At 34.2% G+C, this 115343-nt stretch carries 121 protein-coding genes and 1 tRNA gene (1 of these 122 running past the window's edge); 37 read left to right on the top strand and 85 right to left on the bottom strand.

What is annotated here, in order from left to right:
• The 54 genes from BUB89_RS13740 to rpsL all read right to left on the bottom strand — a co-directional run.
• Positions 1 to 649, bottom strand: partial view of an acylneuraminate cytidylyltransferase family protein gene (locus tag BUB89_RS13740; RefSeq protein WP_073245991.1) — the 5' portion only. The gene continues 74 nt to the left of window position 1, outside the view; only the first 649 of its 723 coding nucleotides appear in the window; its start codon is at positions 647 to 649; the stop codon falls past the left edge of the window.
• Between the two features lies 1 nt (position 650).
• Positions 651 to 1697: a nucleotidyltransferase family protein gene (locus BUB89_RS13735; protein ID WP_073245989.1), complete on the bottom strand. Its 1047-nt coding sequence runs from the start codon at positions 1695 to 1697 to the stop codon at positions 651 to 653.
• Entirely contained in the window at positions 1694 to 2797 is a 1104-nt protein-coding gene (gene neuC, locus BUB89_RS13730) for a UDP-N-acetylglucosamine 2-epimerase (RefSeq protein ID WP_073245987.1), read from the bottom strand. Before neuC ends, BUB89_RS13735 begins: the two co-directional genes overlap by 4 nt.
• Positions 2797 to 3816 (bottom strand): N-acetylneuraminate synthase, encoded by a 1020-nt coding sequence (neuB, locus tag BUB89_RS13725; RefSeq protein WP_073245985.1) that lies wholly within the window; start codon positions 3814 to 3816, stop codon positions 2797 to 2799. The genes neuC and neuB overlap by 1 nt, the downstream gene beginning before the upstream one ends.
• Before the next feature lie 2 nt (positions 3817 to 3818).
• Positions 3819 to 4442, bottom strand: a complete 624-nt coding sequence (locus BUB89_RS13720) for an acetyltransferase (RefSeq protein WP_073245984.1) — start codon at positions 4440 to 4442, stop codon at positions 3819 to 3821.
• A complete protein-coding gene (locus BUB89_RS13715; RefSeq protein WP_073245982.1) occupies positions 4432 to 5574 on the bottom strand; it encodes a LegC family aminotransferase in 1143 nt (380 codons plus the stop codon). Before BUB89_RS13715 ends, BUB89_RS13720 begins: the two co-directional genes overlap by 11 nt.
• 2 nt (positions 5575 to 5576) lie before the next feature.
• A complete protein-coding gene (locus BUB89_RS13710) occupies positions 5577 to 6764 on the bottom strand; it encodes a UDP-N-acetylglucosamine 4,6-dehydratase (RefSeq protein ID WP_073245980.1) in 1188 nt (395 codons plus the stop codon).
• Positions 6765 to 6816: 52 nt separating this feature from the next.
• Entirely contained in the window at positions 6817 to 7884 is a 1068-nt protein-coding gene (locus BUB89_RS13705; protein WP_073245978.1) for a Wzz/FepE/Etk N-terminal domain-containing protein, read from the bottom strand.
• 129 nt (positions 7885 to 8013) lie between these two features.
• Positions 8014 to 10425 (bottom strand): polysaccharide biosynthesis/export family protein, encoded by a 2412-nt coding sequence (locus BUB89_RS13700; RefSeq protein WP_073245976.1) that lies wholly within the window; start codon positions 10423 to 10425, stop codon positions 8014 to 8016.
• Between the two features lie 27 nt (positions 10426 to 10452).
• A complete protein-coding gene (locus tag BUB89_RS13695; RefSeq protein WP_073245974.1) occupies positions 10453 to 11460 on the bottom strand; it encodes a mannose-1-phosphate guanylyltransferase in 1008 nt (335 codons plus the stop codon).
• Positions 11461 to 11511: 51 nt separating this feature from the next.
• The gene (locus tag BUB89_RS13690; RefSeq protein WP_073245972.1) at positions 11512 to 12810 is read right to left on the bottom strand and encodes a nucleotide sugar dehydrogenase; all 1299 of its coding nucleotides are present in this window, start codon (positions 12808 to 12810) and stop codon (positions 11512 to 11514) included.
• A 282-nt stretch (positions 12811 to 13092) separates the two neighbouring features.
• Positions 13093 to 13557 carry a UpxY family transcription antiterminator gene (locus tag BUB89_RS13685; RefSeq protein WP_073245970.1) on the bottom strand — a complete coding sequence of 155 codons (465 nt, stop codon included), beginning with the start codon at positions 13555 to 13557 and terminating at the stop codon, positions 13093 to 13095.
• Between the two features lie 345 nt (positions 13558 to 13902).
• The gene (locus BUB89_RS13680; protein WP_073245968.1) at positions 13903 to 15294 is read right to left on the bottom strand and encodes a UDP-glucose 6-dehydrogenase; all 1392 of its coding nucleotides are present in this window, start codon (positions 15292 to 15294) and stop codon (positions 13903 to 13905) included.
• 75 nt (positions 15295 to 15369) lie between these two features.
• A complete protein-coding gene (locus BUB89_RS13675) occupies positions 15370 to 16353 on the bottom strand; it encodes an SDR family oxidoreductase (RefSeq protein WP_073245966.1) in 984 nt (327 codons plus the stop codon).
• A gap of 498 nt (positions 16354 to 16851) precedes the next feature.
• Positions 16852 to 19299, bottom strand: coding sequence for a polysaccharide biosynthesis tyrosine autokinase (locus BUB89_RS13670; protein WP_073245964.1), 2448 nt, complete (start codon positions 19297 to 19299; stop codon positions 16852 to 16854).
• A 16-nt stretch (positions 19300 to 19315) separates the two neighbouring features.
• On the bottom strand, positions 19316 to 20104 hold the full coding sequence (locus BUB89_RS13665; RefSeq protein ID WP_073245962.1) for a polysaccharide biosynthesis/export family protein: 789 nt from the start codon (positions 20102 to 20104) through the stop codon (positions 19316 to 19318).
• 68 nt (positions 20105 to 20172) lie between these two features.
• Complete coding sequence (recR, locus tag BUB89_RS13660) at positions 20173 to 20793, bottom strand: recombination mediator RecR (RefSeq protein WP_073245960.1); 621 nt, start codon at positions 20791 to 20793, stop codon at positions 20173 to 20175.
• Between the two features lie 144 nt (positions 20794 to 20937).
• Positions 20938 to 21303, bottom strand: coding sequence for a CoA-binding protein (locus BUB89_RS13655; protein WP_073246147.1), 366 nt, complete (start codon positions 21301 to 21303; stop codon positions 20938 to 20940).
• Between the two features lie 68 nt (positions 21304 to 21371).
• The gene (gene ctlX / locus BUB89_RS13650) at positions 21372 to 22313 is read right to left on the bottom strand and encodes a citrulline utilization hydrolase CtlX (RefSeq protein WP_073245959.1); all 942 of its coding nucleotides are present in this window, start codon (positions 22311 to 22313) and stop codon (positions 21372 to 21374) included.
• An 86-nt stretch (positions 22314 to 22399) separates the two neighbouring features.
• Positions 22400 to 23677, bottom strand: coding sequence for a citrate synthase (locus tag BUB89_RS13645; RefSeq protein ID WP_073245957.1), 1278 nt, complete (start codon positions 23675 to 23677; stop codon positions 22400 to 22402).
• Positions 23678 to 23833: 156 nt separating this feature from the next.
• A complete protein-coding gene (gene eno, locus BUB89_RS13640) occupies positions 23834 to 25126 on the bottom strand; it encodes a phosphopyruvate hydratase (protein ID WP_073245956.1) in 1293 nt (430 codons plus the stop codon).
• Between the two features lie 216 nt (positions 25127 to 25342).
• A complete protein-coding gene (gene carA / locus BUB89_RS13635; RefSeq protein ID WP_073245954.1) occupies positions 25343 to 26443 on the bottom strand; it encodes a glutamine-hydrolyzing carbamoyl-phosphate synthase small subunit in 1101 nt (366 codons plus the stop codon).
• Positions 26444 to 26632: 189 nt separating this feature from the next.
• Complete coding sequence (rplQ, locus tag BUB89_RS13630; protein WP_073245952.1) at positions 26633 to 27130, bottom strand: 50S ribosomal protein L17; 498 nt, start codon at positions 27128 to 27130, stop codon at positions 26633 to 26635.
• Positions 27131 to 27192: 62 nt separating this feature from the next.
• A complete protein-coding gene (locus tag BUB89_RS13625; RefSeq protein WP_073245950.1) occupies positions 27193 to 28185 on the bottom strand; it encodes a DNA-directed RNA polymerase subunit alpha in 993 nt (330 codons plus the stop codon).
• A gap of 21 nt (positions 28186 to 28206) precedes the next feature.
• A complete protein-coding gene (gene rpsD, locus BUB89_RS13620; protein ID WP_073245948.1) occupies positions 28207 to 28812 on the bottom strand; it encodes a 30S ribosomal protein S4 in 606 nt (201 codons plus the stop codon).
• An 88-nt stretch (positions 28813 to 28900) separates the two neighbouring features.
• A complete protein-coding gene (gene rpsK / locus BUB89_RS13615) occupies positions 28901 to 29284 on the bottom strand; it encodes a 30S ribosomal protein S11 (protein ID WP_026714629.1) in 384 nt (127 codons plus the stop codon).
• A gap of 8 nt (positions 29285 to 29292) precedes the next feature.
• Positions 29293 to 29667, bottom strand: coding sequence for a 30S ribosomal protein S13 (rpsM, locus tag BUB89_RS13610; RefSeq protein ID WP_035659214.1), 375 nt, complete (start codon positions 29665 to 29667; stop codon positions 29293 to 29295).
• 2 nt (positions 29668 to 29669) lie between these two features.
• Positions 29670 to 29786, bottom strand: a complete 117-nt coding sequence (ykgO, locus tag BUB89_RS13605) for a type B 50S ribosomal protein L36 (RefSeq protein WP_002987490.1) — start codon at positions 29784 to 29786, stop codon at positions 29670 to 29672.
• Positions 29787 to 29797: 11 nt separating this feature from the next.
• Positions 29798 to 30013, bottom strand: a complete 216-nt coding sequence (infA, locus tag BUB89_RS13600; RefSeq protein WP_026714631.1) for a translation initiation factor IF-1 — start codon at positions 30011 to 30013, stop codon at positions 29798 to 29800.
• Positions 30014 to 30017: 4 nt separating this feature from the next.
• Positions 30018 to 31364, bottom strand: a complete 1347-nt coding sequence (gene secY, locus BUB89_RS13595) for a preprotein translocase subunit SecY (RefSeq protein ID WP_073245946.1) — start codon at positions 31362 to 31364, stop codon at positions 30018 to 30020.
• A gap of 14 nt (positions 31365 to 31378) precedes the next feature.
• On the bottom strand, positions 31379 to 31831 hold the full coding sequence (gene rplO, locus BUB89_RS13590; RefSeq protein ID WP_073245945.1) for a 50S ribosomal protein L15: 453 nt from the start codon (positions 31829 to 31831) through the stop codon (positions 31379 to 31381).
• A 12-nt stretch (positions 31832 to 31843) separates the two neighbouring features.
• Positions 31844 to 32026 carry a 50S ribosomal protein L30 gene (gene rpmD / locus BUB89_RS13585; RefSeq protein ID WP_026707002.1) on the bottom strand — a complete coding sequence of 61 codons (183 nt, stop codon included), beginning with the start codon at positions 32024 to 32026 and terminating at the stop codon, positions 31844 to 31846.
• 12 nt (positions 32027 to 32038) lie between these two features.
• A complete protein-coding gene (rpsE, locus tag BUB89_RS13580; RefSeq protein WP_085950926.1) occupies positions 32039 to 32563 on the bottom strand; it encodes a 30S ribosomal protein S5 in 525 nt (174 codons plus the stop codon).
• A 3-nt stretch (positions 32564 to 32566) separates the two neighbouring features.
• The gene (gene rplR, locus BUB89_RS13575; RefSeq protein ID WP_073245943.1) at positions 32567 to 32917 is read right to left on the bottom strand and encodes a 50S ribosomal protein L18; all 351 of its coding nucleotides are present in this window, start codon (positions 32915 to 32917) and stop codon (positions 32567 to 32569) included.
• A gap of 11 nt (positions 32918 to 32928) precedes the next feature.
• A complete protein-coding gene (gene rplF, locus BUB89_RS13570) occupies positions 32929 to 33471 on the bottom strand; it encodes a 50S ribosomal protein L6 (protein WP_073245941.1) in 543 nt (180 codons plus the stop codon).
• Positions 33472 to 33491: 20 nt separating this feature from the next.
• Positions 33492 to 33890 (bottom strand): 30S ribosomal protein S8, encoded by a 399-nt coding sequence (gene rpsH / locus BUB89_RS13565; RefSeq protein ID WP_073245939.1) that lies wholly within the window; start codon positions 33888 to 33890, stop codon positions 33492 to 33494.
• A 72-nt stretch (positions 33891 to 33962) separates the two neighbouring features.
• On the bottom strand, positions 33963 to 34232 hold the full coding sequence (gene rpsN, locus BUB89_RS13560; RefSeq protein ID WP_026707007.1) for a 30S ribosomal protein S14: 270 nt from the start codon (positions 34230 to 34232) through the stop codon (positions 33963 to 33965).
• A gap of 3 nt (positions 34233 to 34235) precedes the next feature.
• The gene (gene rplE / locus BUB89_RS13555) at positions 34236 to 34787 is read right to left on the bottom strand and encodes a 50S ribosomal protein L5 (RefSeq protein WP_073245937.1); all 552 of its coding nucleotides are present in this window, start codon (positions 34785 to 34787) and stop codon (positions 34236 to 34238) included.
• A 2-nt stretch (positions 34788 to 34789) separates the two neighbouring features.
• Positions 34790 to 35104 (bottom strand): 50S ribosomal protein L24, encoded by a 315-nt coding sequence (gene rplX, locus BUB89_RS13550; protein ID WP_073245935.1) that lies wholly within the window; start codon positions 35102 to 35104, stop codon positions 34790 to 34792.
• Between the two features lie 11 nt (positions 35105 to 35115).
• Positions 35116 to 35484: a 50S ribosomal protein L14 gene (gene rplN, locus BUB89_RS13545; protein WP_026714640.1), complete on the bottom strand. Its 369-nt coding sequence runs from the start codon at positions 35482 to 35484 to the stop codon at positions 35116 to 35118.
• 2 nt (positions 35485 to 35486) lie between these two features.
• Positions 35487 to 35744, bottom strand: coding sequence for a 30S ribosomal protein S17 (rpsQ, locus tag BUB89_RS13540; RefSeq protein ID WP_024981515.1), 258 nt, complete (start codon positions 35742 to 35744; stop codon positions 35487 to 35489).
• A gap of 16 nt (positions 35745 to 35760) precedes the next feature.
• Positions 35761 to 35952 (bottom strand): 50S ribosomal protein L29, encoded by a 192-nt coding sequence (gene rpmC, locus BUB89_RS13535; protein WP_073245933.1) that lies wholly within the window; start codon positions 35950 to 35952, stop codon positions 35761 to 35763.
• Positions 35953 to 35963: 11 nt separating this feature from the next.
• Positions 35964 to 36389 carry a 50S ribosomal protein L16 gene (gene rplP / locus BUB89_RS13530; RefSeq protein ID WP_008464295.1) on the bottom strand — a complete coding sequence of 142 codons (426 nt, stop codon included), beginning with the start codon at positions 36387 to 36389 and terminating at the stop codon, positions 35964 to 35966.
• An 18-nt stretch (positions 36390 to 36407) separates the two neighbouring features.
• Positions 36408 to 37157 carry a 30S ribosomal protein S3 gene (gene rpsC, locus BUB89_RS13525; protein ID WP_073245931.1) on the bottom strand — a complete coding sequence of 250 codons (750 nt, stop codon included), beginning with the start codon at positions 37155 to 37157 and terminating at the stop codon, positions 36408 to 36410.
• Between the two features lie 4 nt (positions 37158 to 37161).
• The gene (gene rplV / locus BUB89_RS13520) at positions 37162 to 37572 is read right to left on the bottom strand and encodes a 50S ribosomal protein L22 (RefSeq protein WP_071183843.1); all 411 of its coding nucleotides are present in this window, start codon (positions 37570 to 37572) and stop codon (positions 37162 to 37164) included.
• 6 nt (positions 37573 to 37578) lie between these two features.
• Entirely contained in the window at positions 37579 to 37857 is a 279-nt protein-coding gene (gene rpsS, locus BUB89_RS13515) for a 30S ribosomal protein S19 (RefSeq protein WP_024981511.1), read from the bottom strand.
• Positions 37858 to 37864: 7 nt separating this feature from the next.
• On the bottom strand, positions 37865 to 38689 hold the full coding sequence (rplB, locus tag BUB89_RS13510) for a 50S ribosomal protein L2 (protein WP_073245930.1): 825 nt from the start codon (positions 38687 to 38689) through the stop codon (positions 37865 to 37867).
• A gap of 9 nt (positions 38690 to 38698) precedes the next feature.
• Positions 38699 to 38989 (bottom strand): 50S ribosomal protein L23, encoded by a 291-nt coding sequence (gene rplW, locus BUB89_RS13505; protein WP_035659234.1) that lies wholly within the window; start codon positions 38987 to 38989, stop codon positions 38699 to 38701.
• A 7-nt stretch (positions 38990 to 38996) separates the two neighbouring features.
• Entirely contained in the window at positions 38997 to 39626 is a 630-nt protein-coding gene (gene rplD, locus BUB89_RS13500; protein WP_073245928.1) for a 50S ribosomal protein L4, read from the bottom strand.
• Positions 39626 to 40243 (bottom strand): 50S ribosomal protein L3, encoded by a 618-nt coding sequence (rplC, locus tag BUB89_RS13495; RefSeq protein ID WP_073245926.1) that lies wholly within the window; start codon positions 40241 to 40243, stop codon positions 39626 to 39628. The genes rplD and rplC overlap by 1 nt, the downstream gene beginning before the upstream one ends.
• A 154-nt stretch (positions 40244 to 40397) precedes the next feature.
• A complete protein-coding gene (rpsJ, locus tag BUB89_RS13490) occupies positions 40398 to 40703 on the bottom strand; it encodes a 30S ribosomal protein S10 (protein WP_007803605.1) in 306 nt (101 codons plus the stop codon).
• 11 nt (positions 40704 to 40714) lie between these two features.
• Complete coding sequence (gene fusA / locus BUB89_RS13485; RefSeq protein ID WP_073245924.1) at positions 40715 to 42871, bottom strand: elongation factor G; 2157 nt, start codon at positions 42869 to 42871, stop codon at positions 40715 to 40717.
• 10 nt (positions 42872 to 42881) lie between these two features.
• On the bottom strand, positions 42882 to 43358 hold the full coding sequence (gene rpsG / locus BUB89_RS13480) for a 30S ribosomal protein S7 (RefSeq protein ID WP_026727879.1): 477 nt from the start codon (positions 43356 to 43358) through the stop codon (positions 42882 to 42884).
• Between the two features lie 115 nt (positions 43359 to 43473).
• Complete coding sequence (gene rpsL, locus BUB89_RS13475) at positions 43474 to 43857, bottom strand: 30S ribosomal protein S12 (protein WP_007136570.1); 384 nt, start codon at positions 43855 to 43857, stop codon at positions 43474 to 43476.
• Positions 43858 to 44146: 289 nt separating this feature from the next.
• Between rpsL and BUB89_RS13470 the strand changes: the two genes are divergently transcribed.
• From BUB89_RS13470 to rlmB, 4 genes are all read left to right on the top strand, one after another.
• A complete protein-coding gene (locus BUB89_RS13470; RefSeq protein WP_073245922.1) occupies positions 44147 to 47302 on the top strand; it encodes a SusC/RagA family TonB-linked outer membrane protein in 3156 nt (1051 codons plus the stop codon).
• 4 nt (positions 47303 to 47306) lie between these two features.
• Positions 47307 to 49016, top strand: coding sequence for a SusD/RagB family nutrient-binding outer membrane lipoprotein (locus BUB89_RS13465; protein ID WP_073245921.1), 1710 nt, complete (start codon positions 47307 to 47309; stop codon positions 49014 to 49016).
• Between the two features lie 11 nt (positions 49017 to 49027).
• A complete protein-coding gene (locus BUB89_RS13460; protein WP_073245919.1) occupies positions 49028 to 49915 on the top strand; it encodes a hypothetical protein in 888 nt (295 codons plus the stop codon).
• Between the two features lie 71 nt (positions 49916 to 49986).
• Entirely contained in the window at positions 49987 to 50721 is a 735-nt protein-coding gene (gene rlmB, locus BUB89_RS13455; RefSeq protein WP_073245917.1) for a 23S rRNA (guanosine(2251)-2'-O)-methyltransferase RlmB, read from the top strand.
• A 62-nt stretch (positions 50722 to 50783) separates the two neighbouring features.
• On the opposite strand, the gene BUB89_RS13450 is transcribed toward rlmB, so the two are convergent.
• Complete coding sequence (locus BUB89_RS13450; protein WP_073245916.1) at positions 50784 to 51560, bottom strand: rhomboid family intramembrane serine protease; 777 nt, start codon at positions 51558 to 51560, stop codon at positions 50784 to 50786.
• A gap of 204 nt (positions 51561 to 51764) precedes the next feature.
• On the opposite strand from BUB89_RS13450, the gene BUB89_RS13445 reads away from it, so the two are divergent.
• Complete coding sequence (locus tag BUB89_RS13445) at positions 51765 to 53042, top strand: replication-associated recombination protein A (protein ID WP_073245913.1); 1278 nt, start codon at positions 51765 to 51767, stop codon at positions 53040 to 53042.
• Between the two features lie 78 nt (positions 53043 to 53120).
• Here BUB89_RS13445 and BUB89_RS13440 read toward each other — a convergent pair whose 3' ends face one another.
• The 5 genes from BUB89_RS13440 to BUB89_RS13420 form a co-directional block, all read right to left on the bottom strand.
• A complete protein-coding gene (locus BUB89_RS13440; RefSeq protein ID WP_073245912.1) occupies positions 53121 to 53897 on the bottom strand; it encodes a hypothetical protein in 777 nt (258 codons plus the stop codon).
• Between the two features lie 2 nt (positions 53898 to 53899).
• On the bottom strand, positions 53900 to 54589 hold the full coding sequence (locus BUB89_RS13435; protein ID WP_073245910.1) for a YjjG family noncanonical pyrimidine nucleotidase: 690 nt from the start codon (positions 54587 to 54589) through the stop codon (positions 53900 to 53902).
• Between the two features lie 8 nt (positions 54590 to 54597).
• Positions 54598 to 55290, bottom strand: coding sequence for a RadC family protein (gene radC, locus BUB89_RS13430; RefSeq protein ID WP_073245908.1), 693 nt, complete (start codon positions 55288 to 55290; stop codon positions 54598 to 54600).
• Between the two features lie 81 nt (positions 55291 to 55371).
• The gene (locus BUB89_RS13425; RefSeq protein WP_073245906.1) at positions 55372 to 56733 is read right to left on the bottom strand and encodes a UDP-N-acetylmuramate--L-alanine ligase; all 1362 of its coding nucleotides are present in this window, start codon (positions 56731 to 56733) and stop codon (positions 55372 to 55374) included.
• A complete protein-coding gene (locus BUB89_RS13420; protein ID WP_073245904.1) occupies positions 56730 to 57443 on the bottom strand; it encodes a tetratricopeptide repeat protein in 714 nt (237 codons plus the stop codon). The genes BUB89_RS13425 and BUB89_RS13420 overlap by 4 nt, the downstream gene beginning before the upstream one ends.
• 189 nt (positions 57444 to 57632) lie before the next feature.
• Here BUB89_RS13420 and BUB89_RS13415 point away from each other — a divergent pair, with 189 nt between their 5' ends.
• The gene (locus tag BUB89_RS13415) at positions 57633 to 58622 is read left to right on the top strand and encodes a glycosyltransferase family protein (protein ID WP_073245902.1); all 990 of its coding nucleotides are present in this window, start codon (positions 57633 to 57635) and stop codon (positions 58620 to 58622) included.
• 80 nt (positions 58623 to 58702) lie between these two features.
• On the opposite strand, the gene obgE is transcribed toward BUB89_RS13415, so the two are convergent.
• The 4 genes from obgE to BUB89_RS13395 all read right to left on the bottom strand — a co-directional run bounded on the left by obgE (position 58703) and on the right by BUB89_RS13395 (position 62245).
• Positions 58703 to 59704, bottom strand: coding sequence for a GTPase ObgE (gene obgE, locus BUB89_RS13410; protein ID WP_073245901.1), 1002 nt, complete (start codon positions 59702 to 59704; stop codon positions 58703 to 58705).
• A 54-nt stretch (positions 59705 to 59758) separates the two neighbouring features.
• Positions 59759 to 61030, bottom strand: coding sequence for a hemolysin family protein (locus BUB89_RS13405; RefSeq protein ID WP_073245899.1), 1272 nt, complete (start codon positions 61028 to 61030; stop codon positions 59759 to 59761).
• A gap of 85 nt (positions 61031 to 61115) precedes the next feature.
• Positions 61116 to 61688 (bottom strand): adenylate kinase, encoded by a 573-nt coding sequence (locus BUB89_RS13400; RefSeq protein WP_073245898.1) that lies wholly within the window; start codon positions 61686 to 61688, stop codon positions 61116 to 61118.
• A 26-nt stretch (positions 61689 to 61714) separates the two neighbouring features.
• On the bottom strand, positions 61715 to 62245 hold the full coding sequence (locus BUB89_RS13395; RefSeq protein ID WP_073245896.1) for a phosphoribosyltransferase: 531 nt from the start codon (positions 62243 to 62245) through the stop codon (positions 61715 to 61717).
• A gap of 100 nt (positions 62246 to 62345) precedes the next feature.
• Here BUB89_RS13395 and BUB89_RS13390 point away from each other — a divergent pair, with 100 nt between their 5' ends.
• From BUB89_RS13390 to BUB89_RS13365, 6 genes are all read left to right on the top strand, one after another.
• A complete protein-coding gene (locus tag BUB89_RS13390) occupies positions 62346 to 62903 on the top strand; it encodes a hypothetical protein (RefSeq protein ID WP_073245894.1) in 558 nt (185 codons plus the stop codon).
• A 33-nt stretch (positions 62904 to 62936) separates the two neighbouring features.
• A complete protein-coding gene (locus BUB89_RS13385; protein ID WP_073245893.1) occupies positions 62937 to 63185 on the top strand; it encodes a DUF6364 family protein in 249 nt (82 codons plus the stop codon).
• On the top strand, positions 63182 to 63604 hold the full coding sequence (locus tag BUB89_RS13380; protein WP_073245891.1) for a type II toxin-antitoxin system VapC family toxin: 423 nt from the start codon (positions 63182 to 63184) through the stop codon (positions 63602 to 63604). The genes BUB89_RS13385 and BUB89_RS13380 overlap by 4 nt, the downstream gene beginning before the upstream one ends.
• Positions 63605 to 63615: 11 nt before the next feature.
• Positions 63616 to 64767 carry a 5-(carboxyamino)imidazole ribonucleotide synthase gene (locus BUB89_RS13375; protein ID WP_073245889.1) on the top strand — a complete coding sequence of 384 codons (1152 nt, stop codon included), beginning with the start codon at positions 63616 to 63618 and terminating at the stop codon, positions 64765 to 64767.
• 56 nt (positions 64768 to 64823) lie between these two features.
• Positions 64824 to 65303 (top strand): 5-(carboxyamino)imidazole ribonucleotide mutase, encoded by a 480-nt coding sequence (gene purE / locus BUB89_RS13370; RefSeq protein WP_073245886.1) that lies wholly within the window; start codon positions 64824 to 64826, stop codon positions 65301 to 65303.
• Between the two features lie 109 nt (positions 65304 to 65412).
• Positions 65413 to 67440, top strand: coding sequence for a M3 family metallopeptidase (locus BUB89_RS13365; RefSeq protein WP_073245884.1), 2028 nt, complete (start codon positions 65413 to 65415; stop codon positions 67438 to 67440).
• Positions 67441 to 67516: 76 nt separating this feature from the next.
• Here the strand turns inward: BUB89_RS13365 and BUB89_RS13360 are convergent, their stop codons facing one another.
• Positions 67517 to 67867 carry a type II toxin-antitoxin system HicB family antitoxin gene (locus BUB89_RS13360; RefSeq protein WP_073245882.1) on the bottom strand — a complete coding sequence of 117 codons (351 nt, stop codon included), beginning with the start codon at positions 67865 to 67867 and terminating at the stop codon, positions 67517 to 67519.
• Positions 67868 to 67870: 3 nt separating this feature from the next.
• Positions 67871 to 68113, bottom strand: coding sequence for a type II toxin-antitoxin system HicA family toxin (locus BUB89_RS13355; protein ID WP_073245880.1), 243 nt, complete (start codon positions 68111 to 68113; stop codon positions 67871 to 67873).
• A 183-nt stretch (positions 68114 to 68296) separates the two neighbouring features.
• On the opposite strand from BUB89_RS13355, the gene BUB89_RS13350 reads away from it, so the two are divergent.
• The 5 genes from BUB89_RS13350 (at position 68297) to BUB89_RS13325 (ending at position 72244) form a co-directional block, all read left to right on the top strand.
• The gene (locus BUB89_RS13350; protein WP_073245878.1) at positions 68297 to 68800 is read left to right on the top strand and encodes a GbsR/MarR family transcriptional regulator; all 504 of its coding nucleotides are present in this window, start codon (positions 68297 to 68299) and stop codon (positions 68798 to 68800) included.
• A gap of 407 nt (positions 68801 to 69207) precedes the next feature.
• Positions 69208 to 69921 (top strand): YqjF family protein, encoded by a 714-nt coding sequence (locus BUB89_RS13340; RefSeq protein WP_073245875.1) that lies wholly within the window; start codon positions 69208 to 69210, stop codon positions 69919 to 69921.
• Positions 69918 to 70859: a hypothetical protein gene (locus BUB89_RS13335; RefSeq protein ID WP_073245873.1), complete on the top strand. Its 942-nt coding sequence runs from the start codon at positions 69918 to 69920 to the stop codon at positions 70857 to 70859. Before BUB89_RS13340 ends, BUB89_RS13335 begins: the two co-directional genes overlap by 4 nt.
• 11 nt (positions 70860 to 70870) lie before the next feature.
• Entirely contained in the window at positions 70871 to 71776 is a 906-nt protein-coding gene (locus BUB89_RS13330; protein WP_073245871.1) for a TIGR01777 family oxidoreductase, read from the top strand.
• Positions 71777 to 72244 carry an SRPBCC family protein gene (locus BUB89_RS13325; RefSeq protein ID WP_073245869.1) on the top strand — a complete coding sequence of 156 codons (468 nt, stop codon included), beginning with the start codon at positions 71777 to 71779 and terminating at the stop codon, positions 72242 to 72244.
• Here the strand turns inward: BUB89_RS13325 and BUB89_RS13320 are convergent.
• Together BUB89_RS13320 and BUB89_RS13315 are read right to left on the bottom strand one after the other, a co-directional pair.
• Positions 72222 to 73337, bottom strand: a complete 1116-nt coding sequence (locus BUB89_RS13320) for an ATP-binding protein (protein ID WP_073245868.1) — start codon at positions 73335 to 73337, stop codon at positions 72222 to 72224. The genes BUB89_RS13325 and BUB89_RS13320 overlap by 23 nt on opposite strands.
• Positions 73338 to 73459: 122 nt before the next feature.
• Complete coding sequence (locus BUB89_RS13315; RefSeq protein ID WP_073245866.1) at positions 73460 to 74272, bottom strand: UbiA prenyltransferase family protein; 813 nt, start codon at positions 74270 to 74272, stop codon at positions 73460 to 73462.
• A gap of 225 nt (positions 74273 to 74497) precedes the next feature.
• On the opposite strand from BUB89_RS13315, the gene gcvP reads away from it, so the two are divergent.
• From gcvP to BUB89_RS13285, 6 genes are all read left to right on the top strand, one after another.
• Entirely contained in the window at positions 74498 to 77347 is a 2850-nt protein-coding gene (gene gcvP / locus BUB89_RS13310; RefSeq protein ID WP_073245864.1) for an aminomethyl-transferring glycine dehydrogenase, read from the top strand.
• A gap of 242 nt (positions 77348 to 77589) precedes the next feature.
• On the top strand, positions 77590 to 78648 hold the full coding sequence (locus tag BUB89_RS13305; protein WP_073245862.1) for a 3-oxoacyl-ACP synthase III family protein: 1059 nt from the start codon (positions 77590 to 77592) through the stop codon (positions 78646 to 78648).
• 293 nt (positions 78649 to 78941) lie between these two features.
• The gene (locus BUB89_RS13300) at positions 78942 to 79466 is read left to right on the top strand and encodes a methyltransferase (protein ID WP_073245860.1); all 525 of its coding nucleotides are present in this window, start codon (positions 78942 to 78944) and stop codon (positions 79464 to 79466) included.
• A gap of 70 nt (positions 79467 to 79536) precedes the next feature.
• Positions 79537 to 80385: a glycosyltransferase family 2 protein gene (locus BUB89_RS13295; protein WP_073245858.1), complete on the top strand. Its 849-nt coding sequence runs from the start codon at positions 79537 to 79539 to the stop codon at positions 80383 to 80385.
• A 69-nt stretch (positions 80386 to 80454) separates the two neighbouring features.
• Positions 80455 to 81204 carry an MlaE family ABC transporter permease gene (locus BUB89_RS13290; protein ID WP_073245856.1) on the top strand — a complete coding sequence of 250 codons (750 nt, stop codon included), beginning with the start codon at positions 80455 to 80457 and terminating at the stop codon, positions 81202 to 81204.
• The gene (locus BUB89_RS13285; RefSeq protein ID WP_073245855.1) at positions 81201 to 81962 is read left to right on the top strand and encodes an ABC transporter ATP-binding protein; all 762 of its coding nucleotides are present in this window, start codon (positions 81201 to 81203) and stop codon (positions 81960 to 81962) included. The genes BUB89_RS13290 and BUB89_RS13285 overlap by 4 nt, the downstream gene beginning before the upstream one ends.
• Before the next feature lie 87 nt (positions 81963 to 82049).
• On the opposite strand, the gene BUB89_RS13280 is transcribed toward BUB89_RS13285, so the two are convergent.
• From BUB89_RS13280 to BUB89_RS13235, 10 genes are all read right to left on the bottom strand, one after another.
• On the bottom strand, positions 82050 to 82658 hold the full coding sequence (locus BUB89_RS13280) for a SprT-like domain-containing protein (RefSeq protein ID WP_073245853.1): 609 nt from the start codon (positions 82656 to 82658) through the stop codon (positions 82050 to 82052).
• Positions 82659 to 82761: 103 nt separating this feature from the next.
• Positions 82762 to 83439, bottom strand: coding sequence for an SDR family NAD(P)-dependent oxidoreductase (locus BUB89_RS13275; protein ID WP_073245851.1), 678 nt, complete (start codon positions 83437 to 83439; stop codon positions 82762 to 82764).
• Positions 83440 to 83466: 27 nt separating this feature from the next.
• Entirely contained in the window at positions 83467 to 84138 is a 672-nt protein-coding gene (locus BUB89_RS13270; protein WP_073245849.1) for a hypothetical protein, read from the bottom strand.
• Positions 84139 to 84140: 2 nt separating this feature from the next.
• Positions 84141 to 85175 (bottom strand): ATP-grasp domain-containing protein, encoded by a 1035-nt coding sequence (locus BUB89_RS13265; RefSeq protein ID WP_073246146.1) that lies wholly within the window; start codon positions 85173 to 85175, stop codon positions 84141 to 84143.
• A gap of 31 nt (positions 85176 to 85206) precedes the next feature.
• Positions 85207 to 85917, bottom strand: coding sequence for an NRDE family protein (locus tag BUB89_RS13260; protein ID WP_073245847.1), 711 nt, complete (start codon positions 85915 to 85917; stop codon positions 85207 to 85209).
• Positions 85905 to 86393 carry a hypothetical protein gene (locus BUB89_RS13255; RefSeq protein WP_073245845.1) on the bottom strand — a complete coding sequence of 163 codons (489 nt, stop codon included), beginning with the start codon at positions 86391 to 86393 and terminating at the stop codon, positions 85905 to 85907. Before BUB89_RS13255 ends, BUB89_RS13260 begins: the two co-directional genes overlap by 13 nt.
• Position 86394: 1 nt before the next feature.
• Positions 86395 to 86781, bottom strand: coding sequence for a DoxX family protein (locus tag BUB89_RS13250; protein WP_141384479.1), 387 nt, complete (start codon positions 86779 to 86781; stop codon positions 86395 to 86397).
• Positions 86782 to 86783: 2 nt separating this feature from the next.
• Complete coding sequence (locus tag BUB89_RS13245; protein WP_073245842.1) at positions 86784 to 87383, bottom strand: peroxiredoxin-like family protein; 600 nt, start codon at positions 87381 to 87383, stop codon at positions 86784 to 86786.
• A gap of 79 nt (positions 87384 to 87462) precedes the next feature.
• On the bottom strand, positions 87463 to 88140 hold the full coding sequence (locus BUB89_RS13240; RefSeq protein WP_073245840.1) for a Crp/Fnr family transcriptional regulator: 678 nt from the start codon (positions 88138 to 88140) through the stop codon (positions 87463 to 87465).
• 35 nt (positions 88141 to 88175) lie between these two features.
• Complete coding sequence (locus BUB89_RS13235) at positions 88176 to 89315, bottom strand: acyl-CoA dehydrogenase (protein WP_073246145.1); 1140 nt, start codon at positions 89313 to 89315, stop codon at positions 88176 to 88178.
• Between the two features lie 155 nt (positions 89316 to 89470).
• On the opposite strand from BUB89_RS13235, the gene BUB89_RS13230 reads away from it, so the two are divergent.
• From BUB89_RS13230 to BUB89_RS13190, 9 genes are all read left to right on the top strand, one after another.
• Positions 89471 to 90535 carry an anhydro-N-acetylmuramic acid kinase gene (locus BUB89_RS13230; protein ID WP_073245838.1) on the top strand — a complete coding sequence of 355 codons (1065 nt, stop codon included), beginning with the start codon at positions 89471 to 89473 and terminating at the stop codon, positions 90533 to 90535.
• A 105-nt stretch (positions 90536 to 90640) separates the two neighbouring features.
• Positions 90641 to 91345: a MotA/TolQ/ExbB proton channel family protein gene (locus BUB89_RS13225; protein ID WP_073245836.1), complete on the top strand. Its 705-nt coding sequence runs from the start codon at positions 90641 to 90643 to the stop codon at positions 91343 to 91345.
• A gap of 2 nt (positions 91346 to 91347) precedes the next feature.
• On the top strand, positions 91348 to 91740 hold the full coding sequence (locus tag BUB89_RS13220) for an ExbD/TolR family protein (RefSeq protein ID WP_073245834.1): 393 nt from the start codon (positions 91348 to 91350) through the stop codon (positions 91738 to 91740).
• A 36-nt stretch (positions 91741 to 91776) separates the two neighbouring features.
• On the top strand, positions 91777 to 92574 hold the full coding sequence (locus BUB89_RS13215; RefSeq protein WP_073245832.1) for an energy transducer TonB family protein: 798 nt from the start codon (positions 91777 to 91779) through the stop codon (positions 92572 to 92574).
• 23 nt (positions 92575 to 92597) lie between these two features.
• The gene (locus BUB89_RS13210; protein ID WP_073245830.1) at positions 92598 to 93830 is read left to right on the top strand and encodes a bifunctional folylpolyglutamate synthase/dihydrofolate synthase; all 1233 of its coding nucleotides are present in this window, start codon (positions 92598 to 92600) and stop codon (positions 93828 to 93830) included.
• 85 nt (positions 93831 to 93915) lie between these two features.
• Positions 93916 to 93993: transfer RNA gene (locus BUB89_RS13205), tRNA-Val, on the top strand.
• A 300-nt stretch (positions 93994 to 94293) separates the two neighbouring features.
• The gene (locus BUB89_RS13200) at positions 94294 to 94518 is read left to right on the top strand and encodes a hypothetical protein (RefSeq protein ID WP_073245828.1); all 225 of its coding nucleotides are present in this window, start codon (positions 94294 to 94296) and stop codon (positions 94516 to 94518) included.
• A gap of 528 nt (positions 94519 to 95046) precedes the next feature.
• Positions 95047 to 95493: a GNAT family N-acetyltransferase gene (locus tag BUB89_RS13195; protein WP_073246144.1), complete on the top strand. Its 447-nt coding sequence runs from the start codon at positions 95047 to 95049 to the stop codon at positions 95491 to 95493.
• Between the two features lie 169 nt (positions 95494 to 95662).
• Positions 95663 to 96319 (top strand): hypothetical protein, encoded by a 657-nt coding sequence (locus BUB89_RS13190; RefSeq protein ID WP_073245826.1) that lies wholly within the window; start codon positions 95663 to 95665, stop codon positions 96317 to 96319.
• A 59-nt stretch (positions 96320 to 96378) separates the two neighbouring features.
• Here the strand turns inward: BUB89_RS13190 and BUB89_RS13185 are convergent, their stop codons facing one another.
• Together BUB89_RS13185 and miaE are read right to left on the bottom strand one after the other, a co-directional pair.
• Positions 96379 to 99123 (bottom strand): AsmA-like C-terminal region-containing protein, encoded by a 2745-nt coding sequence (locus BUB89_RS13185; RefSeq protein WP_073245824.1) that lies wholly within the window; start codon positions 99121 to 99123, stop codon positions 96379 to 96381.
• Between the two features lie 47 nt (positions 99124 to 99170).
• Positions 99171 to 99752 carry a MiaE family protein gene (miaE, locus tag BUB89_RS13180; RefSeq protein ID WP_073245823.1) on the bottom strand — a complete coding sequence of 194 codons (582 nt, stop codon included), beginning with the start codon at positions 99750 to 99752 and terminating at the stop codon, positions 99171 to 99173.
• Positions 99753 to 99861: 109 nt separating this feature from the next.
• Here miaE and BUB89_RS13175 point away from each other — a divergent pair, with 109 nt between their 5' ends.
• Together BUB89_RS13175 and BUB89_RS13170 are read left to right on the top strand one after the other, a co-directional pair.
• On the top strand, positions 99862 to 101103 hold the full coding sequence (locus tag BUB89_RS13175) for a glycosyltransferase (RefSeq protein WP_073245821.1): 1242 nt from the start codon (positions 99862 to 99864) through the stop codon (positions 101101 to 101103).
• 108 nt (positions 101104 to 101211) lie between these two features.
• Positions 101212 to 101400: a hypothetical protein gene (locus tag BUB89_RS13170; protein ID WP_073245819.1), complete on the top strand. Its 189-nt coding sequence runs from the start codon at positions 101212 to 101214 to the stop codon at positions 101398 to 101400.
• Between the two features lie 234 nt (positions 101401 to 101634).
• On the opposite strand, the gene BUB89_RS13165 is transcribed toward BUB89_RS13170, so the two are convergent.
• From BUB89_RS13165 to porV, 4 genes are all read right to left on the bottom strand, one after another.
• Positions 101635 to 103257 carry a pyruvate dehydrogenase complex dihydrolipoamide acetyltransferase gene (locus BUB89_RS13165; protein ID WP_073245818.1) on the bottom strand — a complete coding sequence of 541 codons (1623 nt, stop codon included), beginning with the start codon at positions 103255 to 103257 and terminating at the stop codon, positions 101635 to 101637.
• A 7-nt stretch (positions 103258 to 103264) separates the two neighbouring features.
• Positions 103265 to 104263, bottom strand: a complete 999-nt coding sequence (gene pdhA, locus BUB89_RS13160) for a pyruvate dehydrogenase (acetyl-transferring) E1 component subunit alpha (RefSeq protein WP_073245817.1) — start codon at positions 104261 to 104263, stop codon at positions 103265 to 103267.
• Between the two features lie 144 nt (positions 104264 to 104407).
• A complete protein-coding gene (locus tag BUB89_RS13155; protein WP_073245815.1) occupies positions 104408 to 104890 on the bottom strand; it encodes a cytidine deaminase in 483 nt (160 codons plus the stop codon).
• A 74-nt stretch (positions 104891 to 104964) separates the two neighbouring features.
• Positions 104965 to 106158, bottom strand: coding sequence for a type IX secretion system outer membrane channel protein PorV (gene porV / locus BUB89_RS13150; RefSeq protein WP_073245814.1), 1194 nt, complete (start codon positions 106156 to 106158; stop codon positions 104965 to 104967).
• A gap of 441 nt (positions 106159 to 106599) precedes the next feature.
• Between porV and gldJ the strand changes: the two genes are divergently transcribed.
• The 3 genes from gldJ to BUB89_RS13135 all read left to right on the top strand — a co-directional run bounded on the left by gldJ (position 106600) and on the right by BUB89_RS13135 (position 111267).
• The gene (gldJ, locus tag BUB89_RS13145) at positions 106600 to 108270 is read left to right on the top strand and encodes a gliding motility lipoprotein GldJ (protein ID WP_073245812.1); all 1671 of its coding nucleotides are present in this window, start codon (positions 106600 to 106602) and stop codon (positions 108268 to 108270) included.
• Between the two features lie 62 nt (positions 108271 to 108332).
• The gene (locus tag BUB89_RS13140) at positions 108333 to 109619 is read left to right on the top strand and encodes a UDP-N-acetylmuramoyl-tripeptide--D-alanyl-D-alanine ligase (protein ID WP_073245810.1); all 1287 of its coding nucleotides are present in this window, start codon (positions 108333 to 108335) and stop codon (positions 109617 to 109619) included.
• A 94-nt stretch (positions 109620 to 109713) separates the two neighbouring features.
• The gene (locus BUB89_RS13135) at positions 109714 to 111267 is read left to right on the top strand and encodes a glycerol-3-phosphate dehydrogenase/oxidase (protein ID WP_073245809.1); all 1554 of its coding nucleotides are present in this window, start codon (positions 109714 to 109716) and stop codon (positions 111265 to 111267) included.
• 57 nt (positions 111268 to 111324) lie between these two features.
• On the opposite strand, the gene BUB89_RS13130 is transcribed toward BUB89_RS13135, so the two are convergent.
• Positions 111325 to 114903, bottom strand: a complete 3579-nt coding sequence (locus tag BUB89_RS13130; protein WP_083552794.1) for a LamG-like jellyroll fold domain-containing protein — start codon at positions 114901 to 114903, stop codon at positions 111325 to 111327.
• Positions 114904 to 115343: the final 440 nt, after the last annotated feature.

Here is a 115343-nt window from a genome sequence, read left to right as displayed (position 1 = left end):
CAAAACATATATGATTCATTTCATAAATTAAAGATCTGTCTGTAATTGCACTTTTTATATTTCTATCAAAAAAAGATCTCCTGTACCAATAAAATGATGCGTTTAAATCGTAGACTTTTGGTGCAGATTGACGAGTCATAACACTTCCGTCAGGATTGGTTTTTACTAATGAATAAAAACCTTCACCGTTTCTCTCAACCATGTTAAAATACGGACTTCTAGCAGCTGGGTTTACAGAAAATAAATTTAAGGCTTCAGGATTTTCAAGAATAAGACTTAAAGAGTTTTCAATGTCTTCGAGAGTTCGTAAAGGTGAAGTAACATCAAGATCTAAAATAAAATCATACTTATCACCAGCTATCGATTCTTCATAAAGCAACAAATCTTTTATAGTATCTATTTTCCCTGCAGTATCTGTCGCTAAATAATCTGGCCGAATATAATTAGTATTTAAACCAAAAAACTCAGCTTTTTGTTTTATAGCTTGATCATCTGTTGATAAAGCTACTTTTATATCAAATTTCTCTTTTATTTTTTTTGTTAGATCAATCGAATATCCTATCAATGACTTACCATTTATATCTTTTATATTTTTACCTGGTATCCCTTTAGACCCTCCTCTGGCACAAATAGTTATTAATATTTTCATTTTAAAATTTTATGTTATGAATATCTATGTGAGCTTTTTCAAAATCCTCATGTTTACCAACATCTAACCAATAACCAGAAAAAGGAAATGAAATAACTTTTAGATTTTTGCTAATTAATTCTTCCATCAAATCAGTTGCATTAAAAAATGCTTCTTTTGGAATGAAATTTAACATTGGCTTTTTAATCAGATATATCCCGCCATTTGAGTAATAAGTATATGTTGGCTTTTCTTTAAAACTTTTTACTTCACCTTTATTTGTTTCTAAAACTGCGTATGGAATATTAACCTGATATGGAATTGTTAAAACAGCTAAATCAGCATCTTGTCTTATAAATTCAAGAAAAAATTGTTCATAATCTATATTAGTCAACAAATCAGAATTAGTAACAAGAATATAATCATGTTCAAAATTCTTAATTTGTGAAACAGCTCCAATAGTCCCTAAAGGTTCATTTTCCCAAACATATTCAATTTTTACATTTTTGTTTTCACCTTTTCCAAAATGTTGTTCAATTTGTTCGCCAAGATATTTTACAGACACCCAAAAATCATCAATTCCAAATAAAGCTAATCGATCAAGATTATGTTCCATTATTGGTTTATCTCCAACTTTTAAAAGGGGTTTTGGAACTGTATCCGTTAATGGTTGCAGTCTTTGTCCTCTTCCTCCAGCCATAATAACAGCATCAATTGGTAAATATGACCGGATTTTCCTAAAATTTATAACATTTAAAACTTTGCGATTTTCATCAACAACTGGTACAATTCTAAAATCACCTTCGCGATATTCTATAACTTTTTCAAGATTATTTTCACCTTTGACAATATATCTTGGATTATCTTGAATAATCTCATCAACATTACATTCTATTGTAAATCCTTTTAGCAAACCTCTTCTAACATCTCCATCTGTTAATGCTCCTATTAATTTATCTTCATTATCAACAACAAAAAGTATCGCATCTTGTGACAGTTCATTGAACTGAAGTAAAGCCTGCTTTATTTTACTTCCTGAAAGAATTAAGTGGTCTTTATAAATTCTCATGTGAATTGTTTAATAATTTTAATTATATTATCTGCTGCATCCAATTTAAAATAAATGTTCTCTCCAGTATACGCTTTAAATTCAATTGCTTTTTTAACAGAAGAAACAATTGCTTTTTCTTCAAATTCACAATTTATAACATTTTTACTTTGCACCCTACCTTTTTGCCTGTCCCCCACATTAACAACATATTTACAAAAAGATGCAGCTTCCAAAATTCCGCTGGAAGTATTCCCAATCAAAATTTTAGCATAATGCATCGCGGAGAAATAATTAAGCTTTCCAAAATTTTCAATTAACAAAAAATGGTTTGATTTTTCATTTTTCAATTTTTCTATGGCTTCTCTATAAACAGATCCCTGTGTATCGGCATTGGGCATAGTAATAATTACAAATATCTTTTCTGAAATTGTCATCAATGCATTTTTCATCTCTAGTGCATATTGACCATTCTCATGCACCGACATCGTCTCTGGATGAAAAGTCACTAGAGCGAATTCTTCATTAGGTATATTAAATTTTTCAAAGAAGACCTCTCTTTTTATTGGAGTAAAAGATTTAATATCATTTAAACTCAAAGAACCAACGTCAAAAACACCCTCTGATGAACCGATTAAATCAACTACTTTGTTCTTAAAAATATCCGTAGCTGTAAAATGCAACTTTGAAGCTAATGTAATCTGATGACGGTACACATTGTCTATTGCCCCCAATGTAGTTTCTCCTCCGTGTATGTGCGCAAATTTTATCCCAAAAGGAATTCCTGACTGTACAGCAGCACTCATTTCAAAACGATCACCCAAACAAAAAACTAAATCATAAGTGTTTTTTGACCAAAAATCAGCAAATTTCAAAACTGTTAAACCATAGGAAGAACTGATGGATTCTTCGTCGTCATTTGAAATTAAAGAAGAAATTTTATGAATACAATTATATCCTTCTTTTTCAATATCACTAAAGGTATAACCATGACTTCGGGACATATGTGTACCAAATGCAATAATCTCCAATTTAAAAAAACTATCTTTTTTAATTTTTTGAAGCAAAGGAAGATATATTCCGTAGTCTGCTCTTGAACTTGTTAAAACGCCTAATTTCATTAAATATCGGATGCTAAAAGTGTATCAAATTCATTTTTATCAACCAGAAGAGCTTTACCAATAATATTTTCCCACTCCATCGGAGAAACTCCATTTCCGGGTCTCAATGAAATAATATCGTTCTCAGTTAAAACTGATCCTTTAGGCAAGTTTTTATTAAGATGAATACTTTTCCTTGCAATTAAAATATTTTTAGTTTCACTTTCACTTGGAATTTTAACTCCACTCCCACTAATTGCAGATTCTATATTCCTAATGGCTTTAACCATCGCTTTTAACTCTTCAGGTTCTAGTGATGCCAAATGATCAGGACCAGGCAAAGACCTGTCTAAAGTAAAATGTTTTTCTATTATTTTAGCTCCCAAAGCTACCGCAGCAATAGGAACCTCTATTCCCAATGTATGATCTGAGTATCCAATTTCTACATCGAAAATATCTTTTATATTTAACATCGCTTTCAGATTAACATCTTTCATTGGAGTTGGATATTCCGTATTGCAATGCAAAATTGAAATTTGCTCTTTTTTTAATCCAAATTTAATTAAAACCTCTAAAGCATTTTTTACTTCAATTTCAGAACACATGCCAGTAGACATGATAACTGGCTTTCCAAATAAAGCAATTTCTCTTAAATAGGGATAGTTTGTTATTTCTCCACTTGGAATTTTAAAAAACGACAATCCTAAATCATTTAAATATTTTACACCCTCTACGTCAAATGCTGTTGAAAAAAAATTAATTTTTTTTTTCTCACAGTATGACATTAATTCTAAATGATTCTCATGGCTTAATTCTAAATTTTTAAGCATATTATATTGAGAATCATCATTATCACCTATGTTAGCCGTTTGATAATCTGCTTTTTTAGCAGACTTACTAACTAAACTATCTGCCTTAAACGTTTGAAATTTCACATAGTCAACACCTGCATCAACTGCCGCATCAATTAATTGCTTAGCTATATTAATATCACCATTATGGTTTACTCCAGCTTCCGCTATTATTATTACTCTATTCATAGTTATATTATTCTCCCTGGATTACCAACAACTTTCTTTCCATCAGGGACATTCGCTATAATAACAGATCCTGCACCTATAACAACATCTTTGCCTATAGTGACTCCTTGTTTTATTACAGCATTTGCTCCAACAAAACTTCTTTCCCCAATCGTAACATTTCCAGCTAAAACTGCTCCCGGTGCAATATGAACAGCATCTTGTAAAATACATTCATGTTCAATGATACAACCGCTATTCAAAATTACATTTTTACCAACTTTGACAAGAGCATTAATAATTACATTTTTATTAATAAAAGTACCCGATCCAATTAAAACATTTTTAGAAATAACAGCTGTCTTATCTATAATAGTTTCAACTATTTTTCCATTCTCTTCAATTAAATTTGCAACACTTTGTCTTATTTTATTGTCTCCAATCCCAAGTGCAAAAGGGATTTCACTGAACCATCCGATAAAATCTGTTTCTTTTTCGAATCCTAAATATATTAAGTTATAAGGATCTAAATTTGCTTTTTGCCTATCTGAATATCCCGCAATACTATACCCACTATCCAAAATAGTATCGGCAACCACATATGCATGCCCAGAATAGCCTACAAGAATTATTTCTTTATCTGACACTGCTTGGTATATTAACTATTCTTTCCTCTAAAAACATTGCATTCTTTTGTCCATCTTTTTGACAATGAGAATACATTGGTAAGCGAAACATTAATTGCCATATTGGTCGTGTCATTACTCCATTTTCATTTGTAGATTTTAAAAATAAATCCCGCTCAGCTTTATTTTCTAATTCTACACACATCAACCAATAATTAGCTTTAGTATCCGGGGTTTCAGTTCTAAATTTTATACCGTTAGTATCAAAAAAAGATTCATATTCTTTTGCCAATTTTCTTTTATTTTCAAGAAAAACATTTAGTTGTTCTAATTGTGCACAAGCTAGAGCAGCATTCAAATTTGGCATTCTAAAATTATACCCCATCTCATCATGTACATATTCATAGGGATGTGGAATTTTTGCAGTAGTAGTTAAATACTTTCCTTTCTCTCCTAGCTTAAAGTCATTCGTAACAATAGCTCCTCCTCCTCCGCATGTAACAATCTTGTTTCCATTGAATGAAAAAGCTCCTAACTTACCAAAACTTCCTGTTGGTTTTCCTTTGTACTCGCTTCCTAAAGACTCAGCGGCATCTTCTAGAACTGGAATTTTCCATGCGTTACAAACAGCAATTAATTCGTCCAGATGAACAGGAAATCCAAAAGTATGCATAGGTAAGCAAGCACTTATCTTTTTTTGTGTTTTTTTATTGTAACAACCATCTTCACGTAATTCTCCAAATTCTTCCAAAAAAACCGAAACGGCTTTTGGCGATAATCCCATTGTATCGAGATCAACATCTAAAAATACAGGAGTTGCATTTTGATAAGCAATAGCATTTGCTGTAGCTACAAAAGTTAGCGCTTGGGTTAATACCTCATCACCAGCCTTAACTCCAATTAAGCGCAAAGCAACCTGAATTGAAGCAGTGCCATTTACTACCGCGACAGCTTTTTGTGTCTGGGTGATATTTTGCATTGTTACCTCAAATTGGTCTACAAAAGCACCAACAGAGGAGACAAAAGTGGAATCTATGGTTTCTAATAAATATTTTTTCTCATTACCTCCAAAATGCGGAACATGCAATGGTATAAAATTTTCAGTTTTATATTGCTGCTTTATAAAAGATATAGCTGAATTAATAGCACTCATAATTACATTTTTGAATCTAAATATTTGCCTGTTTCCTTATGTCCAAAATTAGGAATCATAGTATGAAACATATCTACAATTTCTTCTTTTACCCACTTTTTATCAGCTTTCATTTTATTAATTTTAACAGTAAATTCTTCTAATTTAATTTCATCAAAGTTAGCCTCATTTTTAATAACACCAAAATTCTCAAAACGTTGCATATCTAAAATTTCGCTATCGGTAAAAAATTCTTCAAAATCTTTTTCTCCTGTAGTATCGCTTTCTGTAAATAAACAAGGCCATTTTTTTTGCTTTATTAACTCTTCAACATTATCTCTTGCTTCAGCTTCAGTTTTGCACAAATAGGGCTCGTAACCAATTTCATTTAAATATTTAACCGCTATATCAGCAAAAGAAATCAAATGTAAATTTTCGCTTAACTTCGGAAAGAAAACATCTCTGTTCTCTCCAAAAATACAGGACATTAAACAAAGCTCACCTGATTCTTTAGGTGTAACAAAATATCTTTTAATATCATTTGGTGCTACTATAGGTTGTTTTTTCAAAATCCTTTGATTAAAACCATGCAACAAAGAACCATCAGAAAAAGCTACATTAGCAAAACGAGCCGTGGAAATTTTGATATCTAAACTTTTTCGCATCAAATACATTTCCATGATTCGCTTAGAAGCTCCCATCATATTTACAGGATTAGCTGCTTTATCAGTTGAAACACAAAAATATTTCTTTGTTCTCTTGTCTATAGATTGTTGCAGTGTCTTTTCGGTATTAAAAACATTCACATCAATCATTCGCATCAAAGTGAACGGATCTTTCTCACTTCTAACATGTTTTAATGCGGATAAATTTAAAACATAATCAAATTGACCATCAGCATTAATAAATGCATCATATTCCACAGAACCAATATCTAATGCGAAAGTTTGAAAATCACCATCAATATAGCCATATGAACTTCTTAAATCTCTTACTAATTCTACCATATTGTTTTCACTAATATCAACAACATGTAACTTTTTAGGATTTCTTTTGAATAATTCTTTAGTAACAGCCTGACCTATAGATCCGGCGCCACCTATTACAAGAAAACTTGACGATTGGATAATAGTAATTAATTCCATTTCATAAACAGCAATATCATTTTCAAATATTTCTGCATCTCGTCCAATTAGTTTAAGAATATTCATTTTATAATTCTAAAAATATTAATAATTTCACAAAATATAGTTGATAGCTATATCACAACGATAACTCTTTCAAAAACCGTTTTACTATTAATCCCAGTACTGTTAAAAACCCAGCCAAAAACCCACCTAAAACTATTCCTTTAGCCTTACCAAATCTTTCTTTAGCCAAGGGTAAAATAGGCCGATCAATCACCTGAATTAAAGGCGTTTCTTTACGAAGACTTACTTTAGCCAGTTCTGTTTGCTTAACCAATTCAGATAAAATAGCTGTATTAGCCTGTACGTCAACCTGTCTTCTTGCCGATGGAGCACGACGTACATTCAAAGCCGGATTCAAATTAAAAGTATTATCATTAGCCACCGCTACGCCTGTAATGGCTCCATTTAATTCCCTACGGACAGAATCGGTTTGTCTTTCTAAAATCAGCATGTTTTCTCTGGCCTTTTTGCTTTTGGTCTCCACATAAAAATCAGATACTTCATCTACCAGAGCTTCACAAAAATATTTTGAAAACAATTCATTTTGAGAGGAAACATCAATACTGATAATAGAGATTTTTTTATCTTTTTGAGCTACGGACAAAGAGGACTTAGATAAAATAGAATACATTGTCCCCATTATACTATCCTGAACCCGAGTGAATTTTTGTCGATTGGCATTAGGCAAAAAATCTAATTTTGCAAGATTTGTATTTTTCTTCCACGATTTACGCCATTCATTATTTTGAATATACATCTCTGCTAATGAAATAGTCTTTCCATCTACTACTACAGGACTTAGTAAGGTTTTCTCCACCATTGATCGGGATTTGAACAACTCAATCAAATTAGATGCTGAAAAAGCACCACCGCCACTGCCTCCTAAATCCAGCCCAAAGGAACTGGCCAAACTACCAATACCTCCACCGGATTTTTCATCTTCTAATGCAAAAGATAAAGTAGCGGTATAAATAGGTTTTTTAATAAATGAATAAGTAAGACCCAAAGCAGCACCTATAATGCCAGCCAATACAATCACTTTCCATTTCGAAAGCAGGTATTGATACCATTCTTTTCCCTTTTCTATTAATTCTTTAAGAGATATTTCGTCGTTTGGATATTTTTCATTCATATTTTCCATCCTCTATATTCTATTCTCTATATTCTATTCTCTATATTCTATTCTCTATTCTCTATTCTCTATTCTCTGTTTTACGTTCATAAGTATCCCTTTTTATAACAGATAACTCACAACCCACAACTGACAACATTATTTAAAAGCCGTAATAATCAATAATGCTAAACTGGTAATCACACTTCCAAAACCAACTACCTCCCCAGCACTTAATTTTTTACGTTCCGGTTTTTCAGGTACTATAATTTGAGAATCAGGTAATACTTTAGGATAGGATCTGAAAAACAGGAAAGAACCGGTAACATCTGCTTTTCCGTTAGGATAGATAATGTAGGCTTTCTTTTTCCAGCCTTTAGCATCTACACCACCTACTGAACTTAAATAGTATTTAAATGATTTGCCTTTTCGATACGGAATTTCAGAGTTCAGCAACACATTTCCGGAAACTCTTACACCTTCATTAAATTCAGCCACTTCAATCTGATCTCCGGGAAATAAGGTCACATTAGAATAATGTTTTGGGTCTTTTTCAATTTTGTTCCAATCTACCGGTATCGTAGCATACTTCAATTGATTCTTTAATTTTTCATTGGAATTCACAGCACTTGAATCTGAAAGAGGTAAATTTAAATCAATACTTTTTAATTGTTCTACCTGCTCTGCTTTAAGGGGTCTTTTGATTTTGACACCATGAGTATTCGCAATATCCTTCAATCCTCCGGCACGGGAAACAATATTATAAATCGTTTCTTTTTTATTTTCTAAAACATAACTACCCGGATAAACCACTGCTCCGCTAATGCTTACCATTTGCGGTTTTTCATAAACAGCTACTCTCCTGATGCTAATCACATCAAAAGGCATTAAAGCATAGTTTTTAAGCTGTTCATTATTCTCAGGAGTCAACTCTAAATTAATCAGTTCGATGCGGTTGGGATTGCTATCATCAATAGTATCTGACTTCACCATTCTTGCTATTTCGACACGTTTAGAGGCTGAACCTGTTAAGCCACCTGCCTGTACCAGCAAATCGTTTAGAGTTAAATTATCTAAATACGTATACTCACCGGGATTTTTCACTTCACCGGCTATCGTAATATTGTATTCTTCTCTGAAATCCAAAACAGAATATACAGTCACAATATCTTCTCTTTGTAATAAAATATCAGCATTTGAATCTCCTGAAAGTGCCGCTGCTAAATTGGCATTTATAATTTCGGTACTCAAATCACTTTTTAAACGAACAATACGTGCTCTTTGTGTATAAGCATCTTCTTTTAAACCTTCCGCTTTAGCTACCAAATCAGAAATTCGCATTCCTTCGTAAAAAGAATAAGTATTGGGTCTAAAAACTGCTCCTTCAATAGTGATACGGTTTTCAAAACGATTTAATATTTTAGAAACATGAAACACATCACCTGACTGCGGAAGATAGCTGTTGAATTCACTTTTAAGAATATCACGAACTTTAAATTCCTTATTGGTTTTTTGGGTTACACTGACTGATGCTGTATAAGCTATTTCATTGAAACCGGAAGCAAAGCTAACTAAGTCAGAAAAAGTTTCCCCTTTTTTCATTTCAAAAATACCGGGACGCTTAACCTCTCCCGTTATAGTAACACGTTGACTATAGGCAGGAATACGTATCACATCATTGTCTTTTAAACTAACATTATCAGACTGATCCCCTTTGACCAAAAACCTGTAAATATCAATATTTTTATATACTTTATTGTTTCTAATTAATTCAATATTTCTATAACTTCCATTTCTCCCCGGTCCTCCTGCTAAATGCAGTGCATTATACACAGTACCTAAAGAAGAAATAGAATAATTCCCCGGTTGTTTTCCTCCTACTACGGTGATTTTAATGGTACGAATACGACCTAAACTCACACTAACCTGTGATTGTCCGGAACCTACCGTACTATAAACTCTTGCAATAGCAGCTTTTATTTTTTGAGTAGCTGCTTCGATGGTCATTCCTGACACCGCAATTTGTCCTACATATTGAATAGTAATTTTTCCTTCAACACTTACAGGAATACTTTCATTGTATTCTTGCACGCCATACACACTAACTTGTAACTCATCTCCGGGACCTAAGATGTAATTCATGGGAGTAGCTAATTTTAAATCGGGTTCAAAATTCAATGTTGGATTATCAAACAATTCCGATCCAAAAATCAATGCATTTACAGAATCTTTCACTTTTGTATTAGTGATTTTATCTTGTGTTCTTCCAATTTTTTGAAGCTGCGGCTTAGTATCGGAACTTCCTCCACTTATTGTTGGGTTTGCCAAGCGGGCACGTAATTTTGAAAATTCGGCAGCAGACATACCTTTGGCCAAAGCCATTGGCTCAGCCTGATCTAAAGTCATATTATTCGATTGCAGCTGTGCTTTGATTTTGGACAAATCAGCTTCAGTTAAATTATCCACTTTCAAAGTACTTAAATCTGCACTTTTCAATAAATCCTGAGCAAATCCGGTTGAAAATTGTAAAAAAGTGACTAATAATAAAATGAATGTATATCTTTTTTTCATGTCTCGTTTATTGTTAAACTGTATTTTTTATTCTAACAGCTCCGGTTTTTTTATTTCCAATTCATTATACAAATCCTTCACATCCTGAGAATATTCTTTTTGCAACACCAGATTCGCATTATCCGTAGCAATTAAGATGGTGTTTTTCATACCAATAAAAGCCGTATAATTCTGTGTTCCAATGGTCATATTACCGTTTTCATCCACCGCATGTCCTTTAGAAACCAAATAATCATAAACCGATTCAAACGATCCTAAATCAGACCATAAAAACTGGGAAGGAACTACCTTAATTTTTTTACTTCTTTCCATTACCGCATAATCAATACTAATAGAAGGAATAGCAAGAGATAATTCTAAATCCAGTTTTCCATCGGTATTATTTTCCCATGCAATTTTAGATTTCTTATACACTTTGGGTTTGAAGTTTTTTAATTCATCCAGAAAAACACTGGCTTTAAAACAAAACATCCCGCTGTTCCATAAGAAGTTTTTCTTCGCTATAAAAGATTTTGCCGTTTCTAGGTTTGGTTTTTCTCTGAATGAAAGTACATTTTCTCCTTTATACTCTATATAACCGTATCCTGTTTCCGGCTTAGTAGGAACAATTCCAAAAGTTACTATGTAACCATTAGCTGCTTTTGCAATTGCATCAGCTACAGCCTGATCATATAAATCTTTCTTTTCAATAATATGATCCATTGGAGTAACAATCAAAATGGCTTCCGGGTCAGCTGCAAAAGCTGCAAAAGCAATAGCCGCAGCAGTATTTCGGGGCGTTGACTCCACAATATCCAGATAAGGAATATTATTTTTTTCTAAAATATGCCTGCTCAAATGACAGTTATCCACATTTCCTACCACGATAACCTGATCTGCAATTTCACGGTTACGGTCTACTGTTAATTCAAATAATGATTTTCCTTCAAAAATCTCTAAATATTGTTTGGGTCTGCTTTTTCTGGATAAAGGCCACAAACGACTTCCAACCCCTCCGGTAAGAATTACGTGTATGATTGTATGTTTCTTTTCCATAATTTAATTCCTTGTTCGATTCTCAATTTTCGATGGACAATAACCGATTAATCACAGTCTGCCATCTACGCAATCACCCAAAACACCTTTTACATCATAAATGACACTTGTTGCTTTCTGGAATTTTGACAAATCCATAGTCAGGAAATCAGCATGTGCAACTCCTAAAACCACGGCATCAAATTTTTGTCCTTCAACATCCCGAAACGTCGGGACAGGATGACAAATCAATTCGTATTCTTTTTTTACTTCAGTAGGGTTAGCCAAAGGATCAAACAGGGTAACGGTTATTCCGTACTCTTTTAATGCCTTAATAACATCTACTATTTTAGTATTGCGTACATCAGGACAATTTTCTTTAAAAGTGATCCCAAGCATCAACAGCTCAGCTCCACTAACAGAAATTCCTTTTTTAATCATCAGTTTCACCACCTGTGAAGCCACATATTCGCCCATACTGTCATTTAAACGTCGTCCTGCCAAAATTATTTCAGGATGATATCCTAATTCCTGCGCTTTTTGAGCTAAATAATAAGGATCTACCCCAATACAATGTCCTCCCACCAAACCTGGTTTGAAGGGTAAAAAATTCCATTTGGTTCCCGCAGCTTCCAGAACAGACTGAGTATCAATATCCATCAGATTGAATATTTTAGCCAGTTCATTTACAAAAGCGATATTAATGTCACGCTGGGAATTCTCAATTACTTTAGCGGCTTCGGCTATTTTTATTGAGGGAGCCAAATAGGTTCCGGCTGTAATTACGGATTGGTATAACTGATTTACTTTTTGTGCTGTTTCAGGAGTAGAACCGGCAGTAACTTTCAAAATTTTATCAACGGTATGTTCTTTATCACCCGGATTAATTCGCTCAGGCGAATAACCTGCAAAAAAATCACTATTGAATTTCAATCCTGATATTCGTTCTAAAACAGGAACACATTCCTCCTCAGTAACTCCAGGATAAACAGTAGATTCATAGATGACGATATCGCCTTTTTTCAAAACTTTAGCCACCGTTTCACTTGCCTTATACAAAGGTGTTAAATCAGGACGGCTGTTTTTATCTACCGGTGTAGGAACGGTTACAATATAATAATTGCAAGATGCTATATCATTTATATCAGAAGTGCAATACAAACCAGTTTCCTCCGATTTTTTATTCACTAATACTGAATTCAGGGTAGTGGAATCAATCTCTAAAGTTACATCAACTCCTGATTGTAACTGCCCCACTCTGGATTCGTTAATATCAAAGCCTACAACAGCAAATTTTGTAGCAAATAAGCGAGCCAAAGGCAAGCCTACATAACCAAGACCGATAATTGCTATTTTAGAATCAGAATTCATTAATTTACTCTTGTATTAACTACTTTCATTGTTTTTCTTCCACCGCTTCGCGACTCCAACCCACATAAATAGGTTGAAAATCCGTTTTTTTTCAGTGCGCAAATATAACAGACTATAAGCGGAATTCCTATAAAAAACTTCAAAATCGAAACTAGAATAAGAACCTAAAGCTTATTTTTCGAAAAGGAATAACTCAAAAAAGTTAAAAACCAGTTATTTAGCGATATCAAAACTTTCTTACGTCGAAATACTACTACTCAAAAGACTTAAAAGTTCTATATGTTATTTTAATTTCATTTTTAAAACACATCCCATAGATTCTAAAACCAACATATAATGTGATTTACCCACCTCCTGAACTATGGCAGATTGTGATTTAAACGGTCCTGATTCCAATATGATTCTGTCTCCCACCTGCAAAGGAGTTAAGGAAACCTCATATTTATCCGAAGAGCCCAACCATTCTTTAATCGTGTTAATTTCCTGATCCAGTACAACAGCGGGTTTTCCTAACCAAAAAAGATAACGTACCACTCCTGTAGACTGAAAAACCAAGTTTCTGTCTGCTTCTTCCAAATGGACAAAAACATAAGAATTAAAAAGCGGAACCTGTACTTTCTTTTTCCGGTCAGTCCACTGCCTCACTTGTGTCACTAAAGGACAATAACATTCTATTCCCTTTTGAGTTAATTGTTCCGCAACTTTCTTCTCCCATTTTGGTTTTGTATATACTACATACCAATTCATACTTCTAAATTTTTATAACCGTTCGGTGTTAAAAACGTCAGTTCGAGTGTTTTTTTGTGCAGTCCCGATCCCGAACATCGGGACGGGACGAGACAAAAAATGTATCGAGAACCGTTTTTAATGAAATTTTTCTTGTTCTCGATACAATCCCGTCCGAAAACGGGATCACTCGAACTGACGAAAAATTAGCATCAAAAACTAATTACACCCAACGGGTCAATTTTTATACTAAATGTTATCTCTTGTTCTGCCTGTGTAAGTTAATCATCATTTTCGTTTCCTGCTAAAAACAACAAACTCATCCCCTGATTAAAGAAATGAGTCTATAACAATATCATTTTTACATTATGATCCGATAGCCTGATAAATAAATCCTATTTTTTCTAACGCAGGACCATCTAAAATATTTCTTCCGTCAAATACAAACGCAGGTTTTTGCATAGAATTGTAAATTTTTTGCCAGTCATAAGAAATAAATTCATCCCATTCAGTAAGAATAGCAATAGCATGAGCACCTTCGCAGGTCTCGTAAGCAGTTTGAAAAGACAAAATATGAGCTGCATTAGCTTCAGCAGATCTGCTTTCTAAATAATCTAAATCAGCCAAAATCTTTTTTCGGGTTACCTTTGGATCATAAACCGCTATTTTAGCATTTTCACTAATTAAATCATCTGCTACATATATCGCTGCAGACTCTCTGGTATCATTCGTATCTTTTTTAAATGCCCAACCTAAAAATGCAATCTTTTTATCAGAAACGGTATTGTACAATTTTCTTACAATAGTATCTGAAAAACGTCTCTTTTGATGGTCATTCATGATAATAACCTGCTCCCAATAATCGGCTACCTCATTCAGTCCGTATGATTTGGCAATATAAACCAGATTCAGAATATCTTTTTGAAAACAAGAACCGCCAAAACCTACAGAAGCTTTTAGAAATTTCGAACCAATCCTGCTGTCCATTCCAATAGCCTTAGCTACCTCATTGACATTTGCACCTGTTTTTTCACAAAGTTCAGACATGGCATTTATAGACGAAATTCTTTGTGCTAAAAAAGCGTTGGCCGTTAACTTTGACAGTTCAGATGACCATACATTAGTGGTCAGGATTTTGTCTTCCGGCACCCAGTTAGCATATACCTCTACCAATGCCTGAATGGCTTTTTGTCCTTCTTCGGCAGTATCACCACCTATCAAAATCCGATCCGGTTGCAGCAAATCCTGAACAGCAGTTCCTTCGGCTAAAAACTCCGGATTAGACAGAATTTGGAACTTCACTCCGTTTCCGGTGTTATCCAGAATACTTTTAATAGCTTCGGCAGTTCGTACCGGCAAAGTAGATTTTTCTACTACTATTTTATCTGACTTAGATACTTTTGCAATTTGTCTGGCACAAAGTTCTATAAATTTTAAGTCAGCAGCCATTCCTTTCCCTTTCCCATAGGTTTTAGTTGGCGTATTTACTGAAATAAAAACCATTTGTGCTTCGTCAATGGCCTGATCTACTTCCGTAGAAAAAAACAGGTTTCTTCCTCTCGCTTCTTTTACAATCTCCGAAAGTCCCGGCTCATAAATTGGGATATTATTCACATCAGCATCATTCCACGCTGCTATTCTTTCGTGATTAAGGTCCACCACTGTAACTTGTATCTGTGGGCATTTTTGTGCTATAATTGCCATTGTAGGCCCTCCAACATAGCCTGCTCCAATGCAACAAATTTTTGTAATTTTCATTTATTATATTATTTATTTCTGTTATGTGTTATCGGTTGTCAATTGTCAGAAAACCGACAACTGACAACTGAATCGCTATTTTAAATTTTCCCAATACCAACCAACTGCAATCTTAAGTCCTTGCTGCAAAGAATATTCAGGATCATACCCTAACAATTCTTTTGCCTTATCAATACTAGCTAAAGAATGCGGAATATCTCCCGCCCGGTTAGGACCGTGAATCACTTTAACGTTTGCAATTTCAGGATCATAGTGACTCAAATATTCTTTTAAATAATTCACTAAATCATTCAGTGTATTTCTATCTCCGAAAGCCGTGTTATAAACAGTATTCACTGCATTTAACTGATCGGTTGCCATAGCCAGTTCATTCATTTGAATCACATTATCAATATAGGTAAAATCCCGGGAATGATTCCCATCACCATTTATAGTGATACTTTCGTGATTCATAAGCTGCGTTACAAATTTAGGAATCACTGCTGCATAAGCGCCGTTTGGATCCTGTTTTCTTCCAAAAACATTGAAATAACGCAAACCAATAGTTTCTATTTTATAGGTTTTGCTAAAAATTTCAGCATACAGCTCATTTACATATTTTGTAATAGCATAAGGCGAAAGTGGCTTTCCAATAACGTCTTCTACTTTAGGCAATCCTACAGAATCTCCATAAGTAGAGGAGCTCGCTGCATATATAAAACGCTTTACCTTAGCCTGAGTCGCCGCTTGTAATACATTCAAAAAACCGGATACATTAACATCATTAGTGGTAACAGGATCATTTATAGAACGTGGCACTGAACCCAACGCCGCCTGATGCAAAACATAATCAACAGCTGTCATTGCTTTTTTACAATCTTCAAAATTTCGAATATCACCTTCAATCAAAGAAAAATCAGGATTATCCAGACATGCTTTTAAATTATGACGATGACCAGTAGCAAAATTATCCAGACAAATTACTTTATTACCTTTTGCTAAAAAGTACTCACACAAATTAGAACCAATAAAGCCGGCTCCTCCGGTAATTAAAATGGTATATTTTGTTATTTCTCTCATGTTTATATTTAAAATTCACAACTAAGACCTTGTTTAAAAGGCATGAAAAACATCCGTTTGTATCGAGAACCAGTCAGACAACTAAACTTACATTTTGGCTTATTCAAAAACCTTTTTCAATTCAATTCTTTCAAGCCAAAACACTCGAAGTGACGACACAACGATTATGCGAATGCCTCTGACCGTCACTTCGAGTGAATTTTCTGAAAATGCGAGTAGCTTTTTCTGAAAATTTGTATCGAGAACCAGTCAGACAACAAAACTTCTCGATACATTTTGGCTTATTCAAAAACCTTTTTTAATTCAACTCTTTCATGCCAAAACACTCGAAGTGACAATACAACGATTATGCGAATGCCTCCAACCGTCAGTTCGAGTGAATTTTCTGAAAATGCGAGTAGCTTTTTCTGAAAATTTGTATCGAGAACCCAGTCAGACAACTAAACTTTCCAAGAGGCTTTGCTACTCAAGCGACCTACATAGAGAAACTAAAAAAACTTAAGCTTTTCTTACTTTCTTTAACATTTTTTGAATAAACCCCTTTGGTTTCTCTTCTTCATGATAACCGCTTGAATAATCTCCATAACCATAACCGTAAGCATACGAGGAACCATATTTAGCTTTGTTTTCAAAACCATTTAAAATAATGCTAACATTACTCATTTCACCTCTTTTTACACGATTATTCAACAGTGGAATCATCTCCTTTTTGGTGACATTTTGCCTTATAATATACAAAGTCACATCGGCATGTTGTCCTAATTCTAAAGAATCCGCTACTAAACCTACAGGCGGAGTATCCAGAATAATATAATCGTATTTTGTTTTTAGCTCCTGAATAAATTCGGCCATCGTTTCCCCAATAATTAATTCAGAAGGATTGGGTGGAACAGGACCTGAAAGAATAACATCTAAATAAGGAACTTCTGTTGTATTTACTATTTCTTGTAACTTTTTTTGTCTGATCAGATAATTTACTACACCTGAGTCATTAGACAAACCAAATTCTTCGGCTAATTTGGGTTTTCTTAAATCCAATCCCACTATTACCGTTTTCTTTTCGCTTAAAGCAAAAACAGTAGCGATATTTATCGAACAAAATGTTTTTCCTTCACCACTTATAGAAGAGGTAATCATCAGTGTTTTTCCGCCTTCCAGTTTTTGCTTTTTATATAAAAACTGTAACGAAGAGCGAATTGCCCGAAAGGATTCTGACAATGCTGATTTAGGCTTGTCAAAAACAGCCAGCTCTCCCTTATCTTTATAAACACCCACCACTCCTATCAATGGAATTTGTGTTTGCTTACTCACATCTTCTGCATTTTGAACAGAATTATTAATAAAAAAGATAATAAATATGAAAAGTAACGGAATCAGGATTCCTAAAAACGAGGCTAAAACATAATTAACAGATGTCTTAGGACCTATCAATCCTCCTCCCACATCCTTAGCCGGATCTATAAAATGAATATCGGATAAATTGGCTGCTTTTACAATATCAGCTTCACTTCTTTTTTGAAGAAAGGTACTGTATATTTTATCACTTAAATCATATTTTCTTTTAATTTTTATTAATTCCTGCTGATCATCCGGTAATTGTTTAATATTTCCTTCAGCCTGATTTATCTTACTGTTTATCAAACCTAAATCAAACTGTAAAGAGGATTTAGCTGAGGCTATATTTTCGAGTAAAACACTTTTAATAGCCTCCATCTGATTGTCAAAATCACGAAATATTTTATCGCTTTTTACCGCATAAGCCATTTCCGAACGCTCTGTAGAAAGTGCTATAAGTTTGGAAATACTAGCTACAATATTAGGATCTTCGATACCTGCTACTGACGGAGCAGGAAGTTTAGAATAATCAACACTGTTTTTTAAATAGTTTTTTAACGAATTGTAATAGGCTATTTTTCGGGCAATCGCATCTTTTTCAACATCATATTGAAGAATTTTATCTGAAAACCGCGTTCCTTCCTCTTCAGCAGCATACAATCCTTTATCTTTCTTAAAAGATTTTAACTCTTCTCCCGATGTTTTTAATTGAGATTCCATCGAAACAAGGGTGCTGTCTATAAAAGCAATCGTATTGGTTGCAAATTTATTCTTACTATCCAATTGTCTCTTGATGAGCATGTTTACTGTAGCATTCAGGTATTCAACCATTCTGGCTTTATTGGTTCCCTGCATTCTCAAGGTAAGGATAGAAGCTCCTTTAGAATCAGGAATTACATTCACCCCTCTATAACGGGACACCACGCTATTAAAATTATTGAATCTTACAAAATATTCTTTTCCTTTATAAAATCCGGGATTGTCTTTGATTTCTAATTTCCAATGTAAAAAAGGCAAAGAAACTTCCTGACCCACTTTATATTTTTTGAGAAAATCGCCTGGCTGTACTGCCGTTGAGCTATAGGAATTATCGGAATAAGTAACTAAAGAAGCAGCATTATTTTGGAACGGGATTTTAATCTGATACTCTGTTTCGCTTAAAAAAAGAATACTAATCAATCCTCCTGATAATTGAGGTTTGTTTTTATCTATCGCCACATAAAAAGGAACTGCTCCGTAAGCATCCACCATATTATACTTTTGCTGCTCTAAATAATCAATATAAAATTGTAATTTATCAACTACTAATTCATTATGAGAGCGTGATTGCAGCGTGGTAGAAATGGTTTGCATTTGATCCGAAACACCGCCCCAGTTGAATGTTAAACTCGTATTAGAAGTAAATAAAGGATTGCTTTCTTCTTTAATAGAAATCAAATTCTCCATTTCATAAATCTTCTCTTTACGAATATTTACCTGATAAGCAATGGTAAAAGCAATTATCAAACTCACCAAAAACCATTTCCAGTAACTCACTATTTTTAAAAGTAAACCTTTAAAATCAAAGCTCACCTGATTTTCAAAAATGGAAAAGTCTTTTATATCTAACATTTTGTCGAAATGTATTTTATCTTTTTAATAATAAAAAAACAGTTGTTCCTAAAGAAATCAGCGTTAATATAGTACCTAAAGATTCTATACCTGTTTTTCCGGTACCCCAGCTTTTTTGTTTTAGAGGTTTTACATAAATATAATCATTGGGTTGCAGGTAAAAATAAGGAGAATTTACAATATTGCGATCAGTAAGATTAATATCGTGCATTTCAGTCCCTGTTGGCGTTTTCCTGATAATAGTAACTTCTTTTCTATTCCCTGTAAGTGTAATATCACCCGAATTAGCAATCGCTTCCATGATATTTACCTGTTCCTGAAACAAGGTCTTGGTTCCGGTACTTCCTACTTCACCATTAATGGTGTAACGAAAACCGGCCAACTTTACTATAACAAAAATATTGGCCTCTTTTTTAAAATATTCCGCTAATAATTGTTTTTCGATTCGTTGCCTTACTTCATCTAAAGTATATCCTATTACATTTAATTCTCCTAAAACAGGCATCCTGATATTTCCATGATCATCTACTGTAAAGCCATTAAAATATAAAGCCGACTCTGATTTTCCGGATTCACCCTCATTTGTAGTACTGAAAATTTCGACTAATTTTGGATCATTAGCTTTAATAGTAATACTCAAAACATCATTTGATTGCAATCGATAGGGTTTAGAAGCAACAGCCGAAATAGTTGTTTCAATATTTGTTTCGTCCTTATTTTGCAAGTAAACCAAATCCCGATTTGATATACAAGACGAAAACAACACACTGATACATAACAATAAACCAGATAAATACTTAGTCATTTTACAATTTTAGATAACAAATATAGCTTTTCATTTAGGATATTAAAAGCTCCGTTCCTATTAACTTATTAATTATTTTTTATTGCCTTTTCAAATGGCAAACGCTGTAAAATACTCCTTCCCAGGGTAACTTCATCAGCATATTCTAATTCGTCACCCACAGCAATTCCTCTGGCAATAGTAGAAATAACAATATCCGAATCAAAAATTTGCTTGTAAATATAAAAATTAGTCGTATCTCCTTCCATTGTTGAGCTCAAAGCAAAAATAACTTCTGTTAATTTTCCTGATTTTACTTTTTCTACTAAACTGGCAATCTTTAACTGACTGGGTCCTACTCCGTCTATTGGCGAAATCTTACCCCCTAAAACATGATAAATCCCTTTGAACTGTCCCGTATTTTCAATAGCCATTACATCACGAATATCTTCAACAACACATACTATTTCGTGGTTTCTGTTCTTATTGCTGCATATTTCACAAATTAAGGTATCCGAAATATTATGACAACTTTCGCAAAACTTAATTTCCTCCCGCATAGCAACCAATGCCTGCGTTAAGAAAGCAGTTTGTTCCTTGGGCTGTTTTAATAAATGCAAAACCAGTCGCAAGGCAGTTCTTTTTCCTATTCCCGGCAATTGTGATATTTCACTAACAGCTTTTTCTAATAATTTTGAAGAAAATTCCATAGTTGCAAATGTAACAATTTGTTCATTGAAATAATTGATTATTCCGTAATGCCTTTTAAAATATATTTTTACGAAATCTCTTATTTTAGACAAAAAAAGCCGTCTTCAATTATGAAAACAGCTTCGTATTTTTTTTTTAAAAATTTAATATTGATTTGTAGCCAATAAAACTAACGTACAAGCTACATCAACCTTGATATTATTTAATTCTAAAAGCTGATACAACTCAGGATTTTCAGTTCCCGGATTAAACACCACTCGCTTAGGCTGAGCCTCGACAATATAATTATAATAAAATCGTTGATTTTTGGGATTCAAATATAAAGTGATTGTATCTATGTTTTTAACCGGAATAGCTTTGGTGTGTATTTTTACACCTGCAACTTCACCTTGATTTTGACCTATAGCCAATACGGTATGCCCTTTTTGTGCTAACATATTTATGGCTTTATAAGCATAACGGTCGGGTTTTGTAGTTGCTCCCAAAACTAAAGTTTTTTTATTTTTCATTTCGTTCATTATTTCTGCAAAGGTACTCAAATAGAATTGAAGTAGAACGATGCTGTATTTCAATACTTTTATAAACTATTTTTAGGCAGGAAAATTTCAGCCATCATGCATCTTGCACTTCCTCCGCCACAAGATTCGATAGTTTGCAAGTTAGTTTTTAAAATACTTCCGTATTTTTCTAATTGCGCAATTTGGTTTTGATGGAGCGACTCAAAAGCTGTAGTACTCATTACAATATACCTTTTATCATCAGTTCCTGAAACTTCAAGTAGGTTTGCAGCAAAATGATTAACCTGTTTCTCACTAATCAAAATAACCTCTTTGCCACTTGCTCTTAAATTATCCAGTACCATTTTACGTTCTTTTTTATCTGCAATCATATCAGCACAGATAACAGCAAAATGCTCACCAATACTCATCATTACATTCGTATGATAAACCAGTTCCAGTTTGCCATCTACCGTATGAAAAGCTTCAAAAATAACCGGAGCATAATCAAAATCTTCACAAAACTCAATAAAAAGCTCTTCATCAGCCCTTGGTGATAAGGCACAATATGCAATTGCATTAACCCTGTCTAAAACCAAGCTTCCTGTACCTTCCAGAAAAAGCCCATCCTCTTCTGCCGATGTAAAATCGATACTATTTTCAATTACAAAACCTTTTTCCTCCAATAAATCTAAAATATCATCACGTCGTTCCGCTCTACGATTCTCAGCAAACATGGGATACAAAACCACATCCCCATTTGCATGAAAAGAAATCCAATTATTTGGAAAAACACTGTCAGGAGTATCTGTTTCTAAAGTATCATCCACCACCACAACCTGAACTCCCACACTTTCAAGCTGACTAACTAAACCATCAAATTCCTGTTGGGCTTTAGCATTTATAGCTGCCGGTAATACTCCGCTTATTTCTTTTTGGAAATAATTATTGGCTGTCGTTTGCTCATTCATCCGAAAAGCTACCGGACGTATCATTAAAACCGATTGGGTCACTTGTTTCATTTTATAAACCTATTATTTATTGCTTACATCAAAGATAAAAAAAAGCCTCACTTTTCAGTGAAGCTTTAGCTTGATATCATTTAAAATTATACTGGTTTTTTAAACTCTCTTAAAGGAGATCCTGTATAAACTTGTCTTGGTCTTCCAATTGGTTCTTTGTTTTCACGCATTTCTTTCCATTGCGCAATCCAACCCGGTAATCTACCTATAGCAAACATTACTGTAAACATATCAGTAGGAATTCCTAATGCTCTGTAAATAATTCCTGAATAGAAATCAACATTCGGATATAAGTTTCTGGATTTGAAATATTCGTCTTCTAAAGCTGCTGCTTCCAGTTTTTTAGCAATTTCTAAAATTGGATCTTCAACTCCTAAAGTTTCTAATACCTCTTTAGCTGCTTTTTTGATAATTTTAGCACGCGGATCGAAGTTTTTATAAACTCTGTGTCCAAATCCCATTAATCTAAAAGGATCGTTTTTATCTTTTGCTTTAGCCAAATACTTTTCAGTATCTCCACCATTTTGATGAATTTCTTCCAGCATTTCCAGTACCGCCTGGTTAGCACCTCCGTGTAAAGGTCCCCATAAAGCAGAAACTCCGGCAGAGATAGAAGCAAATAAACCTGCGTGAGAAGAACCTACCATTCTTACTGTAGAAGTAGAACAGTTTTGCTCGTGATCAGCGTGAAGAATAAATAATTTATCTAAGGCTTCAGTTACAATAGGGCTTAATTTATAAGGCTCTGTAGGTAAAGCAAACATTAAATTCATAAAGTTCTCTACATATCCTTTAGTATTATCATAATAATTTAAAGGATACCCCATAGACTTTCTATAAGTCCAGGTTGCAATTACTAAGAATTTACCCATAGTTTTACAAACTGCCTGGTACAATTCTTTTTCATTTTCAACATTTACAGACTTTGGATTGAAAGCAGTCAATGCACTCGTTAAAGCAGCTAAAACACCCATTGGATGTGCTGTCTTTGGAAATCCATCGATAATACCTTTCATTTCCTCATTTACTAAGGTATGTTTTCGGATATCTGTTTCAAATTGTTCTAATTGAGCAGCTGTTGGTAATTCACCAAAAATCAAAAGATAAGAAACTTCTAAGAAGTTGGCCTGATCTGCTAAATCTTCAATAGCATATCCTCTGTAGCGTAAAATTCCTAATTCTCCATCCAGGAAAGTGATTGCACTAGTACAAGAACCTGAATTTTTAAAACCGGGATCAATTGTAATTGTTCCTGTTAAATCTCTTAATTTGTTAATATTGATAGCTTCTTCGTTCTCACTCCCTTTAATAACAGGAAACTCATACTTCTGACCATCAATTTCTAATATAGCTGTTTTTGACATAATAATTTGAAATAAATCTTTACACTTAATAATTTACCAAATCTAAGGATAATAACGTTAATTAAAAAGAGAAAAAAACAGTGATATTGTTAAATTTGACAAAAAAAGCCATTCATTTAAAATGAATGGCTTTAAAAAAATAACAATTTGTTATTCTTATTTTATTTTAAATGCTTTTTTACCAGGAAAATAAGCAGTATTTGCTAATTCTTCTTCAATTCTAATCAATTGATTGTATTTAGCCATACGATCAGAACGGGAAGCAGAACCTGTTTTAATTTGCCCACAATTTAAAGCCACAGCTAAGTCAGCAATTGTATTATCTTCTGTTTCTCCTGAACGGTGAGACATTACTGAAGTATATCCTGCATTTTTAGCCATGTTAACAGCTGCAATAGTTTCAGTTAGAGTACCAATTTGGTTTACTTTGATAAGGATTGAGTTAGCAATTCCTTTTTCGATACCAGTTGACAAACGTTCAACATTAGTTACAAACAAATCATCACCTACTAATTGAACTTTATCTCCAATTTTTTCAGTTAATAATTTCCAACCTTCCCAGTCATTTTCATCCATACCATCTTCGATAGAGATAATTGGGTATTTAGTTGTTAAATCAGCTAAATAATCAGCTTGTTCAGCAGAAGTTCTTACTTTTCCTGTTTCTCCTTCAAATTTAGTGTAATCGTATTTTCCGTTTACATAAAATTCTGCAGAAGCACAGTCTAAAGCAATCATAATTTCGTCACCAAAAGTATAACCCGCTTTCTCAACTGCTAATTTGATAGTATCTAAAGCATCTTCAGTACCACCAGCTAAGTTAGGAGCAAATCCTCCTTCGTCACCTACAGCAGTAGAAAGACCTCTATCGTGTAACACTTTTTTCAAGCTGTGAAAAATTTCAGTTCCCATTTGCATAGAATGAGAAAAAGAAGTTGCTTTTACAGGGAAAATCATAAATTCCTGAAAAGCTATCGGAGCATCAGAGTGAGAACCACCATTGATGATATTCATCATTGGAACAGGTAATGTATTAGCAGAAACTCCACCTACATATCTGTATAAAGGTAATCCTAATTCAGCAGCAGCAGCTTTAGCAACAGCTAAAGAAACTCCTAAAATTGCATTAGCTCCCAGTTTAGATTTATTAGCAGTACCATCTAAATCAATCATCATTTGATCAATTAGATTTTGTTCAAAAACAGAAGTACCTACAAGCTCTTCAGCAATTACAGTATTAACATTGTTCACTGCATTCAAAACTCCTTTTCCTAAGAAAGCTTTTCCACCATCACGTAATTCTACGGCTTCATGTTCTCCTGTTGATGCACCAGATGGAACTGCTGCTCTTCCTAAAACACCGTTTTCTGTAATTACATCTACCTCTACTGTAGGATTACCTCTTGAATCGAAAATTTGTCTTGCATGAATTTTGATAATAATACTCATATTACTTAGTTTTTAAATTTTAAAATACAAATATATTCTAAGTTTTTCAAACACGGTATTTATTTTTTTAATCTTATCAACGAAAACGTTATAAATCTTTTTTTTAAACATAATTTAAAATAAAATTTACAATAAAATGGCATTAAAAAAACTCAAAACAAAAAAAACAGGCTAAACAAAAAATGTTTAGCCTGTCATTATCTTTTAAAAAAGGAATTATTTTTTCAAAGTTTCTATAAACTGATCAAATAAGTACGAAGAATCATGTGGTCCAGGACTTGCTTCGGGATGGTATTGAACTGAAAAACAGTTTGTACCTTTCACTCGCATACCGGCTACTGTTCCGTCATTAAGGTGAAGATGCGTGATTTCCAATTCCGGATGCGCTTCTACTTCTTCTCTGTTCACAGCAAAACCATGATTTTGAGAAGTAATTTCTCCTTTTCCTGAAACTAAGTTCATCACTGGATGATTAATTCCTCGGTGCCCATTAAACATTTTATAGGTAGAAATTCCATTTGCCAATCCCATTACCTGATGCCCTAAGCAAATTCCAAACAAAGGCTTTTTACTTACTAAGATTTCTTTAGCCACCTCAATTGCATTCTCTAAAGGCTCCGGATCACCAGGTCCGTTTGACAAGAAAAAACCATCGGGATTAAAAGACTCTAACTCAGCATAAGATGAATTATACGGGTACACCTTAATATAACAGTCTCTTTTAGCAAGATTACGTAAAATATTTGTTTTGATTCCTAAATCTAAAGCCGAAACTCTGTAAGTAGCATTTTTGTCTCCATAAAAATAAGGCTCCTTAGTAGAAACTTTTGATGCTAACTCTAAACCTTTCATATCCGGAACATCAGCTAAAGCAGCTTTAAGTTCTTCAACCGGAGTATCATCTGTACAAATTACAGCGTTCATAGCACCGTTATCACGAATATAGCTAACAAGTGCACGTGTATCTACATCAGAAATACAAATCAAATTATGTTTTGTAAAATATTCTTCTAAACTTCCTGAAGCATCTTCTCTGGAGTAATTAAAACTAAAATTCTTACAAACCAAACCGGAAATTTTAATCCCTTTTGATTCTACCTCGTTATCATTAACGCCATAATTCCCGATGTGCGGATTAGTAGCTACCATGATTTGCCCAAAATAAGATGGGTCAGTAAAAATTTCCTGGTAACCGGTCATACCAGTATTAAAACATACTTCACCAAAAGTGGTTCCGCTGATTCCGATAGATTTTCCGTGGAATATAGTTCCGTCACTTAATAAAAGGATGGCGCTTTTTCGTGTTGTGTATTTCATTTGTTGTTAAATATGGTGCAAATTTAATTCATTAAAGCAGTGAAAGCAACAATTTTAAAAATTATTTTAGAATTGAAAATAATTATAGCATTTTAAGCTAACACAAACTTCATTACTAAAAAATCAAAAAAAAAGGATAAACTAAAAAAATAGTTTATCCTTGATTCTATAGAATGATTATCTTCATAATTATTCAGCAGCAGTTTCGTCAGTAGTTTCAGTTTCTGCAGCAGGAGCTTCGGCAACCGGAGCTTCTTCTGTTTTCTTAGCTTTACCACCACGACGGCTTTTTGCTTTTTTAACTTCTTTTTTACCACCGTTGTAAAGTTCGTTAAAATCTACTAATTCGATCATTGCCATATCAGCATTATCTCCTAAACGATTTCCAACTTTAATGATACGAGTGTATCCTCCCGGACGATCACCAACTTTAGCAGCTACATCTCTGAACAAGTCAGTTACAGCATATTTACTACGTAAGTTAGCAAAAACGATACGACGATTGTGAGTCGTATCATTTTTAGATTTTGTTATAAGCGGCTCAACAAATTGTTTAAGCGCTTTTGCTTTAGCAACAGTAGTGTTAATACGTTTGTGCTCGATTAGAGAACAAGCCATATTAGCTAACATAGATTTTCTATGTGCAGTCTGTCTGCTTAAGTGATTGAATTTTTTTCCGTGTCTCATGACGTGTTTTTTTAAACCCTCATCTTGCTACTATCCTCTATGGAGAGCAAAATATGAGTAATTTATTCTTTATCTAGTTTGTATTTAGCTAAATCCATTCCGAAAGTCAAATTTTTAACTGCTACAAGTTCATCCAGCTCTGTTAAAGATTTTTTACCGAAATTACGGAATTTCATTAGGTCATTTTTATTGAACGATACTAAATCACCAAGTGTATCAACTTCAGCCGCTTTCAAACAATTTAAGGCTCTCACAGACAGATCCATATCAACAAGCTTAGTTTTAAGCAATTGTCTCATGTGTAATGATTCCTCATCGTAGGATTCTGTTTGTGCAATTTCATCAGCCTCAAGTGTAATTCTTTCGTCAGAGAACAACATGAAATGGTGAATCAGAACTTTAGCAGCTTCAGTTAGTGCATCTTTTGGATTAATAGAACCATCAGTTTTAATTTCGAAAACTAATTTTTCATAATCTGTTTTTTGCTCCACACGGAAGTTTTCTATTGCATATTTTACATTTTTTACCGGAGTAAAAATAGAATCTGTAAATATGGTTCCAATTGCAGCATTTTGTTTTTTGTTCTCCTCAGCAGGAACATATCCTCTACCTTTCTCGATTGTTAAATCAAGACTCAATTTGATTTTTGGATCTAAATTACAGATAACCAGTTCTGGGTTCAAAACTTGGAAACCTGAAATAAATTTTTGAAAATCACCAGCTGTTAATTGATCTTTACCGGAAACAGAAATAGAAACTGATTCATTATCGATATCTTCAATTTGACGTTTGAAACGTACTTGTTTTAAATTAAGGATAATTTCGGTAACATCTTCAACAACTCCTGAAATAGTAGAAAACTCATGATCTACACCTTCTATGCGAACAGATGTAATTGCATACCCTTCCAATGCTGAAAGCAAAACTCTTCTAAGTGCATTACCAACAGTCAATCCATAACCAGGTTCTAAAGGTCTAAATTCGAATTTACCTTCAAAATCGGTTGAATCGATCATGATAACTTTATCGGGCTTTTGAAAATTAAATATTGCCATAAATTTCGACTAAGTCAATTATTATTTGTTGTACAACTCTACGATTAATTGTTCTTTAATGTTTTCTGGAATTTGAAGTCTCGCAGGTACACTTACAAAAGTACCTTCTTTAACGTCATTGTTCCATGTAATCCATTCATAAACTTGACTTGAATTAGATAAAGAACGTTCGATTGCTTCTAAAGATTTAGATTTTTCACGAACTGCAACTTTATCACCAGGTTTAAGGTGGTAAGAAGGAATGTTTACAACTTCACCGTTTACAGTGATGTGTCTGTGAGAAACTAATTGTCTAGCACCTCTTCTAGAAGGAGCAACGCCCATTCTAAAAACTACATTATCCAATCTTGCCTCACATAATTGTAAAAGAACTTCACCAGTAACACCTTTAGTAGCTGATGCTTTTTTAAATAAACCTCTGAATTGTTTTTCTAAAATTCCGTAAGAATATTTAGCTTTTTGCTTTTCCATTAACTGGATTGCATATTCAGATTTTTTACCTCTTTTTTTAGCCATCCCGTGTTGTCCAGGAGGATAATTTCTTTTTTCGAAAGATTTGTCATCTCCGAAGATTGCTTCGCCAAATTTACGAGCAATTCTAGTTTTAGGACCAGTATATCTTGCCATTTCAATGAATTATTAAGGTAGAGATTATGAATTCAGGTCATATCCTTCGATAATCGTGTTTCTACCTAGTTATACTTAAATTAAATTATTAAACTCTACGTCTCTTTGGAGGACGACATCCGTTGTGAGGCATTGGAGTAACATCAATGATTTCAGTTACTTCGATTCCTCCGTTATGAATAGAACGGATAGCAGACTCACGTCCGTTTCCTGGTCCTTTTACATAAACCTTAACTTTTTTCAATCCAGCTTCAAGAGCTACTTTACTACAATCTTCTGCGGCCATTTGAGCTGCGTATGGAGTGTTCTTTTTAGAACCTCTAAAACCCATTTTACCAGCTGAAGACCAAGAAATAACTTCACCTTTTTTGTTTGTCAAAGAAATGATGATGTTATTGAAGGTAGCAGAAATATGAGCTTCTCCCGTTGATTCAACGATAACTTTACGTTTTTTTGTAGTTGCTTTAGCCATATTACTTATTATTTAGTTGCTTTTTTCTTGTTAGCAACAGTTTTTCTTTTACCTTTTCTAGTTCTAGAGTTGTTTTTAGTTCTTTGTCCTCTTAATGGAAGACCAGTTCTGTGACGAATACCTCTGTAACATCCAATATCCATTAAACGTTTGATATTCAAAGAAACTTCTGAACGCAATTCTCCTTCAATTTTGAATGCTCCAACAGCTTCACGAATTGCTCCGATCTCGTCATCATTCCAATCTTGAACTTTTTTGTCCTGGCTAACCTGAGCTTTCTCTAAAATCTCTATAGCTCTACTTTTTCCTAATCCGAAGATGTAGGTAAGTGCAATAACACCTCTCTTGTTTTTTGGGATATCTACCCCTGCTATTCTTGCCATAATTATCCTTGTCTTTGTTTAAATCTAGGATTCTTTTTGTTTATTACGTATAATCTTCCTTTTCTACGTACGATAATGCACTCGGCACTTCTCTTTTTTACTGATGCTCTTACTTTCATTGTGAATATCTTTAATATCTATAAGTAATTCTTGCTTTAGACAAATCATAAGGGCTCATTTCCAATTTCACTTTATCACCTGGTAATAATTTGATATAATGCATACGCATTTTTCCTGAAATATGAGCAATTACAACATGTCCATTCTCTAATTCTACACGGAACATTGCATTTGACAATGCTTCAATGATTGATCCGTCTTGTTCTATTGCTGATTGTTTTGCCATAAAATTAAGCTACTGCTTTTCTATTTTTTCCGCTTTTCATTAAACCATCATAATGCTTATTCAACAAATATGAATTGATTTGCTGAATTGTGTCAATTGCAACACCTACCATAATTATCAATGAAGTACCTCCAAAAAACATTGCCCAAGATTGTTGAACATCCATAAGACTTACAACTATGGCTGGGAACACAGCTATTAGAGCAAGAAATAAAGAACCTGGAAAAGTTATCAAAGACATTACCTTGTCAAGAAAATCAGAAGTTTCAGCTCCAGGTCTTACACCCGGAATAAAACCACCACTTCTTTTAAGATCATCTGACATCTTATTAGTAGGAACTGTAATTGCTGTGTAAAAGAAAGTAAATACTACAATTAATGTAGCGAATACAAAATTGTACCAAAACCCAAACATATTACTAAATGCACCTGCAATAGACTGTGAAGTATCGGAATTTGACAATCCTGCTAAAGCAGCAGGAATAAACATAATTGCTTGCGCAAAAATAATTGGCATAACCCCGGAAGCATTAAGCTTCAAAGGAATCCATTGTCTATTTCCTCCTAACATATCTTGTTCAAAATCACCAGAAGCAGTACGACGTGCATACTGAACTGGTATTTTTCGAATAGCCATAGTTAACAAAACACAAGCAATGATAACTAAAAGCCAAATAATTATTTCAATCACTAACAACATTGGTCCACCGTTGTTATTAGTAACTCTAGTTGTAAACTCCTGAATAAATGCTTGAGGAAATCTTGCTAGAATACCCACCATAATTAATAGTGAAATTCCGTTTCCAATTCCTTTATCAGTTATTTTTTCTCCTAACCACATGGCAAAAATTGTACCTGTAACTAAGATAATTACTGAAGAAAATAAGAATTCAAAAGAACTAAAACCTAATAAAAATGCACTTCCTGGTAAAGTTTTGTAAAGATTATAAATATACGTAGGCCCTTGAACTAAAGTAATAACGATAGTTAACCAACGAGTAATTTGATTAATCTTCTTTCTACCACTTTCTCCATCACTTTGTAATTTTTGCAAATAAGGAATAGCAATTCCCATAAGCTGTACAACGATAGATGCAGAAATATAAGGCATAATTCCTAAAGCAAAAACTGATGCTTGTGAAAATGCACCTCCAGTAAACATGTCAAGAATTGAACCAATCCCTTCCTTAGTTTGACCAGCTAAATTAGCCAGCTGAGTCGCATCTATACCTGGAAGTGTTACTTGAGCTCCAAAACGATAAACTAAAAGCAGACCTAAAGTAATCAGGATTCTGTTTTTTAGCTCCTCGATTTTCCAAACATTACTAATTGATTCAATAAATTTCTTCATAGTTAATTGAAAAATTATATTGTTACAGCCTCTCCTCCAGCAGCTTCAATAGCAGCTTTTGCAGTAGCAGTAAATTTGTGAGCAGTTACTTTTAATTTAGCTTTCAATTCTCCTCTTCCTAAAATCTTAACAATTTCATTCTTAGTTGCTAAACGGTTTGAAACAAAAACTGACATATCAACAGTATCTGTAATCACACCATTATCAACTAATAATTGAAGTGTATCAAGATTTACACCTTCGTATTCTTTACGATTGATGTTTGTAAAACCAAACTTAGGAACACGTCTTTGAAGTGGCATTTGACCTCCTTCAAAACCAATTTTTTTAGAATATCCAGAACGAGATTTTGCTCCTTTGTGTCCACGTGCAGCGGTACCACCTTTTCCAGAACCTTCTCCTCTACCTAATCTTTTATTTTGATTATGTGTTGACCCTTCAGCTGGTTGTAAGTTACTTAAATTCATAACAGTTATTTGTTATTTAGCTTCTTCTACAGAAACTAAGTGTTTAACTTTGTTTATCATCCCAAGGATTGCAGGGTTTGAATCATGTTCTACAACCTGACCCATTTTACGTAGACCTAAAGCCTCTAATCCTCTTTTTTGATCAAGTGGACAGTTGATTTTACTTCTAACTTGTTTTACTAATAATTTAGCCATAATTTCCTTGAATTAACCTTTAAAAACTTTCTCTAAAGATACTCCTCTTTGTTTTGCAACAGTATGAGCACTTCTCATTTGTAATAAAGCATCAAAAGTTGCTTTAACTACGTTGTGAGGATTTGATGATCCTTGAGATTTAGATAATACATCATGAATTCCTACTGATTCAAGAACTGAACGAACAGCTCCACCAGCAATAACTCCTGTACCATGAGAGGCAGGAATTAAAAATACACGTGCACCACCAAATTTACCTTTTTGTTCGTGAGGAACTGATTGTCCGTTCAAAGGAATTTTTACTAAATTTTTCTTAGCATCTTCTACTGCTTTCGCAATTGCTTCAGAAACGTCTTTAGATTTTCCTAATCCGTGACCAACTACTCCATTTTCATCACCTACAACTACAATCGCAGAAAAACCAAAAGCTCTACCTCCTTTTGTAACCTTAGTAACACGATTAACACTTACCAGACGATCTTTAAGTTCAAGACCACTTGGTTTTACCAATTCTACATTTTTGTATTTAGACATAATATATTAGAATTTAAGTCCAGCCGCTCTTGCGCCTTCTGCTAATGATTTAATACGACCGTGGTATAAGTATCCTCCTCTATCGAATTTTACTGTTTCAACCCCGGCTTTTAACGCTTTTTCTGCAACAAGTTTTCCAACTGCAGTCGCAACTTCAACGTTAGTACCTTTTCCTATTTCTTTTTCTCTTGAAGAAGCAGACAATAATGTAACACCGTTTACGTCATCAATAAGTTGAGCATAAATTTCTTTGTTACTTCTAAATACAGATAATCTAGGAGTAGCAGCAGTACCGCTGATCGTCTTTCTGATTCTGAATCTGATTCTCTGTCTTCTTTCAGGTTTTGTTAATGACATAATCTTATTTTTTAAGCTGATTTACCTGCTTTTCTTCTTAATACTTCACCTACAAATTTAACACCTTTTCCTTTGTACGGCTCTGGCTTACGGAAACCTCTGATTTTCGCAGCAACAGCTCCTAAAAGTTGTTTGTCAAATGATGTTAATTTTACAATTGGGTTCTTACCTTTTTCAGATATAGTTTCAACTGTTACTTCTGGAGCAACTTCTAAAACAATATTGTGAGAAAATCCAAGTGCTAAATCTAATTTTTGTCCTTGGTTAGAAGCTCTGTAACCTACTCCTACCAATTCTAAAGATTTAGTAAAACCTTCAGTTACTCCAACAATCATATTGCTGATTAAAGATCTGTATAAACCATGTTTTGCTCTTTGATCTTTGTGATCAGATGATCTTTCAACTTGAACCTGATCACCTTCAACTGTTACAGTTACATCCGAAAACTCCTGTGTTAGTTGACCGTTTTTTCCTTTTACTGTAATGATACCATCTTTAACTTCAACAGTTACTCCAGCAGGGATTACAATTGGACTCTTTCCTATTCTTGACATCTCTTATAAGTCTTTTTAAATTAGTATACGTAGCAAATTACTTCACCACCTACATTTAATTGCTTAGCTTTCTTTCCAGTCATCAAACCTTTTGAAGTAGAAACAATAGCAATACCTAATCCGTTAAGGATTCTAGGAATATTTGAAGAACTTGAATATTTACGTAAACCTGGTTTACTAATTCTTTGGATATCTTTAATAACTGGCTCTTTAGTATCTTTATCATACTTTAAAGCAATTTTGATAGAACCCTGAACAGTGTTTTCTTCAAATTTGTAACTTAAGATATAACCTTGATCAAATAAGATCTTGGTAATTTCTTTTTTTAGATTAGATGCCGGAATTTCAACAACTTTGTGGTTTGCAGCCACAGCGTTTCTAACTCGCGTTAAATAATCTGCAATAGGATCTGTATTCATATTTATTAATTTGCGGTTATGGTTTTCTTTGAGACTTTCTCATTGAACCTTTAACCAATTAAAATTCGTTTTTTACCAGCTGGCTTTTTTAACTCCTGGTATCAATCCATTATTAGCCATTTCACGGAAAGTTACACGTGAAATACCGAATTGACGCATGTACCCTCTTGGTCTACCTGTTAATTTACAACGATTGTGTAAACGAACTGGTGAAGCATTTTTCGGTAATTTTTGCAAACCTACGAAATCTCCAGCTTCTAACAAAGCTTTTCTTTTCTCAGCATATTTAGCTACCGTTTTTTCTCTCTTAACCTCACGGGCTTTCATTGATTCTTTAGCCATATCTTAATTCTTTTTAAAAGGTAAACCTAATTCAGCCAATAATGACTTTGCTTCTTTGTCTGTTTGAGCAGTTGTAACAAAAGTGATATCCATTCCTGAAATTTTGTTCACTTTATCAATATCAATTTCTGGGAAAATGATTTGCTCTAAAACTCCAAGGTTATAGTTACCTCTACCATCGAATCCAGTAGCTTTGATACCACTAAAATCTCTTACACGTGGTAAAGCTGAAGTAATAAGTCTATCTAAAAACTCATACATTCTTTCTCCACGCAAAGTAACTTTTGCTCCAATTGGCATTCCTTTTCTCAATTTAAAAGACGCAACGTCTTTCTTAGAGATTGTAGAAACTGCTTTTTGTCCAGTGATCTTAGTCAATTCATCAACTGCATAGTCAATTAATTTTTTATCAGATACTGCTGCACCTACTCCACGGCTTAAAACGATTTTTTCAAGTTTAGGAACTTGCATTACGTTTGTGTATCCGAATTCTTCTTTAAGAGCAGAGATTACTCTACTCTTATATTCTTCTTTTAATCTAGGTATATACGCCATTACTATAGTACTTGATTAGATTTTTTTGAAAATCTTACTTTCTTATCTCCTTCAACTCTTACACCTACTCTAGTTGTTTCCTTAGTTTTAGGATCAATTAAAGAGATATTAGAAATTTGAATAGGAGCTTCTTTCTTTACGATACCACCTTGAGGGTTTTTCGCACTTGGTTTCGTGTGTTTTGAAACCATGTTTACACCTTCAACAATCGCTTTGTTTTTCTCACGGTCAACACGTAATACTTTACCTTCAGCACCTTTGTGATCTCCAGCAATTACTCTTACAATGTCACCTGATTTTATTTTTAGCTTTATCATCTTAAAACGAATTAAAGCACTTCTGGTGCTAATGATACAATTTTCATGAATTGTTTTTCACGAAGTTCTCTTGCTACCGGACCAAAAACACGAGTTCCTCTCATTTCTCCTGCAGCGTTCAAAAGAACACATGCATTATCATCGAAACGGATATAAGAACCATCGGCTCTTCTCACTTCTTTTTTGGTACGTACAACAACTGCAGTTGAAACAGCTCCTTTTTTCACGTTTCCGTTCGGAGTTGAATCTTTTATAGACACTACAATCTTATCACCTACAGAAGCATACCTTCTTTTGGTACCTCCTAAAACACGGATAGTTAAAACTTCTTTAGCTCCTGTGTTATCTGCTACTTTTAGTCTTGATTCTTGTTGTACCATAATTATTTAGCTCTTTCTAGGATTTCAACTAATCTCCAACATTTAGATTTACTTAAAGGACGCGTTTCGCTAATTCTTACAGTATCTCCAATGTTACAGTCGTTTGTTTCGTCATGTGCAACAAATTTCTTTGTTTTCAATACGAATTTACCGTATAATGGGTGTTTTACTTTAGTAACCTGAGCAACAACAATAGATTTATCCATTTTGTTTGAAGTTACAACACCAATTCTTTCTTTTCTTAAATTTCTTTTTTCCATCTTTCGCAGATTACAATTATTGCAACTCTCTTTTTGTAAGCTCTGTAGCTAATCTAGCAACTGTTCTTCTCATACTTCTAATTTGAAGCGGATTCTCAATTGGAGATATTGCATGAGCCAATTTTAGGTCAGCATATGTTTTCTTAGCCTGGCTAAGATTTTCTTGCAACTGTGCTGCAGAAAGATCTTTTATTTCTGATTGTTTCATAATAATATAGATTATGCTTCGAAATCTCTAGCAACGACGAATTTAGTTTTTACTGGTAGTTTTTGAGCTGCAAGACGCAAAGCCTCTTTTGCAACTGACAATGGAACTCCACCAACTTCAAACATAATTCTTCCGGGTTTAACAACAGCTGCCCAATATTCAACGGCACCTTTACCTTTACCCATACGTACCTCTAATGGTTTCTTAGTAATAGGTTTGTCTGGAAATATTTTAATCCATAATTGTCCCTCTCTTTTCATGTAACGAGTTGCAGCAATACGTGCAGCCTCGATTTGACGTGAAGTAAGAAACATACCATCTTCATGAACAGATTTAATACCAAACATTCCATTTGAAAGTTCATGCCCTCTTTGAGAGTTCCCTTTCATTCTACCTTTTTGTACCTTACGGTATTTTGTTCTTTTAGGCTGTAACATTTTTCTTTAATTTAAAAATTACTTTCTTTTACGAGCGTCTGGTTTTCCACCTTTGTTAAAGTTAGATTTACCACGAGGAGCATCTCCACCTTTTCCACCAGATTGTTTTTTATCCATTCCAGCAAGCGGAGAAAGATCTCTCTTTCCGTAAACTTCACCTTTCATGATCCACACTTTAATTCCCATTCTACCATAAGTAGTATGAGCTTCAGCAAGTGCATAATCAATATCAGCTCTGAAAGTTGACAAAGGAATTCTTCCTTCTTTGAAACCTTCTGAACGCGCCATCTCAGCACCATTTAAACGACCAGAAATCAAGACTTTGATACCTTCAGCGTTCATACGCATAGAAGCAGCAATAGCCATTTTGATTGCACGTCTGTAAGAAATACGGCTTTCGATTTGACGAGCGATGCTTGTCGCCACAAGATAAGCATCTAACTCAGGTCTTTTAATTTCAAAGATATTAATCTGAACCTCTTTGTCAGTAATTTTCTTAAGTTCTTCTTTTAACTTGTCTACCTCTTGACCACCTTTTCCGATAATGATACCAGGTCTGGCAGTAGTGATAGTAACGGTTACAAGTTTCAAAGTTCTCTCGATAATTACTTTTGATACACTAGCTTTTGATAAACGAGCATGTACATACTTTCTGATTTTGTGATCTTCAGCTAATTTATCGCCGTAATCATTTCCACCATACCAGTTTGAGTCCCATCCTCTGATGATACCAAGTCTATTTCCAATTGGATTTGTCTTTTGTCCCATCTTATTAATTTGCTTGTGTGTTATTAATAGCTCCTAACACGATTGTTACGTGATTTGAACGTTTTCTAATTCTGTGTGCGCGACCTTGTGGAGCTGGACGAAGTCTTTTCAACATCATTCCACCATCTACTCTGATCTCTTTAACAAATAATCCAGCTTCTTCTAAATTACCTTCACTATTTTTTTGCTCCCAGTTGTTGATTGCAGATAATAATAGTTTTTCTAATTTTCTAGATGCTTCTTTAGAACTGAATCTTAATATGTTAAGTGCTCTTTCTACCTTCTGACCTCTTACCAAGTCCGCTACTAAGCGCATTTTTCTAGGTGAAGTAGGGCAGTTATTCAATTTCGCGAAAGCAATAGACTTATTAGCCTCTTTTCTCGCATCTGCTGTTTCTCTTTTACGAACTCCCATTGCTTCTTATTTTTTACCTTTATTTTTTGCTCCAGCATGACCTCTAAAAGATCTAGTTGGTGAAAATTCTCCTAATTTGTGTCCTACCATGTTTTCTGTTACGTAAACCGGTACAAATTGACGACCGTTATGAACTGCGATAGTTTGTCCAACAAAGTCAGGAGTAATCATAGAAGCTCTAGACCAAGTCTTAACCACTCCTTTATTTCCACCTGCGATGTTTTCTTCAACTTTCTTTTCTAACTTATAATGAACGAAAGGTCCTTTTTTTAATGAACGTGCCATATCTTAATTATTTCTTTCTACGTTCTACGATATACTTACTACTCGGGTTTTTCGGAGAACGAGTTCTATAACCTTTAGCCGGTACTCCGTTTCTAGAACGTGGATGACCTCCAGAAGAACGACCTTCACCACCTCCCATAGGGTGATCAACAGGGTTCATCGCAACCGGTCTTGTTCTTGGTCTTCTACCTAACCATCTTGTTCTACCTGCTTTACCAGATACTACTAATTGATGATCAGAATTAGATACTGCTCCAATAGTTGCTGAACAAGTTAACAAGATCAATCTTGTTTCTCCTGACGGCATTTTAATTGTAGCATATTTTCCATCTCTTGCCATTAATTGAGCAAATGTTCCTGCTGAACGAGCAATTACAGCTCCCTGACCAGGTCTCAATTCGATACAAGAAATCACAGTTCCTAGTGGAACTCTGCTTAAAGGTAATGTATTACCAATTTCTGGTTGAGCTTCAGCACCAGAAACTAATTTCTGACCTACTTTCAAACCATTTTGAGCAATTACATATGTTTTCTCTCCATCAGCATAAGCTAATAAAGCGATAAATGCAGTTCTGTTTGGATCGTACTCAATTGATTTCACTGTAGCTGGAATTCCATCTTTAGTTCTTTTGAAATCAATAATACGATATCTTTGCTTGTGACCACCACCCGTATAACGCATGGTCATCTTTCCTTGACTATTTCTACCTCCAGAGTTTTTTATCGGCGCTATCAAAGAGCGTTCCGGCTTATCAGTTGTAATGACGTCATAACCATTCACAACTCTAAATCGCTGACCTGCGGTAATAGGTTTTAATTTTCTTACTGACATTGTTATATCTTAGATATTGTTGTAAAAATCAATTGTTTCTCCTTCTTGTACTTGTACAATTGCTTTTTTAATTGCATTTGTCTTTCCACTGATTAAACCACTTTTAGTGTATTTTGTAGTTCTGTCCGGTCTTACATTAATGGTGTTAACACTCAAAACAGTTACTCCATAAGCAGCTTCAACAGCTTTCTTAATCTCAACTTTATTTGCTTTTTTGTTAACAACAAATCCAAAACGGTTTAAAACTTCACTTTCTTTGGTTACTTTTTCCGTTACTATAGGTTTAATTATGATACTCATATTCCTATTATTTACTTAAATTTTCTTCAATTACCTCCAAAGAACTCTCCAAAAGCACTAAATTATTAGCATTCAAAATCTCATAAGTACTTAATTCTGAACTACTTACAACGCTAGATGCTTTTAAATTGCGTGACGACAAATATACATTTTTATTGGTATTACCCAACACAAACAATGATTTTTTATTTTCTAACTCTAAAGCTTTCAAAACGTTAATGAAATTCTTAGTGTTTGGAGTTTCAAAATTAAAGTCCTCAAGAACGATAATATTTGATTCTTTTGCCTTAATAGAGAACGCTGATTTTCTAGCTAAACGTTTCAAGTTTTTATTCAATTTAAATGAATAACTTCTTGGTCTAGGTCCAAAAACAGTTCCTCCTCCTTTAAACAAAGGGTTTTTTGCACTACCCGCACGAGCAGTACCTGTTCCTTTTTGTTTTTTAATCTTACGAGTACTTCCCGCTACTTCAGCTCTTTCTTTAGCTTTGTGCGTTCCTTGTCTTTGATTAGCAAGATATTGCTTTACATCAAGGTATACTGCGTGATTGTTTGGTTCAATTGCGAATACTGAATCAGAAAGTTGAACTTTTCTCCCAGTATCTTTTCCGTTGAAATCTAATACTTTTACTTCCATTACTTCTGAATGATTACATAAGAGTTGTTATGCCCAGGAACACATCCTTTAATAACAAGTAGGTTCTTTTCAGCAACTACTTTTAAAACTCTAAGGTTTTGTACTTTTACATTATCTCCTCCCATTCTTCCAGCCATACGCATTCCTTTGAATACTCTAGATGGATAAGAAGAAGCTCCCACAGAACCTGGCGCTCTTAAACGGTTGTGCTGACCATGAGTTGCTTGTCCAACACCACCAAAACCGTGACGTTTCACAACACCTTGAAAACCTTTACCTTTAGATACACCTTGTACATCCACAAATTCTCCTTCTTCAAAAATAGAAACATCAATAAGATCTCCTAATTTTTGTTCAGTTGCAAACTCTTTGAATTCAACGACTTTTTTCTTAGCTACAGTTCCCGCTTTTTTAAAGTGACCTAAAGCCGCTTTTGTGGAATGTTTCTCGTTTTTGTCATCGAAACCAAGTTGCAACGCTTCGTACCCGTCAACACCTTTGGTTCTGACTTGGGTAACAACACATGGACCTGCCTCAATAACAGTACAAGGAATATTCTTCCCGTTCTCATCAAAAAGACTAGTCATGCCGATTTTTCTACCAATTAACCCAGACATAAATATTAATTATTAATTATTAAATATAAAAACAGAACACAATCGTTTAAGTGAAGCTGTTTTTAAAGTGGTGCAAAAGTATAACTTATTTACACACAAACCAAAAAAACTTTTCACTTAAACGAAGTGCTCTAATTTACTCTTGAAAAAAAACTTAAACTTTGATTTCTACTTCAACTCCACTAGGCAATTCTAATTTCATTAAAGCATCGATAGTTTTAGATGAAGATGAATAAATATCAATTAATCTCTTATATGACATTACTTCAAATTGCTCTCTTGCTTTTTTATTTACGTGCGGAGAACGCAATACTGTAAATAATTTTTTATGAGTTGGCAAAGGAATTGGTCCTGTTACCACTGCTCCGGTAGTCTTAACCGTTTTTACAATCTTTTCAGCAGACTTATCTACCAACATATGATCGTAAGATTTTAATTTTATTCTGATTTTTTGACTCATTTTCTTAAAGATTAAGCGTTTCCTTTTGCTTTTTTGATTACTGCTTCTGAAATATTAGAAGGTGTTTCTGAATAGTGAGAGAATTCCATTGTAGAAGTTGCTCTACCAGAAGACAATGTTCTTAATGTAGTTACATAACCAAACATTTCTGATAAAGGCACATCTGCCTTAATAGTTTTCGCACCATTTCTATCACCCATGTCATTCACCTGACCTCTACGACGGTTGATATCACCTACGATATCTCCCATGTTTTCTTCCGGTGTAATAACTTCCATTTTCATGATTGGCTCAAGAATTACAGCTCCGGCAGCCTTAGCTACTTCTCTATAACCCATTCTGGCTGCTAATTCAAAAGAAAGTGCATCCGAATCCACCGGGTGGAAAGATCCATCTAACAAAGTTACTTTTAAACTATCAACTTGGTAACCAGCCAAAGGACCTGTTTTCATAGCTTCACGGAAACCTTTTTCAACAGCAGGGATATATTCTTTAGGAACGTTACCACCTTTAACTTCATTAACAAACTGTAATCCTACAGGAACTTTACCATCAACTTCATCAGCAGGCTCAAGTCTAAATACGATATCACCGAATTTACCACGACCTCCAGATTGTTTTTTGTAAGTTTCTCTGTGAGTAGCTGTTTTTGTAAACGCTTCTTTGTACTCAACCTGAGGCTCACCTTGATTTACCTCAACTTTGAATTCACGTTTCATTCTATCAACTAAGATATCTAAGTGAAGCTCACCCATACCTGAGATAATAGTTTGTCCTGAAGCCTCATCTGTTCTAACAGTAAATGTTGGATCTTCCTCAGCTAATTTAGCCAAAGCCATACCCATTTTATCTACATCAGCCTTAGTTTTAGGCTCAATAGCAATACCAATTACCGGTGCAGGGAATTTCATAGACTCAAGAATAATTGGGTGTTTTTCATCACACAATGTATCTCCGGTTTTAATATCTTTAAATCCAACAGCAGCTCCAATATCTCCAGCCTCAATATATTCGATTGGATTTTGTTTGTTAGCGTGCATTTGGTAGATACGAGAAATTCTTTCTTTGTTTCCTGAACGAGTGTTCAAAACATAAGAACCAGCATCTAATCTTCCTGAATAAGCACGGAAGAAAGCCAAACGACCTACGAAAGGATCAGTAGCAATCTTAAACGCTAAAGCAGCAAATGGCTCTTTAACATCTGGCTTACGCAAAATTTGAGTTTGATCTTCTTCTAATAATTCAGCATCATCAGGATGAATTCCTGTAATACCTTCTTTATCCATTGGAGACGGCAAGTATTTACATACTGCATCTAACATGAATTGAACTCCTTTGTTTTTGAAAGATGAACCAGCAATCATAGGAATGATAGCCATATCCATAGTAGCAGCTCTTAAAGCTTTATTGATTTCTTCTTCCGTGATAGAATCTGGATCTTCCATATACTTATCAAGCAAGTTCTCATCATAATCAGCAACCGCTTCAATAAGAATATCTCTGTATTCTTTCACTTCATCAACCATATCCGCAGGGATATCGATAATATCAAAAGTAGCTCCCTGAGTAGCATCATGCCAAACAATAGCTTGGTTTTTAACTAAATCAACCACACCTCTGAAATCATTTTCTTCACCAATTGGCAAAGTGATTGCAACAGCGTTTGATTTCAACATATCTCTTACTTGTTGACAAACTGCCAAAAAGTTAGATCCCTGACGGTCCATTTTGTTTACGAATCCCATACGAGGAACTCTGTATTGATCAGCAAGTCTCCAGTTAGTTTCTGATTGAGGCTCAACACCATCAACAGCAGAAAACAAGAAAACTAACCCATCAAGTACACGTAAAGAACGATTTACCTCTACAGTAAAATCAACGTGTCCGGGAGTATCAATAATATTAAAGTGGTAAGGCAATGATTCCGGCAATAACTTACCTTGCTCAGTTGGAAAATTCCACTCACAAGTTGTAGCAGCAGAAGTAATAGTAATACCTCTTTCTTGCTCTTGCGCCATCCAGTCCATTGTTGCAGCACCATCGTGCACCTCACCAATCTTATGTGATTTACCTGTGTAAAAAAGAATACGCTCAGTTGTTGTTGTTTTACCAGCATCAATGTGAGCCGCAATTCCTATATTTCTTGTATATTTTAAGTCTCTAGCCATTTCTTACGAATTAAAATCTAAAGTGAGAGAAAGCTTTATTAGCCTCTGCCATTTTGTGAGTATCCATTCTTTTCTTAACAGCCGCTCCTTCTTCTTTAGCCGCAGCTAAACATTCTGAAGCTAACCTTTGCGCCATTGACTTTTCGTTTCTTCTTCTTGAATAAAGTATCAACCACTTCATTGCCATAGAAATTTTTCTGTCTGGACGAATTTGCATTGGAATTTGAAATGTAGCTCCACCTACTCTACGACTACGTACTTCTACGTGAGGCATAACATTAGTTAAAGCATCTTTCCAAATTTCTAACGAAGTTTTCTCGTCATTTTGCTTTTTTGTTTCAATGATATCAATTGCATCATAAAAAACTTTAAAAGCTGTAGATTTTTTACCATCCCACATTAAGTTATTCACAAAACGTGTTACCAGTTGATCATTAAATCTTGGATCTGGTAAAAGTGGTCTCTTTTTTGCCGCTCTTTTTCTCATGTCTTTTTTTTAATAAAAAGTTATGGGTTATCCGTTAAATGCTATGTGTTACGATTTTTTCTTTCGATCCAATCCTAACTCTTAACTCCTAACCTCCAACTCTTAACGTTTTAAATTACTTTTTTGCTTCTTTTGGGCGTTTAGCACCATACTTAGATCTTCTTTGCGTTCTTCCTGCTACTCCTGACGTATCAAGCGCACCACGAACGATGTGATATCTAACTCCTGGTAAATCTTTTACCCTTCCACCCCTAACTAATACTATCGAGTGCTCTTGTAAATTGTGTCCTTCTCCAGGGATGTAAGCATTCACTTCATTACCATTTGTCAAACGTACACGCGCAACTTTACGCATTGCAGAGTTTGGTTTTTTTGGTGTAGTAGTGTAAACACGCGTACAAACCCCTCTTCTTTGAGGACAAGAATCTAAAGCAACCGATTTACTCTTCTTAGTTATCTGAGTTCTTCCTGTTCTTACTAATTGTTGAATTGTTGGCATAATTAATACTAAAAATTATTATGTAAATTTAAATCCCGCTTTTTACGGGCTGCAAATGTATAAATTATTTTTTACTCTACAAATGTTAATTCATTAATTTTCAATAACATCATCTTGCACTATTAATTATTAAAAAAAAGACAACAATTTTATAACATTTGCATTAAAAAAAGTGATATTTTAGAGACATTCTTAAAAAAGCTACAAAAACAAAAAAACAAGCTGCAACAATTAGGTAGTTTAACAAAAAATTAAGAGATTTGTTTCTGGAACCCAAAAGCTACACTCAATGAAACGAAAACTTAATGTATTTTTGTCATTATTATTATTAATGATAATCAACCAACTTTCTTATTCACAAGAAAGAACCGTAACCGGTACTGTATTAGACAATACAGGTCTTCCTCTACCAGGCGCCAGTGTTTTAGTCAAAGGCACTCAGTCGGGTACACAAACAGATTTTGATGGAAAATTCAGCATCAAAGCCACAGCATCACAAATATTAGTATTTAGCTACATTGGTATGAAATCACAGGAAATACCAGCCAGCTCAACAAATATTAGTGTAAAACTTCAAGGAGATGCACTTGAACTTGAAGGAGTAGTAGTTACCGCTTTTGGAATCAAAAGAAATCCTAAACAATTAGGTTATTCCACCAGTTCGGTTAAATCGGAAAATATAACTGAGACATCTGAACCAGATTTAACAAGAGCGCTTTCCGGAAAAGTAGCAGGTGTAAATGTTAATTTTTCAACTGGTGTTGCTGGAGCAGCAAACCAAATTACTATTCGAGGAACTAACTCATTAACAGGAAACACTAATCCTTTAATCATTGTAGACGGAGTAGCTTATAGTAACAATCAAGTAACCAGTTCTGACCAAGTTACCGGAGGTGGTGGTTACGAAAGTGCCCTTTCAACGTTAGATCCAAATGATATTGCTGAGATAAACGTACTTAAGAGTACTGCTGCTGCAGCTTTATACGGATCAAGAGCCATGAATGGTGTAATTGTGATTACAACAAAATCCGGATCTTCTAAATTCAAAAAAGCTGAAAAATTAAATATAAATATCGGAATAGGTTCATACTTTGAAACTATTGCAAACCTACCTGATTACCAAAATACCTATGGAGCAGGAACGTTATTTGACTACGGAAATGTAAACGGTTCATGGGGAGCACGTTTTGACTCGCGAGAAACAATACCTACATGGGCGTCACTATTAGAAGCATATCCGGATAAATTTGGACCTACGGTTCCTTATGTAGCCAAACCTAACAACGTAAAAGATCTATTCAGAACAGGTCTAGTATTAGACAAAACAATAGGTTTTAATTACTCTGGTGAGGACGGAAATTTCAATGCTACATTATCTAACATGGCTCAAGATGGATACATCCCCTATAACACATATGACAGAACTTCGATGTCAGCGGGAGGTAATTTTAAATTAAGTAATAAATTAACGGTTGGATCAAATTTTAGTTATTCCAAAACCAAACAAATAGGAGGTTTCTTTGGAGAAAATCAATATGACGGTGCCTCTTCATCATTTGCAAGAACATTGTTTTTAGCACGTAACTGGGATTTCAACCTACCTTATGTCGACCCAACAACAGGAGGTTCTGTTATTCCAAACGGTACTGGGTATGATCACCCAATGTGGTCTTGGAAACACGATCAAATTATCACACATACTGACAGAATTGTAGCGGGATTAAATTTGAATTATAAATTTAATGACAATATATCTGCCTCTTACCGAGTGGGTATAAACAATTACAAACTTGATCGTGATGAGATACGAGACCTAGCCTCCAGAGCTGATAACGGCTTGGGGTCACTTAAAAAAGACTACTACATGAATCAGGATATTGAATCAACCTTTTTGGTTAATTTTAATTATGACCTGACTAATAAGATTAAATTTGCCGCGATTTTAGGTAACAATTTATTGCAAAACGAATTTCAGAGAGAAACGAATACTGGTAACGAATTTATTCTTCCAGACATTTTCAATTTTAAAAATGTTAAAACAATAAAGAATATTACTGACGAATCTGCTCAAAAAAGAAATGCAGGTGTTTTTGCAGATATCACTTTATCATATAACGATTATCTGTTCCTTAATGCTACGGCAAGAAAAGACTGGAGTTCTTCATTACCAAAAAACAACAACTCTTATTTCTACCCATCAGTAAGTGCTTCTGCTATACTTACAGATGCCTTAAATATTAAAAGTGATGTTTTAACTTTTGCTAAAATTCGAGGAAGTTTTGCCAGAGTGGGTCGAGATGTTGATGCAGAATTTTTAAGAATTTCTTTTGAGCAAGGTGACTCATTTAATGGTCTTCCTACAATTGGAAACAACACTAGCTTAGGAGACCAAAACATTACACCTGAATTTTCAAACGAATTTGAAATAGGTACAGACTTAGAATTTTTTAACAGACGTATTACATTAGATTTAAGTTTGTATCACAAAAAAACTACAGATTTATTAACTCCTGTAACAGTAGCAACAACATCTGGTTATGACAAAATCAACACAAATGCAGGAGACATCCTAAACAAAGGTATCGAGGTTAGTTTAACTCTAATCCCTATCAAAACTGAAAATTTCCAATGGACATTTGGTACTTTATTCACTAAAAACAAGAATGAGGTTACAAAATTACGCGAAGGATTAGATAGAATTCAATTAGATCCTAATGAAGTTGCATATGCTATTCCAGGACAACCATTTGGAGTATTTTACGGAACTAAATTTGCACGTGATGAACAAGGCAACTTTTTAATCAATGAAAGTGGCGGGGCAATCTATGAAGATACAAAACTGGGGATTATAGGCGATCCTAATGCCGATTTTAAAATTACGTTCAATAACACCTTTAAATATAAAGGATTCACATTAGGTTCTCAATTTGACTGGAAACAAGGTGGAGATTTTAGCTCAGTTACTATTCAAAGCTTACTTGGTAGAGGAGTAACAAAAGATACCGAAAACAGAGAAAGCACATTTATTATCCCAGGTTATTATGCCGACAGTGACCTTAACCCAATATTAGATGATCAAGGAAACAAAATACCAAACAGTATCCAGTTAAGCATGAACGAATTGTACTTCTCCCCTGCTGGAGGAAACACATTTGCCATAAATAGTGTAGATGAAGCATCTGTATATGATGGAACAGTATTTAGATTAAGAGAATTGAGCTTAACGTATGATTTACCAAACAACCTTTTAAAGAAAACTCCATTTGGCAAAATGAGTTTTAGTATCATTGGAAATAACTTATGGTATTTTGCTCCAAATGTTCCTAAATACACCAATTTTGATCCTGAAGTAACCAGCTATGGTTCTAGCAAATTACAAGGAATAGAAACTTCTGCTGCCCCAACAGCTAAAAGACTAGGATTTAAAGTAAACTTAACATTTTAATCAGATGAGACTCATACACAAAATAAAATCAAATAAAGCACTAGTAGTTTTATCAATAATATCCACCATGTTTATTAGTTGCGAAAACTATTTAGATGTTGACACAGACAAAGACTACCCAAAAGTTGCACCTCTAAATTTCTTATTAACCAGCACTCAGGTAAGCATTTCCTCAATTGGAGCTTATGACGTTAATATGGGAAGAATTTTATCTACCTATACTCACCAGTTTACTTCAAGAGAAGACGAAGACCAATACGGCGTTAAAGTTGATGACATTCAATTACAAAATGACTGGGATGCTACCTATTTATCATTAACAGATATTGAAACAATGATAACTCAAGGTACAGAAACTGAAGACTTGATTTATGTAGGAATTGCACAATTAGAGAAAGCGTATGTAATCGCAAATGCAGTAGACTTATGGGGAGATGTACCATTTAGTGAGGCTACAAAATTGACAAATGGAATTATTTCGGCTAAATTTGATAATCAAAAAGAAATATATACATCAATTTTTGAACTTATTGAAACTGCTAAAGCTAATATCAACACAGGAAAGGGATTAAAACCCAGCACTGATGATTTGATTTATGGAGGCAACACAGACAAATGGATACGATTCGCCAATACTTTTAAATTAAAACTATACAACCAAACGCGATTAACTCCAGATTTCGACACCGCTGGTTTCAACGCATTGATTGCTGAAAATAATTTCTTTAAATCAATTGAAGATGATTTCCAATTCAATCATTTTAATTCAATTTCTCCTTCATACGAAAGAAACACCCTATTCAAAGAAGCATATGAAAGTACACAATTTGGCAGCTATCAAAGTCCATGGTTCTACGAGATTTTAAAAGGCGTTAATCCAAATATTCACTCGGGGAATCCAGATCCTAGAATGAATTATTACTTCTACAATCAATTAGAACCAGGCGAATTCCCTTCGGATCAAGGAGATGCCGCAACAGGAGACCCTAATGCTGATTATTGGGATGAATCAACTGGTTTTTTCAGCAACCGCTTTGGTAGCACAGGTCCAGACAGAGATAAAAGTGCTGAAAACTCATATACCTACCCTGGAATTTTTCCTTCAGGAGGTCGATATAATGACGGCAATGGCGGCTCTGTAAGTACATTCAATGAATCATTCTCCGGGAAAGGTATCGCTCCGCACAGAATTTTAACTTATGATGAGTACTTATATATTAAAGCTAAATTAGTACAACAACAAAAACTTTCAGGAAATGCAGCTGATATTTTAGAAGAAGCTATTACTGCTAGTTTTGCTAAAGTTGACCAAGTAGTTGCTAAGAGCGGCACAACCCAAACAGTCCCTGTATTATCGGGTTCTACTGCTGTTCTTGACTTTATCAGCAATATAATTACGGAATTCAACAATGCTTCTGCTGCAAAAAAACTCGAAATAATTATGACTCAAAAATGGGTCGGAACTTTCGGAGATCCAGCTGATCAATACACTGATTACAGAAGAACAGGTTACCCAATTTTAGCAAATCCAAAGAGTACGACTCCAGAATATCAATTAAACAACAATGATGGTTTCCCTCTAGATGATTCGCAAACTGTATTGAACAATAATTTCCAATTATCATTTTACTGGCCTCAAAATGAACTAAGCAACAATGCGAATGCTCCAGAACAAAAAAACCCAACAACATACAAAATCTTTTGGGCTAACTAAAACAAAAAAATATGAAAAATATAAAATCACTTATTATACCTCTATTATTGATTGTTTCGATAATAGTATCCTGTGAAGATGATGGTGGAAAATCAAAAAAAACTTTCATAAGTGGTGCTACACCAAACATTACTAAACTAAGCACCTCTGATCAATCAATAAATCTCGTTGCACTTAAAAATGGCGATGATATTGATTTAGGATTTACTGTAGATCGTTATTATGGCAATATTACATCAGTTGATGTTGTTGGTTTTTATTTCACTGAAGACGGAGTTGAAAAACATGTATTCCAGTCAAATGTTACAGAATTTCCATATACTATGCATTTGGATCAAAATGACTTATTTAGCGCTTTTTCAATTGACAATGGTGACGATGTTACAATTACCGATAGATTAATCATTACTGCTGAAATGACATTGAAAGATGGCCGAGTTATAAAAATGTATTCAGATGAAGGAATTAAAAATTATGGTGCCGATATATCAAATCAGTCTCAATATGCTGCTGCACAAACTTACATTATTTCCTGCCCATTAGACGATGCCTCCTTATTTAATGGTGACTATGAAGTGGTCGTAGATGATTGGGCAGATTACGGAGCAGGTGATATTATTCCTTTAGAATATGATAGTAATTTAGGAACTTTAAAATTTAAAATTTTAAACACAAATAATCCATACATATCAAACACTGATTCCTATTTTCTAGTGACCATAAATCCAACAGATTCCTCTGTAAGTGTAGCATCTAATGAAGCATTAAACTATACAGGATTTGATATAATAAATGTAACAGGTTCTGGAGCAGTTGGTTCTTGTACTGGAGACGTAGTGATAACATTGACTTTTGGCCCTTATGGCTCTTATAATTTAGAATTAAAAAAAGTTAATTAACATCTATCTATTAATTACTCTAAAATCCATCCTGCCAAAAACAGGATGGATTTTTTTTATATATTTGCGCCATGGAAAAAGAACATCAAATATTCGGGATTAGAGCCATTATAGAAGCTATTCAGGCTGGCACAACAATTGACAAAGTGTACATTCAAAAAGAAGCTTCAGGTGAGTTAATGAAAGACCTGATGAAGGTAATGAAACGCGCTAATGTAAATTTCTCGTATGTTCCTGTTGAAAAGCTAAACAAACTTACTCCTAACAACCATCAGGGTGCAGTAGCTACCATCTCTCCTATTTCATTTTTTGACTTAGAATCATTAATTGAAACTGTTGTTGAAAACGGAAAAAAACCATTGTTTCTAATCTTAGATCAAATCTCTGATGCCCGTAATTTTGGAGCTATTATCAGAACTGCCGAATGTACCGGAGTAAACGGAATAATCATTCAAAAATCAGGCTCAGCTCCTGTAAATGGTGATACCGTAAAAACATCGGCTGGTGCAGTTTTTAACATTCCTATTTGTAAAGTAGAACACATTAAAGATGCTATTTTTCTTTTGCAGGGAAGCGGAATCAAAACCGTTGCCGCAACTGAAAAAACAGATGAAACTATCTATAACGTAAACTTAACTGAAGGTGTAGCAATTATCATGGGATCGGAAGATCGAGGAGTAAATCCATCTGTTTTAAAAATTGTAGATGAAAAAGCTAAGCTTCCTATGTTTGGAACAATTGGTTCTCTGAATGTATCAGTTGCTTGTGGTGCTTTTTTATATGAAGCAGTAAGACAAAGAAGTTAAGAATTTTAGAACGCAGATTTTAGATTGCAGAAGACTAGATTTTAAAAAATATATAAAACGAATTAAGACTGTGGTTTTGATTCGTTTTTTTCTTTTGGGACAATATCATAATTTACTTCCTGACTCGAAATATAATAATTTTGAAAATCATCTAATTCATCATCATCTTCATTTTTTGGAGGATTCACAAAATTGCCATTTTCATCAAAACGTTGCATAAACTTATCTTCTTCAGGATTATAACCAGGCATTTCCCATTCGTATTTAGGTACTTTTTTAAACTCAGGTGTTTGATATAAAAGAGCCAGAACAAAACCAGTAATCAAACCTGCTAAATGTCCTTCCCACGAAACTTTATCATCAACTTCTGGAAAAACATACCATATCATTCCGCCATAAATTGTAATTACAGCTAAAGACAAAGCCACTAATCTATAATATCTTGTCATTATTCCTTTAAAAAAAATAAAAGCAAACAACACATAAATCAATCCGCTTGCGCCAATGTGATAACTTTCTCTTCCAATTAACCAAGTTAAAATTCCCGAAAATAAAATACCATAACCCACAACCGGTACAGATTGTCTTGAATAGAAAAATTGCAAAGCGGCTAATAATACCAAAAGCGGAAGAGAATTATTATACAGATGTTCCAGATCAGAATGAACAAACGGACTAAAAATCACACCTTGTAATCCCGAAAAAGTGCGGGGATAAATGCCATTCTCCACAAAATCAAAATCAAATCGAATTTCCAGCCAATACACAAACCAAAGCAACAGCACAAAAAAAAGTGGGAGCCCTACAACTGCATTTGTAAATTTGAAATTTTGATCCATTTTATTATTTTAAAACATACAATCAATTATGTAACCAAATACAATATAATGCTATTTTGTCATACTTAGAAAAGAAAAAACAGAAAATAGAGAATAGAAAACAGAGCTATTGCATCAAATAAAAACAGTAATTTTACAAAAGTTATTGTTTGATTTCAGATTAACGAATAACGATTTTTGATTTCAGATTTCAGATTTAAAAAAATGGAAGCACCACTAGCAGAACGCATACGCCCGCAAAAATTAGAGGAATATATTAGTCAGGCTCATTTGGTTGGACCAAATGGCTCCCTGACGCAGCAAATTGCCAAAGGAATAATTCCGTCATTAATATTTTGGGGACCACCAGGAACAGGAAAAACCACTTTAGCTCAAATTATTGCACAGGAATCACAACGCCCTTTTTTCATCTTAAGTGCTATCAATTCGGGAGTGAAAGACATTCGGGATGTAATTGAAAAAGCTAAGCAAAGCGGCGGACTTTTTACTGCCAAAAACCCTATTTTGTTCATTGATGAGATTCATCGTTTTAGCAAATCACAACAGGATTCCTTATTGGCTGCTGTTGAAAAAGGATGGATTACACTAATTGGTGCTACAACCGAAAACCCAAGTTTTGAAGTCATTCCGGCACTGCTTTCCCGCTGTCAGGTTTATACTTTAAATGCGTTTACTAAATCAGATTTAGAATCTCTTTTAGCACGGGCAATGAAAACAGATACTTATTTAAAAAGCAAAAATATCCAATTAAAAGAAACCGAGGCTTTATTACGACTTTCGGGTGGAGACGGTCGAAAACTGTTGAATATTTTCGAATTGGTTGTAAACGCTTCAGCAGAAGACGAAATTATAATTACTAATCAACGTGTTTTAGAATTAGTGCAACAAAATACGGTTTTGTATGACAAAAGTGGCGAGCAACATTATGATATTATTTCGGCATTTATAAAATCCATTCGCGGAAGCGATCCTAACGGTGCCGTTTATTGGCTGGCACGAATGATTGAAGGCGGTGAAGATGTAAAGTTTATTGCCCGACGATTACTTATTTCGGCTAGTGAAGATATTGGAAACGCCAATCCTACTGCCTTAATTATGGCTAATAATACATTTCAGGCGGTAACTACTATTGGTTATCCAGAAAGCCGGATTTTATTGAGCCAATGCGCTATTTATCTGGCCACTTCACCTAAAAGTAATGCTTCGTATATGGCTATTAATACCGCACAACAGATTGTAAAACAAACCGGAGATTTATCCGTTCCAATTCATTTGCGAAATGCGCCAACCAAATTAATGAAAGAATTAGGATATGGTGAGGAGTATAAATATTCTCATGAGTATGCTAATAATTTTGCGGAACAGGAATATTTACCCAAAGAAATAGAAAATACTCCCATTTATATTCCCGGAGAAAATGCCAGAGAAAACACTACCCGAGAGTTTCTTAAAAACCGCTGGAAAGACAAATACGGTTATTGAGGAAGTTGGAAGCGGGGAGTTGGAAGCTGGAAGTAAAAAAACGGCTTCCAAATTTGATTTTGAAAGCCGTTTACCGAACTAAAACTTAACGTTTATTTTTTCTGAAACCAGTTGGTCATTTTGATAATATTCAAAAAACCACTGATTGTCTTTCTTAACTAATACCCCTTGCTGACTTCCTTTTTGAGCCAGAAACGAATTAGCATCCGAAGTTTTATAAATTTTCATTACTACACTTGGTTTGTTGTCAATAAGCTGATAGTTTCCTCCGGCTAAAGGCTGGGCAAAAAGCAATACATTAGGATCAATAGCAACAACTGCTGTCGATTGTGTTGCAGTTTCCACTTTTTCAACTTTCTCTATTTTTTCAACTTTTTCTCTTTTTTCTAAACGCTGTGCTTTTTCCGGCTTTGCTTCTACCGCGACATTAGTTCCGCCATTATATTGGTATTCTAATTCATAAATGGAAGTAAAAGCTTTATTTAAAGCATCATTATAAGCTAGCTGAAAATCTTTTTCCCTACTCAAACCTACTTCTGATTGGTATACAATTTTGCCATAGCAATCCTTAAAAGTCACATATAGTTTTGTTGCTAAAAATGCGTTATCTTTTACAATATCATAATTCAAAACAGCACAACGATTAATAGTGTCCGGAACAACCTCATTGGAATAATAAACATCAAAACCTACTTTGTTGAGATTAAATTTAGACAAAGTAGCCATTCTATATTGATTTTCTGATTTTAAAAATTCATATTTTAAAGGGACAACAACCGTTTTATAGTGGTTTAGAGATTGTGCAAACCCAACACCGGATAATAGCAATAAAAGGAATAGAAATATTTTTTTCATAATTATAAATAGTTTTTAAGTTCTAATAAATGATTAATTTGTTTAACAGAATGCGTTATATCCTGTCTGCTTTCATTAAAATAAATAGCATCAATTCCGGCATCTAAAGCTCCTAACACATCTGCTTCGATAGAATCACCAATCATAATACTGCTTTCTTTTTTGGCTTTTGCCAAATCCAGAGCATATTCAAAAATAATAGGATTTGGTTTTTTAACTCCTGCCATTTCCGAATTAGTCACGGTAGCAAAATAAGGATTTAGTTTTGCATTATTTATTTTTTTTACCTGAACATGAGCAAAACCATTGGTTATAACATGTAGCTTGTACTTTTGGCTTAAATAATTCAAAATCTCTACAGTCCCGTCAAAAAGATGGTTGTTTTCAGTTAACAATTCAATATATTCATCTGAAATAAGAGCAATAGCTTCATCAGTAATTTTATAACCAATAGCATCAAAAGACAATTTTAATCGGTCATAACGCAATTGCTGATGTGTTATTTTATCATACTGATACAATTTCCAGCAGGCTTGATTGATAGGAATATAATGGGTAATAAAGGACTCAATAAGAACTGCAGGATGGTTTCGGGCAAAGATATTTTCAAAAGTAATTTTCGAATTTTTATCAAAATCCCAAAGCGTATGATCTAAATCAAAAAACACATCTTTTATATTCTCAATTCTCATTTTTATTTTTAAAAAATTCCTTCATCTACAAAACTATAATATTTTGTCTCAGTCACAATCAAATGATCTAAAACTTTAACATCTAAACTATCTCCGGCCACTTTTAGTTTTCTGGTAATTTGCTTATCGGCATCACTGGGCATCAACGTTCCTGATGGATGGTTATGACATAATATGAGAGCGGTTGCTCCTTTTTCGAGCGCCATTTTAAAAACCAGACGAACATCAACCAGTGTTCCTGTGATTCCGCCTACACTTAACTGGGCTTTCGAAATCACTTTATTGGAATTATTCAAATATAAAATCCAAAATTCCTCATGCGGCAGTTCCCCAATAATGGGTTGCATAATTTCAAACACCGTTTTGCTTGATGTGATTTTAGTTAATTCAATCACTTCCTCTCCCCTTCTTCTTCGTCCTAATTCCATTGCAGCAATTATCGAAATTGCCTTTGCTTCGCCAATACCTTTAAAATTGATTAATTGGGTCATCGACAATTTTCCTAAGCTATTTAAATTAGCATCAACGCTGCCTAAAATTCTTTTGCTTAAATCCACCGCCGATTCATTCCTGCTTCCTGAACCTATCAAAATAGCAATTAACTCGGCATCGCTTAACGCACTTTTGCCTTTGAGCATTAATTTCTCTCTGGGCTTATCATCTTCAGACCAATTCGTAATCGGGAAAGAGTTGTTTTCCATAGCAAAAGATTCATTTACAACAAATTGTACAACGTAAATATAACGTTAAATCTTTATAACCAAAAACAATTTTTCTTACAATTAAACCGAAGCTATCAGTCCTTTTACCTCATCAAAATTCAATCCGCCATAATTACCTGAACTCATCAATAACAAAGCTGAATTATCCAGATTTAAATTAAAAAGATATTCCTTGAATTCAGCAGGATTAGTATAAATAATCAAATCTTTGCGATTAAAAGCTTTGGCAATTTGCTCATAGCTTACTTCTTCCAACTGTTTGATTTTTACCGCATCCGGCGAATAGAAAACTACTGCAACATCCGCATTGTCTAAAGCTCCTTCGTATTCTTTTAAAAATTCAGCATTCAGACTGCTGTAAGTGTGTAACTCTAAACAAGCTATTACTTTTCTATCCGGATATTGCTCCTTTACCGCCTTAGTGGTAGCAGCTACTTTACTTGGCGAATGTGCAAAATCTTTGTAAGCTACTTTGCCTTTGTTTTCTGCTATTTTTTCTAAACGTTTAGAAGCACCTTTAAAACTGGCAATAGCTTCATAAAAATCAGCTTCATCAACGCCCATGTTCTGACATATCCATTTGGCTCCAGCCAGATTATTCAAATTGTGCGCTCCAAAAACTTCGATGGGCATATCGCCTTCGGGAGTTTCCAGCAAAGTTGTTCCGTCTTCCACTTTATAATTAGGTGTTGAATAAGGCAGTTTTCTAATAGGATTGGTGGCTGCTTCTGCTACGCGGCGTACTTCAGCATCATTTTCATTGTAAACCAGAATTCCACCATTGGTGATTTTTTCGATAAAAATTTCAAATTGCTCCACATAATTTCCATAAGTTGGAAACACGTTGATATGATCCCAGGCAATCCCTGAAATTAGCGCAATATTGGGTTGGTACAAATGAAATTTAGGCCTTCTGTCAATAGGTGAAGACAAATATTCATCTCCTTCCAGAACCATAAAATCGTTTTCTTCGGTAAGATGCACCATCGTATCAAAACCTTCTAATTGAGCACCCACCATATAATCAACTTCGATGTTATGATAATGCATTACATGCAAAATCATCGAAGTAATGGTTGTTTTTCCGTGAGAACCACCTATAACCACACGGGTTTTATTCTTTGATTGTTCGTATAAAAACTCAGGATACGAATAGATTTTCAATCCTAATTCCTGTGCTTTCAGCAATTCCGGATTATCCGCTTTAGCATGCATTCCTAAAATGATGGCATCAATATCAGCAGTGATTTTTTCAGGAAACCAGCCTAATTCAGCAGGTAAAATTCCTTTTTTATCTAAACGGGATTTTGAAGGTTCAAAGATGGCATCGTCACTTCCTGTAACCTGATATCCTTTATTGTGCAATGCTAACGCAAGATTGTGCATAGCACTTCCGCCAATAGCTATAAAATGAGTTTTCATATATTTTTTTTGGGAATTGAATTGCTGTTTTTTAATGTGTCAAGAATTTCAGAAGCTTTTTGAGGCTGATTCATTTTATTCTTATACAAATTAGCCAATTGCAAATAGGCTTTTCTTGAGTTTCCTATAGTAATTGCTTTTTTATATTGTTGTTCGGCATTTTTATACCGTTTAAAATATTCGTCAATATGTCCTCTGGATAAATAACCATCTACCGGAGAAATTTTTAATAATTCATTAGAATATTTCAAAGCCTTACTTTCACTGCCTCCGGCAATACCCGGCAGCATAAGATACAATTCAATCAGAGCCCATCTGGCTTCTATGTGTTTAGGATCAAGCTGAATTGCTTTTTCAAAGGAAGCTTTAATATCATCAATCATCCCAAAAGCTTTAAACTTATTTACCTGTAATGCTTTCATTCCTAATACACCTCCGTATTTAAAATGAAAATCAGCTTCTGAAGGTTTTATTTTCTTTAATTTCCCATAATACAACAAAGCTTTATCCCAATCTTTAAGATGCCCTGCAATATCTCCTAACCGTTCTAAAACAATTAAATCAGAAGGTTCTTTTTTTACTATTTTTTCGAAAATTTCCTGAGATTGCTGCCATTTTCCTTTTTCAAAAAAATATTGTGCTTTCTCAAAATCAGATTGAGAAAAAACCAATAAGGGCAGAAATAAAAAGACAATTAAAAACTGTTTCATTTTTCAAAAATAAGGAAATTAAAAAGGATTATAAAAACTTTATCTCATATAAAAAACATAAATAATAACAGAATAGCAATCTTAAAAAAACCTTATAATAACATCCGGGGAATACTTTCGTACTTTGAAAGCTAGGTTATTCCTGGTTTTTAAAAAACAATACTAATTCGCACTTTTTAAGTCGTATCTATGAAAATATTCTATGCCATTCAGGCAACTGGAAACGGACACATCAGCAGAGCCACTCAATTGTATCCGTACCTGCAAAAATTTGGCGAAGTCGATTTCTTTTTAAGCGGATGCAATGCCACTTTAGACATTAAATTACCTGTAAAGTATAAGAGCAACGGTTGTAGTTTGCATTACAGCAAATGTGGCGGACTGAATTACTGGGAAATTGCCAAAAACATCAACCCGCGCCAAATATACAAAGATGCCGATGCATTACCGTTAAAAAACTATGATGTTATTATCAATGATTTTGACTCTATTACTGCACTTGCCTGCAAAATGCAGAAAGTACATTCGGTTCAATTAGGACATCAGGCTAGTTTTATTTCTGCCAATACCCCACGACCAAAGAGAAAAAGTATTATGGGCGAAATGATTCTGAAACATTATGCGCCATCTCCTAAAAATATAGGTTTGCATTTTGAAAAATACGATTCTTTTATTCTTCCTCCGATTATCAAAGACGAAATTGTTCAGGCAGAGCCGACCAACTTAAAACACATTACTGTTTATTTACCCTCTTTTGACAAAGATTGTCTCGAAAAAGCCTTTAATAAAGTAAGTGACATGCATTTTCATTGGTTTTTACAAGGAGTGGAATTCAAACATACTATTGGAAATATTACCTATTTTCCTGTCAATCAGAAAAAATTTAACGAAAGCTTAATTTCCTGCGAAGGAATTATCACAGGCGGTGGTTTTGAAACTCCTGCCGAAGCTTTACATCTAGGCAAAAAGGTTCTTTCCATCCCTATTATGAATCATTATGAACAGGAATGTAATGCTGCTGCACTAAAAAAAATGGGGGTTCCTGTAGTGTACGAAGTTGGAAAAAACTTTGAAACAATTATCGAAAACTGGCTCAACCAAGACATTATTTATCCAAAAATGCAAGCCAATAATATTCCGCAAACGCTGCAGTATTTGTTTGACACGTATAAAGAATAGAAGAAAAATTTTCGACAAAACAAAAAACCACTAACGAATTTAACTTCTTTAGTGGTTTTTATATATTGCAATAATGTTACTTATTCATTCAACATTTTCCAAAGTTTATCTTTCAATTCTGTTAAGCCTTGCTGGGCAACAGAAGAAATAAACATATAAGGAATGTCTTTGAAGGAAGCGTCAAGTTCCGTTTTTAATTCCGCTTTTAATTCATCATCCAGCATATCGCATTTTGAAATCACTAAAAGACGTTCTTTGTCTAACATCTCCGGATTGTATTTGGTCAATTCATTAACCAGAATATCGTATTCTCCTTTGATGTCTGGCGTGTCTACAGGAACAAGAAACAACAAGGTTGAATTTCGCTCAATATGACGCAGAAAATAATGTCCTAAACCTTTTCCTTCGGCTGCTCCTTCAATAATCCCGGGAATATCAGCAATTACAAACGATTGGAAATCTCTGTAAGCTACAATTCCTAAATTTGGTTTTAAAGTAGTAAACGGATAATCGGCAATTTTTGGCTTAGCCGAAGTCAAAACGGATAATAAAGTAGATTTTCCCGCATTTGGAAAACCAACTAAACCAACATCAGCCAAAACTTTCAATTCCAAAATAACGTCCATTTCCACACCAGCTAAACCGGGTTGTGCATATCGGGGCGTTTGATTTGTCGAACTTCTAAAGTGCCAGTTTCCTAAACCTCCTTTACCTCCTTGACAAAGGATTTTTTTCTCCCCATCATCGGTAATTTCAAATAAGATTTCTCCCGTTTCTTTATCTCTTACCACAGTTCCTAGTGGCACTTCAATAATTTTATCCTCACCATCTGCTCCTGTACTTCTGTCACCTCCACCATCACCACCGTGACCCGCTTTAATATGGCGTGCAAATTTTAAGTGAAACAAAGTCCACAATGCTTTGTTCCCAACTAAATAAACGTGTCCGCCACGGCCACCATCACCACCATCTGGTCCTCCATACTGGATGAACTTTTCTCTATGTAAATGCGTAGAACCTTTCCCTCCTTTTCCGGAAGAAACAAATATTTTTACGTAGTCTACAAAATTTCCTTCTGTCATTTTTTTTGTTTTCAGTGGTCAGTGGTCAGTTTGTTTACTGAACACGGAACACTATTATTTTAAGGCTTTCACCATTACTTTATCAATCTTTACACCATCCATATCAATGACTTCAAATTCAAATCTATGCCAATGCAATTTTTCTCCTTGTTTAGGAATACGTGACAATTCAGTCATAATTAAACCGCTTACGGTAGTTACATCATAATCACTCAATAATTCGTCTAGCTCAAAATAAGTCAGGAAATCATGCAAGGAATAATGCCCGTCAACTAACCATGTCCCATCTTCCCTTGCTATTAACTGAAAATCTTCTTTGTAAAAATCAGATGCATTCCCCACTAGAGCTTCTAAGATATCATTCAATGTAATCATTCCTTGAAAAACCCCGTATTCATCAGCCACAATAGCATAATGAATTCCCGTAGTTTTAAAATTTTCCAATGCACTATAAGCGGTAGTATGCTCCATTAAATAAGGCGCTTCAGTCAATATATTTTGTAAATTAAAATCTTCTTTTTCAATTGTAGCAAAAATATTTTTAAGACTGGCGATACCTACAATATTATCAAAATCATCTTTATACACAGGATAAAAAGAATGTAATTCCTGTAACATAAACTCTTTAACCTGACTCTTATTTGACAGCAATGGCAACATCACCACCGATTTCCTGTGGGTCATCAGCGAATTTATTTTACGGTCACCAATATGAAAAACACGCTCCACAATATCCTGTTCAATTTCCTGAACTTCGCCCACTTCGGTGCCTTCTTTAATAATGGCTTTTATTTCCTCTTCGGTTACTTTTCCGTCTGCCGAAGGTTTAATACGAAGTATTTTTAATAAAAATTCTGTCGAATGTGTTAATAACCAAATAAACGGAGCTGTGACAATCGAAACTATTTTCATAGGCATTGCAACAGACTTAGCAATGGTTTCAGGATAATTCAACCCAATTCTTTTAGGTAATAATTCTCCTAATACTAAAGAAAAAAAAGTTAAAATTACCACCACAATTCCCACAGCAATGGAATGAGCCTGTGGTTTTAAAACCTCAAAACCCAACACAAAAGTTTCAACATCAGTAGTGATTTTATCGCCACTAAAAATACCTGTTAAAATACCTATTAATGTAATCCCGATTTGAACTGTTGACAAAAACTTGTTAGGTGAGTTTGCCAAATCCAGTGCAGCCTGAGCGCTTGAATTTCCTTTTTTAGCTGAATTTTCCAGTCTTGATTTTCGTGCTGAAATCAATGCGATTTCAGACATCGAAAAAAGTCCGTTTAATAAAATTAAAAAAAGAATGATTAATAGTTCCATTATTTGTTTCCGTTTTAAAAATTTAAAGTTTAAAGCTGCTAAAAAAAATTAGTAACTTTAAACTTTAAACAGCAAACATTTTTAATTATAAATTGTCAATTACATTACTTAAACGCTCTGTAATTTCTGCAATAGAACCAATACCGTTTACTGCATGAAATTTGCCTTGTTCTTTGTAAAAACCAATTAAAGGCGCTGTTTTTTCATTGTATTCCTGATATCTGTTTCTAATTTTTTCTTCATCCTGATCATCAGCTCTTCCGGAAGTTTTTCCTCTTTCTAACAATCTTGCTACTAAGATTTCATCATCAGCTTCTAATGCTATTGTAGCGGTGATTTTTTCATTTTTACTTGCTAAGAAAGCATCCAAAGCTTCAGCCTGTGCAATTGTTCTTGGAAAACCATCGAATAAAAAACCTGCTGATTCCGGATTAGCTTCTACTTCACTTTGCAACATTTTTATCGTTACTTCATCCGGAACTAATTCACCGTTATTGATATACGTTTGCGCCAGTTTCCCTAATTCTGTTTCATTTTTGATATTAAATCTAAAAATATCACCTGTTGAAAGATGAGTCAAATTGTATTTTCCTTTTAAAAACTCTGCCTGAGTTCCTTTACCAGCTCCTGGTTTTCCAAATAAAACAATGTTAGTCATTTTTTAATCTTTTAATTTTTAAATTTTTAATCTTTCAACTGATATACTTCCGGTAAATTTCGTCCTAAACCATCATAGTCTAAACCAAAACCTACTATAAATTTATTTGGAATCTGAATTCCGATATAATCAATTTTCACCTCTTTTTTATACGCTTCCGGTTTAAAAAAAAGAGTTGCTATTTTAAAATGTTTCAAGTTTTGTTTTTTAAACAAAGCTTTCAATTCCACAATGGTATGTCCCGTGTCAATAATATCTTCAATTACCACAACCGAACGTCCCGCTAAATCCTGATTCAAACCGATTAATTCTTTCACTTCATTGGTTGAAGCCATTCCGCTGTAAGATGCCATTTTTACAAAACTCACTTCGCATGGTTTCGTATAACTCTTTACAAAGTCGGAAACCACCATAAAGGAACCGTTTAAAACACCAATAAAAACTGGGATTTCATCAACAAAATCAGCTTCTACCTGAGTCACCATTTGCCTTATAGCAAAGTCAATTTCTTCGGCAGAAATAAACGGAACAAATTGCTTATCGTGAAGTTGAATCATTATTTTTAGTTTTAAAATAATGCGCAAAGATAGGGATTTCGAAATTGAGTTTTGCAATTGATTCTTAATTTGTATTTTTAATGCCCATTCTCACAAAACTATGAGTGAATTAACCGCAATTATAGCACAAACTACAGGATATAAAAACAGCCGACAAGCCTCTGCCGATTATGTGATTGCACGAGCTGAACTAATGGATGATTTTATGAGAATTTGTTTCGAAAATAAAAATCCTGACCATTATAAAGCTTGTTGGGTCATGGAATTGATTGCTTACGAAAAACTAAATTGGCTTCAGAAATATCTCAATTTAATTTGTTCCAAAAGTAAAATACTCACTAACGAAAGTGCCATTCGACCGCTTTCAAAAGTTATTTTTTTACTCATAGAAGCACATTACAAAACTTCAAAAAACGAAATTCATTTTACCGAAAACCAGCGTCAGGAACTCATTGAACTTAATTTTGACTGGTTAATCACCGATACTAAAGTGGCTTCAAAAGTCTATGCCATGCGCAGTTTACAGCTTTTAGGAAAAGAATACGACTGGATCCATCCCGAATTACAAACCATTTTAGCTAAAGATTTCAGCAATCAAACAGCTGCTTACAAAGCGGTTTCCAAGCATATTTTGAAGAAAATAAACCATCAAAAATAATTATTACGTACATTTGTAAAAAATATACGTATCATGAACACTAAGCTCACTTTATCGTTAGAAAAGGAAGTCATAGAACAGGCAAAATCCTATGCTAAAAAAACGGGCAGAAGTTTATCTGAACTAGTGGAAAGTTATTTTAAAAATCTGACTGAAAAAACAGAAAAAGAAGATGAAATCGACCCAAAAATTAAAAAACTGATTGGGATTATAACACTTCCGGATGATTTTGATGAAAACAAAGCAAGAGATGAATATTACAAAGAAAAATACGGTTTATGAAAAACATTTTTCTGGACAGTAATATTCTGATGGACATTTTTGCAAACAGACAGCCTTTTGTAAAAGCATCATTAGAAATTTACAAACTTGGAGTCAACAACAAAATCAATCTTTATACTTCTTCAAATACCATTACAACTTTACATTATCTTCTCAAAAAATTTATTTCAGAAGATAAGATAAGAATGGCCTTGGAGGAAGTTTTAGAAAACATTCAAATAATTGCTGTTGACATCAATATCATTAGAAAAAGTCTAAAATCGAGTCATAAAGATTTCGAAGACGCCATTCAAATTACCGCTGCGCAATCCATTCACAACATGGACTGCATTGTTACAAGAGATTTAAAAGATTATAAAAATTCAGAAATCAAGGTTTTCACACCTGATGAATTTTTAATTAAAACAACACTATTATAATTATTTACAAGATGAATTATTTTTCTTCTGATTTTAAATTAGGAATTCTGGGAGGCGGACAACTGGGAAAAATGCTGTTATTCGACACCAGAAAATTTGACATACAAACTTACGTTTTAGATCCAAGTGATGAAGCGCCTTGCAGAATGGCGTGTAATCAATTTTTTAAAGGGGATTTAATGGATTTTGATACAGTTTATAATTTTGGAAAAAAGGTTGACGTACTTACTTTCGAAATTGAATTGGTCAATCTTGAAGCCTTAGAAAAACTGGAAAACGAAGGTTTAAAAGTCTATCCTTCTCCTAAAACACTGAGAAAAATTCAAAATAAAGGAACGCAAAAAGATTTTTATACTCAAAATAATATACCCACTGCTCCTTACATGCGTTTTCCTGATTTAAAAAGTCTTGTGGTAGCACTTTTGGATGCTAAAGTAAAATTGCCTTTTGTCTGGAAATGCACTGAATTTGGATACGATGGGAATGGTGTAAAAATCATTCGCGAAATGTCCGATTTAGATAATCTTGCTACTGTAGAATGTATTGCCGAAGAAATGATTCCGTTCAAAAATGAATTGGCAGTTATTGTTTGCCGGAATCCATCAGGCGAAATAAAAACTTATCCGGTGGTTGAAATGGAATTTCATCCGGAAGCCAATCAGGTGGAATATGTAATATGTCCGGCAAGAATTGATGATGCTGTTGCCGAAAAAGCCAGAGCTATTGCTTTGAATGTTTCTAAAAACTTCAATCATGTAGGACTTTTAGCTGTAGAAATGTTTCAGACTCAGGACGATGAAATTATCGTAAATGAAGTCGCTCCGCGTCCGCACAATTCCGGTCATTATTCCATTGAAGCCAGTTATACTTCCCAGTTTGAAAATCATTTGCGTGCTATCTTAGATTTGCCTTTAGGAAAAACCGACAGTAAAGTGGCTGGAATTATGGTAAATTTAGTAGGCGAAGAAGGTTTCTCCGGAAATGTTGTCTATCAAAATATCGAACAAATATTAGGCTGGAATGGTGTAACACCACACATTTATGGCAAAAAAGAAACACGCCCTTTTAGAAAAATGGGACACGTAACTATTGTAAACGAAAACATGACCGAAGCAAGAAAAATTGCCGAGGATGTAAAGAATACGATTAGAGTAATTAGTTAATTTGAATACTTCAAATAAACGAATAAACATATAAACGAATAAACTTCAAACAAAACATGAAAGTAGCCGTAATCATGGGAAGCATCTCTGACATGCCAGTTATGCAGGATGCCATCAACATATTAAAAGAATTTGGAATCGAAACAGAAGTAGATATTGTTTCGGCTCACAGAACACCTGAAAAATTATTTGATTTTAGTAATAATGCACATACCCGTGGGATTTCGGTAATTATTGCCGGAGCAGGTGGCGCAGCTCATTTACCTGGAATGGTTGCTTCGATGTCGCCGCTTCCTGTAATTGGAGTTCCGGTAAAATCAAGCAATTCTATCGATGGATGGGATTCCGTTTTATCGATTTTACAAATGCCGGGTGGCGTTCCTGTGGCTACAGTAGCTTTAAACGGAGCAAAAAATGCCGGAATTCTTGCCGCACAAATCATCGGTAGTGCTAATGCAGACGTTTTAAACAAAATCATTGCTTACAAATTAAGCTTAAAAGAAGCCGTTATCAAAGCTTCGGAAAGTTTGAAATAATAAAATATAATTTCCCAGAGATTCGCAAAGAAAGCACAGAGGTTCACAAAAAAATGTATCTCTTTATCAGTTTCCTTTGTGAATCTTTGCGTAACAACACCTATTCCATATGAGCATCTTAACACACTATTTTGATACTAAACACAATACCGCTCCTTTTTCGCAAATAAAAATTGAAGATTATTTTCCTGCTTTTCAGGAAGCCATTTCTTTGGCGAAAGCCGAAATTGATGCTATTGTAAATAATCCCGAAGCGCCTACATTTCAAAACACTATTGAAGCCATGGATTTTAGTGGCGATGTTTTGGACCGTCTTTCAAGCATTTTTTTTAATTTGAATTCGGCAGAAACGAATGACGAAATGCAAAAAATTGCTCAGGAAGTTTCGCCTTTATTATCTGAATTTGGAAATGACATCAGGCTAAATGCTGATTTATTTGCTCGAGTAAAAACAGTTTACGAACAAAAAGATGCTTTAAACTTAAGCACTGAGCAAGCGACACTTTTAGATAAAAAATACAAAAGTTTTTCCCGAAACGGAGCCAATTTGTCCGAAGACAAGAAAAACCAATTGCGCGAAATTGACAAAGAATTATCGAAGTTGAGTTTGCAATTTGGTGAAAATGTTTTGGCTGAAACCAATGCATTCGAAATGCATTTAACGGATGAAAAGGATTTAGCGGGATTACCGGAAGGAACTGTTGAAGCCGCCCGTTCTTTGGCGAAAGCCCAGGAAAAAGAAGGCTGGATTTTCACGCTGGATCATCCAAGCTATCTTCCGTTTATGACGTATGCAGACAACAGAGAATTGCGTAAAAAAATGGCAATTGCTTTTGGCGCAAGAAGTTTTCAGAACAATGAATTTAACAATGAGGAAATTGTTTTGAAAATTGTAAAACTACGTCAGCAAAGAGCAAATTTATTAGGATATAAAACGCATGCACATTTTGTTCTGGAAGAACGCATGGCCGAAAGTCCTGAAAAAGTAATGGCTTTTGAAAATGATTTATTGGCGAAAGCCAAACCTGCCGCTTTAAAAGAATTTAAACAATTAACCGCTTTTGCAAAAGAATTAGACGGAATCGAACAATTAGAAAAATGGGATGGTGCTTATTATTCGGAAAAATTAAAACAGCAATTATTTAATTTAGATGACGAAAAACTTAAACCTTATTTTCAATTAGAGAAAGTTTTAAAAGGAGCATTTACCATTGCCGGAAAATTATTTGGACTCACTTTTACCGAAGTATTTGACATTGAAAAATACCACGAAGAAGTGATGACCTATGAAGTTACAGACGAAAACAACAACTTAATTTCCATTTTCTATGCCGATTTTTTTCCAAGAAAAGGAAAACGTAACGGTGCCTGGATGACTTCATTCAAATCACAATATGTTAAAGACGGACAAAACGAAAGACCACATATTTCGAATGTTTGCAACTTTACAAAACCTACTGAAACTAAACCATCATTGTTAACTTTTAACGAAGTAACTACTTTGTTTCACGAATTTGGACACGGTTTACACGGAATGCTTGCCAATACTACGTATCCAAGTTTGTCCGGAACATCGGTATATTGGGATTTTGTGGAATTACCAAGTCAGGTAATGGAAAACTGGTGTTACGAACCGGAAGCTCTGGCTTTATTCGCAACACATTACCAAACAGGCGAAGTAATTCCGCAGGAATACGTAGAAAAAATTAAAGAAAGTGCCAGTTTTCAGGAAGGTTTGGCTACGTTACGCCAGTTGAGTTTTGGATTGTTGGATATGGCATGGCATGGACAAGATCCAAGCAGTATTACAGATTTAAAAGTTTTTGAAACCGAACAATTTAAAAACACCCAATTATATCCGGACGTTGCCGAAAACGCTATGAGTACGGCGTTTTCTCATATTTTTCAAGGTGGTTATTCTTCCGGATATTACAGTTATAAATGGGCTGAAGTTCTGGATGCCGATGCTTTTGAATACTTTAAAGAAAACGGTATTTTCAACAAAGAAATTGCAACCAAATTCAAAGAAAATGTATTGTCTAAAGGTGGTACTGAACACCCAATGACGTTATACAAACGTTTTAGAGGTCAGGAACCAAAACCGGATGCTTTATTGAAAAGGGCAGGATTGATTTAAAAAGATTGCAGTTCCGAAGTATTGGGATAGAATTCAGATTACAGATAAAAACCGAAGTAGAGATGCTTCGGTTTTTTTATCCTAAAACTTCTTCGTGCTTTACAATATAATTCAATGCTTTTTTAACAACATCGTTCAGGTTCAATCCTTTTTTATAAGCTAAAAGAGCTGTTTTTTGATGTAATTCCTGTGACACACGAACATTAAAAGAACCTTTAAAAACTTTTTCCGGCGCTTTATTTAAAGCAGCACAAGTTTCTAAATAATCAAGAATTGATTCTTGAAAAGATTTTTCTAATTCATCAACTGAAGCACCTTCAAAAGTTACCAAATCATTTATTCCTTGAATTTTACCAAAGAAGATTTTGTCCTCGGCTGAAAATTCAACTGTTCCAACATATCCTTTATATTCTAAATAATTTTTCATTTTCTACAATTTTAAATAATCAATAATGATATCCAATTGATAGGATTTTAATACTTTTTGCGGATGTGGTTCGTGCAAACTAATAATCTGTTTTTCGCTATTTACAAATTTTCGCCTCGAACCACCCGTTTTTCCTTGTGCCATTTGTTCAAATCCAAAATGCTTCAATACTTTAAGCATTTCGTCCCAAGTAAAATCTTTTGGTTTTGATTTTAATTTCTCTATTAACTTTTCAACTTTACTCATACAAAGATAGCATTTATTATATTTGTAACTAAAAAACAGTTACAACACTTTAAAAATTTGTGTTATATAAGCCAAACATAAACAATTCATTCAAATAGAACACATTAAATAAACTTTCATTTATTTTTGAAAGTTTAAAAACTTTTATATATCTTTGTTTCAAGAAAAGGAAATTAATCTAAAATGGAATTCAAAGAAGCAAAAAATAAATTCGTTCAAACATGGGGAGCCTTAGGATCTCAATGGGGAATTAATAAAACCATGGCGCAAATCCATGCTTTATTAATGATCTCGAATGAAGCAGTTTCTATGGAAGACATTATGGATGAATTGCAAATTTCTCGCGGAAATGCCAGCATGAACTTACGTGCTTTAATGGATTGGGGAATTGTTTACAAAGAATACAAGGTAGGAGAAAGAAGAGAATTTTTCACTGCCGAAAAAGATTTGGATGAACTAGCTGTTAAAATTTCCAGAGAAAGAAGCAAACGAGAAATAAAACCAGCCTTAAAAGTTTTAAAAGAAGTTTCATCAATTGAAGCGAATACAACTGAAGAGGAAAAACATTTTGTATCGCAAACTACTAAACTGTATGATTTTGTATTAAAAGCAGATAACGTTTTAGATAAAATCACCGAATACAAAGACAACTGGTTAACCAAACTAGTAGTTAAATTTATGAAATAGAATTAAAAAAATTTAATCAAAACTTTCATTTTTTTCTGAAAGTTTAAAACAAAAAAAATAAACATGAAAAATATAAACTACCTAAATTATTTTTTTATTGGAATTCCAACACTACTTATTTTACTTGGATATCTAACGAACCAAAGTTTTGGAAATCTTGTTGGCTATGGATTATTATTCACGATACTTACGGGATTATTCCAAGTTATTATTGGTACCAAAATGTCAATTCATGAACCAAAGGATAAAATGCTTCAAATCTACATTATATCAGTAATACTTTTTTTTGCGATATGGCTTTTCAATGGTTTATTTCTGAGTAGCGATATTTTGTACTTTATCTTACTATTTATTCCACCCGTTTTAGCAATTTATCTTTCAATAATAATCTATAAAAAAAGAAACAAATGAGTTTCTTAACTGCAAACTGGAACAATTTAGCATTAATCAATTATGAAATTAATCCTAAAATGCTAAGTAAATATCTACCAAAGGGAACTGAAATAGATTTATGGAATGACAAATGTTACGTTAGCTTGGTGGACTTTATGTTCAACAACACTAAAGTATTGGGTTTTAAAATTCCGTTTCACACCAACTTCGAAGAAGTAAATCTTAGATTTTATGTCAAACGATTTGAGAATGATGAATGGAAACGTGGTGTAGTTTTTATAAAAGAAATTGTTCCAAAAACAGCAATAACTTTCATAGCAAACACTTTGTACAAAGAACATTATCAAACAAACAAAATGAGGCATGCTGTTAATGAAAATGGATTCTCAAGGACATTTGTTTATGAATGGAAAAATGACAATAAGTGGAATTCTATTCAATTGGAAACTAAATTAGATCAGTCAGCTATCGAATTAAATTCTGAAGCCGAATTTATTACTGAACATTATTTTGGTTATACCAAATATGATGAAAACACGACTTTTGAATATGAAGTTACACATCCACGATGGGAACAATTTGAAATAATCAATTATAAAATTGAGGTGGATTTTGAAAACAACTATGGAAAAGATTTTATTTTTTTCAACGAAACAAAGCCCATTTCCGTATTCTTAGCCAAGGGCTCAAAAATCACAGTTGAAAATAAGAAAAAGATTAGATTATGAAAATCAATATAAAAACCTACAGCGGACTAATTGTGAGTGTTATATATTCATTAATTGTACGTTATTTGGCAGAATGGGATGTTATAGAAATAAATTCAATAAGCTATTTAATTATTACTCCAATTATTTCTGGTTATTTGCCTTTTGTATTTGGAAATAAAAACTTTACAGAAAACATATATAAATCTATAAGTTTACCCATTATTTCAACCTTATTATTTCTTACAATTGCTGTGATAACAAAAATTGAAGAACTTATTTGTTTTGTGATTATAGGTATTCCTTATTTAATAGTAAGCGTTTTAGTCAGTTTGTATTTTAGAAACAGAATTTTAAACAGTAAAAATACTGATACAAATAAAAACTATTTACCATTTGTGTTTTTACCTCTTATTTTAGGGGTAATGGAGAAAAACAGTCAAAAAGAAGAAAGCAATCATTTGGTTCAAAATCAAATAGAAATAAATGCTAGCTCGAGTAATATTTGGAAATGTTTACATGAAGTTCCAAACTTGTCCAAATTTACACAAACCAGTTTAATCAATTATTTAGGCGTTCCAAAACCAGTACATTCAACATACGATTCTATAAACAACATTCGTCTTGGATATTTTGATAATGGTTTAATCTTACATGAAAATGTAATAGAAACAATTCATGAAAGAAAACTAGGTTTTGCGATAAATTTTTCAAAGTCAAATTTAAATCAAAATCTAACTATAAAGAATATTGTCAAAGAAAAATCGATGATTTTTGATGGAATTTATTATGAATTAATTCCTCTAAACAACAGCAAAACCATTCTTAAATTGAAATGTCACTATAGGTTAAAAACAAACTTAACTCCATATGCAAATTATATAACCCATATTATTCTAAATGATTTTGAAAACAATCTATTAGGTGCATTGAAAAGTAAACTTGAAAATAAAAATTAAATTTTATCATTATGAACAAACTAATAATCGCAGCAGGAACAGGATTTTTAGGTCAGGTTTTAGTAAATCATTTCAAAGATAAATTTGAAGAAATTATAATTCTAACCCGTGGAAACACAAAAATTGAGGACGGAATTAAATACCTAAACTGGAATGCAAAAACATTTTCAGGCTGGGAAAAAGAATTCGAAAATACAACTGTTTTAATAAACCTAACAGGAAAATCCGTTGATTGTCGTTATACTAAAGAAAACAAAAAAGAAATCTTGTTATCCCGAATTGAAAGCACTAAGATTTTAAACAAAGCCGTTTTAAATTGCCAAAATCCACCGAAGCATTTCCTGAATTCTTCAACTTCTACTATTTATCGTTTTTCTTTAGATAAAGAAATGGATGAAATTAACGGCGAAATTGGCAATGACTTTTCAATGAATGTGGCTCAATCCTGGGAAAAAGCTTTTTTTAAAACAGAAACTCCTAAAACCATAAAAACAGCTTTAAGAACTTCTATCGTTTTAGGAAAACATGGTGGCGCTTTTATTCCGTTAAAGACTTTAGCAAAATTCGGCTTTGGCGGACAACAAGGAAAAGGAAATCAATTTATCAGCTGGGTTCATGAAACTGATTTTGCACGAGCAATCGAATTAATTATCGAAAGAGAAATGACTGGTGTTGTAAATATTGTTTCTCCAAAACCAATTGAAAACAGAAACTTCATGGCACTATTAAGAAAAGCGGTTAAAGTTCCCTTTGGAGTTCCAATAAATGAAACATTATTAAAATTGGGGGCTATTCTTATTAGAACAGAACCTGAATTGGTCTTAAAAAGCAGAAATGTGATTCCAAAAAAACTACAACAAAACGGATTTCAATTTGAATTTGACACCTTAGAAAAGGCTTTAAAAAATTTAGTATAAATGACGACAATTCTACTCACAACTATAATCAAAGCACCCATCCAAGTTGTGTTTGACAACTCCAGAAACATCGATATCCATCAACAGTCAACGCATCAAACCGATGAAAAAGCAATCGCTGGCGTTAGGTCAGGACTTATCAACAATGGAGAAACTGTAACTTGGCGTGGTAAACATTTTGGATTGTACTTCACTCATAAAAGTCGAATTACAGATATGGTTTTTCACACTTATTTTGTTGATGAAATGGTAGAAGGAAAATTCAAATGGTTCAAACATGAACATTTTTTTGAAGAAATAAACGGAGTCACCACAATGTGTGATAAATTGCAATATAAAACTCCGTTTGGAATATTTGGAAACCTATTTAATTATTTGTTTTTGAAAAAACATTTGACACAATTCCTTTTGGAAAGAAACAACATCCTGAAAAAAGTCAGTGAAACTAAACCTTCAAAAACTCCCTGAAATTATCGGCTGTTACTATGGTAAAACTCCCGGTATAAGTATCCGAAAAAGGTTTTGGCAGCTTGGCTTTTTTGACTTTCCATTTAATTTCAAAAGCATTTACGTCGTCTGCAACAACTTCTATATAATCTACTTCCTGTTGCTGGGTTGTACGCCAAAAATAGGGTTTCGCATTTCTGTTTTCATAACTTAACAATTTCATTCTTTCGGAAATTAAAAAATTTTCCCAAAGCGCTCCTTTGTCTTGTCTGAATTCTAAAAAATTAAAATTCCCTATCAACATATTACGTACACCATTGTCATAAAAATAGATTTTTTTATTGGCTTTTATTTCATTCCGATGATTGCGACTAAAGCTGTTTAATCTAAAAATCACAAAACTTTTTTCAAGCAAATCAATATAATTACTGACCGTATTTTTATCGACACCAACAAGCTGGGCAATTTCATTATAACTCACCTCACTCCCGACCTGAAAAGCTAATGCCTGCAAAATTTTCTCTAAAACTTCTGATTTTCGAATACCGGCTAAACTCAAAATATCTTTATACAAATAACTCGATACGAGATTTTTCAGAATTTCATATTCGTTCCCTAAATTATTAATTACATCAGGATACATTCCGTATAACAAGCGTAATTCTAATTGTTGTTGGGCTTTTATGTAACCCACATTTTTCTCGAATTCATTCCAGGAAACAGGATACAGATGATACTCAAATTTTCGTCCGGTAAGTGGCTCCTGAGTAACATGATTAATATCAAAAGCCGAAGAACCACTCACAATCACCTGAACATCTTTAATTTGATCTACGATAATTTTTAATTTCAAACCAATATTCGGAATGCGTTGTACCTCGTCAATAAAAACATATTTATAATCGCCTATAATATTTTTAAGCGTTTCCGTATTAGCATTCGACAGCGTTTCTACAACAACTGAATCATCTCCGTCAAGAAAAAGAAATGGAGTTCCTTTCAACAATGTATTTACCAAGGTTGTTTTCCCCACTTGACGTGGACCAACAAGGACAATAATCTTTCCCTTATTGAGTCTGTTTTCTATATTGGATATTAAAAACCTGTCTATCATCCTTTTAATTTTCAACAAAAATACAAAAAATATTTGAATTCACCAATTTAAGGTGTTATTCGGTGAACACACTCACCAATTTAAGGTATTTTTTGGTGAATATATTCACCGATATTAGGTTTCTAAAGGAAAACGACCATCAACCACCAAAGAATCGGAATACTTTCAACCCAAAAAGAAGTATAGTATTTAGAACGTTTTTCATTGGAAAAAACTAAAAATAAAGAAAGTACAATCACTAAAATCAAGTTGACGACCAACTGTTTTTCAATAAAATTATTTTTAAAAAATTCTAAAAAATAAAACGGCAGCAATAATCCCAAACCTAAAAGTTTGGTTCGCTTTAATCCTATTTGCTGTGGAACGGTTTTAAGATGCGGATCATCATTAGCCAAATCAATGATTTCGAAAACTAAAATTAAATCGAAAACTAATATAAAACGCTGAATACATTTGATTAAGAAATCCCATCCTAAATCCTGATGGGCATCAACCAACGGCAACATCAGGGTAACTCCTACCCAACACAGGGAAACAATATAAATCTTAACTCCGGCCCAATTGCGTGCATTTTTACGATTAGGAAAAAAAGGGAGTGTATATAAAAGTGTCAAAATTAAAACTCCTACAGCCACGGTCTGAGTAACCAACTGTAATTGGAAGAAAAAAAAACCTACTGCCAGAAACGAAAAAAAACTCAACACAGCTATTATTTTCAACTCGTTGCGCATCATTCTCTTTTGAGTTCGGGCTAATGCATCGTATTTAACAAAGTTATACCCCACAATTGTTCCAAAAAAAGCAAAAAAAGCGATGGGTTCATCATACGGAATTTCAAACATAAACTGCGTCATTCGTACTAATGCATAAACCGACAAAGCCACATGAATACTGGATTTAAGATAGAAATCGAAAAGAGCTTGAATACGAATCATCTAACAAAAATAATCATTTAGCCAGAATATTTATAAAATCCCTTTGCGCAAATAAAATGAATCCTAAAAAACAATGATTTAAAACGGAATTATGTTTATTTTTGCGCCACGAAAAAACAGAACCTTTTACAGCTACATGAAATGAGTATAAACCAGCATTTGTAATTATACAAATCCCGATTATGCGAATTCCATTTTCCGATTAAAAACAGATATTATCTACAAATGAAAACAGACGCTTTTGCTTTAAGACACATAGGTCCAGAGGAATCCGACCTACAACAGATGTTGAAAACAATTGGAGTTGACTCAATAGAACAACTCATCTATGAGACACTTCCGGATGATATTCGTCTAAAAGCACCTCTAAATTTAGATCCTGAAATGACGGAATATGAATATTTAAAACATATTACTCTTTTAGGAAATAAAAATAAAATGTTCAAAACCTATATTGGTTTAGGGTATAATCAGGCTATTGTTCCGGCTGTTATTCAAAGGAATGTTTTTGAAAACCCGGGTTGGTACACGGCTTACACGCCTTATCAGGCGGAAATTGCACAAGGTCGCCTTGAGGCAATTTTGAATTTCCAAACCATGGTTATCGAATTATCCGGAATGGAAATCGCTAATGCTTCCCTTCTTGACGAAGGTACTGCTGCGGCTGAAGCTATGGCTTTATTATTCGACGTAAGAACAAGAGAACAAAAGAAAGCCAATGTTTGTAAATTCTTTGTTTCGGAAGAAATATTACCACAAACGTTATCTGTTTTACAAACCCGTTCTACACCTATTGGAGTAGAATTAATAATAGGAAATCACGAAGAATTTGACTTTTCTGAAGAATTCTACGGAGCTATTTTACAATATCCGGGTAAATTTGGACAAGTAAATGATTATACTAATTTTATTGCAAAAGCTGCCGAAAACAATATCAAAGTAGCTGTTGCTGCTGATATTTTAAGTTTGGCTAAATTAACTCCTCCGGGAGAAATGGGTGCTGCGGTGGTTCTTGGAACTACACAGCGCTTCGGAATTCCGTTAGGTTATGGTGGACCTCACGCCGCTTATTTTGCTACTAAAGACGAATACAAACGTTCCATGCCAGGTCGAATCATCGGAGTTACTGTTGATACTAATGGTAACCGTGCTTTGCGTATGGCATTACAAACACGTGAACAACATATTAAACGCGATAAAGCAACTTCTAATATTTGTACAGCACAGGTTTTATTATCTGTAATGGCAAGTATGTATGCGGTTTATCATGGGCCAAGAGGCTTAAGATATATTGCCAATAAAGTACACGCTTCGGCAGTGACTTTGACAAATACTTTAGCAAAATTAGGTTTCGAACAAACCAATACTGCTTTTTTTGACACTATTGTTATAAAAGCAGATACTAAAAAAATAAGAGAAATTGCCGAGGCTAACGAAGTTAATTTCTTTTACCCAAATGAAAATTCAGTTTCAATCTCATTGAATGAAACTATTGGTTTTGCCGATTTAAATAAAGTGGTTTCTATTTTTGCTGCTGCAAAAGGTTTAGCAACAATCACAATTGATACGTTATCAGAAACCAATCATTTCCCGGAAAGTCTGGTAAGAACTTCAACATTTTTACAACACGAAGTATTCAACAAATACCATTCGGAAACAGCTTTGATGCGTTACATCAAAATGTTAGAACGTAAAGATTTGGCGTTGAATCACTCGATGATTTCGCTGGGTTCTTGTACAATGAAACTGAATGCTGCTGCCGAAATGTTACCTTTAAGTGCACCAAGCTGGAACAGCATCCACCCGTTTGCTCCTTTAGATCAAGCTCAGGGATACCAGGAAATGCTTGCTAAACTGGAAGAATATTTAAATGAAATTACTGGTTTTGCCGCTACTACTTTACAACCTAACTCAGGTGCACAAGGAGAATATGCAGGATTAATGGTAATTCAGGCATATCACCAGTCAAGAGGTGATCATCATAGAAATATTGCTTTGATTCCGGCATCGGCTCACGGAACCAATCCGGCTTCTGCTGCCATGGCAGGAATGAAAGTGGTTGTTACTAAAACACTGGAAAACGGAAACATTGACGTAGAAGATTTACGTGAAAAAGCGATTTTACACAAAGAAAATTTATCTTGTGTCATGATTACGTATCCATCCACTCACGGGGTTTATGAAAGTGCCATTAAAGAAATTACGCAAATTATTCACGATAACGGCGGTCAGGTTTACATGGATGGTGCTAATATGAATGCACAGGTAGGATTAACAAATCCCGCAACTATTGGTGCTGACGTTTGTCACCTGAACTTACACAAAACTTTCGCTATCCCTCACGGTGGGGGTGGACCAGGTGTAGGACCAATATGTGTAGCTCCACAATTAGCTCCGTTTTTACCAACAAATCCCGTAGTTCCAACAGGTGGAGAAAGCGCAATTTCAGCAATTTCTGCTGCTCCTTGGGGTTCTGCTTTAGTTTGTTTAATTTCTTACGGATACATCAGAATGCTGGGTGCCGAAGGTTTAAAATCAGCTACAGAACACGCTATTTTGAATGCTAATTATATCAAAGAAAAATTAAGTGGTCATTACGATACTTTGTATTCCGGAGAAATGGGTCGTGCCGCTCACGAAATGATTTTAGAATGCCGCCCGTTCAAACAAAAAGGAATTGAAGTAACTGATATTGCAAAACGTTTGATGGATTATGGTTTCCACGCGCCTACCGTTTCTTTCCCGGTTGCAGGAACTTTAATGATTGAGCCTACGGAGAGTGAAAATTTAGAAGAATTAGATCGTTTTTGCGAAGCTATGATTTCGATTCGAAAAGAAATTGAAGCAGCTTCTATTGAGGACAAAAACAATGTATTGAAAAATTCGCCTCATACTTTAGCTATGCTAACAACTGAAAACTGGGATTTCCCATACAGCAGAGAACAGGCAGCTTTCCCATTAGATTATATTGCTGAAAACAAATTCTGGCCTAGCGTTCGCAGAGCCGATGATGCTTTTGGTGACAGAAATTTAGTTTGTTCTTGTGCCCCAATTGAGGCTTATATGGAAAGTTAAACACAAAAAATTATAATTCAAAAAATGCCTCGTATATTTCGGGGCATTTTTTAACTAACAGAAAATTACGCAACTAAATATTTTTTATTCAAACAAGATTCGGAAATCAAAAATTAAATGCAGTTGATTTTGAAAATTCTTTAAAAAATATCAGTATTTTTGCCAAATGTATAGCATTTACTATTTCTTGTTTGTTTTGAAAATATTAAATAATTGCTATTCTTTTTAATGGAAACAGCCTAATGAAAATAAAAATAACTGGAACAGGAAGTTACATTCCCGAAAGAGTGATTTCCGACAAATACTTTGAACTTCATCAATTTTTAAATGAAGATGGAACACCTATCAAACAATCGAATGAAGTTATTATAAAAAAATTCAAAGCGATCACCGGAATCGAAGAAAGGCGTTATTCAGAAAGTCACTATAATACTTCTGATTTAGCTTTTTTAGCTTCGCAAAAAGCAATAGCAAACGCAGGAATCGATGCGGAGACGATTGATTATATCATTTTTGCACACAATTTTGGAGATGTAAAATTTGGAAGTGTACAATCAGATATGATTCCAAGTTTAGCTAGTCGTGTCAAACACAAATTACAGATTAAAAACCCAAAATGTGTCGCTTACGATCTTATTTTTGGTTGTCCGGGATGGGTCGAAGGTGTTTTACAAGCGAATGCGTTTATAAAATCCGGAATGGCTAAACGCTGTCTGGTTATAGGTGCTGAAACACTATCGCGAGTAGTTGATGACCACGATCGTGATTCCATGATATATTCTGACGGTGCCGGAGCAACTATTGTTGAAGCTTCTGATGACGAAACAGGAATGCTTTCTTATGAAACTGCTTCCTACACTGAAGAAGAAGCTGGATTTTTATTCTACGGAAAATCATACCATCCGGGCTTAGATCAAAATACCAAATACATCAAAATGTATGGTAGAAAAATCTATGAATTTGCTTTAAGCAATGTACCAACGGCGATGAAAAGCTGTCTGGATAAAAGCGGGATTGCAATAGAAGATGTCAAAAAAATTCTGATTCACCAGGCCAATGAAAAAATGGACGAAGCTATCATTGATCGTTTTTACAAACTATATGATAAAACCGCTCCGGCTAACATTATGCCCATGAGTATTCATGATTTGGGAAATAGCAGTGTCGCTACGGTTCCTACTCTATTTGATTTGATTCTAGACGGTAAAATTGAAGACCACGAAATCAACAAAGGCGATATTCTTATTTTTGCATCTGTGGGTGCCGGAATGAACATCAATGCTTTTGTATACCGATACTAATTTTTTTAGTTCCAAATAATAAATCCGTAACTGAAAATTATTTTTAGTTGCGGATTTTTCTTTTAAATACATAGCCACTAATTCACGAATGGCTCTAACTATTGCTTTAAAATAATCCAAGTGATTACAATTTAATTTGTAAAATGAATCAAACAAATGCTGTATGGAGAAAATAAATTCGTGAATTTGTGGCAAAATAACAAGAAATCAACAGTATAATATGCGCTACAATTCTACAAAACGAGCCATATATCTTTGTACATTTGTGCCTGTTCTAAAAACCGTTATAAACAATGTACGAAAAAACGTTTCCTAATAAAAGATTCAAACATACCTTAGATTTTTTAAAAAAACATGTTTCCACTTCTGAAACTATTTTTGACTTAGGAGTTCCAAATCCATTTTCAAAAATCATGGAAGAAAACGGGTATCAGGTAAAAAACACTAAAGGAGAAGATTTAGACAAAGACCAGACGGCTTTACAAACGGAATCGTATACTGTTTTTACGGCTTTCGAAATTTTCGAACATTTATTGAATCCTTACACCGTTTTAGAAAATGTAAAATGTGACAAGTTAGTAATTTCCATTCCGTTACGCCTTTGGTTTTCTCCGGCTTACCGAAGTAAAACCGATATGTGGGACAGGCATTACCATGAATTTGAAGACTGGCAATTAGACTGGCTTTTAGAAAAAACAGGCTGGAAAATTACCGCCAGAGAGAAATTTACGCATCCGGTAAAAAAAATTGGTTTCAGACCATTACTGCGATATTTCACTCCAAGATATTATATTGTTTTTGCAGAGAAAATTAAATAACACAGTGCTCCAAATTGATATTGCAATTGATTCTTGAAATTGCTATTCTTTTTTCACAAAACAAACTCAAATGAATTATTACATAGTTATTCCTGCTCACAACGAAGAAGAATTTATTGCTCTGACTTTAGAATCCCTAATTTCACAAACACTTTTACCTAAAAAAGTGGTCATTGTAAATGATAATTCTACTGACAGAACTGCCGAAATTGTTCTGGCTTTCGCCAAAGAGAATCCGTTTATCACATTGGTAGAAAAAAAATCGAGTGCGATTCATTTGCCGGGAAGCAAAGTAATTCAGGCATTTCAGAAAGGTTTTGAATCCTTAGATGAAGATTATGACGCTATTGTAAAATTAGACGCCGACTTAATTTTTCCCGCTAATTATTTCGAAACTATCACAAAGCATTTTAACTCTGATCCAACTATCGGGATGGTGGGCGGATTTTGTTATATCGAAAAAAATGGCGACTGGGTTTTGGAAAACTTAACTGATAAAGATCATATTCGTGGGGCGTTAAAAGCATACAGAAAAGAAACGTTCAAACAAATTGGTGGTTTAAAACCGCAGATGGGTTGGGATACTGTAGACGAATTGCTGTGTAAATTCTACAATTGGAAAGTAGTTACCGACGAAAGTTTACATGTAAAACACTTAAAACCTACCGGAGCTAATTACAATAAAACAGCCCGTTACAAACAAGGCGAAGCATTTTATACCTTGGGTTACGGATTTTGGATTACAGCAATTGCTTCGGCAAAATTGTCTTTTATGAAAAAGAAACCTTTGCTGTTTATTGATTACATCAATGGTTTTTTAAAAGCAAAATCAGAAAAAAAACCTTTAATGGTCAATACTGAGCAAGCTAAATTTATTCGAAATTATCGTTTAAAAAAAATGAAAGAGAAGCTTTTCTAAACAAAAACCCGCCAATCATACCCAATAACTTATAACTAATTTCGTAAATTAGCCCATAATCAAAAAACTATGATGCTCATTCGCTATATATCGCAAATAGGAAAATATTTCCTGATGCTAAAAGAAATTTTTAACAAACAGACAAAATGGTCTGTAATGCGTAATCTCATTTTTAAAGAAATAGATGATTTAATTATAGATTCACTTGGTATTGTTGCCTTTATCTCTTTCTTTGTTGGTGGAGTTGTTTCTATTCAGACAGCTTTGAATTTAACTAATCCGCTAATTCCTAAATACCTGATTGGGTTTGCAACCCGTCAATCGGTGATTCTTGAGTTTGCTCCTACTTTTATTTCAGTAATTATGGCTGGAAAAATGGGGTCTTTCATCACCTCAAGTATAGGAACCATGCGTGTTACGGAACAAATTGATGCCTTAGAGGTTATGGGTGTAAATTCTTTGAATTATCTGGTTTTCCCTAAAATTATTGCTCTTTTATTGTATCCGTTTGTCATCGGGATTAGTATGTTTTTAGGAATTCTTGGTGGCTGGATGGCCGGAGTTTATGGTGGTTTTACTTCCAGTAATGACTTTATTACCGGTGCTCAAATGCAGTTTATTCCGTTTCACATTACTTATGCTTTTATAAAAACCTTCATTTTTGCCATGTTATTAGCAACCATACCCTCTTTTCACGGTTATTACATGAAAGGTGGTGCACTGGAAGTAGGAAAAGCAAGTACCGTATCCTTTGTCTGGACATCAGTATCCATCATCCTTTTTAATTATATATTAACTCAGTTGCTATTAGGATCATGATAGAAGTAAAAAACATAGAAAAATCATTTGGAGACAGTAAAATTCTGAAAGGAATAAGTACTGTTTTTGAAACAGGAAAAACCAACTTAATTATAGGACAAAGTGGTTCCGGAAAAACGGTTTTATTAAAAAGTTTATTAGGAATTCACCATCCTGAAGTAGGCACGATCGAGTTTGACGGCAGAATCTATTCTAACCTGGATGATAACGAAAAAAGAGAACTGAGAACTGAAATCGGAATGGTATTTCAGGGAAGTGCTTTGTTTGACTCCATGACAGTAGCCGAAAATGTGGCTTTTCCTCTTCGAATGTTTACTAAAAACACAAAAGCACAAATTAAAGAAAGGGTTGATTTTGTTCTAAAAAGAGTTGCCTTGACGGATGCACATAATAAATTACCTTCTGAAATTTCAGGCGGAATGCAAAAACGTGTGGCTATTGCCCGTGCCATCGTTAACAAACCCAAATATTTATTTTGTGATGAACCCAACTCCGGATTAGACCCCAACACTTCTATATTGATTGACAACCTCATCAAAGAAATTACAGAGGAATATGACATTACCACAGTAATTAACACCCATGACATGAACTCTGTTATGGAAATAGGTGATAATATTGTTTTCTTAAAAAACGGACTTAAAGAATGGCAAGGAAATAAAGAAGAGATTTTTAAAACCGATAATCAGGCGGTTGTAGACTTTGTATATTCTTCTAATTTATTTAAAAAAGTAAGAGAAGCATATTTGAAAGAATAATTCATTTTAAAATTTCAATTAAAAAATCCCAAATTCCAATTATAAAATATAGTTGAATTTGGGATTTCTATTTTGAAGTTTATTTTTTTAATTGCTGTGTTTAATCAACTCGACCTCCGCATTTGGATTGAATAAATACAACTTTCCGGAACTAATTTCTAAACATTCAAAGCGTTTGGTACGAACGGCTATTTTCTTAAAAATTTTTCCGTTTTTGATTCTGAAAATACTTCCATAAGGGATTTCAAAAACATAATTTTTATCTTCATTTTGCTGATCAAATTGTTTCAAAGCAAGTGATAAAGTAGTATCAGTATCGCTACTGGCGCTGGGATTTCTAAAATGCCTTGCCAGCAAAGGCAACAATTGATTTGGAAAAATTTCAGGTCGAATGTAAGGAACCATCAATTGCTGAAAAACATATTTCCATTCGTTTCCATGCGGTTTGATGTTACGCCCAAATTTTTCAAAAGCCACTAAATGTGCAATCTCATGAATAAGTGTAATTAAAAACCGGTATTTATTCAGACTTCCGTTTACGGTAATTTCGTGTTTTCCATTTACTGCTTTTCTGTAATCACCATGACGGGTCAGGCGTTCGTTAACGATTTTTAAATGCACCCTGTTTTCTACAATCAACTCAAATACGGGTTTGACTGCATGCTCAGGAATATATTTTGCTAAAGTATCGCTCAATTGAAGTTAGAGGTTAGAGGGAAAAAATTAAAAATAGAAAAGTGGTATAATTTTAATCCAAAACATACAATTAAAACTGTTGACTTTTAACTTCTAACTTTTTTTAAGGATTAGTCGTTGAAACTTCTAATACTTTTCCGTTAAAATAGTTATTTCCGTTTAGTGTAAAATCATAAATATAAGTTGCCATTCCTGCTGCCGAAATAGGTGCCTGATAACCCGGAAAAGCTTCTTCTAACATTTCCGTCTGAACGGCTCCCAGCGCTAAAACATTAAAGGAAATACCACGTTCTTTATATTCTTCAGCCAATAATTCCGAAAGTGTGATTACAGCTCCTTTGCTTGAACTATAAGCGGCAAGTCCGGCAAATTTCAAACTTCCCTGAACACCTCCCATAGAACTGATCGTTACCACATGGCTTCCTTTTTGTAAAAACGGAATACAAATACGAGTCAGATTAGCAACCCCAAAAACATTGACTTTATATACATTTTCAAAATCAGTTTGCGTTAAGGTTTCGAAAGGTTTGCAAATTAAACTACCTGCATTGTGAATCACAGCATCAACTTGTTTCCAGGTTGTAGAAAGAAATTGTTCCACTTGTTCTAAATCGGATTCATGAGCTAAATCAACCGAAAGACACGTAATATTTTCATTTAAAATTAATTCCTGAGGTGTTTTTCTCGAAAGAGCCAAAACCTGATGTCCTGCATTAGCAAACATTAAAGCCAATTCAAAGCCGATTCCTCTGCTGGTTCCTGTGATAATAATTTTCTTCATGCCACAAAAATAAACAAAATCAATGAACTAGTCGGTTTCCTTTTCGTCTAAAGCTATTTTATTAGAAAAGTACTTTCTATGTACTTTATACCCTTGAAATCCCGCCATAAAAACAAAGAAAACGGGAATAATTACCGGTATCATATAATCGGTTAAAAAGGCAATTTGCTTGTGGATTTTATCCAAAAAGTAAATAATAAACAGCATCCCAAAGAAAACGCCAACCATCGTCCCGCCTACATAATAAAATTTCAACCGCTTATAAATACTAATGTAATTACCATTAAGAAAATAAAGGTTCCAGGCCAGCCAGAATGGAATTTGTAAAAAATTAAGGCAGCTCAAAAAAACACCTATCCCAAAAACAGGCCATTGCAAATAGGAATCTAAGTAACTTTCGCCATGAACTGTATCGGATGATTTTTGATAAAAAATAAAAGCAACAAGTAACAAAAAGAAAACCCCAAAAATCTCGATACTTTTCATCAATTTTTTATTCTGAACCAGTTGATTTGCAAAAATTAAAGTATAATAAGCAACAAAAGCTTCTATAAAAATAACGCCCAAAATATACCAAACTAAAGATTCCAGACCCAGTTCAGCATATACTTCAAGCCCCACAATATTCAAAAAACCCAATGGCAACGAGCCTAAAAAACTCACCGTAAACCCAACGGCTATGTTTTGAATGATTCTCATAATTAGAAATTTATAATTTTATTGCTTTGCTCCAGATGCAACCGGTATTCTTTCATTCCTTCCTTATGGGTCAAAAACGGAACGCCTTTTTTATTATTTAACACACTAATTTCATACATATAGGTAATGTGTCGGGCTAGTTCTTTCCATGCAAAAAATACTGAATGAGCAGGATCATAAATATGCGTTGGTTCGCTGGCAGCACCATTTAACTCCACAATGGCAAAGTTTTTCCCCGCTTCTAATTCTCCCATTGTTGCATACATCACATCCAATCTTCCAAAAAAGAAATCCGGAATTTGCGAACAAATCACGTCCATAGTCGCTTCTAACTTTGGAGAAATCCAATGGCTGCCATCTATAAATTTAGCCCCACGGGCATGATTACCATAGGGAACTAAATTGCGCTTCTCTCCTGTTTTTAAAACTTCTGAGAGTTGTGTTCCGTATTCTTTTTGTAAAGAGGCTAATTGCAACTCAAATCTTGGATTTGCTCTTATCAAAGTTTCTATTGTCGAAATTCCATCACCTGTCACAATTAAAAACTCCTTGGAAACAATTCCGGTAATTTTTCCTTTATTTTCATTGGGATAACGCACATAAAAAATACCAACTTCATTTTCATACGGAATCAAATCCTGCAATAAAAAATCAAAATTAGCTTTTTGTGCATACTGATTCAATTCGGCAATACTGTTGATTTTTTTCACGCCCGAACCACGCAAACCAATATCCGGTTTTGCAATTAATGGAAATTGAATTCCTGATTTTTCAATTATATTTTGAATTGCTGCCAAAGAAGTTCTTTCGGTTATCAACTCCGTTTTAGGATAATATTGTTGTGGAATTAAATTATAAATGGCTTTTTTAGATTCCATCATAAATCCGCCATTTTTAATTCCAGGATTGGAAGCATTGAAGAAAAAAAGCGATTTTGCCCGAATGGCATAGTACCCCCAGAGAAAGTAAATGGGAATATAAACCACTTGAAAAGGCCAATATTCCCAATGAAAAATTTTATGCAGCAGTAATTTCATTTTCTTAAATCTTAACAATCCGGTGGTGGTATCAAACAATTATAAACGAAGTTGAAAAATCTTCATTGGTAATCAAATCATAATGCAGTATTGACACTTTATTTTTTTCAATTATCGATTGGGTAATGCTCAGGGTTTTAGTTTCTCCATTTCGATTAATAACCAACCCATTCTCAGTATTTTCCTGATCGGCATAACGATGAAACTGATACATATCCGTTTCCGAAAGTAATCCTTTATTTTCTAAAAACGCATAAAATAAATCGGCTCTTTCTTTTCTAATGGAGTTCGAATACAACGTTGATGACGACCAAATGTGTTTTTTATTGGGATCCAAAACTAATTTTTCTTTGTTGGTTCCATTCCAACGCAGCTGAAACAATTGGTTATTCTGAAACAAAACCAATGTAAAAGGTTCGATGTTTTCCAAATCTATTTGCTCCCAAAAATCCTTTGGTGAATTTTCACTCATCAACTCTAAAACAATCAAACCACGACTTTTTCGATAAGAAGATTTCCTTTCATGCTTTTCTTCAGCTCCATTTAGCAGAACAAGCACGGTTCCTTCTTCATCCACAATATACCAGGTTCCTCCTGCTTTTGGATCTTTTGGAAAAATCACATTCTTGCCTTTTACGGTATAATTTTTTGGAGGAATGGCACTGGGTCTGATAATGTTCTCATCCCTGTTAGAAGTAATAAAAATTCTGCCTTCACTATTTACAAAACTTACTGTACACATTTTTTTCTGAATTCGATAGTAGAACGGGCCACCCCAAAATTAGCATCGACATTTATATTTTCAAATTTTAAAACCGCGACTTTTATAAACGCCTGATGATGGATACAATGTTCTAAATTATAGAGTAACTCTCTAAAATAATTACTTTGAATCCTAATTTCTTCGCCTTCAATAAACTGCTGTAATTCGAGGTTTTTATTTTCATTCCTTAGTCCGTTTTGAATAGCTTCAATTTGTTTAATTGCATATTCCACATCAGTCTGAATCCATTGATTGCGTTCCCGATGATCATAATTAATTATTCCTGAATCCAGTTGATTTTCTAAACACTGAAACATTTCTATAATGTGCCTGCAATGTTCGCCTATACTGGCATAACTCAATTCCGGACAGGGATTTGTAAAATCATCTTTTGACAATTGCCTTAACAAATTGACCAATTCATTCAAACTTTTATTTATGGATGGTAGAAGCATATTAAAATTTTAAAATCAACAAATCAGACCACTTACTTTTATCTTTATAAATTAAAACCGCACAATTAATTAATACTAAAAGTGCTAACATAAAAAGAGTTCCTCCATCATTTTGAACTTCTATGCCCAAAACAAAAATATGAGAAACTACCGCCCCAATCATTAATCCTAAACCCAATAATGCTCCAAAAATTGTTGTTCTGGGCATCAAAATTAAAACGGCTGCAACGAGTTCAAAAATTCCGGTTGCAATTCGTCCATAAGGTTCCATTCCTAATTTCGAAAAAATATACACACTCTCTGCTGCAGCTGTAAATTTAAAATAAAGCGTTTGCAATAAAATTACAGCAACAAAAAACCGTAAGAACCAAGTAAACACAGCTTTCACGACTAATTTTTTAAAGATTGAGCAGCAGCAACTAAAAGTTCATTCGAAATTCGGTGTTTGTAATCCGGTGTAATGTGTTCAAATTCAATTTCGCCGTCTAAATTTACAATAAAAACCGAAGGAACAGGCAAAAAATTATTATTCACACCATCCGAACCTTTAGCTATAACAGGTTTGTATAAAAGAGGCGCCTGAAAAGCAATTCCCATGGCTTTTGCCAAATCTCCATTACTATCAGACAACAAAAGATAATTTACTTTGTCTTTTTCTTCAGTAACTTTCAGGTTTTTTGGAGCGTCAGGACTTACAGCCACAATCTGGTAACCTAAATCCAGTAATTCTTTTTCGGCTTCGCCCAAGGCTGCCAAATGCAAATTACAATATGGACACCAACCACCCCGATAAAAAACCAAAATAGTTCTTTTTTTATCCAAAACCGATTTTAAAGAAACGGCATTTCCATCAATTAATTTTAAAGTACTATTAGGAATTTTTTCTCCTATTAATAAAGGGGCAATATCGGTGGCTGATTGTGGCAAATTGCTTTGAGCATTCCCTGCAAAACCGATCACTAACAAAACGAAGCTGATTATTTTTTTCATAATATTATTTTTATTTAAAGTAAAGGTAACATCGTTTTAAACTGCTTATTGTCGGCTAGTTTACAGTTCGATTAAAAAACTACAATTGGGTAACATCCGTAATTATAATTTCTCTTCTGTTATACAGCAACATTCCCCGGGATTCCATTTCATTCAGCAATTGGGTTGCCGTTTGTCTGGAAGTACATATAATTTGGGCAATATCCGTTTGAGTCAGATAATTTTCCAGAGTTATTTTATTGCCTTCCTGCTTGCCTTCTTTCTCAGCCCAATCTTTTAAAAACTGATACAATCTGGTTTTAGCATCTTTGGAAACTAAATTAGCATAACTATTTTTTATGCGTTTCATTTTTAAACCCACGAATTTGGTATAAGAAAGTGCCAAACTGGGATTTTTTAATAGTAAATCTTCAAAATCGGACATTAAAAAACTGCAAATTACTACATCATCTGAGAGTACTTTAGCATATTCATTAGATTCAAAATCATTTTCTAAAGTCAATTCGCCAAACAAATCACCTTTTTGAATAATATCTTTAATCGTCTCATTGCCTTCTTCATCAACGGCTACAATTTTAATATTTCCTTTTTTAAGGAGAAAAATTCTTGGCACATCTGATGAAGAGAAATAAATAATTTCTCCCTTATTGGCTTTCTTGAAACCGGTAATAATACACAATTGTCTGATTTGAGCAAAACTCAACGTCCTGAACAATTTGTGATCTCGCAGGTACCAATATTTTAAATCTTCATACATAAAAAGGGAACTTTGGGATAAAAGTAATTGCTATTTTAAGAAGTTAATGTCCGCGAGATGACAATTCGTTGAATTTCCGAAGTACCCTCATAGATTTGGGTAATTTTAGCATCGCGCATCATGCGTTCCACATGGTATTCGGCTACATAGCCATTTCCACCGTGAATTTGTACGGCTTCAATCGTTACATCCATAGCAGTTTGTGAAGCAAATAATTTAGCCATCGCACCTGATTGAGTAATATCCATTCCGGCATCTTTTTCTGAAGCGGCTTTCAAACACAGCATTTTTGCCGCCATAATCTGGGTTGCCATATCTACTAATTTAAAAGCAATAGCCTGGTGCTGAAAAATTTCTTTTCCAAAAGATTCCCGCACATGCGAATATTTCAACGCTAATTCATAAGCACCGGTAGCTATACCTAAGGCCTGAGAAGCAATCCCGATTCGACCGCCATTTAAAACCGCCATGGCAAAATGAAAACCAAAACCGTCCTCTCCTATTCTGTTTTCTTTTGGAATTTTCACATCATTAAAATGCAAAGAATGCGTATCGGAACCACGGATTCCCATTTTCTTTTCTTTAGGACCAATAGTAAAACCTTCCCAGCCTTTTTCAACCAGAAATGCATTGATTCCTTTATGTCCTTTTTCAGGATGCGTTTGCGCCATTACAATATAAGTAGAAGCGGTTGAACCATTAGTAATCCAGTTTTTTGTTCCGTTTAACAAATAGTAATCTCCTTTATCAATGGCTGTTGTTTTTTGCGAAGTAGCATCAGATCCCGCATTAGGTTCCGAAAGGCAAAAAGCACCAATAATATCCCCTTTGGCCAGCGGAACTAAATATTTTTGTTTTTGCTCTTCACTGCAATACTTCTCCATTCCTGCACAAACTAAAGAATTGTTTACGGACATAATCACTGCAGCCGAAGCATCCACTTTTGCAATTTCGCTCAACACTAAAACATAAGACACATTGTCCATACCCGAACCGCCGTATTTAGGATCGACCATCATTCCTAAAAAACCCAGTTCGGCCATTTTTTTGACTTGTTCGGTTGGGAATTTAGAGAACTCATCTCTTTCTACAACTCCCGGCAATAATTCATTTTGAGCAAAATCTCTGGCGGCTTGCTGAATCATTTTTTGTTCTTCGGTCAAATTAAAATCCATAACAACTCTTTTTATAATTAATACTAAAAACATAGAAAATAAAATTCCATGCAGAATCTTGGTTTAATGCTTTAGTGTTTTCTAAATTTACTTACTTTTATTTTAAAAATACAATTTAAGTTTTTAATATTTTAATTGCCTGCAATTCTCTTTCGATGAAGAAAAATTTTTATAATGTAATTGGTGTCATGTCCGGCACTTCACTTGACGGTGTTGATTTAGCACATATTCAGTTTGAAATAAAAGAAGAACAATGGCATTTTGAAATTCAGGAAGCCGAAACTGTCGCTTACAGTAAGGATTGGGTCAACCAATTGAAATTAGCAGTAGATTTTTCGAAAGAAAATCTCGAAATCTTAAATAAAAATTACACCCAACTGCTTTCAAAAATCATTGTAGATTTTATCGAAAAACATAAAATAGCGAATCTTGATGCAGTTTGTTCTCACGGACACACTATTTTGCACCAGCCTCAAAATGGGTATACACTTCAGATAGGAAACCTACCCGAAATGGCAGCTTTGACCCAACAAAAAGTTGTTTGTGATTTTAGAATTCAGGATGTACAGCTAGGCGGTCAGGGCGCTCCGTTAGTACCTATTGGAGATCAAATTTTGTTTTCAAACTATGATTATTGTATGAATTTAGGAGGATTTTCGAATGTATCTTTCGAAAAAAATAATCAAAGAATTGCTTTTGATATTTCGCCTGTAAACACCGTTTTGAATTTCTATGCCAATCAATTAGGATTGAATTATGACGATAAAGGCCAAATTTCGAAAACAGGAAAAATCAATCCTGAATTATTAGAAGCGTTAAATAGTTTGGATTTTTATCGAAAAAAACACCCAAAGTCATTAGGTTTTGAATTTGTAAAAGAAATTGTTTTACCCATAATCGAAAGCTATGCAATTTCCATTGAAGACAAAATGAGAACTTTTACCGAACATATTGCGTTGCAAACAGCTTTAGCTTTACCAATCAAAAAAGGAAATATGCTAATTACCGGTGGTGGCGCATACAATGAATTTCTTATTGGAGAAATCCAGAATCATTTGCCTGAAATGGAAATTGTAATCCCCGAATCCAAAATTCTGGAATTTAAGGAAGCCTTAATTTTTGCTTTGCTGGGCGTCTTAAAACTCCGGGACGAAATCAATACTTTAAGCAGTGTAACCGGTGCAAAAAAGGATCATAGTTCCGGATGCATTTATCTTTAGAATCAAAACTAAAAACAAACATTTACTGTTATTTGTTTCAAATTTTATCCAATAGAATCGCAATTTTTATAATATCTTAGCGTTTCAATAACAAATAAAAATTATATGAGTATATTGTTACAAGCAGATACCTTATCTGTTGCAGGTGAAAATTTAGCCGAAGCGGTTCCAGTTGAAAAAACTTTATCCATCATCGAACTCCTAACTAGCGGTGGTCTGGCAGGTCAAATAATTATGGCGGCATTATTCATAATGCTTTTTGTTGCCTTATACCTTTATTTTGAACGTTTGATGGCTATTAATGAAGCATCAAAAGTGGATACTAATTTCATGAGTCTGGTTAAAGACAATATCAAAAACGGGCGTATAGACAATGCTAAAATGGCTTGTGCTCACTCTAAATCTCCTGTAGCACGATTGATTGAAAAAGGAATTTCCAGAATTGGTAAACCTTTAAATGACATCAATACCGCTATTGAGAACGCCGGAAAACTGGAAATAAATAAATTAGAAAAAAATGTAAGTATGCTTGCTACCATTTCCGGTGCCGGACCTATGACCGGTTTCTTAGGAACAGTGGTGGGAATGATTCAGGCATTTCATAAAATGGCAACAGCAGGCGGACAAATTGAAGTTGGCGCGCTTTCTGAAGGGATTTATACCGCCATGACTACTACGGTTGTTGGACTGGTAATAGGGATTATTGCTTATGTAGGTTACAACCACTTAGTAGTAAAAACAGACAAAATTGTTCATCAGATGGAAGCCAATGCGGTTGACTTTTTAGACTTATTAAATGACCCTGCATAATTATGAATTTAAGAGGACGAAATAAAGTTAGTGCTGAATTTAACATGTCATCCATGACAGATATTGTCTTTCTGTTATTGATATTCTTCATGCTGACATCGACAATGGTAACCACAAATGCACTTGATTTAGTATTACCAAAAGCAAAAGGAAAAACAGACAGCAACAAAAATATTGCGGTAAGCATCAATAAAAAATTAGAGTTTTTTATTGACAAAGAAGCCGTTCCCGAAAGCGAATTAGAATCAAAATTATTATCCATAATGGCAGCGGATGCAAATAAAGCCATTATTTTAAGAGCCGAAGAAGGAGTTCCTATCGAAAAAGCAGTCAACGTACTGGACATTGCCAATAGAAACCAAATTAAAGTTGTTTTAGCCGTTAGGCCTAAATAATAGCTCCTGACTTTCAAAAAAACAGATTTATTCTACATGAAATATTTAGAAACAGAAGAAGAAAAAAAATCCTTTACTATCACAACTATCATTTTTGTGATACTCTTTGTTTTGTTTTTTTATTTGGGACTTACCTCTTTAGATCCGCCTCCTGAAAACGGAATTGCTATTAATTTTGGAACAACTGAATTTGGAAATGGAGACATACAACCTACCGAAGCAATTCAATCAGCACCAAAAGCTACCGCTGCAAAACAAGCAACAGCCAGCAATGATGATGTTTTATCACAAGATATTGAAGAAGCGGTTGTAATGAAAGAGGCAAAAAAAATCAAACCAACAAAAGAAGTTGCTAAGGAAGAAGTTAAAGAAAAACCGAAAGAAAATCCAAAACCTTCCAAAAGCACCACAGATGCTTTATCGAGCTTAATCAACGGACCTAAATCGGACGGAACAGCTAAAGGCGGCGAAGGAAACGATGATAAACCAGGAGATAAAGGCAGCCTTAACGGGAATCCTTATGCCAATACTTATTATGGCTCCGGAAGCGGAAGCGGTACAGGAAGTGGCTGGGGATTGAACGGAAGAAAAATAAGCAGCCGCGGAAAAGAAGTCCAAAAATGTAATGAATTTGGTACTGTAGTGGTTCAAATCACCGTAAACAGAAATGGGAATGTAATTGCCGCTAAATACACTAAGGGAACAACTAATACCAATCCTTGTTTAATAGAACCCGCATTGGCAACAGCCAGAAAATACAAATGGCAACCCGATCCTAATGCTCCCGCAACCCAAATAGGTTTTATCACAGTCAACTTTAAACTGGGGGAATAATAGTTGAAAATTTTACACCGCAAATGAATTACCAAGAAACTACAGCCTGGATGTTTAACCAACTTCCGATGTATCAATTACAAGGCGCTTCTGCTTATAAAAAGGATTTAACCAATACGCATTTACTGATCAATCATCTTGGTAATCCCCATCAAAATTTAAAATTCATACACGTTGCGGGTACTAACGGAAAAGGTTCTACTTCGCACATGCTGGCTTCTGTATTACAGCAAGCAGGATACAAAACAGGGCTTTATACTTCGCCACATTTAAAAGATTTCAGAGAGCGAATAAAAATAATCAGCCCCGACAATTCGGGGGAAATTACCGAAGATTTTGTTTGTGATTTCATCAATTCCAATAAAGATTTTTTTGAAGCCAATGACATTAGTTTTTTCGAAATGAGCGTTGGACTAGCCTTTGCTTATTTTGCAAAAGAGAAAGTAGACATCGCCATTATCGAAGTCGGTATGGGCGGAAGACTCGATGCTACCAATATCATTACGCCATTAGTTTCGGTGATTACCAATATTGGATTAGATCACATCCAATTTTTAGGGAATACTTTCGAAAAAATAGCTTTTGAAAAAGCAGGAATTATAAAACCTGAAATTCCGGTTGTAATTGGTGAATATACCGCTGAAACAAAAAATGTTTTTTTGGCAAAAGCCAAAGAAAATCATGCAAAAATTTATTTTGCTTCTGATTTAATTTCGAATAATTATCCTTCTGATTTAATTGGTGATTACCAAATTCATAATAAAAAAACCGTTCTCCAAACCGTTAATGTTTTAAACGAACAAACAGATTTCCAAATCAGTCAGAAAAATATTGAATCCGGTTTATTAAATGTGGTTAAAAACACCGGACTTCTGGGAAGATGGCAACGACTGGGTTCAAACCCAAAAATTATATGTGATACCGCACACAATAAAAACGGACTAGAAATTGTACTGAATCAAATTAAAAAAGAAGATTTTGACCAATTACACCTTGTTCTTGGTGTTGTAAATGACAAAGATTTAGACGAAGTCTTACCTTTATTCCCTAAAAATGCGATTTATTATTTCTGTAAACCCAATATCCTAAGAGGACTGGAAGCTTCCATATTAAAAGAAAAAGCAAGTAAATTTGAACTCACAGGACAAATATACAATTCTGTTTCAGCAGCTTACAACACCGCTAAAGAATCTGCTGCAACAAATGATTTTATTTATGTGGGAGGAAGCACATTTGTAGTTGCAGAAATTTTATAATTTTTTTTGTTTTTTGCTTGCACATCTAAAAAAGCATTGTATATTTGCACTCGCAATCACAAAATGATAGCAACCTAATAAAATAGGGCGATTAGCTCAGCTGGTTCAGAGCACCTCGTTTACACCGAGGGGGTCGGGGGTTCGAACCCCTCATCGCCCACCAAGAAACTCCTTAAGCAATTAAGGAGTTTTTTTTTTGATTAAAATTAAAAAGAAATTCTTTTTAGGGATCAAGGATCAATCGGGGATCAATCCAAAAACCTGGATCAATCCAAAAACCTGTGGAGCGATAAAATTAAGCATAAATATTAGTTAGTCTTTTTTTAGATTATCACAAAAACTTTCGAATCAAGTTCCTTCTCCCCTAAGATGTAAATTAGATAACAAATTTCTATTTTCTTATAAGCTACAAATCACTCCTTCCTGTATTTTAGTTTTATGTATTAACTTAAAATTATATAAAATGGAAAATTCAAAAATAGTCACCAACGAAGAATTAGCAAAATGCCCTTATCATGCACAGCTTAATCAGTCACCAGACAATGATGATCCTCGTGAAGATGCGAACACAGGAGATTGGGATGACGAACGTGAGGAAACCGATACAGATCCGGATTATTATGACGAAGACGGAAACAACAATTCTGGAGGAGCAGGAAGTTCCGGAAGCGCCGCTACGAACAGCTAGCAAATAGTAACTTTTTTAAAGCCAGCAAGAACTGCCTCATTAAACAAATGGGGCTTTTTTATATCTAAAAGGGGTATAAAAAGCCCCCTATAGGTACTATAAAAGTCCTAAAAAGTCTTTTTTTAGTCCTATTACGCCCTTTTTAGGTAAGTGAACAGACTCTTTTAGGACTAATTAGTCTTTTTAAGATACCATAAAGAGACTTTGTAAGTACCACAATGCCTTTTTTAAGTATGCCATAGGGTGTTTTCAAGTCTCTTTTAGCCTTTTTTAGGGTCGATAGTAACCAGAAAACATTACTATCAATCTACAAATGCCTACATCAAGAAACTCATAATCCAGCTCAAAACCTTAAGAGAAATTATACAGAAGAATAAATTTTGTAAGATTTATTTATATATTAGCGAAAAATAATATGCTATAAAGTAGCGACAATCTACCCAATTTTAGGTGTATAGGCGCTACTTTGTAGCTAGTATGAACGAGTTAGCGGTCAGGCTAAATCGATACGAACAGCAAACAGAAACTATGACAGACATAAACATATACAAAGGCGAGTTTTGCATTTCAACCGACAAGGTAAAATTAGACCTTGACGCCATTCACGAATTTTTATCAACCAGAGCGTATTGGTGCATAAATATTCCGAAAGACAAGGTGCAAACTGCTATTGAAAATTCATTCTGCTTTGGTGTTTACCAAGACGAAAAACAAATTGGCCTTGCAAGAATCATTACCGATTTTTCAACGATTGCTTATTTGGGCGACGTATATATTTTAGAAGAATACAGAGGATTGGGGCTTTCTAAATGGTTAATGGAAACGGTTATGAACTATCCGAGTCTACAAGGTTTAAGACGTTGGATTTTACTCACAGGAGACGCACACGAGCTATATCGTAAATTTGGGTGGATAGACATTGCAGACCCAACCAAATGGATGGAACTTCATGATAAAAACGTTTATTCAAAGTAACAACGACAGGACAAAAACCTGCCCGAACCGCTAAACACACGCTACAATCAATTTGGGGACTTGGCTTAATGGAAAAATAGTTTTGTATTTGAAAGATTTGGCAAATCCGAATAATGGGCTTAATTTAATAACAAACCCGTTGTAGTACCAAGACGTTACCAGTAATTTTATGACACGACAAGAGAAAAGACAATTTAATAGAGAAAATCAAAAGAAAACAACAAATTTGAAAACCTATAAACCTATCACTAAAAGTGATAGAATTATTATTATTTCAATTTCGTTAGTAATAATATTTTCGTTTCTCTATGTAGCTTTACGTGATAATTCATTACCGAATAATGAATTAGCTTCAATCAATGTAATACTAAAAAGTTCTCCAAAATATGACGAATACAAAATCAAGTCTACAACATACAGAGATATAATTCTATCAACAAAAGAATATAATAGAGAATTCAAAATAACTGATATGACTTACAAAGCGACAGATCACGAAGCTTTTAAATCAAACATTAAATCGGGAGATAGTATTGAACTTAAAGTTTTGAAATCTGAAGTTTCGGAACTAAACGAAAAAAGTTTTTGGAATGATTATAATGATGTCTATGGTTTAACAAAAAATGGAAGAAATTTTATAGATATTGAATTAAGAACTGAACTGAAAGATAGCGATAGTAAATGGTCATACTTTTTTATAACAATGGGACTTATAATGCTTCCTTATGGTTTTATGAAAAGAAAACCCTTGATTAGTATGGACAAAGCCATAACAACAATATGCGTACTAGGACTAATTTTAATTTTGATAGTAAATCGAGCTTAAAAAACACTACTACCAACAGCTACAACTGATTTATCCAAAATTCACTTATTAGAAACAATTTACTGAATACTATCTTTTGTTTCTTCTAAATCTTCTGATTGTCTTCCTACTTTTATTTTAGGGTTGTCTTTATTTCCTGTGATGGTTAAAGGAATTCCAAGGATTCCAAAAGGCGGTAAACCTAATCTCATTTTAAGATTTAATCGTCCGTCCAGGCTGGTAGTTCCTTCGATTCGGGGTCTGAAACCGGCAAATTTAAATTTAAAGCGTTCTACAGTAATGATGTTATTTTTGATAGAACTCTTAATAGCTACCTGATTCAGTTCGGGATTTTTAATGCTTTCTTTATTGGTCTTTTTAGCCACGCTACCAAACATTTTCATGCCGTACATTTTTACGTTTTTCACAGCGATCACGCCGTTTCCTGACAACGAAGGCAACACAGGCTCCATATTTTCATTTAAGCGCCCTTTCAAACTATAATCTAATGAGATTATTCCTTGTGCTTTTTCGGCGGCACTTGCCATTTCTCTAAAAAGTTTCACTTCGTTATAAGCCCGCTTGATATCAAATTCATTTGCTTTTATATGATAGTCAAATACGGCACTTTTAGAAGTAACGCTCTTGTAAGTGGCATCCATAGCTACGGCACAACCTATCAAATCAAAACCTGCATTTTGCAAAGTAAGCAAACCATTTTTCATGTTTAGACCACCTTTTGCATTTTTAATTTCCAGTCCGTTAAAATGAACTTTTTGAGCATTCGCCGTAAAACGCAAATCTAAATTAGACGGAATTATAATCACTCCTGTTTCGGTTTTAACAGTTGTTTCAGCAGGTGCGGTAGTGTTTTCACCCGCAACTTCAGTCGTTGTAGCCGACATGAATTCATCGGCATTAATATACTTAGAACTTAAAGCAAAAGAACCGTGTAAAACACCTTTTTTTGAAGCCAGAAAATTAAATACATTTTGTAGATAACCATTCAGTTTAAAATCAGATTGACCATAAGAAGCTAAGAAAGTATTGAAATGCATCTTGTCATTATTGAATTTAAAAACACCTTCTTTGACAAGAAATGCTTTTGGCAAATATTCCGATACGAATTTTATGTTCCTAATTTCAAGTGTTCCGCTGTTTTTAAGTTTCGAATAATTTCCTTTTTCAGCATCACTTTGTTTCCCTTTTAATGCTACATCAGCTTTAATAAATCCGTTTACGTCAAGTCCTTTTTGAGAAAAGACTTTGTAGATTTTACCTATATCCAAAGTTCCTTTAGCAGTAATATCATAAAGAAGATTATCAAAATTACTCAGATTGGCTTTCACATAAACAGGATTTCCTTCAAATGTAAACTGAGCGGGTTGCAGCACCACTTTTAAATCATCAAAAGTTCCTTTTGGATTCGAAATAGCAGCAACTATTCCAATATCAGTTATCGGATTTGGATAGTATTTTGTTTTTAGAAAACCATTATTTAAGTTGATAACAGCATTCGTAACAGGAAATATTCCATTTTTTTTATCGAATTTCCCTTTAGAAGTTCCGTCAGCTACCAGCATTCCTTTGAGTTCAAAATCCGCAACCCCAATGGCGCGATTTAGTTTTTCCAAATCTATTTTGGCGTTAAGCACCGCATTAATATCCAGAACATCAGTTCCTGTACTGTATAATTTTGCTTTTAAAGATTCTTTATCAATGTTAAGCGATAAATTTCTTAAATCTACAATAAGCGAATCCGGATTTAACGAAGGTAATTGGGTATCAAAATCTACATTTAAGTTGGTCACAGTGGCCGGACTTTGATTGTAATTGACACTTCCGTCTTTAATTTTGAAATCCAGTTCCAGTTTTGGAGCTATATTTTGAGAAGCAATATAATTTCCTTTTAAAGACAAATTGCAGTCAGTTTTTCCGGATAATTTGGTTTTATTAAGCCAGGTAATAAATTTTGGCGGAAAAGCAGTAAAAAAATCCTGTAGGTTACTGTTAGTCGTTTTCAGAACAAAATCCATTTGATATCCTTCTTTAAGGAAATCAAATTTTCCTTTAAAATCAACTATCAGATTGTTTATTTTTAAATCATTTTCCTGAAAAACAAACGAAAGTGAGTTGACATTTACTTTGGTAATCAAATCAGCATTCACCTTTTTATTCATCAAATAAGGCTCATTATCATACAAAAGATTGAGTTTTTGAATTTGTGCTTTCGAAGACAAATCAAAAATAGCTTTACTTAAATCGCCTTTTCCCAGATAGTTAAAACCGTAAATATCCAAATGAAGTTTGGTCGATAAATCGTCATAAACAATTTTACTGTTGGTGATTTCAATTTTCTCCAGTTTTAACGAACTATCTTCTTCTTTTTCAGTTGTTTCAGTTTTACCGGATTTATAAACATTGTAATTTGCAAATCCTTCTTTATTTACTTTTACATTAATATCAGCATTCGAAAGGAATATTTTATCAATATTTACCGATTTTCCAAAAATCAAACTCGAAACATTGATCCCAAAAGCAATTTCTTTTGCAGTAACCAGATTTTCCTTTTCATAAGGTGCCGAACCATTGAGTTTAAAATTATTTAAACTTACGGTCAAAGAGGGAAAATGCTGAAAGAAAGAAATATTCGATTCTGAATAATCCAGTTTAGCATTTAGTTTTTCATTGGCTACTTTTTTAATTTCTGCATTGATTTTATCTGCAAAAACATAAGGAGCAATAAACATGAAAGTCAATAAAGTGATTAACGTGATTCCTATATATTTTAAGATTTTTAAAAATATAGCTTTTTTTTGAGCCATGATGAAAATGGTATTGGTGAAATAAAGAACGTGTTGATAATCTAATATTATCCGTGTACGGTTTCGTTTTTGCCGTAGTTGGTTATGATGGAAGTTTCGTAATCAATCCATTCTTTCCAGCGTTTGTCGACATCAACATGGTCAGCATATTTTTTAGCAAAACCTAAAAAAGTGGTATAATGTCCCGCTTCGCTAATCATTAAATCACGGTAGAATTGAGCCAGTTCCGGATCTTTAATATTTTCAGACAAAACCTTAAAACGCTCGCAACTTCTGGCTTCAATCATTGCCGAAAAAAGCAAACGTTCACACAAAGCATCATTGCGGCTTCCGTCTTTTTTCATGAATTTAAAAAGTTCGTTTACATAGCTGTCTTTGCGTTCACGCCCAAAAGTAAGTCCTCTTTCTTTAATCAGGTCGTGCACCATTTTAAAATGTTCTATTTCTTCCTGAGCAATAAGCATTAAGGCGGTAACCAATTCTTCTTTTTCAGAGTTTTGGGTAATAAGACTTATTGCATTAGAAGCGGCTTTTTGTTCGCACCAGGCATGATCGGTTAAAATTTCTTCGATATTAGATTCTACGATGTTGACCCATCGTGGGTCGGTGGCTAATTTCAATCCTAACATATCCTTTTTAATTTTATGCAAAATTACTGTTTATTTCAGTGATTTTAATTTTAATACAACGAATTCCAATAAATTTAGTATTATTTTGTGCCAATAATTTTATGCAGCTATGAATGTGATGCCATCACTCTTAATAATTGGCTTTGTATGGCCTGAGCCCAATTCTTCTGCGGCAGGCGGAAGAATGATGCAATTGATTTCTTTGTTCCGGGAACAGGGCTACACGATCACGTTTGCCAGTCCCGCTCAGGACAGTGATTTTATGGTAAATTTAAGTGAATTTGGCGTTCAAAAAGTGAGTATTACTTTGAACAATTCCAGTTTTGATGATTTTATAAAAGAATTAAATCCGGCGGTAGTTTTATTTGACCGGTTTATGATCGAAGAGCAATTTGGCTGGCGTGTTGCCGAAAATTGTCCGGATGCTTTACGAATTTTAGATACCGAAGATTTGCATTGCTTGCGATTGGTGCGACAAAAGGCTTTCAAAGAAAAACGAACTTTTGAAATTTCAGATTTATTAACCGAAGAAGTCGCCAAACGAGAAATTGCCAGTATTTTACGTTGTGATTTATCGTTGATGATTTCCGAATATGAAATGGAATTATTGACTACTGTTTTTAAAATTGACAAAAGCCTATTGTATTATTTACCACTTTTATTAGCATCGAATGCCATTTCTGATTTGGATAAATTGCTTTCTTTTGAAGAACGAAAAGACTTTGTTTTTATTGGTAATTTTTATCATGAACCTAATTGGAATGCCGTTAAGTATTTAAAAGAAACAATATGGCCCTTGATAAAAAAACAATTACCACAAGCCGTTTTGAATATTTATGGCGCTTATCCTTCTCAAAAAGTGCTACAATTAAATAATACCAAACAAGGTTTCCTGATTCACGGACGTGCTGAAAATGCTCAGGAAGTTATCCAAAAAGCAGCTGTGGTTTTAGCTCCGTTGCATTTTGGTGCTGGCATAAAAGGAAAATTACTCGAAGCCATGCAATGCGGAACGCCAAGTGTTACCACTCCTATTGGAGCCGAATCGATGCAAGGAGAATTAGAGTGGAATGGTTTTGTAGAAGATGATCCTGAAATTTTTGCTGCTAAAGCTGTAGAATTATATCAGGATAAAGAAATTTGGCTTCAAGCTCAAAAAAACGGAATTGCAATTATCAATCAGCGTTATTTAAGAACCTTGTTTGAAGATGATTTTGCTACGCAAATTGCCTTTTTACTTTCGAATATAAAGCAACATCGCCTGAATAATTTTATGGGTGAATTGTTGCAGCATCATACTTTAAAAAGCACCAAGTACATGTCAAAATGGATTGAGGAGAAGAATAAATAAGTAAGTTTTTTATTTTTAGAGATTGTTAGTGGAATATAGTTTTGATTGGTTTTCTATATAGGTTTAATGGTGATTGTGGATTTATATGATTTTTAAAATATTTTAATTATGTTAGGAGGTACTGGTGATATTAGAATTATTGGTGGATTTGTGATATGGGTTTTTAAAGGTTTTAAAGGTTCTTTGAAAGAATGTATTAATAATTATACATCAGCTTTTGTTGTTGGTTTGATAATGATTTTCATTATTGCTTTTTTATGTTTTAATTTTTATGAAGATTTTAAAAATTTATTCTAAATAAGAAATTGGTGTTTTGTTTAATAAGTAAATCATATAAAAATTATTTGTTTCGCATGAGGGATGGAAGCGGCATCCTTTTATGTAATGCAATGAAATAAAAGATACAGCGTACAGCCCGACCGCGCTGAAACGATAGTGGAAGCGAGGACATGCCCAAATAAAAACCAAATAAAAAACCCGTCTACATTCTGAAAAACGAGACGGGTTTTGGTTTTTATACTGAATCAGTACTTATGCAAGCATAGTTACCGGGTTTTCAATGTATTGTTTTAATGTTTGTAAAAACTGTGCTCCGGTTGCTCCATCGATAGTACGGTGGTCACAAGCTAGAGACAACATCATGGTGTTACCTACAACAATTTGTCCGTTTTTAACCACTGGTTTCTCAACGATAGCTCCTACTGAAAGGATAGCTGAGTTAGGCTGGTTAATAATCGAATTGAATTCAGTGATACCAAACATTCCAAGGTTAGAAACGGTAAAAGTACTTCCTTCCATTTCCTGAGGCCCTAACTTTTTGTTTTTAGCTCTTCCGGCAAGGTCTCTTACACTAGCACCAATTTGAGATAAACTCATAGCGTCAGTGAATTTCAATACAGGAACTACTAATCCGTCTTCAACAGCTACAGCTACTCCAATGTTTACATGGTGATTGATGATGATAGCATCTTCTTTCCACTGAGAGTTGATTTTTGGGTGTTTTTTCAATGCTAAAGCACAAGCTTTGATAACCATATCGTTGAAAGATACTTTAGTATCCGGAACGCTATTGATTGTAGCTCTTGATTTCATGGCGTCATCCATAGTTACCTCGATTACTAAGTTGTAATGAGGTGCTGTGAATAAAGATTCAGCCAAACGTTTCGCAATGATTTTACGCATTTGCGAATTTTTGATTTCTTCGGTATAAACTTCTCCGGCAGGAACAAACACTTTAGGTGCAGCAGCAGTTTCTGTTTTAGCAGATGCAGCAGCTTGTGGAGCGGCAGCAGCAGGAGTAAAGTTTTCGATATCGCTTTTTACGATACGTCCGTTTTCTCCGGAACCTTTTACCTGCGTTAACTGAATTCCTTTGTCAGAAGCAATTTTCTTAGCAAGAGGCGAAGCGATAATTCTTCCTCCGTCAGCAGGAGCTTCCTGAGCTACAGGAGCAGCAGTTTCAGCAGGAGCAGCTTTAGTTTCTTCGGCAGCTGGAGCCGCTTGAGAAGCACCACCGGCCACATAATTATCAGCAATTCCGCTGATATCAGTTCCTGCAGGTCCAATGATAGCTAAAAGACTATCAACAGGAGCTGTATTTCCTTCTTCAATTCCGATATATAATAAGGTACCTTCGTTGAAAGACTCAAATTCCATTGTTGCTTTATCTGTTTCGATTTCAGCAAGAATATCACCTTCTGCAACAGCGTCACCTACTTTTTTCAACCAGGTAGCTACCGTTCCTTCCGTCATAGTATCACTCAAACGAGGCATTGTTACTACAACAACACCGGCAGGTAAAGAAGCAGCTGGTTTAGCAGCAGCTTTTGGTTCTTCTTTTTTCTCTTCAGTTGCAGCTGGTTTTTCAGCAGCGGTCGGAGCATCTCCACCGGATAATAAAGCAGAAATATCTTCGCCTTCGTCTCCGATAATTGCTAATAAAGAATCTACAGGAGCTGTTTCTCCTTCAGGAATTCCAATATGTAAAAGCGTTCCTTCATTGAAGGATTCGAATTCCATCGTTGCTTTATCAGTTTCAATTTCAGCAAGGATGTCCCCTTCACTAATTTTGTCTCCTACTTTTTTAAGCCATGTCGCTACTGTTCCTTCCGTCATAGTATCGCTCAAACGAGGCATTGTTACTTTTATCGCCATAATATTTTTATAATTTATGAGGTGTAAATGGATAATCTTCTTGTGCATATACTACATCGTACAATTGCTCAGGCTCTGGGTACGGAGAAGATTCAGCAAAATCAACACATTCCTGAACTAAATCCTTAACCCTTTGATCAATTGCTTCGATTTCTTCATCGGTAGCATATTTTTTATCTTTAATTACGTCTAAAATTTGAGTAATAGGGTCAATTTTCTTGTACTCTTCTACTTCTTCTTTAGAACGGTATAATTGTGCATCAGACATAGAATGTCCTCTGTAACGATACGTTTTCATTTCCAGGAAAGTTGGTCCGTCTCCACGACGGGCTCTTTCGATAGCTTCTGTCATTGCTTCCGCTACTTTTACAGGATTCATTCCGTCAACCGGTCCACAAGGCATTTCGTATCCTAAACCTAATTTCCAGATATCCGTATGATTTGCTGTTCTTTCTACTGAAGTTCCCATTGCATAACCATTGTTTTCAACAATAAATACAACAGGTAATTTCCATAACATTGCCATGTTGAAAGCTTCGTGTAAAGAACCCTGACGAGCAGCACCATCACCAAAATAGGTCATTGTAACTCCTCCTGTATTGTTGTATTTGTCTCCAAAAGCTAATCCTGCACCTACAGGAATCTGACCTCCCACGATACCGTGACCACCATAAAAACGATGTTCTTTTGAGAAAATGTGCATAGAACCACCCATACCTTTAGAAGTTCCTGTAGCTTTTCCAAGCAATTCAGCCATTACGCGTCTGGGATCAACACCCATACCTATTGGCTGAACGTGGTTTCTGTAAGCAGTAATCATTTTGTCTTTGGTTAAATCCATTGCGTGCAATGCACCTGCAAGTACGGCTTCTTGACCATTGTATAAATGTAGAAAACCTCTAACTTTTTGTTGTATGTATAATGCAGCGAGTTTATCCTCAAACTTTCTCCAAAGCAGCATGTCTTCATACCACTTTAAATATACTTCTTTTGTAACTTCTTTCATCTCAAGTGTTCTTTTACTAAAGTTTTTTATTGTGTGTCAATTAGTACTTTTTCACAAATTCATTTAAAATGGTCAAATTTGCGAAATGCAAAAATAGGACATTCCATCTAAGAACTAAAATTATAAAGCTAATTTTTAGTTTTATTAGAGCAGTTTTTTGTTAAATAATAAAGGGAGCAGGTTTTTTAAAGATTCTGATTTATAAATTTTCCCTTTTTCGCCCATAAAATAAATTTCAATCGGGCTTTCCTGTTTTATTTCATATTCGGCAATAGACTGCCTGCAGGAACCACATGGAGTAATAGGCACAGGAATTCCTGTTGCCTGAGGTGCGGCTGTAATTACTATTTTCAGAATTTTAGATTCCGGAAAATTAGAAGCTGCCTGATAAAGCGCCACTCTTTCGGCACAAAGTCCTGACGGATAAGCCGCATTTTCCTGATTACTCCCTAAAACAATTTTTCCGTTATCCAAGGCTATCGCCACACCCACTCTGAAATTAGAATAAGGAGCATGCGCATTTTTTTGAATTTCAGTTGCCTGTTCAAAGAGATACTTAACTTCGTCCGGCAATTGTTCTGTACTGTCAAAAACAGCAAACTTAGTTGTAATAGTGATTTCTTCCATTTATTTTTTGGATAAAAAAAATCCAAATTTCATTTAACGGAAATTTGGATTTAGTTATAGTTTTTTATTCGAAATTAATATTCTTCGTACTTATCTCCAAAGTTAAATGTCAATGAAAAACGAAGGGTGTTTTCTAAAGGATTTGGAATATTCGAAGCTGAAAACAGATAAGAAACATCTATTTTTACTGTTGTATATTTAAAACCAGCTCCTAAAGTAAAATATCTCAATCCGCTTTTACTAATGTTTTCATGATGATACCCTAAACGCATAGCAAAAGAATCCTGATAAGAATATTCGGCTCCGGCAGAATAAACAACCTCTTTCAGTTCTTCACTAAAGCCATCAGGAGCATCTCCTAAAGATTTAAAAACTCCGGAAACCCAACTCGTTCTTCGGTATTCCTCAGTAGCCAGATCAAAATCAGCATCATCAACAACGCCGTCTCCATTCATATCGTTTCCGTTGTAAGCGCCGTTATTATAACCCACTTTTGGAGTTGGCACAAGAAGTTTATTAGCTTCAACAGTTAATCCTAATTTATTATAATCATCTAAAATAAAATCAAATCCTGCTCCTAATTTTAAATTAGCAGGCATGAAGTTACTACTTAATTCGTCATTATCATAGCTTATTTTAGGTCCCAGATTCTGGATATTAAAACCGGCTCTCCATCTTCCGTTAAATCTGCTGTATGCAATTTCTTCCGATTGATAAAAACCTGCTACATCAATTGCAAAAGAGTTAGCTGCTGTAGCATCTTCGGTACCGGTACTCACTTTTAGATTAGAACGAATGTATCGGGCACCAACAGCCATCGAGAATTTTTCGCTTAATTTTAAGGAATAAGAACCATCAAAGGCAAACTCATTTGGCGACACAACAGGAGGATTAGCATCTGATGCATTTTGTCTTAATTCAATATCACCAAAACCAAAATAACGAAGACTTCCGGCAAAAGCACTTCGGTCAGAAATTTTATTGTAATACGTAAGTTGTCCTAATGAAATATCATTAGCAAGACCTGTTAAGTAAGGCGTATAACTCACACTAACTCCTTGTTTATCTACAGCAAAAGCATATTTAGCAGGATTCCATTGCTGGGAAAAAGCATCTGATGAAGTAGCAACTCCCATATCTCCCATACCTGCAGCTCTCGCATCTGCTGTGACGGATAAGAAAGGAACAGCTGTTGTAATGGCTCTTTCCTGAGCTTGAATCAGCGAAATTGAAAACAAAGAAATGGTTAAAAGTATTGTTTTTTTCATTGATGGATAGAAAATTATTTGAACAAATATAGTGTTTTATTGAAAAGTTGCAAGTTTTTCTGTCCTTAGTTTTACCGAAACCAAACAGGAGTTTCAAAACTTAATTTCAAAGTCTGTTAAGTATATATAACTGTTATTTTTAATTAATATTGTATAAATTAATGGATATGATTCTTTCGAATAATGACACTTGATAAAATCTATTAATTTGTAATAAAAAACCATTCAAATATTTATTTTGGAAGGCTATTTTATTCGTTCTTTTTAAAGATAAAGGCAAAAGCATAAAAAAAAAGCATTAAGTATATGAATAAATAATAAATAGTATAAATTTGCGTTAATTTTGAAGAAAAGAAACAGTATATAATTATTTAAATGATATTGCAGGTTAATCGTTAATTATTATATTGCAATGCGTAAAATTTTACCTTAGTAAAGAGTATGAAAGTAAATAAAATTACAGTTTTTCGATTAATGTTGTCAGTGATTGTGGCTTTAGGTTTTGCTAGCTGTAGCAAAAAATCAAGTTCTAAAGGATCTTCCAGAGCAACAGGTTGGAATGTAGACAGTAAAAAAGTTCAAGCGGCTAAAAAGCAAGAAGCTGGACCTGGTTTAGTTTTTGTTGAGGGAGGAACTTTTACAATGGGAAAAGTACAGGATGATGTAATGCATGACTGGAACAATACCCCTACTCAGCAGCACGTTCAGTCCTTTTACATGGATGAAACCGAGGTAACTAATTTTATGTATTTAGAATATTTAGATTGGGTTAAAAATGTCTTTTCTCCTACTGACGAAAATTACAAAGACGTCTATAACGGGGTTGTTCCTGATACACTTGTATGGAGAAACCGATTGGGATACAACGAAACCATGACCAATAATTATTTAAGACATCCTGCTTATGCCGAATATCCGGTTGTAGGTGTAAACTGGATACAGGCTGTTGATTTTGCTAAATGGAGAACGGATCGTGTTAACGAAGGCATATTAGAACAAAACGGTTATTTGAAAAAAAATTCAAAAACAGAAGATGTAACTGCTGAAAATTCATTTAGTACTGAGGCTTATTTAATGTCTCCTTCAACTGCCCGTGGCGGAAGCGAAGAAATTGTATTGCAAAAAACAAAAGGAAGGACAGTAAAATCTAAAGACGGAAGTACATCTGAAGCAAAAGGGGTGTATGCACAACGTTCTACCGGAATTATTATGCCGGAATACAGATTGCCAACAGAAGCAGAATGGGAATATGCCGCAGCTGCTGATGTAGGACAAAGAGAATATAATATTTACAAAGGACAAAAGAAATATCCTTGGTCAGGTGAATACACCCGTTCAGGAAAAAGACAAAACAGAGGGGATCAATTAGCTAACTTTAAACAAGGTAATGGTGATTATGGTGGTATCGCAGGCTGGTCTGATGATGGTGCCGATATTACAAACGCAGTTAAGTCCTACCCTGCTAATGATTTTGGATTGTATGACATGGCCGGTAACGTTGCCGAATGGGTTGCCGATGTTTACAGACCAATTATTGATAATGAAGCAAATGATTTCAATTATTTCAGAGGAAATTTATATACTAAAAACAAAATTGGTGCCGACGGGAAATTAGAGATTGTTACTAAAGAAAACATGAAATATGATACTCTAAGTAACGGAAAAGTAATAGCTCGTAATCTTCCGGGAGAAATTGCTCAGGTTCCGGTTGACGAACAAGAAACTTATCTAAGACAAAATTTTGACAAAAGCAACAATATAAATTATAGAGATGGTGACAGACAGTCTTCTAAATACTATAATTTTGGTTCTTCTGAAGCAGAAAATGAAAAAGAGATTGACAAAATGTATAACTCACCAAAACACAATGTAACTACCGATAGTTTAGGTAACATGGTGAGAAAGTATGACAGATCCAGTAAAAGAACAACTCTTATCAATGACAAAATCAGAGTATACAAAGGTGGTTCCTGGAGAGACCGGGCTTACTGGTTAGATCCTGCACAAAGAAGGTATTTCCCTCAGGATATGGCCACTGATTATATCGGATTTAGATGCGCTATGTCAAGAGTAGGTTCAAAATCAGACAAAAGAAAGACACCAAGAAATTAATTTATACAACATATTAGATAAAAGCCCTTTGATTAGGGCTTTTATTTTTTAAATCACTTTATATGGATATCCCTTACATTCATAGTTTATTTTTAAAATCTACAGGAGTTTCAACAGATACCCGAAAAATTCAGGATCAGTCTATATTTGTAGCAATAAAAGGAGATCGGTTTGATGCCAATACATTTGCAGTTGAAGCCTTAGAAAAAGGAGCTTCACATGTAATAATTGATAACGAAGCTTATTATATTGATGAGAGAACCATTTTAGTAAAAGACAGCTTAACAGCTTTGCAAGAACTGGCTAAGTTTCATAGAAATTATTTAAAATTACCCATTATTGCACTTACAGGAAGTAACGGAAAAACAACTACCAAAGAATTAATTAATGTTGTTTTATCTAAAAAGTACAAAACAAAAGCCACTATTGGTAATTTAAATAATCATATAGGAGTTCCTTTGACGCTGCTATCTTTTGATAGGAATACTGAAATAGGAATTGTTGAAATGGGCGCGAATCATAAGAAAGAAATTGAATTTCTTTGCGAGATTGCTCAGCCGGATTATGGGTATATTACTAATTTTGGAAAAGCACACCTGGAAGGTTTTGGAGGTATAGAAGGTGTTATTGAAGGAAAAAGCGAAATGTACCAGTATCTTTTAAAAAACGATAAATTAGCCTTTACCAATCTTGAAGATCCTATTCAGGTTGAAAAATCAAAAGCTCTAAAACATTATTCTTTTGGCATTAACAAAAGAAAAGCAGATGTTACAATTTCAGCAATAAAAGCAAATCCTTTTGTAGAAATTCAATTTGATTCTATCCAGATTAAAACGCATTTAATAGGTTTGTATAATGCTAATAATGTCAATGCAGCACTAACAATAGGACAGTTCTTTGAAGTAGAAAAGGAAGCCATAAAAGCGGCATTAGAAAGTTATATACCGGAAAACAACCGATCCCAACTATTAACAAAAGGAAGTAACGAAATCATTTTAGACGCTTATAATGCTAATCCAAGTAGTATGTTAGTTGCGATAACTAACTTTTTACAGCTTGAAAAAGCCAATAAAATCATGATTTTAGGAGATATGTTTGAGTTGGGTAATGAAAGTCATAAAGAGCATACCGATTTGGTTAATTCATTGATAAATGAATCGAATGTTCAATGCTATTTTGTTGGAAAGGCATTTTATGAATGCCAAATTGGGAAAGATAATTTTCATTTCTATGATAGTTTCGATTCTTTTTCAGCTGGGTTGGAAGGAGTGAATTTCGAAAATAATACAATACTTATAAAAGGCTCCAGAGGGATGGCTTTAGAGCGTACTTTAGAATATATAAAATAGATTTTTTTTAGATTAAAAAGAAAATAGTTGACGGAAAATAAATTAACTTTAGCCATATAGCAGTATAAAATTGTTATATGACTAAAGTTTTTTTATGAATAGAAATGAAAAACTCGATCATCTCAGTAAAGACACAGCGTTTGATGTGGTAATAATTGGCGGAGGTGCAACAGGTCTGGGTTGTGCAGTAGATGCTGCCAGTCGTGGTTACAAAACTTTGCTTTTAGAAAAATATGATTTTGCTAAAGGTACTTCCAGTCGCTCCACTAAATTAATTCACGGCGGCGTTCGCTATTTAGCTCAGGGCAATATCCATTTAGTCCGCGAAGCACTCTTAGAAAGAGGCAGGTTATTAAGAAATGCTCCTCATGTTTGCCACACACTTGGATTTGTATTACCTGTATATCACATATGGGATAAATATTACTATGGTCTGGGTTTATGGATTTACGAATTTCTATCGGCCAAATTTAGTTTAGGAAAAACAAAAATTCTTTCTAAAACAGCTACTTTAAAACAGCTGCCTGATCTAAATTCTGACAACCTAAAAGGAGGTGTTTTGTATTTTGACGGTCAATTTGATGATAGCCGATTAGCCATCAATTTAGCCCAAACAGCTTCTGATCAGGGTGCTTTAGTACTTAATTATTGTGGTGTAACCGACTTTATAAAAGATGAAAATAAAATAATTGGTTTAAAAGCGAAAGAAGAATTCTCCAATCAGGAATTTAGCATTAAATCAAAAGTAATTATCAATGCAACAGGAGTATTTGCAGATGCATTATTACAAAAATCGGAAGGACATACTGAAACAACCATGACTCCTTCTCAAGGGATTCATTTGGTTATAAATAAAAAGTATTTTGAGGGTTTGTCTGCAATGCTGATTCCTAAAACCAGTGATGGCAGAGTTTTATTTATTATTCCCTGGCATGATAAACTATTGCTGGGAACTACTGATACCGCTGTTGATCAAATATTTTTAGAACCAAAACCTCTTAAAGAAGAAATTGATTTTATAATCAGTCATTTTAATAAATATGCAATCCAATCTATTACAAACACAGACGTCTGTAGTGTATTTGTTGGCTTGCGTCCATTGATAAAGAAAGATTTCGGTAATAATACGGCTGTTTTATCCAGAGAGCATCTTATTCAAACTTTCCCTTCCGGCCTGGTAAATGTTTCGGGAGGTAAGTGGACAACTTATAGAAACATGGCTGAAGAAACAATTAATAAAGCAACAGCTTCTTGCGGCTTAAGTTTTGTTCGGTCTAAAACAAAACGTTTGAAAATTCATGGTTTTAGCCATCATAAAATCAACTCTTATTTAGCTATATATGGTTCAGATGCTGAGATGATTTTACAAATGATAAAAGAGGATCATTCTTTGTCTGAAAAAATTCATCCTCATTATCCTTATACAAAAGCTGAAGTGGTATGGGCTGTTGAAAACGAAATGGCTTTGACTGTAGAAGATGTTTTAGCAAGAAGAATACGATTGCTTTTTCTGGATGCAAAAGCAGCAATAGAAGCTGCACCAATAGTAGCCGGAATAATGAGAGTATTATTAGAAAAAAGTGAAAAGTGGGAAGAAGAACAAATTGTTAGTTTTCAGCAATTAGCTCAGGGGTATTTGATAAAATAAGTAAAAAAAGCTCCATTATTTCTAATGAAGCTTTTGAAAGTACAATTTTAAAAAAGATTATTTTATCAACACTTTTACATTATTATTTAAGTCATCACCGGTAATATTTAAAATATAAAGACCCGGAGTATAATTATTATTCAAACGAATTTTAAAATTCCCCTTACTGTTTCCGTTACTGTTTAATACATTACTAAAGAATACATTTCCTGTTGTATCCATTAAAGTTGCTGTAATATTAGGAGAGTTATAAGACGGAATATTAATATTAATCTGCTCTTTAACCGGATTAGGATGTATAGCTATTTCATTTGTAGTTATTCTGAAACTCCATACGTCTCCCGTTGTAGTTCCGTAATCATTTGTAGCATCTACTCTCCAATAGTAATATACTCTTGAAGTTAAAACGGCAGGCAATTGATACGATAAACTTTCTGAGTAAGAAATATCAGCAAGTTTACTCAGATTTTCAGGGTCAGTACCAAAATACACGGTGTACTTTGTAGCATCAATTTTCCCTTCCCAAGCCAGATTGAAATTCTCAACAGGCAATTCTAAAAAGTAAGAACCGTTTTCCGGACTTGGATTAACTGCTTTTACCGGAGCCGGAGCTGCTTTAGTCGTTACATCAAAAACTTCACTATAATTAGATGAATCGGTCTTGTTAGTCGCTTTTAAGCGATAGTAATATTTAGTACTATGAGCAACATCGGTATCAGTATAAGTGGTTGTATTTGCTTCAAGATTTGCTATTGGTTCAAAAGAAACAGCGTCTAACGAACGTTCCAGTACAAAATTAGCTTCATTGTTTGAGTTATCCATCCATTGCAATACCGTTGTTGTTTCAGCCAATGGTGTAGCAATAGTATTGGTATCGAATGTTACATTAGTAGGAGCATTAATAACTGTTGTGTTATATATCTCCGTAATTTGTGAAGCAGACAAAGCGTAATTAAATATTTTTAATTCATCTAATTTTCCTTTGTATGGAGCCGGTGCTGTTCCTGAAGCCAGTTCAAGTTCGCCAATATTTCCAAGTATTAAATCTGTTGGTTCAGCAATACCTGTTACTCCCGTTTCACTAAGTTCACTCTGAAGCACACCATTTAAATAAAGTCGTAATTTATGAGCAACAACATCTCTCATGACCACAACATGTTCCCAATTACCTGTAAAGAATCTTGATCCGACCCCTTTTAATTCTTTTTTAGTAACATCATCATCAATAGCAAAACGAAGTTCACCGCTCTTAAATTCAATATTATAACGTTTTCCTGTTGCTCCGGTAGTTGCATTCTTTGTAAAAGAACCTTTGCATAATAAATAAGCTGAACTTGTTGAACCCGTAGGCAGTAAACCAGGTGCTGCTTTCATCCAAAAAGAAATAGAAAATGAGCCATTATTTAAATAAATTTGATCCTGATTAGGAATACTGGCCATATAACTATTATTATTTGAGGATAAAAAATCGAGTGCCTTGTTTGCTTTACCATCGATTCTTACTGTTGTATTATCAAAATCAAGATCTAATTTTCCATTGTTATCAAAATCCGATAAATCAACAATATCATCCCCTTCGCCGGCAACCTCCTTAAATGGCCAATGCCCAACCATATTATTTGGAATATTCGAAATGGTTCTAAAACTCCAAATATCACCTTCTACTGTGCCTTTTACATTCGTTGCATCTATTCTCCAATAATAATTCGTGTCCGAATTTAAACCTGAGACTGTATAAGATGGACTTGCTGCATAATTTACATCAGCTACTTTGTTTAAATTAGAAGAATCTGTTCCAATATAAACCGCATAAGTTGTAGTATTGCTGCTTCCTGTCCATTTTAACAGAAGACTTCCATTATTCGGTTCAGCATAGTTAAATTCATTTGTCGGATTCGGATTGGATGTTTTATTAGGTGCCGAAGGTAATGCTGGTGTGGTAACAGAATTCACATCACTATAACTTGAAGACTCATCAACAGTTATCGCTTTAATACGATAATAATATTTGGTATTAGGGATTAAATTAGCATCAGTATAGGTAACCGTATTGGAATTAACCATCGCAACCTGAGTAAAAGAAGTTCCATTTGTTGAACGTTCAATTACAAAATTAGTTTCGTTATCCGAATTGTCTGTCCAATTTAAAATAATCTTACTTGACGGAGTCGGAGTTTCTACAGAACTTGCATTAAAAGTAATGGCTGTAGGTGGAATAACAAAATCAGAAGGAACAGTATTAATCAATCCGTTAATATATACCTCAATGTTTAAATATTGAGAAGAAGTTGTGCTGTAAGCAAGAGCATCAGCAGGATTATTTTTATTTAATCCATTAGCATCTTCCCATGCATCAGGCATTCCGTCATTATCAGAATCTAATGGTGCCGGAGCCCCATACACATGACCTGCACCTCCATTTATAAAACCAAATTGCTTAGTCAAGTCAGATTGTACATAAACATAGGTTGCAGCTGTACCTTTTGACATTAAATCAGAAATCATTAAATTATCTACCTGATCACGTCTCGGATAAGACGCACCTGCACTTGATACAATCTTATCATAAGCATTTTGTGCTGTCAAAGGCGTATTTTTAAATGGATAATCATACGGAGTTGACAAAATACTTGCTGCATCACCAGTTGGATATCCTGTTAAATCCTGAGGTACTAAAGTTCCATCTAACATTCCGTTTCTGTTATTATCAAAATAATTTCCTGATCCATACAAAAAGAAATTAGCGTTTCCTCTGTTAAATGGTGTAGAGACAGAAGTACTTGTATTAGGTCCTCCAATAAAATAATTGTTTATAATATTTACATCAGAACTTCCCGCAGAATCACCTCCCATAATGTAGGCATCTCCAGATTCAGTATGTCCATAAGTATTTCCATAGTTCCCCCAATTATAAACTACATTATTTACAAATTCATTAATCCCTTTTATTTTATTATTTCGGGTTTTATTGCAGATATACAAATTACCAATTAAACTCACTTTACCACCTGCTGAAGGCTGTATAAGCCCTCCTGCGGAATGATTATGACGATGCAATCCTTGTCCAATAATAGAATTTTGGATTGTAATATTATCAGGGCTCGTTCCTTTACCATCCCAGTTAATAGAAAATACTTCGTCTGTACCCCAGGTAAAAGTCATATGATCAAAAATCATATTCGCACCATTGGCTAAACCTGAAGCGTCTTGGTTTTGGGAAGTCCCTCCATAACGAATACGAAGATAGCGGGCAATAGTATTGCTAGCACCTGTGAATGTAACTCTTGGACCTAAAAAAACAATTCCTTCCCCCGGAGCTGTCTGCCCGGCAATGGTAGTGTTTTTTGGTATAACAATTTGTGATAGCAAATTAACAATCCCTCCTACTTTAAATATCACAAAACGACCTTCCTGGCTTACAGCATCACGAAAGGATCCCGGTCCGCTATCATTTAAATTAGTTACTAAGTAAATTTGAGGATTACTCGCTCCTCTTGCTCCTGTGGTGTATCTTCCAAATCCCTGAGCTTCGGGAAAGGCTAATGTTTGGGAGTGCAAAGCCTCAGAAGTTAATACAAGTCCGTATAACAATAAAGCTTTAGGTACCTGTTTAAAAAGTAAAGTTCTTAATTCCATAAATGATTGATTTAGTTAACAATAGACAACTATACGTTAGGTCAATTTATTTGTATAGCCAAGCTAATTTATTGGTAATTTATTTTTATTCCATCCTGTGCTGTCCTGTACAGACAGCACAGGATGGAATAAAAAATAATTAAATCATTATATTATTAAAAAGAACAAATTCAACTATAAGTAAGTTGAATAAACTTTCACTCAGTGTAACTATTTTTTTTGACAATACTTAACCCTTTTGAACTTTACCTCTATTACAAAATAGTGTAAAACAAAAATCCCGTTTCGTTAGAAACAGGGTTTTCATAAAGAAAGGCGACGAACCGAGCCGTTAGGCGAACACGTTCGTACCTATAAAAAAAAGAGCCCCAACCTTTTCAGGTTGGGGCTCAATAAAGAAAGGCGACGACATACTCTCCCACAAAACTGCAGTACCATCT

This window comes from Flavobacterium flevense, assembly GCF_900142775.1.
In the GTDB taxonomy this organism is placed as follows: Bacteria; Bacteroidota; Bacteroidia; order Flavobacteriales; family Flavobacteriaceae; genus Flavobacterium; species Flavobacterium flevense.
This window is presented reverse-complemented; position numbering and strand designations above follow the sequence as displayed.

Excerpts from the sequence above, each read along its gene's own strand:
- rplC (WP_073245926.1), bottom strand. The coding sequence starts at position 40,243 with ATGTCTGGGTTAATTGGTAGAAAAATCGGCATGACTAGTCTTTTTGAT.
- BUB89_RS13315 (WP_073245866.1), bottom strand. The coding sequence starts at position 74,272 with ATGATTCGTATTCAAGCTCTTTTCGATTTCTATCTTAAATCCAGTATT.
- rplB (WP_073245930.1), bottom strand. The coding sequence starts at position 38,689 with ATGTCAGTAAGAAAATTAAAACCTATTACCGCAGGTCAGCGATTTAGA.
- BUB89_RS13285 (WP_073245855.1), top strand. The coding sequence starts at position 81,201 with ATGATAGAAGTAAAAAACATAGAAAAATCATTTGGAGACAGTAAAATT.
- BUB89_RS13380 (WP_073245891.1), top strand. The coding sequence starts at position 63,182 with ATGAAAAACATTTTTCTGGACAGTAATATTCTGATGGACATTTTTGCA.
- rplX (WP_073245935.1), bottom strand. The coding sequence starts at position 35,104 with ATGATAAAGCTAAAAATAAAATCAGGTGACATTGTAAGAGTAATTGCT.
- BUB89_RS13175 (WP_073245821.1), top strand. The coding sequence starts at position 99,862 with ATGAATGTGATGCCATCACTCTTAATAATTGGCTTTGTATGGCCTGAG.
- BUB89_RS13290 (WP_073245856.1), top strand. The coding sequence starts at position 80,455 with ATGATGCTCATTCGCTATATATCGCAAATAGGAAAATATTTCCTGATG.
- BUB89_RS13355 (WP_073245880.1), bottom strand. The coding sequence starts at position 68,113 with ATGAGTAAAGTTGAAAAGTTAATAGAGAAATTAAAATCAAAACCAAAA.
- BUB89_RS13700 (WP_073245976.1), bottom strand. The coding sequence starts at position 10,425 with ATGAAAAAAAGATATACATTCATTTTATTATTAGTCACTTTTTTACAA.
- BUB89_RS13450 (WP_073245916.1), bottom strand. The coding sequence starts at position 51,560 with ATGGATCAAAATTTCAAATTTACAAATGCAGTTGTAGGGCTCCCACTT.
- BUB89_RS13710 (WP_073245980.1), bottom strand. The coding sequence starts at position 6,764 with ATGAATATTCTTAAACTAATTGGACGAGATGCAGAAATATTTGAAAAT.
- BUB89_RS13275 (WP_073245851.1), bottom strand. The coding sequence starts at position 83,439 with ATGAAGAAAATTATTATCACAGGAACCAGCAGAGGAATCGGCTTTGAA.
- porV (WP_073245814.1), bottom strand. The coding sequence starts at position 106,158 with ATGAAAAAAACAATACTTTTAACCATTTCTTTGTTTTCAATTTCGCTG.
- BUB89_RS13270 (WP_073245849.1), bottom strand. The coding sequence starts at position 84,138 with ATGAGAATCATTCAAAACATAGCCGTTGGGTTTACGGTGAGTTTTTTA.
- BUB89_RS13350 (WP_073245878.1), top strand. The coding sequence starts at position 68,297 with ATGGAATTCAAAGAAGCAAAAAATAAATTCGTTCAAACATGGGGAGCC.
- fusA (WP_073245924.1), bottom strand. The coding sequence starts at position 42,871 with ATGGCTAGAGACTTAAAATATACAAGAAATATAGGAATTGCGGCTCAC.
- rlmB (WP_073245917.1), top strand. The coding sequence starts at position 49,987 with ATGGAAAAAGAACATCAAATATTCGGGATTAGAGCCATTATAGAAGCT.
- BUB89_RS13190 (WP_073245826.1), top strand. The coding sequence starts at position 95,663 with ATGACACGACAAGAGAAAAGACAATTTAATAGAGAAAATCAAAAGAAA.
- BUB89_RS13365 (WP_073245884.1), top strand. The coding sequence starts at position 65,413 with ATGAGCATCTTAACACACTATTTTGATACTAAACACAATACCGCTCCT.
- BUB89_RS13130 (WP_083552794.1), bottom strand. The coding sequence starts at position 114,903 with ATGGAATTAAGAACTTTACTTTTTAAACAGGTACCTAAAGCTTTATTG.
- purE (WP_073245886.1), top strand. The coding sequence starts at position 64,824 with ATGAAAGTAGCCGTAATCATGGGAAGCATCTCTGACATGCCAGTTATG.
- BUB89_RS13425 (WP_073245906.1), bottom strand. The coding sequence starts at position 56,733 with ATGAAAACTCATTTTATAGCTATTGGCGGAAGTGCTATGCACAATCTT.
- BUB89_RS13220 (WP_073245834.1), top strand. The coding sequence starts at position 91,348 with ATGAATTTAAGAGGACGAAATAAAGTTAGTGCTGAATTTAACATGTCA.
- infA (WP_026714631.1), bottom strand. The coding sequence starts at position 30,013 with ATGGCAAAACAATCAGCAATAGAACAAGACGGATCAATCATTGAAGCA.
- neuB (WP_073245985.1), bottom strand. The coding sequence starts at position 3,816 with ATGAATAGAGTAATAATAATAGCGGAAGCTGGAGTAAACCATAATGGT.
- rplD (WP_073245928.1), bottom strand. The coding sequence starts at position 39,626 with ATGGAAGTAAAAGTATTAGATTTCAACGGAAAAGATACTGGGAGAAAA.
- BUB89_RS13305 (WP_073245862.1), top strand. The coding sequence starts at position 77,590 with ATGAAAATAAAAATAACTGGAACAGGAAGTTACATTCCCGAAAGAGTG.
- rpsN (WP_026707007.1), bottom strand. The coding sequence starts at position 34,232 with ATGGCTAAAGAATCAATGAAAGCCCGTGAGGTTAAGAGAGAAAAAACG.
- gldJ (WP_073245812.1), top strand. The coding sequence starts at position 106,600 with ATGAAAGTAAATAAAATTACAGTTTTTCGATTAATGTTGTCAGTGATT.
- BUB89_RS13420 (WP_073245904.1), bottom strand. The coding sequence starts at position 57,443 with ATGAAACAGTTTTTAATTGTCTTTTTATTTCTGCCCTTATTGGTTTTT.
- BUB89_RS13335 (WP_073245873.1), top strand. The coding sequence starts at position 69,918 with ATGAAAATCAATATAAAAACCTACAGCGGACTAATTGTGAGTGTTATA.
- BUB89_RS13135 (WP_073245809.1), top strand. The coding sequence starts at position 109,714 with ATGAATAGAAATGAAAAACTCGATCATCTCAGTAAAGACACAGCGTTT.
- BUB89_RS13325 (WP_073245869.1), top strand. The coding sequence starts at position 71,777 with ATGACGACAATTCTACTCACAACTATAATCAAAGCACCCATCCAAGTT.
- BUB89_RS13680 (WP_073245968.1), bottom strand. The coding sequence starts at position 15,294 with ATGAAAATTACAAAAATTTGTTGCATTGGAGCAGGCTATGTTGGAGGG.
- rplR (WP_073245943.1), bottom strand. The coding sequence starts at position 32,917 with ATGTCATTAACAAAACCTGAAAGAAGACAGAGAATCAGATTCAGAATC.
- BUB89_RS13460 (WP_073245919.1), top strand. The coding sequence starts at position 49,028 with ATGAAAAATATAAAATCACTTATTATACCTCTATTATTGATTGTTTCG.
- ykgO (WP_002987490.1), bottom strand. The coding sequence starts at position 29,786 with ATGAAAGTAAGAGCATCAGTAAAAAAGAGAAGTGCCGAGTGCATTATC.
- recR (WP_073245960.1), bottom strand. The coding sequence starts at position 20,793 with ATGGAATTTTCTTCAAAATTATTAGAAAAAGCTGTTAGTGAAATATCA.
- BUB89_RS13665 (WP_073245962.1), bottom strand. The coding sequence starts at position 20,104 with ATGACTAAGTATTTATCTGGTTTATTGTTATGTATCAGTGTGTTGTTT.
- BUB89_RS13375 (WP_073245889.1), top strand. The coding sequence starts at position 63,616 with ATGAATTATTTTTCTTCTGATTTTAAATTAGGAATTCTGGGAGGCGGA.
- BUB89_RS13385 (WP_073245893.1), top strand. The coding sequence starts at position 62,937 with ATGAACACTAAGCTCACTTTATCGTTAGAAAAGGAAGTCATAGAACAG.
- BUB89_RS13400 (WP_073245898.1), bottom strand. The coding sequence starts at position 61,688 with ATGACTAACATTGTTTTATTTGGAAAACCAGGAGCTGGTAAAGGAACT.
- rplV (WP_071183843.1), bottom strand. The coding sequence starts at position 37,572 with ATGGGAGTTCGTAAAAGAGAAACAGCAGATGCGAGAAAAGAGGCTAAT.
- BUB89_RS13215 (WP_073245832.1), top strand. The coding sequence starts at position 91,777 with ATGAAATATTTAGAAACAGAAGAAGAAAAAAAATCCTTTACTATCACA.
- BUB89_RS13625 (WP_073245950.1), bottom strand. The coding sequence starts at position 28,185 with ATGGCAATATTTAATTTTCAAAAGCCCGATAAAGTTATCATGATCGAT.
- BUB89_RS13210 (WP_073245830.1), top strand. The coding sequence starts at position 92,598 with ATGAATTACCAAGAAACTACAGCCTGGATGTTTAACCAACTTCCGATG.
- BUB89_RS13260 (WP_073245847.1), bottom strand. The coding sequence starts at position 85,917 with ATGTGTACAGTAAGTTTTGTAAATAGTGAAGGCAGAATTTTTATTACT.
- rpsD (WP_073245948.1), bottom strand. The coding sequence starts at position 28,812 with ATGGCAAGATATACTGGTCCTAAAACTAGAATTGCTCGTAAATTTGGC.
- rpsC (WP_073245931.1), bottom strand. The coding sequence starts at position 37,157 with ATGGGACAAAAGACAAATCCAATTGGAAATAGACTTGGTATCATCAGA.
- rpsM (WP_035659214.1), bottom strand. The coding sequence starts at position 29,667 with ATGGCAAGAATAGCAGGGGTAGATATCCCAAAAAACAAGAGAGGTGTT.
- rplP (WP_008464295.1), bottom strand. The coding sequence starts at position 36,389 with ATGTTACAGCCTAAAAGAACAAAATACCGTAAGGTACAAAAAGGTAGA.
- rpmC (WP_073245933.1), bottom strand. The coding sequence starts at position 35,952 with ATGAAACAATCAGAAATAAAAGATCTTTCTGCAGCACAGTTGCAAGAA.
- rpsL (WP_007136570.1), bottom strand. The coding sequence starts at position 43,857 with ATGCCAACAATTCAACAATTAGTAAGAACAGGAAGAACTCAGATAACT.
- obgE (WP_073245901.1), bottom strand. The coding sequence starts at position 59,704 with ATGACAGAAGGAAATTTTGTAGACTACGTAAAAATATTTGTTTCTTCC.
- BUB89_RS13675 (WP_073245966.1), bottom strand. The coding sequence starts at position 16,353 with ATGAGAGAAATAACAAAATATACCATTTTAATTACCGGAGGAGCCGGC.
- rplQ (WP_073245952.1), bottom strand. The coding sequence starts at position 27,130 with ATGAGACACGGAAAAAAATTCAATCACTTAAGCAGACAGACTGCACAT.
- BUB89_RS13295 (WP_073245858.1), top strand. The coding sequence starts at position 79,537 with ATGAATTATTACATAGTTATTCCTGCTCACAACGAAGAAGAATTTATT.
- BUB89_RS13435 (WP_073245910.1), bottom strand. The coding sequence starts at position 54,589 with ATGAGAATTGAGAATATAAAAGATGTGTTTTTTGATTTAGATCATACG.
- secY (WP_073245946.1), bottom strand. The coding sequence starts at position 31,364 with ATGAAGAAATTTATTGAATCAATTAGTAATGTTTGGAAAATCGAGGAG.
- neuC (WP_073245987.1), bottom strand. The coding sequence starts at position 2,797 with ATGAAATTAGGCGTTTTAACAAGTTCAAGAGCAGACTACGGAATATAT.
- BUB89_RS13415 (WP_073245902.1), top strand. The coding sequence starts at position 57,633 with ATGAAAATATTCTATGCCATTCAGGCAACTGGAAACGGACACATCAGC.
- rpsG (WP_026727879.1), bottom strand. The coding sequence starts at position 43,358 with ATGAGAAAAAGAGCGGCAAAAAAGAGACCACTTTTACCAGATCCAAGA.
- BUB89_RS13645 (WP_073245957.1), bottom strand. The coding sequence starts at position 23,677 with ATGTCAAAAACAGCTATATTAGAAATTGATGGTCAGAAGTATGAGTTT.
- rpmD (WP_026707002.1), bottom strand. The coding sequence starts at position 32,026 with ATGGCTAAATTATTAGTAAAACAAGTTAGAAGTAAAATCAACTGTCCA.
- BUB89_RS13670 (WP_073245964.1), bottom strand. The coding sequence starts at position 19,299 with ATGTTAGATATAAAAGACTTTTCCATTTTTGAAAATCAGGTGAGCTTT.
- BUB89_RS13200 (WP_073245828.1), top strand. The coding sequence starts at position 94,294 with ATGGAAAATTCAAAAATAGTCACCAACGAAGAATTAGCAAAATGCCCT.
- rplF (WP_073245941.1), bottom strand. The coding sequence starts at position 33,471 with ATGTCAAGAATAGGAAAGAGTCCAATTGTAATCCCTGCTGGAGTAACT.
- rplN (WP_026714640.1), bottom strand. The coding sequence starts at position 35,484 with ATGGTACAACAAGAATCAAGACTAAAAGTAGCAGATAACACAGGAGCT.
- BUB89_RS13300 (WP_073245860.1), top strand. The coding sequence starts at position 78,942 with ATGTACGAAAAAACGTTTCCTAATAAAAGATTCAAACATACCTTAGAT.
- BUB89_RS13465 (WP_073245921.1), top strand. The coding sequence starts at position 47,307 with ATGAGACTCATACACAAAATAAAATCAAATAAAGCACTAGTAGTTTTA.
- BUB89_RS13390 (WP_073245894.1), top strand. The coding sequence starts at position 62,346 with ATGAGTGAATTAACCGCAATTATAGCACAAACTACAGGATATAAAAAC.
- rplO (WP_073245945.1), bottom strand. The coding sequence starts at position 31,831 with ATGAATTTAAGTAACTTACAACCAGCTGAAGGGTCAACACATAATCAA.
- rpsQ (WP_024981515.1), bottom strand. The coding sequence starts at position 35,744 with ATGGAAAAAAGAAATTTAAGAAAAGAAAGAATTGGTGTTGTAACTTCA.
- BUB89_RS13340 (WP_073245875.1), top strand. The coding sequence starts at position 69,208 with ATGAGTTTCTTAACTGCAAACTGGAACAATTTAGCATTAATCAATTAT.
- BUB89_RS13470 (WP_073245922.1), top strand. The coding sequence starts at position 44,147 with ATGAAACGAAAACTTAATGTATTTTTGTCATTATTATTATTAATGATA.
- gcvP (WP_073245864.1), top strand. The coding sequence starts at position 74,498 with ATGAAAACAGACGCTTTTGCTTTAAGACACATAGGTCCAGAGGAATCC.
- rplW (WP_035659234.1), bottom strand. The coding sequence starts at position 38,989 with ATGAGTATCATAATTAAACCTATAGTAACGGAAAAAGTAACCAAAGAA.
- rpsK (WP_026714629.1), bottom strand. The coding sequence starts at position 29,284 with ATGGCTAAAGCAACTACAAAAAAACGTAAAGTTATCGTTGAATCAACG.
- BUB89_RS13245 (WP_073245842.1), bottom strand. The coding sequence starts at position 87,383 with ATGAAAAAAATAATCAGCTTCGTTTTGTTAGTGATCGGTTTTGCAGGG.
- BUB89_RS13735 (WP_073245989.1), bottom strand. The coding sequence starts at position 1,697 with ATGAGAATTTATAAAGACCACTTAATTCTTTCAGGAAGTAAAATAAAG.
- BUB89_RS13165 (WP_073245818.1), bottom strand. The coding sequence starts at position 103,257 with ATGGCGATAAAAGTAACAATGCCTCGTTTGAGCGATACTATGACGGAA.
- BUB89_RS13170 (WP_073245819.1), top strand. The coding sequence starts at position 101,212 with ATGTTAGGAGGTACTGGTGATATTAGAATTATTGGTGGATTTGTGATA.
- BUB89_RS13705 (WP_073245978.1), bottom strand. The coding sequence starts at position 7,884 with ATGGAAAATATGAATGAAAAATATCCAAACGACGAAATATCTCTTAAA.
- BUB89_RS13445 (WP_073245913.1), top strand. The coding sequence starts at position 51,765 with ATGGAAGCACCACTAGCAGAACGCATACGCCCGCAAAAATTAGAGGAA.
- BUB89_RS13320 (WP_073245868.1), bottom strand. The coding sequence starts at position 73,337 with ATGATAGACAGGTTTTTAATATCCAATATAGAAAACAGACTCAATAAG.
- BUB89_RS13255 (WP_073245845.1), bottom strand. The coding sequence starts at position 86,393 with ATGCTTCTACCATCCATAAATAAAAGTTTGAATGAATTGGTCAATTTG.
- BUB89_RS13185 (WP_073245824.1), bottom strand. The coding sequence starts at position 99,123 with ATGGCTCAAAAAAAAGCTATATTTTTAAAAATCTTAAAATATATAGGA.
- radC (WP_073245908.1), bottom strand. The coding sequence starts at position 55,290 with ATGGAAAACAACTCTTTCCCGATTACGAATTGGTCTGAAGATGATAAG.
- rpsJ (WP_007803605.1), bottom strand. The coding sequence starts at position 40,703 with ATGAGTCAAAAAATCAGAATAAAATTAAAATCTTACGATCATATGTTG.
- BUB89_RS13225 (WP_073245836.1), top strand. The coding sequence starts at position 90,641 with ATGAGTATATTGTTACAAGCAGATACCTTATCTGTTGCAGGTGAAAAT.
- BUB89_RS13195 (WP_073246144.1), top strand. The coding sequence starts at position 95,047 with ATGACAGACATAAACATATACAAAGGCGAGTTTTGCATTTCAACCGAC.
- carA (WP_073245954.1), bottom strand. The coding sequence starts at position 26,443 with ATGAAATACACAACACGAAAAAGCGCCATCCTTTTATTAAGTGACGGA.
- miaE (WP_073245823.1), bottom strand. The coding sequence starts at position 99,752 with ATGTTAGGATTGAAATTAGCCACCGACCCACGATGGGTCAACATCGTA.
- rpsS (WP_024981511.1), bottom strand. The coding sequence starts at position 37,857 with ATGGCACGTTCATTAAAAAAAGGACCTTTCGTTCATTATAAGTTAGAA.
- rplE (WP_073245937.1), bottom strand. The coding sequence starts at position 34,787 with ATGGCGTATATACCTAGATTAAAAGAAGAATATAAGAGTAGAGTAATC.
- pdhA (WP_073245817.1), bottom strand. The coding sequence starts at position 104,263 with ATGAAAGAAGTTACAAAAGAAGTATATTTAAAGTGGTATGAAGACATG.
- BUB89_RS13715 (WP_073245982.1), bottom strand. The coding sequence starts at position 5,574 with ATGAGTGCTATTAATTCAGCTATATCTTTTATAAAGCAGCAATATAAA.
- BUB89_RS13265 (WP_073246146.1), bottom strand. The coding sequence starts at position 85,175 with ATGAAATTACTGCTGCATAAAATTTTTCATTGGGAATATTGGCCTTTT.
- BUB89_RS13330 (WP_073245871.1), top strand. The coding sequence starts at position 70,871 with ATGAACAAACTAATAATCGCAGCAGGAACAGGATTTTTAGGTCAGGTT.
- eno (WP_073245956.1), bottom strand. The coding sequence starts at position 25,126 with ATGAGTATTATTATCAAAATTCATGCAAGACAAATTTTCGATTCAAGA.
- BUB89_RS13395 (WP_073245896.1), bottom strand. The coding sequence starts at position 62,245 with ATGATTCAACTTCACGATAAGCAATTTGTTCCGTTTATTTCTGCCGAA.
- BUB89_RS13690 (WP_073245972.1), bottom strand. The coding sequence starts at position 12,810 with ATGAATTCTGATTCTAAAATAGCAATTATCGGTCTTGGTTATGTAGGC.
- BUB89_RS13685 (WP_073245970.1), bottom strand. The coding sequence starts at position 13,557 with ATGAATTGGTATGTAGTATATACAAAACCAAAATGGGAGAAGAAAGTT.
- BUB89_RS13405 (WP_073245899.1), bottom strand. The coding sequence starts at position 61,030 with ATGGAACTATTAATCATTCTTTTTTTAATTTTATTAAACGGACTTTTT.
- rpsH (WP_073245939.1), bottom strand. The coding sequence starts at position 33,890 with ATGAATACAGATCCTATTGCAGATTATTTAACGCGAGTTAGAAACGCT.
- BUB89_RS13230 (WP_073245838.1), top strand. The coding sequence starts at position 89,471 with ATGAAGAAAAATTTTTATAATGTAATTGGTGTCATGTCCGGCACTTCA.
- BUB89_RS13240 (WP_073245840.1), bottom strand. The coding sequence starts at position 88,140 with ATGTATGAAGATTTAAAATATTGGTACCTGCGAGATCACAAATTGTTC.
- BUB89_RS13440 (WP_073245912.1), bottom strand. The coding sequence starts at position 53,897 with ATGAAAAAAATATTTCTATTCCTTTTATTGCTATTATCCGGTGTTGGG.
- BUB89_RS13360 (WP_073245882.1), bottom strand. The coding sequence starts at position 67,867 with ATGAAAAATTATTTAGAATATAAAGGATATGTTGGAACAGTTGAATTT.
- BUB89_RS13235 (WP_073246145.1), bottom strand. The coding sequence starts at position 89,315 with ATGGATTTTAATTTGACCGAAGAACAAAAAATGATTCAGCAAGCCGCC.
- BUB89_RS13140 (WP_073245810.1), top strand. The coding sequence starts at position 108,333 with ATGGATATCCCTTACATTCATAGTTTATTTTTAAAATCTACAGGAGTT.
- BUB89_RS13155 (WP_073245815.1), bottom strand. The coding sequence starts at position 104,890 with ATGGAAGAAATCACTATTACAACTAAGTTTGCTGTTTTTGACAGTACA.
- ctlX (WP_073245959.1), bottom strand. The coding sequence starts at position 22,313 with ATGAAACAAGTGACCCAATCGGTTTTAATGATACGTCCGGTAGCTTTT.
- BUB89_RS13695 (WP_073245974.1), bottom strand. The coding sequence starts at position 11,460 with ATGGAAAAGAAACATACAATCATACACGTAATTCTTACCGGAGGGGTT.
- BUB89_RS13655 (WP_073246147.1), bottom strand. The coding sequence starts at position 21,303 with ATGAAAAATAAAAAAACTTTAGTTTTGGGAGCAACTACAAAACCCGAC.